The organism is Rhizobium anhuiense, from assembly GCF_003985145.1.
GTDB lineage: Bacteria > Pseudomonadota > Alphaproteobacteria > Rhizobiales > Rhizobiaceae > Rhizobium > Rhizobium anhuiense.
In genome coordinates, this window is sequence record NZ_ML133537.1 from 53,835 (window position 1) to 153,839 (window position 100,005).

A 100,005-nucleotide genomic window follows, 5' to 3' on the forward strand; every position below is an offset into this window, starting at 1 on the left:
GGGCCTTCTTCATCGTGTCGCAATTCTTGATGCCATAGATGGTGACGGCCATGCCCGAACGATCTCCCTGTGATGACAGCGGGATAACATGCAGGCCGGTCGGCGCAAACGCCGTGCGACGATTTATCCCCCGCGCGCCGATGATCGCGGCAGGCAAAACCGCCCCGCTTAATTCTCCAGCGCCCCGGCCTTGCGCGCCGCCTGGCTTGGGTTCTCGCAGGCGATCTTCATCAGGTCGCCGCGCCGCCGCACCAGCCGGTCGGAGGTTCGGGTCAGGATCAGCCCGTCCTGCGGCGCCGTGAGCTCGATGCTGCCACCCGGCTGCCCCGGCCGGGCGACGATCGTCGCAAGAAGATCGCCTTCCGCAACCCTCTCGCCGATATTGCGATGGAAGAGCACGGCGCCACCTCCTCCGGCGCGAATGATCTCGACATTGTCGAGCGGCACGGCCGGCCCGGAAAATGCCGTTGACCCTTGTTTCCCGTCGCCGACGATCCCCCGTGCCGCCAGGAAGCGCCAGAGCCCGTCCGCATCCCTTTTCGCCAGCACCGGATCGACATCGCGTTTGCCGCGCAGCTCGACGGTGACGGAGAGTTTGCCGGGCAATCGGGACTGGCGTTCGCCGGGAACCTGATACTTCCATGCGAAACCGACGGACTCCTCGAAGGCCGAGCTTTCGCCATCCGAAAGCAGCACGGCCTCCATGTCGAGCGCGGCGGCGAGATCGGCCGCCTCAGGCCAGAAGGCCTCGTCGATATAGGCATATTGCAGGGATTCGTCGTCGCAATGCAGGTCGAGCACGAGATCGGCGCCGAGCGCCATATGCAGCAGCTGCCGCTTCAATCTGTCGGTAGCCGGATAATCGTCGAGGTCCTCGATCAACAAGGCCCGATCGACAAGGGAGATCAGCGGGAAATCCCGGTTGAAATTGGTGCGTGAACCCAAGTCGAAACGGCCCTGCAATTCGCCGAAATGCGACTGCGCCGCACCGATCGGATTGGCCTGCGGCACAATGGTGATATCGCCGGCGATCCCGTCCTGGCTTTCTGCCTGCCGCAGCCGCTCGCAGAGGAAATGCAGGAGCACCGTTCCCGGCAGCTCACCGGCATGAAGTGCCGCCTGGATATAGGTCTTCGGCGCCTTCGCATCGCGGCCCGTAAAGCGCAGCACCGGCAGCCGCCACTCCGTTCCCGGCGTATCGCCCGGGATGATGATCTCTGAAATGTCCATGCCGCTTTCGCTCCCGTTTGCATCCATGCCGGAACAGGCCTTCAGAGCTTTATGCGCGGAAATCGGGCAAGCGCAAGCCGCGATCCCCATCATTGCCCTCAGCCGAGCAGCGGCCAGCGATCGATGATCCGATGTTCGGTCTTTCCGAGAACACTGTGGACGAGCAGGAATTCGGCGGCCGTCCATGAAACCGGTCTGCCGAGGCTTGTCGGCGGCACGGCCTTGCGGTCGTAGAGCAGCGTCATATGTGGCGTGAAATCCCGGCTTATATTGTGCTGCAATCCGGCATTGTGCATGCCGACACCGAGTTGGACATGCAGCCGTGTGAGCGGCTTTCGTCCGCCTTCACCGCAAAGCACGAGCGGCCGCGCCTTGCCCTCCCGCTTGAAACTCATGATCCTGTCGAAGGTGATCGTGATCGGTGCGCTCTCCACCGTCGCGCCGGCCTGGCGCGCCGCAAAGACCGCGTCCTCCGGTAATTCTTCATAGTCATCGATGCCGATGATCGTCATGTGCAGCGTCGTCAGGCGTGGTTTTGCGGAAAGAGAGAAAGCTTTGCCGTAGTCATCGGCGATCTTGGCCGCCTGCTGCTCGACGGCATCGGGAGCGCAGAGGGCGAAGAAGAGCCGATGTCCGCTGACGTGGCTTTCGCCCGGCCGCGCCCGACGGTTTTTGTCGTACCCGAAATCGAGGGAAATCTGGTTCATAGGCCCTCAGGGTCGTCATGACCCGCCTCGTCGGTTTCAAAATGCGATGAAGGATATTCCTGACAGGGCGACACATCAAGAACAAAAAGAGAACATAATTTCCCGATACGCGTGGCGTTAAATTCATCCGAACCATTGCCTCGGCGCCGGATGAAGCGGACTTTCTAAAAGTCCAGCGCGCGCAAGAAACGGGTTGAAACAGCGGCCATCCCATACGATTTTGATGGCAATCGAAAACGCGGAGGCTGTCATGGCTGAGACAACGCACCACTATCTCATCTTCGAAACCGCGGGCGGTTTCTGCGGCATCGCCTGGAGCGATGCCGGCATCACCCGTTTCCAACTGCCGACCAAATCAGCGGAAGCGACCGAACGGCTGCTGCTGCGCCGCCTGCCGGATGCCGAACCCGGCGCGCCGACGCCAGCTGTGCTAGAGACGGTTGCCGCCGTGAAGCGCTATTTCCAGGGCGAGGAGACGGATTTTTCCGGAGTCGAACTCGATCTTGCCGGCCAGGATGCCTTCTTCCGGGATATTTATGCGGCGGCACGGCGTGTCGGCTGGGGCCGCACGACCACTTACGGCGCGCTGGCGAAGGAGCTTGGCGCCGGGCCCGAGGCCGCCCGCGACGTCGGCCAGGCGATGGCGAAAAACCCGGTCGCTCTGATCATCCCCTGTCACCGGGTGCTTGCGGCCGGCGGCAAGATCGGCGGCTTCTCCGCGCCCGGCGGTTCGACATCGAAGGCCCGCATGCTGGAACTCGAAGGCGTCAATCTCGCACCGCCGCCGCCCGCCCAGCAGTCCCTGGGTTTTTAGGCGGCGGAGGCTTTTCGTTTCCGCAATTCCGGACGCGAAACCGCGCTACACTTTTGCGGGAATTGCTTTGGCAGCAATCTCAGCCGCTCAATGCGGGCTGGCTGTCGGCCGGATGATGATCTCGCTGACATCGACGTCATCAGGCTGGCTGACGGCGTAGAGGATCGAATTGGCGATCGCCTCGGGGCTGATCGTGATCGCCCTGAAAGCCTTCATCGCATCCCGCGCGGTCGGATCGGTGATCGTCTCGGCCAGTTCCGATGTCGTTGTGCCGGGAGAGATGACGGTCACCCGGATGCGGTCGGTCTCCTGTCGCAATCCGTCCGAGATCGCCCGCACCGCGAATTTCGTCGCGCAATAGACGGCAGCCGTCGGAGAGACGCTGTGGCCCCCGATCGAAGACAGGTTGATGATCTGCCCCGACCCCTGCGCTTTCATGATCGGAAGCGCTGCGGCAATGCCGTAGAGAACGCCCTTGATGTTGACGTCGACCATCCGGTCCCATTCGTCGACCTTGAGGGCATCGAGCGGCGAGAGCGGCATGACGCCGGCATTGTTGACGATCACGTCCAGCCGTCCGAATTCGGATCTGGCAAAGCCTGCGAAGGCTTCCACCTGCGAGCGGTCGGTGACGTCAAGCTGTCGCAGGCGCACCGTCCCGCCCTTTGCGGCGATGTCGTCGGCAAGTTCCTTCAGCCGATCGGTGCGACGTGCGCCGATCACGATATGCGCGCCGGCCGCAGCCAGCACCCTGGCCGTAGCCTCTCCGATGCCGCTGCTGGCCCCGGTGATGGCAATGACTTTTCCTTTGATATCAGACATTTCAAGCTCCATTGCAGGTTGAGGTTTTCGTGGCGGTCAGCTTGGGAAATCGGCGCTGAGCGTCGTCTCCGCCCAGGTGTCGAAATTTGCGCGCAGCGCATCGAGCCGTTCGCGGGCGATTTTCAGGGCGGGTGCACCGAGCAGGAGGCGAAGCGGCGGCTCGTCCGCCTCGAATGCCGATAGGATTGCCGTTGCGGCTCGGGTGGGATCACCCGGCTGCTTGCCGGAGACCGAACGGGTGGCCTGGCGCCGCTTGCCTGCGGTCTCGGCGTAATCGTCGATGATCGTGGCGGATTCGACCATCGACCGGCCGGCCCAATCCGTTCGGAAGGCGCCGGGTTCGAGGATCGTCACATCGATGCCAAGCGGTTTGACCTCATGCGAAAGCGATTCCGACAGGGCTTCGACCGCAAACTTGGTGGCGTGGTAGTAGCCGGTCGCCGCAAACGCGACGAGCCCGCCAAGCGAGGAGACATTGAAGATATGCCCTTGCCGGCGTGCACGCATGCCCGGCAGAACCTGCTTGGTGACATCGATCAATCCGAAGACATTGGTTTCGAACTGGGCGCGTATTTCGGCATCCTCGCCCTCTTCGATCGCCGAGAGGTAGCCGTAGCCGGCATTGTTGACCAGGACGTCGATCGCCCCGAAATGCGTTTCGGCGTTACGAACCGCGCCGGCGACGGAGTTGCTGTCCGTCACATCGAGGGCAAGGGCAAGCGCACGGTCCCCGTATTCTGTCGTGAGATCTGCCAGGGTCTCGGGTCTGCGCGCCGTCATGGCGGCGCGCCAGCCTCGGGCGAGGACGGCTTCGGCGAGTGCCCGGCCGAGGCCGGACGATGCGCCTGTTATGAACCAGATGGGTGTTGGGGAAGACATGATCGTCATCCTTTCCGGCCTGTAAATGCGGCCTTACTCCTTGTGATGTTTCCTTGTCAGACGGCGCGTCATTTGCGGCGAAGCACCATGCCGGCGTGATGGAGGGTATTGCCGTCCACGAAATCGCCGTCGGCCGTAAAGCCCGTGTCATCCCAGTATTCGATGTGCCTTCCGGTGACTTCGTAACGTCCTCGGTAGGCGCTTTCACGGTTTCCGCGGGCTTCGTCGTAACGGCCATTGGGCAGAAGTTCGTGGCGGATACGGCCGTCATCCGTCACCCACATGCCGACATAGGGATGCTGCTGCATTCTGTTCTCGCTTGTTTGTTGCTGCTGAGGGGCTCGGTCATTCACGGCATCGGCGGCAGACGAACCGATCGCCGTGCCGGCTAAGGTGGTTGCGGCGAAAAAATGCAGAACAGGACTGTTGGAAATGTTGCGCATCGATTTTCCTCTCGAAACCTCCGTTGACCTCGACTTGAAAGATAGCGTGGCCATCCGCGGTGATTAAGTTGCCAATCCAGGATGCCTTGGTTAGATATGCTAACCAATGGCGGATGATCTCGAAGGCATTTCAGTCTTTCTTGCGGTGGCGGAGGCGCGGAACTTCCGGCTCGCCGGCGAGCGGCTTGGCGTCACCCGCTCCGCCGTCAGCCAGGCCCTGCAGCGCCTGGAGGATCGGGTCGGCGTTGCCCTGGTCCAGCGCACGACGCGCAGCGTCAGCCTGACGGAGGCCGGCGAGGTGTTTTTCGACGCGGTTCGGCCATCGGTCCGCCAGGTCAAGGATGCGATGCAAACGATCCGGGAAATGCAGGTCCGCCCGAGCGGCTTGCTGAGGATCACCGTGTCCTCGATCGCCGAGAACTTCCTGTCCGGCACGTTGCTGGCCGGTTTCATGGAAGCCTGCCCCGAGATCAAACTCGATATCACCATCACCGATGACGCATTCGATATCGTCGAGGCCGGCTTCGACGCCGGCGTCCGGCTGGGCGAAGTGATCGAACAAGATATGATTGCAATCTCCGTCTCCGAAGAGCAGCGACAATGTGCGGCCGCATCCCCCAGCTATCTCGAGCGCCGCGGCCATCCCCGCCATCCCCGCGAACTGCAGGATCACGCCTGCATCGGTTGGCGGCCGCGCCCGGATACCGCACCCTATCGCTGGGAGTTCACCGAAAATGATCGCGATTTCGACGTCGCGGTCGACCCCGCCGTCACCACCAACGACATGGGAATGATGATCCGCATGGCCTGCGCCGGAGCCGGCATCACCTTCGGCATGGTGGAAACCTTCCAGCCCTATGTGGAACGCGGCGAACTCGTGCCGCTGCTGGAGGGTTTCTGTCCGCCCTTTCCGGGCTTCTATCTCTACTATCCCAGGCGCCAGAGGCAGCCACTGAAGCTGCGCGCATTGGTCGATTATATCGGCAGGTCCCGTAGGCGGTAATGCGGTCTGCGCCCCCTCAGGCTTCCCGCACCGTCTCGAAGCCTGCCGCTTGGGCTGCTTTCATAAATTTGCGGTCAAAGGTAACGAACTCTTCGCAATGGGCCGCTTTGGTCAGGTGCAACGCATCGGCAAAATCCATTCCGTTCTCAGTGAGAGCGAAGGCAAGAGCAACGATTGCAGAATCCTCGATCGTCACCGTGGACAGCCCGCCAAAGGCGCGAAGGGCACGCGCGACCTCTGCACTGCTGTAGCCATAGACGCTGCGCAGCACCCATTCGGCCTCCAGCACCACTGTCACGGCGACAAAAACGGCCTGTCCGTCAATGATGTCACGGGCGCGGACAGATTGTTCCGGATGATCGCCCGTGAGATATCGGACGACGAGATTGGTATCAATCGCGATCATGACGGCGGCGGGCCTCGGCCAATAGGCCGTCTTCCATATCATCAAGTGTTTTGGGCTCGCCGCTGAAGGGAAGCATGCCGAAGACATCGCTTGGGTCTGTCGGCGCAAAGGCAGGGGCCTGCTTCAGCAGCACCCCTTCCGCGGTTTCCTCGACAATCAGGCGCGTTCCAGCCGCCCACTCCCGCCGTTGGCGCACGGCTTTGGGAAGAATGACCTGTCCCTTGGTGGAGACGGTGGTAATGAGGCTTTCAGCCCGTGTCATCTTTTGCCTTTCTTGGTAAGACGAAAGTAAGATAGGTGTATCGCTTTCGTTATTCAAGAACTATCGCGGATGCCAGCAGCAGCCGTCCGAGAGGCGATTTACATAGTCTGTAGTCTGTAGTCTGTAGCCTGTGGCTGAAGATTGCCCACGGCACTGGGTTTTGGTATTCCCGAGCCTCGCGGATCAGCGGTCGTCTTCATGCCGGCTCTCCCGGTTGCCGCTCTGATCCACCCCATTGTCGGAGAACATATGCTGGACGACGTCTTTCCCGTTCCGACCAGAGCCTTGATCCGCCAGGGCGGGCGCGCCTGTTTCTTTCGGCTCGTCAACACCAGCCCCCTGTTGATACAGGTGCAATCGGGAACGAAGATCGTCATGGCCGATGATAAGGCTCTGCGCCTCGAGGCGGGCGCCTATGGCTTGCTGCCCGACTATCGTCCCCTGACGATGGAGAACATTCCCAAGGCGCCGCAGAAGTATCAGACCCTGGCACTTCCCGTTCCGCGCCAGCTCTTCGAGGAAGCCTACAGCAGGATGGGATCGATCGCCGTTCCATCGAGGCCTGTACCGGCAGGCACCTCGAAGCTGCCGGAGGAAGCCGCGGCATTGTTTGACTATTGCTGTCAGCCCGGCAATCTGACGAGGCTTCCCGGCGCGATTGCCAAGGCTCGTTTGATGGAGCTGATCACCTGGTTTGCGCTCTGCGGAGCGGTGCTCGGCCAAAACCAAAGTCCTCGGATCGAGGATCGGCTGCGGCAGATGATCGAAAGCGATACGGCCTTTGCTTGGACGCTCCGGCAGGCGGCGCGCTCGTTCAACATGAGCGAAGCGACGCTGAGGCGCAAACTGGCCGCCGAGAACACCGGCTTCAGTGAGATCCTGAGCGATACAAGGATGAACCGCGCCTTGGGCCTCATTCAAACCACAACCCTGCCGATGGCGCAGATTGCCTTTGAGGTCGGTTACGATTCGCCGTCTCAATTCGCGGCGCGGTTCAAGGAGCGGTTTGGCGTCAATCCACGCCATGTGCGCGGCGGCTCCGAGCGTTTTGAGCGGATCGGGGCAGAAGTTGAGCATAGCGGGGCAGATGCGCTTGTTCGGTGACGATAGATTTCCTGCATCATCAACCGCAGGAAAACAGCATGCGTTTTATCACAGCAGCACTTCTCGCCGCCTCCATCTTCGGCGCAACGGCCGCACAGGCCGAAATGAAGCTCACCTCGAAGGACTTGACCCCCGGCAAGGCGATGGCCGATGCGCAGGTCTTCAACAGCTTCGGCTGCTCGGGCAAAAACGTCTCGCCGGAACTGACCTGGTCGGGCGCTCCTCAGGGAACCAAGAGCTTCGCCATCATGGCTTACGATCCGGATGCGCCGACCGGCTCGGGCTGGTGGCATTGGTCGGTGTTCAACATTCCCGCAAATGCCTCGGAGATCGCCACCGGCGCCAGCGGTGACAAAAAGCTTCCCGTCGGCACTATCGAAGGTCACACCGACTTTGGGACATCAGGCTATGGCGGCGCATGCCCGCCGGCCGGCGACAAGCCGCACCACTACCAGTTCACCGTCTACGCGCTCTCGGTCGACAAGCTCCCGCTTCCCGATACGGCGCCGGCCGCCATGGTTGGCTTCTATGTCCGGGCAAACACGCTCGACAAGGCTTCCGTCGAGGTCACCTACGGCCGCTGAGGCCGGCTCAGGATCGCCGGCCGAGGTAACTGAACCTCGGCCGGTCGTTCCTATGCGGGCTTATTCTGCAAACCTAGCCCGTCACTGCTTCCCAACAAATCAACGGACCGTCTTCGGCATCGATACGCTCGCCGGTGCGGATGAATCCATTGCGTTGGAGGACACGCTGTGAGGCGATATTCTCCAACCCGGTCTCTGCAGAGATCAGCGCCACGCGAGGGTCGTTCCACGCCCACTCCAGCAATTGCGCAATGGCCCGCGTGGTGGATCCAAGACCCTGGCGGGACGGCGCAACCCCATAGCCGATATGGATGTTTCCATCTTGCGGAACCCGAACGATGGAGCAGAGGCCGACGATCTCGCCATCCTCGACGATCATCCAGGCCGACGGCGAAAATTCAGCGTTTATCTCCGTCGCGAGGCGGTTCAACATCCCCAGTATCTCCGGAGGCGCAATCGCACTGTCCGGGACAAGGCGCAGATGACGGGGCGCAATGCCCTTCAGCAGCGCTTCGAAGTCATGAGTGGTTAGTTCGATGATCATGGTCTTCTCGACATTAGACATGCGCCAGCATTGGGCGCGCTAAGGCCGAGCGATAGAGTGAGGATCAGCTCTCGGTCACGATGCCGAGCGCCTTCATCCCTGCCGCCACAGCCGGTGAGTTCTGGATCGTTGCGACGGCAAACAAAGGCATTCTCCTCTAAGACTTAAATGCGAATAGCAGTCCGATGCGAGCACCGCAAGATATTCGGCGACCTCTCACGCCGGCCGATGGATCTGTGCCACCGCGCCACCTGGAAAGGCCTTCGTGGCCGCGCTCGCCCTAGGAAGCGCCAGATCGACAAGGTCCGACAGCTCATGATCATTATTGCCGTCTGCCCTAGATAAGACTTGCGTGTAAGCGGTCGTTGGAAGTTTTCGCTAGTCCATGCCAAACCGCAAGATCGGTCGAGCACCTCATGGCCGTCAGCGGCTAGATGGAGCCGCCACGGAGGAGGGACGATGAAGGCGACGCTTCAAAACTATCAGGCCCGGATGCGGCGGGTGCTGGACTATATCGACCGGCATCTCGACTGTGATCTGGACCTGGAAACGGTGAGCCGTGTTGCGGCCTTTTCGAAGTTTCATTTCCACCGGCAGTTTGCGGCGACCTTCGGATTGTCAGTGCATCGCTATGTCAAGCTTGCCCGGCTGAAGCGCGCTTCGCACCGGCTGGCCTACAGGGACGCCCAAAGCGTCACCGAGATAGCGATGGATGCCGGTTACAACGCACCGGATGCCTTCGCCCGCGCCTTTCGGCAACGGTTCGGGCAATCGCCTTCGTCGTTCCGGAAGTCTCCCGACTGGGAGCCGTGGCTTGCGGCCTTCGGGCCTCTCGACAACGCAAGGAGCAAGCTCATGCAAAAGACTTTTACCACGGACGATGTGACGATTCGCGATGTGCCTCCCACGCCGGTGGCGATCATGGAGCACCGGGGCGACCCGGCGACGCTCGGCGCCACCATCCAGCGGTTCATCGCCTGGCGCACGGCCGCTGGCCTGCATCCCAGAACAAGTCCGACCTTCAATGTCTGGCGTTCCGAGCGGCGCCCTGCGTCGCCTGCCGATTACAGCGTGGATCTTTGTGTCGGGACCGGCCAACCGATCGAGGCGGACGGCGGAGAGGTCAAAGCCGGCGTGATTCCTGGCGGACGCTGCGCGGTGCTGCGTGTCGTCGGCAACACCGACAATCTGGAGCCTGCCGCGCTCTATCTTTATCGCAACTGGCTTCCGGCCAGCGGCGAAGAAGCACGCGACTTCCCGATCTATTGCCAGCGGCTGAGCTTCTTCCCCGAAGTGCCGGAGCATGAGGCGGTGGCGGACCTGTTTCTGCCGCTGAAATAGCACCGGGGGTGGGTCCTGAAAGCATCTTCTTCCAAGGAAGAAGCAAAAAAGCGCTACCCTTCCAGTGCCCCGATCATCTCCACCCGCGTCGCATGCCGGCCGCCCTCGAATTGGGCGGTCAGGAACGCATCGACGATATCGAGCGCCAGCCCTTCGCCCACTACGCGCACGCCGATCGACAGCATGTTGGCATCGTTGTGCTGGCGGATCATGCGGGCTGAGAATGTGTCGGCGCAGACGCCGCAACGGATGCCCTTTACCTTGTTCGCCGCCATCATGATGCCCTGGCCGGTGCCGCATAGGATGATGCCAAACCGGCAATCGCCGGAGGCGACGAGCCGCGCCGCCGCCTCGCCGTGCTCAGGATAATGTGTGCTCTCCGGCGTCGTCGGCCCGATGTCGACCACCACCCAGCCCTGCGCCGCGATATGAGCGGCAATGGTCTGTCGGAGCTGAATGGCGGCGTGATCGCTGGAAAGCACGATGCGGTTGCCGGTTGTCATGGAGAAGTCGTCCCGTTTCCCGAAGCAATTTGGCGGCGGTCGGATCGGCTCGGCATCACTCCCACTCAATGGTACCGGGCGGCTTCGACGTGACGTCGTAGACCACGCGGTTGATGCCGCGCACCTCGTTGATGATGCGGGTGGCGGCGCGGCCGAGGAATTCCATGTCGTAGTGGTAGAAATCCGCCGTCATGCCGTCGACCGAGGTGACGGCGCGCAGCGCACAGACGAATTCATAGGTGCGCCCGTCGCCCATGACGCCGACCGTCTGGACGGGAAGCAGCACGGCGAAGGCCTGCCAGATGGCGTCGTAGAGGCCGGCCTTGCGGATTTCGTCGAGGTAGATCGCATCGGCCTCGCGCAGGATCTCCAGCTTTTCGCGGGTGATGCCGCCGGGGCAGCGGATGGCAAGGCCGGGGCCTGGGAACGGGTGGCGGCCGATGAAGCTGTCGGGCAGGCCGAGTTCGCGGCCGAGCGCGCGCACCTCGTCCTTGAAGAGTTCGCGCAGCGGCTCGACGAGCTGCATCTTCATGCGCTCCGGCAGGCCGCCGACATTATGGTGCGATTTGATCGTCACCGACGGGCCGCCGGTGAAGGAGACGCTCTCGATCACGTCGGGATAAAGCGTGCCCTGGCCGAGGAAATCGGCGCCGCCGAGCTTCTTGGCCTCTTCCTCGAAGGTCTCGATGAACAGCCGGCCGATGATCTTGCGCTTGGTTTCCGGGTCGCTGACGCCTTCGAGCTCGCCGATGAAGCGATCGGAGGCATCGACATGCAAGAGATGCAGATTGTAGTGCTCGCGGAACATGGCGACGACGTTTGCCGCCTCGTCCTTGCGCATCAGCCCGTGGTCGACGAGGATGCAGGTCAATTGGTCGCCGACGGCCTCATGGATCAACAGGGCTGCGACCGAACTGTCGACGCCGCCCGAAAGCGCGCAGATGACGCGCTTGTCGCCCACCTGCTCGCGGATCTGCTCGACCGCTTTCTGGCGATAGGCCGACATCGACCAGTCACCCCTAATGCCGGCAATGTTGTGAATGAAGTTGCCGATCAGCTTGGCCCCATCGGGCGTATGCACAACCTCGGGATGGAACTGCACGCCGTAATATTTGCGCTTCTCGTCGGCGATGAAGGCGTAGGGCGCGTTGGAGGAGGTGGCGACCACCTCGAAACCATCCGGCAGCGCCGTGACGCGGTCGCCATGGCTCATCCAGACCTGATGACGAGACCCGGAGGACCAGAGGCCCTCGAACAGCTGGCAATCCTTGTCGACATCGAGGAAGGCGCGGCCGAATTCGCGGTGATGGCCGCTCTCGACCTTGCCGCCGAGCTGCATGCACATCGTCTGCTGGCCGTAGCAGATGCCGAAGACCGGCAAGCCGCTGTCGAAGATGATGTCAGGCGCTCGCGGCGATCCCTCGTCCACCGTCGAAGCCGGGCTGCCGGACAGGATCACGGCCTTGGGCTGCAGGCGCTGGAAGCCCTCTTCGGCCGATTGAAAGGGAACGATCTCGCAATAGACGCCAGCCTCGCGCACACGCCGTGCGATGAGCTGGGTCACCTGGCTGCCGAAATCGACGATGAGAACGGAGTCGGGATGTGCTGTCTGGGTCATGGCGAGGCTTTAATGAAAAGCGCTTCGCCTTGCAATGCGGGAAATCGGCGGCATCGGGTTTTTATTGTTCCGATTGTCCCAGAATTTAAGCCTAGAACCAGAAAACGCCGTCCTCCAGCGCCGTGAACAGGCTGTCGACGCCGTAGGAGAGCTTGCGGTCGACGATATGCAGATATTCGGTCCAGCCGGAAATATGCTGCAGTTCGACTGCGCCGTCGGAAATGCCGCGAAGGCCGATCAGCGGCAGCTTGTAGCCCTGGCAGGCGCGCAGCACCGCAAACGTCTCCATGTCGACCATGTCGGCGTCGATATTGGTATAGGCGGCGCCCGAGATGACGTTGCCGCCGGTGGAAAGGCTTGCTTCCGGAATGCCGGGAATGCGCAACGGCAGCTCGAGCACCGCGGGCAGGTCGAGAAAGGGGGTCTTGCCCTTTTCGAAGCCGAGCGGCGAGGCGTCCATATCGCGGTAGGAAACCGAGGTCACCTGATAGATTTGGGTCTGCTCCAGTTTCGCCGAGCCGGCTGAGCCGAGCGAAACGACGAGATCGGGCAGGTCGTCGGCGGCATCCAGCCGCCCCAGCGCCTTGGTCAGCGCCACCGCCGCCTCGACCGGGCCGACGCCGGTCATCAAAGGTTCGATGCGCGAACGCAGGAAGGGACCGTATTCGGCCTCGGCCGCCATGACGAACAGGATGGATTTCCCCGCGACCGATTTCAGTTCGAACTTCATCCCGTTATTCCTTCCCTACCGCGGATCACCATCATCGTTCCGGTCATGGAGGCGATGAGTTTGGCCGGCCCGTCGCTGATTGCGTAGCCTCGCCCGTCGGCGACGATGATGGTGGAGCCGGGTTTGGTGATTTCCCCGCGAAACAGGAAACGATCGCCACGCCCCGGCGACATGAGATTGACCTTGAACTCGATCGTCAGGATCGAGGCTTCGGGGTCGATGACGCTGTAGGCCGCAAAGCCGCAGGCCGAATCGAGCGCCGCGGAAATGATGCCCGCATGCAGGATGCCGTGCTGCTGTGTCAGTTTGACGTCGAAGGGAAGCTCGATCTCGACGACGCCGTGCTCGACGCGCGTCAACTCCGCGCCGATCGTCTCCATCGCCGCCTGCCGCGCAAAATTGCGGCGAATTCGCGCGCGGAAATCGCCCCTGTCAGTCTCGCTCATGTCTGCCCCTCTTGCAGCCGCGAAAGTGGCATGGTGCGCCGGATTCGACAAGCTGGACATTGCTGAAATCGGTCCGGGCGGCGATGGAAAGCTGCGTCCGTGTCGCCGGGGCAACCTTTCACCTTTCCCTTGCCGTGCAAGTCGGTACGGCTGGCCAGTACCGCTGGCCAGTACCGCTGGATTGTGGCGATCCGATGCGAAGACGATTGCAGCTTCGCGCGGTGCGCGTATTCTCCGCATCGGATCGCGAAATGATGGAGCGCCGGCATGACGACGATATCGCAATCGGTCCGGAATTTCGAGACCTGGCTGGCCGGCGAACTCGGCGACGATCTCGTCAAGGACGATCTGCGCGAGAAGCACGAGAAGATGCGAAGCGGGGATTTCGTCTTCCTGCGCGCCACCTATTGGCGCTGGTGCGAGATCATCCTCGATATCTGCCCGGAACTGTCAGGCGCGCCTGAGGTGCTGGCGATCGGCGATACGCATCTGGAGAATTTCGGCACCTGGCGAGATGTCGAAGGCCGGCTCGTCTGGGGCGTCAATGACTTCGACGACGCGGCGGTGATGCCCTATGCATTTGATCTCGTTCGTCTTGCGGCAAGCGCCATCCTGGCCCGCGGCGACGACGGTCCCTCGGCTCGCATGATCGGCGAATTGATCTTGAGCGGCTATCGCAGGGGCCTTGAAAATCCATTGCCCGTCATCCTCGAGCGCGACCACAAATGGCTGCGCAAGGCGCTGATGCTGCCGAATTCCGAACGCCGGGAATTCTGGGAGAAATATGAAATGTTGCGTCCCGGCAGCAAGCCGCCGCCATCAGCCTATGTCATGGCGCTCACCGGCGCGCTGCCGTCCGGGACAGGGCCCTTCGTGCCGAAGCCGCGCAGCGGCGGCACCGGCAGTCTCGGCCGGCCGCGTTTCGTCGCTTATGCCGAGTGGCAGGGTGGGCCGGTGCTGCGCGAGGCAAAGGCGCTGCTGCCGTCCGTCTGGTCGCTTCGCCACAGGAAGCAGGACGTGGCGATCCATGCGGACGAGATCGCCAATGGACGGGCGCGCTCAGCCGATCCTCACTACCGGGTCTCCGGCCGCATCCTCGTGCGCAGGCTCTCGCCGAACAGCTGCAAAATCGAAATCGACCGGCATCCCGAGATCCTGCTGTCGCCGACGATGCTGGAACTGATGGGCTTCGAGATCGCCAATTGCCATTCCAACGATGCGGCGGCGGTTGCGGCGATCCTGAAGGACTTGGCGGTGCGGGGAAACGAATGGCTGCACGAGGCGGCCAGGGCCGCGGCATCGAGCGTCAGCGCCGAGCAGAAAGCCTATTCCCGCGCCGGCTAGCAATTCCTGCAAAAGTGTGCAGCGGTTTCGCGTCCGGAATTGCGCTTCTCTGATTTAGATCCGCACGATGTGCTGATCCCAGGCGACGTCGCTGCGGGTCGACAGGAAATCGCCATCATAGGAAGAAACGGCAAAGCCGCTTCTTGCCGGGGCGATGCCCGCCGCATCGGGAACGACGGTCTCGGCCAGCACCTTGCCCGACTTTGCGTCAAGGGTCACCGAGGCGCCGCCCTTCGGCGAGGTGATGCCGACGAGGCCCTCGCTGCGATTGACGGCGATCGCCCCGACGTAGTTGGCAAGCCGGCGCGTCGTCTCCTCCGGCAGATCGATGAAGGAGAGATCTTCGCCTTTGGCGAAATGGCCGACAAGCGGCGGCAAATCCTTGCGGTGGCCTTCATACTGGCAGGCGAACCAGATGCGGCCGTCGCCGTCGAGATCGACGTGGCGGGTGGAGAGTTCGGCCCATTCCGCCGGCAGCACATGTTTTTCGACCAAGGCCCCGGTCGCCGCATCGATCAGTGTCAGCGACGGCTGCATCTCGCCGAGATTGAGCTTGGTGCGGCCGAAATCCGGGTGTGTCTCGATGCCGCCATTGGCGACGATCAGAAGGCGTCCGTCGTCGGACACGGTCATGTCGTGCGGACCGATGCCGTAGCTCTCGAATTCGCCGATGCGGGTGAAGCGGTCGGTGGCGTCGTAGAGGCCGATCATGCCGCGATTGCCGTCGAAGTCGTTCTCGCTGGCATAGAGCAGGCGGCCATCGGGAGAGAAGGCGCCGTGGCCGTAGAAATGCCGGTCCTCCCTGGAGTTGATGACAACAGGCTCGCTTTTATTCCAGGGATCGAAGACCATCGCAAAGGTGCCGGGCCGGCGCGCGAAGGCGACAGTCTTGCCGGTGGCCGCACTGAAGGCCATGCCGTGGGCGCGGGCGGGAAGCGCCACCTGATCGACGATTTCGCCACGCTCGGTCACGGTCGCAATGGCAAAGGAGCCGTCGGCTGTACGAATGCCTGAGGCATAGACCGCGTCAGTCCGCTCCAGGGCCATCAGCGCCCTTGGCGTCAAGGCCGCAAGGAAGCCGAGGCCGGCTGCCTTGACGAAACTGCGTCGGTTGATCGCGGCACTTCGTATCATTGTCTCAATCTCCGTCCGAGAAGGAAAAGCCAGCCGAAAGACCGATGGCTGCGCCATATTCGTCGCTGATCCGGGTGATCAGGTCACGGCTCTCGGCAAGCAGCGTATCGAGCTTGGCCTTCTCCGCATCGCTTGTCGCCACGTCGATGTCGGGATTGAGCTTCGGCACGCTGTCGAGCAGCGATTTGAAGTCCTCGTCGATTGCGGCAGCGATCGGCTGTTTGTCCGGCGGCAGAAGCTCGGCCATGCCGGCCTTCTGCCAGAGCGTGCGCAGGCCCTCCAGATTGGCGGCCATGGATTTCCAGGTATTTTTGGAGCGCCAGTAGATCGCCATGCGCGGCCGCGGCGCGCTGTCCTTGCCCTTGTAGAACTGCTCCAGCCGCTGGTCGCGGACATTCTCCGCACCATGGACGAGAATGCCGAGCAGCGCCGTCACCGCTTCCTTGTTGTCCATGAAATCGTCGCTCTGCGGGCCGGGATGTTTCCAGCTCGCCTGCACGCCGTCGGGCTTTTCCCAGGCGGCGACGACTTCGCCGGCCTCACGCTGGATATTGCCGGCAACCGCCTGGCCGTAAAGGCAGCGGAATCCATTTTTCTGGCCGACGAGATCGTTGGAGCCGTTGCCGTAGAGCACATATTCCAGCGCCGTCAGGCCCTGCAAAGCGACGCTCTTGCCGGCGATCGCATCGACTGTCGCATCCTTCGGATCGGCCTTGGCGATCAGCGCCTGCACCTGCTTGAGGCCGACACCCTTGCGGTCGGGATAAAACAGGATGTGCTCGAAGAGATTGTCCTGGATGACGGGTCCCGTCTGGACGATCTCGACGATCGACCAGTAGCGGATCGTATCGTCGAAGGCGGATTTCGCCTTGTCGAGCGTCTGTTGCGTGCCGTCGGCGCAAAGATCCTTCATCGCCGTCGTCAGCCGCGCGGCAGATTGCTGCATGTTGCGATAGCCCGGGCGGATCACCTCGTCGACGGCGCGCTGCATGACGGCGGGAACGGCATCCTCGTTCAGCCCCGCCGGGGGAGCCGCGGTCTGGGCGGCCGCCGATGTGGCGAGGCCGATCAGAGTGAGGCAAAGCAGGGGGTGCCAAAGGCGCATCAAAGTGACTCCAGGAATGTAATCAGGGCCACCCTGTCGTCTTTAGACAGGGAGGAGAAAGCGTTGCGGGCCTTTTCAGCTTCGCCGCCATGCCAGAGGATCGCTTCGGTGAGGCTCCGCGCACGGCCGTCATGCAGGAAAAATCTGTGTCCGCTGACAGTCCGGGTCAGTCCTATACCCCATAGCGGCGGCGTGCGCCATTCACGTCCGCTTGCAAGACCGACCTGCTGTCCGTCGGCAAGGCCGTCGCCCATATCGTGCAGAAGGAAGTCGGAATAGGGCCAGATCAGCTGGAAGGATTGGGCCTTTTCGGGCGTATCGCGGCGGGTGACGAACTTCGGCACATGGCAGGAAATGCAGCCGCTTTCGTAGAAGATCCGCTTGCCCTGCAGCGTCTCGGGAAAGCTCGCCTTGCGGCGCGCCGGGACGGCGAGATTTTCGGAATAGAAGGTCACGAGGTCGAGAATGGAACCCGGCGCCTCTTCTTTGCCCAGACGTTTCTGCACACCGGTCGGCATAGCAAGGCATTTTTCTTCCGCCTTGGTGCAGTCGCCCTGCGCATTCGGCTGATCGGGTGTCGAGATGCCGATATCGTTGGCGAAGGCATCCGCACTCTGGTCGCGCACCGTGGCGTTCTGCGCCTTCCAGCCGAACCGGCCGAGCGCAATCTTGCCGCTGCGATGATCGCGCACGATCGCCGCCTTTCCCGAAATGCCGTCGCCGTCGGCATCGTCGGGATCGGCATGGGTCAGGATGTCAGCCTCCGGAATGGCCTCGATCAGCCCGAGGCCGATCATCGCCGAGGCGACACGCGGCGAAATCGTCGTCGCCGGATCAAGCGGCCCGTAGGCGGGATTGACGACCGCATAGCTCGGCCGGCGCAGCGACACGATCTCGCCGTCGCTCAGCGTCACCGGTTCTTCCTGGTAGCTGATCGCCATCTTTCCTTCGGCGGCTAGGCCGGGAACAGCGAGGTCCTGCAGCTGGTGGCCGTAGACCGGATCGGGGAAATTGACGACATCAGATTGGACAATCGCCTTTTCTTCCGCCGGCGTCCTGGCCGCGCGGGAAAGCCGCAGCAGCATCGAAGTGGCGCTCGGGCCTCCTTCCGGCGGTTTGCCGCGGCCATCATTGACATGGCAGCTCATGCAGGAGCGGGCATTGAACAGCGGCCCGAGACCATCGGAGGCTTGCGTCGAGGAGGGAGCGGAAACCCAGAGCTTGCGGAAGAGCGCGTTGCCGAGCTTGAAATTCTGCTCTTCCTCGAAAGGGATGTTGGCCGAAATATGCGAGAAGCTGTCCTCGGTGACAGGGTCGATCGAGGTGGTCGCACCCGCCTGCATCGCTTCGTATTGTTCTGCCTTGGAAAAATCCGTCGTCGGTCGGGTCACGTCGGCGACACGTTTCAGATCGGTTTCGGAAAGATCGGTGCGTTGCGCCGGCAGATCGAAACCGGCGGCGATGGCTGCGGAAAAACCGGCAAGCGTGGCGCAGAGGGCTGCGCTGGCGATCAATCGGCGGGCCGGGGCATGCGACATTTCAGGGTCCGGGCCGCTCCGGCTTCGAAGCGGCCCGCCTTTTTGCTTATTTGAAGACGGCGTTAGGATTATCCAAGCTGTCGGAACCTTCAAGCTGAACCGTACCGAGATCGAGTGCGGCAATAACGCGCTGCACCGATTTCGTCTGGTCGATCAGCCCGTCGATGGCAGCCTGGACGACGGCGTTGCCTTCCTTGTTGCCTTCACCGATCATCTGGTCGTACTTCTCGACCGTCTCGCCGCGCTTAGCCATGGCGTTCATCGCGTCGAGCGTCTTGTTGAGCTTGCCTTCCACTTCGGCATCGAGCGCCTTGTCCTTGGCGGCCACCAGATCGTGCAGCGACGGGCCGCTGAGCTTGGTGCCGTCGACGCGGGTATAGTTGCCGGTATAGGCGGCGGCGATGCCGATCGCGTCATTGAGATGCGAGTTGTAGGTATTGTCGGAGAAGCAATCATGTTCTTCTTCCGGATCGTGCAGCAGCAGGCCGAGCTTCATGCGCTCGCCGGCAAGCTCGCCGTAGGACAGCGAACCCATGCCCGTCAGGATCGCCACCAGGCCGGCCTTCGGATCGGCTTCGACGTTCTTCGTCGCAGCGCCGTCCGGCTTCCAATTGTCGGTCATTTCCTGCAGGTCGGAGACGAGCAGGGTGGAGGCGGATTTCAGATATTCGGCGCGGCGGTCGCAATTGCCGTGCGTGCAGTTCTTGAGATCGTAATCCGTTGCCGGGCGGTCGCCGGCGCCGGGGCCTGTGCCGTTCAGATCCTGGCCCCAGAGCAGGAATTCGATGGCGTGATAGCCGGTCGCGACATTGGCTTCGATGCCGCCGGCCTCGGCCAGCGTGCCGGAGAGGAATTCCGGCGTCAGCTTGGAAGCGTCGACATCCTTGCCGTCGATCTTGATCGTCTTGTTGGCGATGACATTGGCCACATAGAGAGAATTTTCGTCGCTCTCGCTGCCGTAGGAGGCGTCGACATAGTCGATCAGGCCTTCATCGAGGGGCCAGGCGTTGACCTTGCCTTCCCAGTCGTCGACGATCGGATTGCCGAAGCGATAGACTTCGGTCTGCTGATAGGGAACGCGCGCCTTGATCCAGGCGTCCCTGGCGGCTTTCAGCGTCGCGTTATCAGGCGCCTTCAGGAAGGCGTCGATGGCGGCGTCGAGCGTCTTAGCCGTCGTCAGCGAATCCTCGTATTTCGCATGCGCCACGTCGGCATAGTGTTTCACCACGGCGGCAGCATCGGTCTCGGCATGTGCGGGAAGGGCGAGCAGGGCGGCGGGGGCAATCGCCAGCACGGCTGCGCGGAATGTGCGGTTGAGCTTCATGATCCTCTCCTGTGACGGGATCTTCCGTCTAATCGGGCTTCGTCTCTTCGCGCAAAAGTAAACTGGTGTCAAACGCTCTAGTTTGGAATGGTTTTAAGGATGGGCAGGTGTTGGCAAAGCTGCCCGTCTTGAACGGCATCTGTTTGAAAAGTCGGCAGCATCTGCGCCGTCTCGCCGTGCTGGGCAGCGTCATTCCGCCGCGGGCGTCACGATCCGCTATTGGCCTTGGCCGAGCCGCCTCAGCCCTTGCGCTGCATGCGGCAGAAGAAGAAGCCGTCCGTATCGGTGGAGGCCGGCGTCAGCGTCACTGTCAGGCCGTCGGAAGAATGCGGACGCTGGGCGTCTTTTCCAAAGAGCTGATCCCAGGCGGGCAGGGCGCTGACGATCTGAAAATCGGGATTGTCGGCCGTGAAGCGGCGCACCTGTTCCTCGTTCTCCTGCGGCAGGACCGAGCAGGTGACGTAGATCAGCTCGCCGCCCGATTTGACGAAGCCGCTCGCCTGCGTCAGCGCATCCTGCTGCTGGGCAGTGCGCTCGTCGAGGTTCTTTGCCGTCAGCCGCCATTTCGTATCGGGACGGCGGCGCCACGTGCCGGTGCCGGTGCAGGGCGCGTCGACCAGCACCTTGTCGCAGCGCCCGGCAAGGCCGGAAAGCGCCCTGGCGTCGTCATGCACCTGGACATTGCGCGTGCCCGCCCGCTTCAGCCGTTCGATGATCGGCGCCAGCCGTTTGCGGTCGGCGTCATAGGCGTGAACCTGTCCCTTGTTCTGCATGGCCGCCGCCATGGCGAGCGTCTTGCCGCCGCCGCCGGCGCAATAGTCGAGAACCTGTTCGCCGTCGCTGGCCAGCACCAGATCGGCGACGATTTGCGATCCCTCGTCCTGCACTTCGAACCAGCCTTTCTGGAACGAAAGCTCGGCTGTGACGTTAGGAAGACGCGAGGCGCCTTCGCCGGCGGCAATCCGGATGCCGTAGCGGGCGATCCTGGCTGCATGCGCGCCGGCCCTGTCGAGCGCCTTGACGACCTTGTCGCGGGACGCCTTGAGGCTGTTGGCGCGCAGATCGAGCGTCGGGCGGGCGGCAAGCGCCTGTGCCTCGGCCAGCCAGTCGGCGCCGAAGGCCTGTTCGAAGGAGGATTGGACCCATTCGGGAATATCGCCGCGGATATGCGGCGGCGCATCGCTAAGCGAGCGGCTTTCAAAGGCCGAGACGGCCTCGGCCGAAAGCGGCGGCGGCGCAAATTTGTCATCCGCCAGCTCGGTGGCAAGACTGTCGGGGGTAAAACCCCATTGGCGGAACATGACGGCATGGGCAATGGCCTGAGCACTGTCGTCGTCCATCAGCCAGGCATGGGAAAGCCGCATGCGCAGGGCGTCATAGACGATGTTGCCGATCGCAGCACGATCGCCGGAGCCGGCGAAGCGGTGCGCAAGGCCCCAGTCCTTCAGCGCGTCGGCGACAGGGCGCTTGCGGGCATCGATGTCCGCGAGCACAGAAATCGCCCCTTCGAGGCGGCCGCCCAAACGCATTCACATGTCTCCTGTTGCCGTGGCGTGCGATGATCCGCAACAGGCGCGACAGTCGCGGGCGGATTGTTCACAAGTCTCAACCGCGTGGTAGCCGCGATTGACGGCAAGAGCAAGGGTTGGGCTCAGCTGATGACCTGGTAGCAGACTTTCGCAGTGCCGGAGCTCACCATGCCGATATTCTGGGCGGCGGCGCGCGACAGATCGAGCACGCGGCCGCGGATGAACGGACCGCGATCGTTGATGCGAACGACGACGGTGCGGCCATTGTTGCGGTTGGTGACTTTCACCTTGGTGCCGAAGGCAAGCGAACGATGTGCGGCAGTCAAGATGGCAGGATTCATACGTTCCCCGGAAGCAGTTTTGGAGCGAAGTGCGTACCATGAAGCACCGCCGCAACCATTGCCAGCAAAACCTTCCGCCGGAAGCATGGAAGAACAGGCTGCAATAGTTGCCGCGGCGATAATAGAACGACGTATTTTCTTCAAAACAGAGTATCCCTCAACTATTGAACTCACGCCCTTGCAGGCGGCGGGGCTTAAATCTGTTAAAAAGTGGCGAAAAAGTGCCGCCATCGTTCACGGAATATTACAATCTGTAACATTCGTGAGTGTTTCGGCGAAATTTTAGAAATCGACGGCAATCGTCAATGTGGAAAAAACATAATGAAATCAGTTAAAATACGAACGAATTTTCCGAAGAAGTAGTTAACGCCCTGGCGTTCACGAAAATCGCAAAAATATTTTTCCGATTTCGCCATATTTGTTGCCACATTTGGGCAAATTCAAAGGCCGTTAACCATAGTATGCGGCGAAAATTGTCCCACCAAAGCGCGAAAGTAGGAATTTCCTACTCATTTTGGGTGAGTAACCCCTGTTTGCAAACAGCAGCCTGATCTAGAGCCTTTCCGGATTAGATTGAAGCATTCTGCCGGAGCAGGTTTTCGTCAGGACAGAGGCGATTGGCGAAGGGCATACCTCTTGGTACGGTCGAGCCGATCGCCTTTGTCCTGGCGCAAAGATGCCCGGCCCTTCGGGTTGGCTGAAACGGGCCGGCTGATCGACCGGCCGGCTTGGCCGTAGAGCTGGGCTACGACGCGCGCCGGCCGGTCGACCATCCGACTCCGTTTGAGCCAACAGAATGCTGCAATCTAACCCGGAAAGGCTCTAGCCGCGCCAGCGTCCGTCCTGCCACAATTGCGCAAGCGACATGGGATAGTTCGGGAAGGAGAATTGGAAGCCGGTGGCCTTGAGTTTCGCATTCGAGATGCGTTTGTTCTCGCCGTAGAAGGAGCGTGCCATCGGTGATAGTTCGGCGGTCTCAAAAGCCTGCTCCGGTGGCGGTTCGACACCCATCAGGCGGGCTGCCTCGACGATCACGTCTTGCGGCGGGGCGGGCCGGTCGTCGGTGACATTATATATACCGCCGAGCCCGCGCTCCGACAGGAAGCGGGTCGCCGCGCCGATATCTTCGACGCGGATGCGGTTGAATACCTGGTCCTTCTTGATCAGCCGGCGCGCCGTGCCCTTTTCCAGATTGCAGAAGGCGTTGCGGCCCGGCCCATAAATGCCGGAAAGGCGCAGCACGGCCGCCGGCACACCGCGCTCCCGGCCCATCGCCAGCCAGCCCTCTTCCGCCTCGAGCCGCTCCTTCGAGCGCCCGGAAACGGGCAGGCAGGGCGTTTCCTCGTTCACCCAGGCGCCCTTATGATCGCCATAGACGCCGACGGTGGAGAGATAACCGATCCATTTGAGACGAGGCAGCAGGCTTGCGCCATCTTTGCCAAGCAGCCGCAGCAGCGGGTCGGCCTGCCCGGGCGAGATCGACTGCACGAGGTGCGTGACATCGGCCAAAGCCCGGCGCAGCCCTTCTTCCGTGGTCTCGCCGTCGAAAAGGAATGCGTCGATGCCGTTCTGGCGGAGCACGTCCATCTTGTCTGGCGAACGCGTCGTGCCGGAAATACGCACGCCGTCGCCTGATAAGGCCTTGGCGATCGCCGTGCCGGAATAACCGCAGCCAAAAATCATCACATGCATCAGCCCACTCCCGCCAATCGCCATTCGTTCAAGACGTCGTCATCTCTCTCGTGAGCCCTTTGTGCGGCAAAGGCAGAGAATTCGCCAGCCTCCATCAGCCGTGAAAGCGCCCAGACCGCCATGCCGCGCACGACAGGCGAGGGATCGCTCGCGAGCATGCGACATTGCCCGATCAGCGCCGTCTCGCCGGAATTGCCGGCGGCGATCAGCACGTTGCGGACGAAGCGGTCGCGGCCGATCCGCTTCACCGGCGAGCCGCTGAAGAAGGTGCGGAAGGCGGCATCGTCAAGCGTCAGCAGAAAGGCGATCGACGGTTCCTTCAGCTCTTCCCGCGCCTGCAGCTTCATCTCGGAGGCGGAGCTTGCGAACTTGTTCCAGGGACAGGCGGCAAGACAGTCGTCGCAGCCATAGATGCGATTGCCGATCAGCACGCGCAGATCGGCGTCGATCGGTCCCTTGTGCTCGATGGTGAGATAGGAGATGCAGCGCCGCGCGTCGATCTGGTAAGGCGCCGGGAAGGCAGCCGTCGGACAGATGTCGAGGCAGGCGCGGCAGGAGCCGCAATGATCGTTCTCCGCCGCGTCGACGGCAAGATCGGCAGTGGTGAACATCGTGCCGAGGAACAGCCAGGAACCGTGCGTGCGGCTGACGAGATTGGTATGTTTGCCCTGCCAGCCGAGCCCGGCGGCCGCCGCCAGCGGTTTCTCCATGACAGGCGCCGTATCGACGAAGACTTTCACATCGGCGCCGGCGCGCGCCGCAAAGCGCGTGGCGATCTCCTTCAGCCGGCCCTTGATGACGTCGTGATAATCGCGGTTGCGGGCATAGACTGAGATAGCTGCCTTATCAGACTTGTCGAGGATACCGCGCGGATCTTCCTCCGGAGCGTAATTCAGGCCGAAGACGACGACGGAGCGCACCTCGCTCCACAGTGTGCGCGGATCGCCGCGCCGGTCGCGCGTCTCCGCCATCCAGTCCATCGTCCCGTGGCGCCCGGCATCGATGAACTGGCCGAGCCGTTCCTTGGCTTCGGGGATCGCGTCCGGGCGCGTGATGCGGCAGAGATCGAAGCCCTTGGCGGCAGATTCCGCCCGAACGAACTCGGTCAAATTGTCGCGGCGGCGGCGCTCTTTGTCGTCATTCTTCGGTTCGGGCATGAAGAGCCCTCGTCAGAAATCCAGATCGGCATAGTGTGAAACCGGTGTCAGGCCGCGCACGCGCTCGGTCAGCATCGGCCGGAAAGAGGGACGCGACTTCAGCCGCTGGTACCAGTCCTTGACGACGGGCGCGTCCGCCCACTCGATTTCGCCGAGATAGTCGAGGATTGAGATCGACGCCGCAGCGGCAAGATCGGCATAACTCATCCGCTCGCCCGCCAGCCACTGACGCGAGCCGGCAAGCCAGGTGAGATAACGCATATGCTGGCGGATATTCGCGCGGGCCGTGCGCAAAATCTTCGAATCCGGGGCTCCGCCGCCCTGATCGGCGGTCATCTGCAACTTGTAGACACGCTCGCGGGCGAGCGGCTTGGTCACGTCGTTTTCCATCTTCTGCATGAACCATTCGGTCAGCCGGCGGATTTCCGCCCGCTGAAAGGGGTCTTCGGCGAGCAGCCGCCGGTCGCGTTTCAACACGCCGTGGGTCTCGTCCAGATATTCGGAAATAACGCTCGCGCCGCAGAGCGCGCGCATGCTGTCGTCGACATAGACCGGCAGCGTGCCGGCCGGATTGAGCGCCAGGAAATCCCGGCGCTTCTCCCATGTCTGCTCCTCGATCAGATCCGCCTGATAGCCGTATTCCGCCAGGATCAGCCGGACGAAGCGAGATGCGGATGACATGGGATGATGATAAAGCGTGGGCATCGATACTCGGGCTTTGTGATTGCTGTTACAGGACTGTGTGGCAGCTCAATTATAGCGCCCTAGTCATGACTCATTGGTTGAAGCTATAGGAGCTTGGCCCCGCCAATACAAGCGAATCGGATTTTACCCCATCTGACGATGGCGAAACACGGTCTAACGAACGAATGGAAGCGGCAGCCTGATCGACCCAAGCGCTCAGGCCCGGCCGAACTTTAAACCGGAGACGATGTATGGATTATATAAATGCTGCAATTCTCGGTATCATAGAGGGGATCACCGAATTTCTGCCGATCTCGAGCACCGGCCACCTGATCATCGCCGAGCAATGGCTCGGACACCGGTCGGACATGTTCAATATCGTCATTCAGGCGGGCGCCATCCTCGCCGTCACCATCATCTATTGGCGTCGTCTGCTGGATCTGGTGCTCGGCTGGCGCGAGCCTGAGAATCGCGATTATGCCGCCAAGCTGATCGTCGCATTTCTCATCACCGCAATTCTCGGCCTTGTGGTCAAGAAGCTCGGCTTCGAACTTCCCGAGACTGCAACGCCGATCGCCTGGGCGCTGATCATCGGCGGTATCTGGATGATCTTTGCCGAATGGGCGGCCGCACGCAGGCCACCGCACAAGGAGATCACCTGGCTTGTCGCCATCCTGGTCGGCATCGCCCAGATCGTTGCGGGCGTGTTCCCGGGAACGTCGCGCTCCGGCGCCACCATCTTCGTCGCCATGCTGGCCGGCACGGGCAATCGTGCTGCGGCAACCGAATTCGCCTTTCTCGTCGGCATCCCCACAATGTATGCCGCAAGCGGCTATGAATTGCTGAAGACGTTCAAGGATGGCGGCGCGGCTGGCGAAGACTGGACGGCGCTCGGCATCGCCTTCGTCGTTTCCACCATCGTCGCCTTCGTCGCGGTCAAATGGCTGCTTGCCTATATCAGAAGCAACCGGTTCACGCTGTTTGCCGTCTACCGCATCATTCTCGGTGTCTTGCTGCTCGGCATGGCTGCGACCGGCTTGATCGGTTGAGGCTTCCTTACGAGTCTGCATTCGCGCAAGTCCCGGCGCGAATGCAGTGCCTGTCGGAAGGTGGCGAACGAATACCCGCGCCCCGCCAAGCGTCGATTTTTCAGATAGCTATATTGAGAATAGGCGTCTGCCGCTGCTTTTGAAGCAGGCAATACCGAGCGTTCATTGTGGAGCGCCCTTGTTCGGCGTTCCCGACGGCTTGTCGTTATGAGATGCCGGCGCAGAGGGCCGACCTTTTCGTCAATGGCTGATCGAAGCCGTCGAGCAAGGATCGACGCCATAGGCCGGCGAGCAGTCACCCTTTACCGCCGCGACCGAACCGGGCGCAACGAAGGAGCCTGCCAGGATAATTAGCGCCGCACACGCAAAAAGGAGCGCGATTGACTTGCCCATCGAGAAATGCCTTTCACAGTGATTGCCGCACGCTATCGCAGGCGTTGAAACCGTCCGAAGACGCGCGGGTTTGGTAGTCAGTGGAATGACAAATAGCAATAAACGTTCCTGCTAAATTTGGCGTTAATTCCACAAAATTTCCGATGCGTCTTTTATGCAACGCCGCGTAATATGACCGGCAAACAATCATTTCAAACTTGCGCCAGCTTTGCGTGAAGCCACGACGGCAAAACGCCGTCCGCATTGTCTGCGAACGGCGTTGTCAGAAGGCTGTAAAATTGGTCAGGCGGCCTTGCCGGTGCCGGTGTACTGGCCGTGCGGGCGATAGTGGACGAGGTAGGAGCCGAGCACCGATGCCACCATGGTGGGCGTAATACCGAGGCCCTTCAGAGTGCGGCCTTGCGCCTCGGCTTCCCCGGAGACGACATTGTCGCGCTTCAGCATGCGCACCTGATCCGGCGTGATCGGTGGCGTCACAAAGGGGACCAGCGAGGCGATGCTGCCGATCATTGAAGCGATGCCGAAAGGCAGGGATACCAGTGGGTTCTTGCGGCACGTCACCTTCAGCATCGTCTCGAGACATTCGCGGAAGCTCAGCACCTCGGGCCCGCCAAGCTCATAGATCTTGCCGCCGGCGACCTTGCCGTCGACGGCGCGGGCGACGGCCTCGGCGACATCCTCGACATAGACAGGCTGGAATTTCGTCTTGCCGCCGCCGACCAGCGGCAGGATCGGCGACATGCGCGCCATCTCGGCGAATTTGTTGAAGAAGCTGTCCTCCGGTCCGAAGACGATCGACGGACGGAAGATCACTGCATCGGGCTTGACCGAGAGGATGGCCGTTTCGGCGCGACCCTTGGTGCGGCCATAGTCCGAATCGGATTTCGCGTCGGCGCCGATCGCCGAAATATGGGTCAGCGTCGCGCCTGCCCCGCGCGCAGCTTCGGCGACCGCACGGCCGCCGAATTCCTGCACGGCGTCGAAAGTGTTGCGGCCGGCCTCGTGCAGAATGCCGACGCAGTTGACGACATGGCTCGCACCGTCGACGGCGCGGTCGATCGAGTTGCGATAGCGCAGGTTCGCCTGCACGAAGGAGATCTGGCCGACATTGCCGAGCGGCTGCAGGAAGCCGGCGAGATCGGGACGGCGCACGGCGACGCGGATGTTGTAGCCGCGCTTGGCCAGCGCCCGGACCACGTGCCTGCCCACGAAGCCGGACCCTCCGAACACGGTGACGAGCGGCGGCAGGTTGGCAAGGGTCATGGCAGGCTCCTCGAGAGGCTTGGCGGGATGCTTAATTGGCTCTCGTCTTAGCCCAATCCCGACGCGACGGGAAGGCCCATCGTACCGTCAGTTTTGCGGGATGCGAAGCTGCTCTAGACGCCTTCGACGACGACCATTTCCGCATCGGCCACTTCCTGGCGGATTTTCGCGGCGATCTGGTATTCCGGCGAATTATAGCAGTCGACCGCATGCTGCAGCGAGGGAAATTCGATCACCACGTTGCGCACGCGCGCCTTTCCCTCGAGTTCGGTGAAGGCGCCGCCCCGCGCCAAGAAATTCGCCCCATATTTTTCGAAGGCCGGCTTGGCGGCCGCCACATAATCCTTGTAGCGCTCGGCATCGCGAACGTCGACGCGGGCGATCCAGTATCCCTTGGCCATGGTCTTCTCCCTTTTGTCGTTGAAACGATTAGCGGTTTGCCGGCCAGAGCGCACTCACCATCTCGCTGAGGATGGCGCGGGCGGCCTCTTTCGGATCGGGCGCCTTGACGATCGGCCGGCTGACGACGAGATGCGTCGCCCCCGCCTTCAGTGCGTCGAAAGGCGTCATCACCCGCTTCTGGTCGCCCTTGTCGCTGCCGGCCGGGCGAATGCCGGGGGTGACGATCGCCATGTCGGGGCCGACGATCTCGCGCACCTCGGCCGCTTCCGCCGCCGAACAGACGATACCGCCCATGCCGGCTGCGCGCGCCTGTTCGGCGCGGCGCAGCACCAGGCTGTGCGGATCTTGGCTGTAGCCGGCCTCGGCAAGGTCGTCGGCGTCCATCGAGGTCAGCACGGTGACGCCAAGCAGGCAGAGGCCGGAGCCGGCGGCCGCCTCGACCGCCGCCCTCATCGCTTTCGGATAGGCATGCAGCGTCAGCATCGACATGCCCATCTTGGCGATGTTCTCGACGCCGGAGGCAACCGTGTTGTCGATGTCGAGCAGCTTCATGTCGAGGAAGATCTTCTTGCCGCTTGCGGCAAGATCGCGGGCGAATTCCAGGCCGCCGGCAAAGACCAGCTGATAGCCGATCTTGTAGAAGAGAATGTCGTCGCCGAGCGTCGAAACCAGTCTTTCCGCCTCGCCGATCGTTGGAACATCCAGGCCGACGATCAATCGCTCGCGTGCGTCCATGTGAAGTCACCCCCGCCAGTCTTCGATGGGCGTCCAGTCGCATGTTAGGCCGAGATCCGCAAGGCCGAAAGCATAGAGATTGCCGCCGCCGCCCGGCTGGTCGCGGTCGCGCGAAATCGGTCGGCCGGCCAGATGGCATTTGAGCAGCGTGCCAACGCCGCCATGGCCGACAAAGGCGATGGGTGCAGCCGCATCATGCGTGGCAAGAACGGCGTCGAATGCCTCGACGATGCGGGCCTGCGCATCGACGGCGCGCTCCCAGCCCTTGAAGCTCTGTTCCGGATGGGCGAAGAACCAGTCGGCCGCCTCTTCGAATTGCGGCGGCGGCAGGAAGCCGGTGGCCGAGCGGTCGTTCTCGTGCATGGCGGGCACGACCTCGATGCTTAGACCGGAGGCGACTGCCAGGATCTCAGCCGTCTCGATCGCCTTCGTCTCGTCGCTGGAAATGATGCGGGTCAGCCGCTTGGCCCAATCGCTCGACGCAGCCTTACGAGTGCGTTCGGCGCCGACATCGGAAAGCCCCCATTTCGGCACAGGCACGTTCGCGTCGATCTTGACCTGCGGATGGGTGACATAGATCCCGAACATCTCAGCCTCGCTTGTAGATCCACAGCTGCGCCGGCGGAATGTTGCGGACGACGAAGTCGAAATGCTGAATGTGATAGCGGTCGGGATTGGCGGCGATCGGCGAGATCGCGCCGTAGGAGATTTGCACCACCGGCCGTCCGGCCGGTAGGCGGTCGAGCAGGCTTTCGAGCAGCGACACCCGCATCGCCATCGGGAAGTTCAGCAGCGGAATGCAGGAGATGACGCAATCGAAGGTCCGGTCGCCGTAGTCGCCGAGCGTGGCCTGAAGATCGAAGGCATCGCCATTGATGAAGTGCACGCCGGGATAGGTCCGCAGCAGATGTTTGTGGAAATCCGTCGAATATTCGATTGCGACGAGATTTTCCGGCCGGACGCCGCGGCCGAGGATGGCCTTGGTGATGGCGCCTGTGCCCGGTCCGAGTTCGAGCACCGGCAGCCCGGAATGGATGTCGACAACGCTTGCCATGCGCTTGGCGGTGATCGAGGAGGTCGGCACGATCGAGCCCACCGTTTTCGGCCCCTGCATCATGCCCCGGAAGAAGCGGATTTCGTCATCGAACTTCTTGCCCAGCCGTTCCTTCACCTTGACCCGTAAGCTCATTCTCCACCCATCCGCATGTTGATCGAATGCCCTTAATATGCCGCTTGTCGCTGAAGGGACAAGGATTTTCGCAACAAGGACATCGGCATCAACAACTCATGCCGCTTTTGGGTGGGAGCGAGGCATGAGATCGGCGAGCCTCTGGCTTAAGTGATCGGCGTCGACGGGCGCGCGCAGCTTCTTGTCGGTATTGTCGAAATAGAGATAGACGTCGCGGCCCTTGCTGCGCGCCGCAAGCGGCGCCAGCACCCGCGTCGCATTCTCCGGTTCTCCGCCGGTTGCCCAGGCGCGGATGCGTTGCGCCCAGATGTCGAGGGCTTCGTCCTCATAGCCGCTGACATAGAGCTGTTCGGAACCATGCAGGCGGCAATAGATGAAATCGGCGGTGATATCCATCAGCAGCGGCCATTTCACCGTATCGGCGCAGACGAGGGCGATCTGTTGGCGCCTCAGCATGTCGATGAAGGCGGGTGATCGGAAGCTCTCGTGGCGAATCTCCAGGGCATGGCGGATCGGCTGTCGTCCGTCGATTTCAAGCCAGGCTCGCCCCTTGACGTGTCCGTCGTGCCGCCGGGCCAGGTTTGCCGCCGCTTCGCCGTTATGCGGCAGCAACGCCAGGAAATTTTCGAAAAGATCGGGATCGAAAGCCATGTTCGGCGGGAATTGCCAGAGGATCGGCCCGAGCTTGGGGCCAAGCCGCAGCAGACCCGAGGCGAGGAAATTGGCGAGCGCCGTCTCGATATTCTGCAGCCGCAGCATATGGGTGATGAAGCGCGGTCCCTTGACCGCAAAGACGAAATCATCCGGCGTTTCGTCGCGCCAGCGGCCGAAGCTTTCAGGCCGCTGCAAGCTGTAGAATGTGCCGTTGATCTCGATCGAACGGAAATGCCGGGCGGCGTAGGAAAGCTCCTGCTTCTGCGGCAGGTCTTCCGGGTAGAATTGGCCGCGCCAGGGCGCATAGGTCCAGCCGGATATGCCGATACGCACCGTTCCCGTCTTTTTCGTCATCGGATCCTCCGCTTTGACAGGAGGAAAAACGGAGGCGGGCGGCCTTCGTTCCGGTCAGACGCGCATCGGCATCAGCACGTAGAGCGCATCGTCGCCTGCCGTGTCGCGGATCAGCGTCGGCGAGCCGGCATCGGCCAGCAGGAAGATCGCTTCTTCGCCGGAAAGCTGCGCGGTGATGTCGAGCAGGTATTTGGCGTTGAAACCGATTTCCATCGCATCGGTGTCGTAACCGACGGCGACTTCCTCGGTCGCACTGCCGGAATCGGGATTGTTGACGGTCAGCATCAACTGGCCCTCGGAAAGCGCCAGCTTCACGGCGCGGCCGCGTTCGGAGGAGATGGTGGAGACGCGGTCGACGGCCTGGGCGAAGCTCGTGCAATCGACGCGCATTTCCTTGTCGTTGCCTGTGGGGATGACGCGCTGGTAATCCGGGAAAGTGCCGTCGATCAGTTTCGAGGTCATGACGATCGAGCCGATCGTCAGCCGGATCTTGGCGTCGGAGACCTCGACCGTCACGACAGCCTCGGGATTGTCGACCAGCTTCTGCAATTCGCCGACCGTCTTGCGCGGAATGATGATGCCGGGCATGCCTTCGGAGCCGGAGGGCGCGTCGACATCGGCGCGCGCCAGCCGGTGGCCGTCGGTGGCGACCGCCCGAAGTTTCAGCTCGCCCTTGCTCTCGATCGTGTGGAAGAAGATGCCGTTGAGATAGTAGCGCGTCTCTTCCGTCGAGATCGCGAACTGGGTGCGGTCGATCAGCATCTTCAGGTCGGCCGCCTTCAGCTTGAAGCTATGCGTGAAGGTGCCGGCGGTGAGATCAGGGAAGTCCGATTCCGGCAGGCACTGCAGCGAGAATTTCGAGCGGCCGGACTGCACGGTCATTGCGCCGCCATCGGTGCTGGTGGCAAGCAGCACTTCCGAACCGTCGGGAAGCTTGCGGACGATGTCGTAGAGCAGGTGGGCCGGAACGGTGGTGGCGCCGGGCTGCTCGACGCTTGCCGGCGTCGCCTCGGTGATTTCGAGGTCGAGGTCGGTCGCCTTCATGTCGAGGTTCTGGCCATCGGCCTTGAGCAATACGTTGGACAGGATCGGGATCGTGTTGCGACGTTCGACCACGCGGTGGACGTGGTTCAGCGATTTCAACAGGTTTGACCGCTCAATAGTAATACGCATGGGATGCTACCGCTTTCGACCGTGACTGTCCGGGCGCATCGAGCACCCGAAGAATGCTGTCCCGACTTGAGGTCGGGGGAGTGGACGGGCAAAATGGCAGACTTCAGCATGGCTTTGCAAGAGGCATGCACGGTCGGGCGCCTGCATTTGCGGTTTTCCAGAGCAATGCTCACAGAAATCCGAACCCTTGCCGAAGTGGTGCCGCTCGCCCATAAGGGTTCGATGACGGCGGGACGAAAGCAAATGGCATGAATGAGGAAACCACAGCGGATGCCGCCACCCGGCGAAGCTTCCGCCTGCACAATGCGACGGTGCCGGCGCGGCCGCTGGAGCCGGCGCTCTATCTCGTCGCCACCCCGATCGGCAACCTCGGCGACATCACGCTGCGTGCGCTGGAAACGCTGGCCGGCGCCGATGTGCTCGCCTGCGAGGATACGCGCGTCACCCGCGTGCTGCTCGACCGCTACGGCATCCAGAACCGCCCTTTCGCCTATCATGAGCACAATGCCGACGAGGCCGGCCCGCGGCTGCTGCAGGCGCTCGAAGCCGGCCGGTCGGTGGCGCTGGTGTCCGATGCCGGCACGCCGCTGGTGTCCGATCCCGGTTACCGACTGGCGCAGCAGGCGATAGCGGCAGGTTACCGCGTCATTCCCATTCCTGGCGCCTCCGCGCCGCTCGCAGCCCTTGTCGGCTCCGGCCTGCCGAACGATGCGTTTCTTTTCGCCGGTTTCCTGCCGGCAAAGGACAAGGCCCGCCGCGATCGTCTGGGTGAGCTTGCCGCAGCCCCCGCGACGCTGATCTTCTTTGAATCGCCGCATCGCATCGGCGCTACGCTTGTCGCCGCTGCAGACGTGCTCGGAGCCACGCGATCCGCCTCCGTCTGCCGCGAACTGACCAAGACCTATGAGGAGTTCCGCCGCGGCACGCTTGCCGACCTTGCCGCCCATTATCAGCAGGTGGAAAACGTCAAGGGCGAGATCGTTCTCGTCATCGGTCCGCCGGAGCCGGTCGAGACGGATGAGGCCGACGTCGACGCCGTGCTCGCCGACCTGTCGAAATCAATGCCGACGGCAGGCGCCGCGACCGAGGCGGCCCGCCTCACCGGCTTGCCGCGCAAGGTGCTCTATCAGCGCCTGCTGGAGATCAAGAACGCCGATGGCCGATAGCGACCTCACCGCCATCAGGAGGAAGGCGCTGCGCCGGGGCCGCATGTCAGAATATGTCGCGGCCGCCTTCCTGATGCTGAAGGGTTACCGCATCCTGGCGCTGCGCCACCGCACCCGGCTCGGCGAGATCGACATCATTGCCCGCAAGGGCGATCTCGCCGTCTTCGTCGAGGTCAAGGCCCGGCGGGGCGAAGCTGCGGCGGTCGACGCCGTCTCCATCGCCGCGCAGAAGCGGATAAGGGCGGCAAGCGATCTCTGGCTCGCCCGCCAGGCGGATCAGGCCCGCCTTTCCCTGCGCTACGATATCGTGGCGATCATGCCGGGCCGGCTGCCGCGGCACTTCATTGACGCCTTCTGACCTCTTTCGACCCATCGGATTTCCGGATCGTTAAACTTTTAGTTCCCGCGTGAACCAGCTTCTTACGACTCTCTGCTACCCCAAATCTCGGTAGGGATAACAATTGGGGATTGTTTCATGGCCTGGAAGCTGATGCTTGCGAGTGCGGTCGCCATGGCCGCGCGCTCGGTGCCTTATGCCGTGGCGAAGCCGGCCGGGAAATCCTTCGTTGCCCATGCGAGCGGCCTGCTGCCGCTGAAGTCCACGCCGATCAACCCGGACTGGATCGTCAGCGGCAACCCGCAGGCCCGCACCGCCGAACATTCCCGCGGTCATGACGAGGCGTCGCTGACGGCGATCTGGGATTGCACGGCGGGCGAATTCCGTTGGTATTTCGGCTGGGACGAGACGGTAATGATCCTCGAGGGCGAGGTCCATATCACCGCCGAGGACGGCACCGAACGAACCCTCAGCACCGGCGACGTCGCCTTTTTCGCCGGTGGAACCTGGGCGAGCTGGCGGGTCGACAACTACGTCCGCAAAGTCGCCTTCCTGCGCAAGCCTTTCCCAAAGCCCTTGGCGATCGCCTACCGCCTCCGCAACATGCTGCGCAATGGCGGCAACCAGGGCATCGCCGCCTGAAGATCGATTTCGATTTTCGAGGTTAGTGCTTATCGGGCTGGGGCGGGGCGGTCGTCTCCCCCTTGAGAATCTCGCACGCAAACAGGATCGGATTGTCGAGATCAGGCGCAGTCTGCTTGTTCAACAGAACGGCGACCGCCGCTGCAGCCATGTCTTGAATCGGCTGCTTCACGGTCGTCAGGCGCGGCGTGGTCATGCTGGCGAGCGGGATGCCGTCGAAGCCCATGACGGAAAGGGCTGCCGGTATCGGGATTCCCAGATCATGCGCTGCCCGCATGCAGCCGATCGCCTGCTGGTCGGAACTTGCAAAAATCGCCGTCGGCCGCTCGTTGCGCGCCCGCGCCAGAAGATAATTTCCTGCCGAACGGCCGCTCTCATAGTCGAAAGCCGCCTCGGCAATCAGCGGTGATCCCGCCATTGCCGCGCGGCCGTCCGCCTGCTCGCCAGCCTGCTCGCCAGTCCGCTCGATCGCATCGAGGTAGCCTCTGAGGCGATCATTGGCGGGGACGGAGTGGCTGGGCCCGGAAATGAAGCCGATGCGGCGATGGCCGAGCTGCAGAAGGTGCTCGACGCCAAGGCGAACGCCATTGCGGTGATCGGCGGCAATGCCGGAATATCCTGGCATGAGACGGTCGATGACGACGATCGGCAATCCTTTCGGCAGCTTGATCGTATGGAAATCGATGCTCGGAACCAGAATGATCCCGTCGACCTTTCGGCTTGTCAGCTGCTTGATGCGATCAGCCTCTTTGGCCGCATGATCGAGCGACGTCATGACGATGATATTATAGCCGTGATTGGCCGCTGCCTGTTCCACGGATTGGACAAGTTCCGAGAAGAACGGATTGGTCAGATCCGGAATGATGATGCCGATGAGGCGGCTGACCTTGCTGCGCATGCTTCGCGCCGACGGGTCCGGCATATAGCCGAGCTCTTTGATGATCCCGGTAACGCGCGCCCGCAATTCCTTCGTCACCGAGGGATGATCGTTCAAAACCCTGGAAACGGTCCCGGTGGAAACGCCCGCAAGCTTGGCAACGTCTCTAATTCCGACCTTTGACATAACGGAAACAGTGGCCCTTCATCTTCGCCTTCACAACACGCCCGGGGCGTCTGATCGAGGCTTCCAGCTAATGGTCTTTGCGGCTCTCGTCAAAGGGCCGAATTTCATTGGGACGGCCCATCATCCATAGCATGAGCACCGCCACGCGCAATGGAAACGGTTCATCATTCACGCTTTTAGATGTTTTCGACGGGGTCATCTTTGAGGTCATCCGGCCCGAATTCGGCAGCTTGACAATTTTTTGGAGCGTGTTACCCAGATGGCGTTGGAAACGGTTCATTGCCGCGGGCAACTCAGATGGAGCTGAGCCCAGAACCGTTCGGGAGGAGAAAAATGTCCCATTCTATGAAGCGTGAATCCGTCTTGATCAGTGCGCCGCGCCGTACGGCGTTGAAGGTCGGACTTGCCGGCGCCCTGGCGCTGGCGCTGTCCTGCGGCGTGTCGCCCGCCTTTGCCGCCGGCAAGCCGAAGGTCGGCCTGATCATGAAGTCCTTGTCCAATGAGTTCTTCAAGCAGATGAAGGCCGGCGCCGACAAATATGCGGCCGAGAACAAGGACAAGTTCGACTTCAAGGCCGTCGGCATGAAGGACGAGCGCGATTTCGCCTCGCAGGTCGATGCCGTCGAAAACTTCGTCACGCAGAAATACGATATCATCGTCGTGGCGCCCGCCGATTCCAAGGCGATGGCGACCCCGCTGGCAAAGGCTGTGAAGGCCGGCGTCAAGGTCATCAACATCGACGTGCCGCTCGATGCCGATGCCAAGAAGAAGGCGGGGATCGATCTCGCTTTCTTCGGCCCCGACAATCAGGAAGGGGCAAAGCTTGCTGGCGATGCACTGGCCAAGGATCTGGGGCCGGGCGCCAAGGTCGTCATCCTCGAGGGCAATCCCGAGGCCGACAATGCCAAGGAGCGCAAGGAAGGCTTCATGGATTCCGTCAAGTCGGGCAAGCTTGAGCTTCTCGACAGCAAGACGGCCCATTGGGAGACCGAGGAAGCCAATACCGTCATGACGAATTTCCTGACGAAATATAAGGATATTCAGGGCGTGATGGCGGCCAATGACTCCATGGCCCTCGGCGTCGTCAAGGCGCTCGATGCGGCCGGCCAGGCCGGCAAGATCAAGGTTGTCGGCTTCGACAACATCCCGCCGGTTCAGCCGCTGATCAAGGACGGCAAGATGCTTGCCACCGTCGAGCAGTATGGTGCGCAGATGGCGGTCATGGGCATCGACTATGGCATGCGGGAACTGGCCGGCGAAAAATTCACCGGCTGGGTCAAGACCGACGTCAAGCTGGTCACGGCAGCCGATCTGAAATAGTCGGATTGCCAGCCCCAAAAGCGAATGTGGCGCCGGCTGCGGCCGACGCCATTTCCACCAATCGATTGACGCGTTGATCGCTCCGGGTGAGGCTCGTTTCGGGCCTCTCCGATGCGCGTTGCGCCGAGTTTCGAAGAGACCATGTATGAGGTCGACGTGTCAGACACAGCAGATGACGACATTCTGAGGCTGGAGGGGATCGGCAAGCGCTTCCCCGGCGTCGTGGCGCTCAAGGATGTCTCCATGCGGATCGGCCGCGGCAAGGGGCACGTTCTCCTTGGCGAGAATGGCGCCGGAAAGTCGACCCTGATCAATCTGCTCGGCGGCGTCTTCAGGCCGGATGATGGCCATATCCTGTTTGACGGCAAGCCTTATCATCCGTCCTCGCCCCTGGAGGCGTTCAAGGCGGGCATCCGGGTCATTCACCAGGAGCTGCATCCGCTTTCCAACCTGACGGTTGCCGAAAACCTGCTCTTCGAGCATCTGCCGCGCCGCTACGGCCTGGTGAACTACAAGGAAATGAATAAGAGGGCAGCCGAACTCCTGGAAGAGGTCGGCCTCGATGTGGCCCCAACGACGCTGGCGAGCCGCCTCAGCGTCGCCCAGCTTCAGCTGGTCGAGATCGCCAAGGCGCTTTGTTACGAAAGCAAGCTTCTCGTTCTCGATGAACCGACGGCAACCCTGACCTCCAAGGAGGTCGATCGCCTCTTTGAAATTCTGAAACGCCTGAAGCAGCGTGGCGTCACCACGCTCTATATCTCGCACCGGCTAGAGGAGATCTTCGAAGTCGGTGACGATGTGACGGTGCTGCGCGACGGCCAGCACGTGATCACCCGTCCACTGGCAGGGCTAGCTATTCCCGACATCGTCGAGCTCATGGTCGGGCGGAAGCTTTCGGATCACGGCATTTTCCGCGGCGACAGCGTGGTCTCAGGCGAGGCGCTCGGCGTCTCCGGCCTGAAGGTGACGCGCCATAGCCCGGAACTGTCATTTTCCGTGGCAAAGGGCGAGATTGTCGGTATTGCCGGTCTCGTCGGCAGCGGCCGGACGGAGGCGGTTCGCGCCATATTCGGCGCCGACGCCAAGGCGGCCGGCGAAATTCGCCTGAATGGCGAGCCGGTCGAGATCCATTCGCCGCAGGATGCTGTTGCGGCCGGGCTCTGCCTGGCGACCGAAGATCGCAAGATGCAGGGCTTGATGCTCGATATGAGCTGCGCCGAAAATACCACCATCACCGATCTCGCCAAGATCTCCCGCAACGGCTTGATCAAGCGAAGGGCCGAGGAGGATCACGCGCAGCGCCTCGTGCGTGAGCTGCGGATCAAGACCCCGTCCATCCGTCAGGCCGTCAGGACCTTTTCCGGCGGCAATCAGCAAAAGGTCGTCATTGCCAAATGGCTGTTCCGCGGTCCCAAGGTGCTGATTTTCGATGAGCCGACCCGCGGGATCGATGTCGGCGCCAAGGCCGAGATTTATGAGCTCCTGTGGAAGTTTGCGGCCGAGCGGAAGGGTGTGCTGGTCGTGTCTTCCGATCTGCCGGAACTGATCGGCATCTGCCATCGCATCATCGTCTTTTCCGACGGCAAGATCGCAGGGGAAATAGCCCGGGACCAATTCGACGAGAGCAGGATCCTTTCGCTCGCCTACAAGGAGTATAGCCGTGTCCGCCAACATTGAAGAACAGACCGAGGCGAAAACTGGGGCGAAAGAGGTGAGCGTCTGGGACAAGCTGATCCGGATCTCGATGAAGGAAGCGGGCGTCGCCATCGCCCTCATCCTGATCCTGGCGTTTTTCTCGGCGACGGCGCCCTATTTCGCGACGCCGGAGAATTTTCTGAAGATCTTCGTGCAGATCGCCATCAACACCGTGCTGGCCGCGGGCATGACCTTCGTCATCCTCGTCGGCGGCATCGATCTCTCCGTCGGCTCGCTGCTTGCCCTTTGCACGGTCATCGGTGCGACGATCATGATCAATCCGGCGTTTTCGCCATGGCAGGCGATCGTTCTCGCCTGTCTGGCGTCGATGGGCACCGGCGCCATCCTTGGCGCGGTCAATGGCTGGATCTGCGAGAAGTGGAAGCTTCCGTCCTTCATTGTCACCCTCGGCATGCTGAACGTCGCCAGCGGCCTGGCCCGCGTGGTCAGCGACAACTCCACGATAACAGGCCTGCCGCAGCCTTTCGTCGATTTCGGCAACCTGATCTTCTGGGGCATCTTTCCGTCGATCTTCCTGATTGCGATCGTCGTCGTCCTGATCGGCTGGTTCGTGCTGCGCTACACCGTCTTCGGGCGCTTCGTCTTTGCCATCGGCACCAATGAAGAGGCTGTGCGGCTGTCGGGGCATCAGCCGAAAAGATACAAGATCGCGGTCTTCACAATCTCCGGGCTGACCGCCGGCATTGCCGCCATGGTCTATCTGCTCCGCCTCAATGTCGGCAGCCCGGTTGCCGGCATCGGCTATGAGTTGAATGCCATCGCCGCCGTCATCATCGGCGGCACCAGCCTCTCCGGCGGCAAAGGCTCGATCATCGGCACGCTGGTCGGCGCCTGCATTCTGCAGGTGCTGTCGACGGGATTGCAGCTGCTCGGCGCCGACGACAATATCAAGCCGATCGTCATCGGCGCCGTCATCGTGCTCGCCGTTATTCTCGACAGCTATCGCGGCCGGCTGATGCGGATCCTTGAGACGCGATGATCAGGGTGCCCCGGAAGGCCTTGATTGGCCGTTGCGTTTGAAATCTGGCCGACCTACATCTGTCCGGCAGTCAGGAAGGGACGGAAATGGCCAAGATCACCAATGTAGCGGTCCAGATGGATCATGTCGCCGGCATCAATATCGCAGGTGATTCCACCTTCGCCATGAGCCTGGAAGCCCAGGCGCGCGGCTACCGGCTCTTCCATTATACGCCCGACCGCCTGAGCTTCCGCGACGGCAAGCTCTTTGCCAGCGTCGAGCCGATGCTGCTGCGCGACGTCAAGGGCGATCACGTCGAGCTTGGTGCGCCGGAGCGCGTCGATCTCGCCACCATGGATGTCGTCCTGCTGCGCCAGGACCCGCCCTTCGACATGGCCTATATCACCTCGACGCATCTGCTCGAGCGCATTCACCCGAAGACGCTGGTCGTCAACGATCCGGCCTGGGTGCGCAATTCGCCGGAGAAGATCTTCGTCACCGAATTTTCCGACATGATGCCGAAGACGCTGATCACCAAGGACCCGGCCGAGATCCGCCGTTTCCGCGACGAGATGGGCGATATCATCCTGAAGCCGCTCTACGGCAATGGCGGCGCCGGCGTCTTTCATTCAACCCGCGACGACCGCAACCTCTCCTCGCTGCTGGAGATGTTCGGCCAGCTGTTCCGCGAACCCTTCATCGCCCAGCAATATCTGCCCGATGTGCGCAAGGGCGACAAACGCATCATCCTGGTCGACGGTGAATTTGCCGGCGCCATCAACCGCGTCCCGGCCGAGCACGACAGCCGCTCCAATATGCATGTCGGCGGCCGCGCCGAGGCGACCGAACTGACGTCGCGCGAGCAGGAAATCTGCGCCCGCATCGGCCCGGCGCTGAGAGAACGCGGCTTCCTGCTCGTCGGCATCGACGTGATCGGCGATTACATGACCGAGATCAACGTCACCTCGCCCACGGGCATCCGCGAGGTCAAGAAGTTCGGCGGCGCCGATATATCAAGCCTGCTCTGGGATGCGATCGAACGCAAACGCGGCTGACCGGCAAATCATGCCCGTTTTGATCCCGCGGCCGGGTACAACCCGGTCGCCGCGGATATCCAGATACGTTCCTTGATTGTTCTTGTTTTATTCCCGATTCCATGCCAGATTGCAACCGCTGGCTTTCAAGGGCCGGGGGCGGTATAAGAGTTTGCGGCAAGGGGATGGGTTTATGGTCGCGCGTGTCAGCACGGTGGCATTCCAGGGCATCGAAGGCGTGCCGGTCGAGGTTCAGGTCATGGTCGCGCCCGGCAAGGTCGGCATGCAGATCGTCGGCCTGCCCGACAAGGCGGTTGCCGAAAGCCGCGAGCGGGTGCAGGCCGCCCTCCATGCCTCCGGCCTGGCGCTGCCGGCCAAGCGGGTAACCGTCAATCTGGCGCCCGCCGATTTGCCGAAGGAAGGCTCGCATTTCGATCTGCCGATCGCCCTTGCGCTGATGGCCGCCCTCGGCGCTATTCCCGCCGATGCGCTGTCGGATTTTGTCGTTGTCGGCGAGCTCAACCTCGATGGCACGATCGCCGCCATCGCAGGTGCGCTGCCGGCCGCGATCGGCGCCAATGCGCTCGGCAAGGGGCTGATCTGCCCGGCCGAAAGCGGCGCCGAAGCTGCCTGGGCGGGCGCCGATGTCGATATCCTCGCGCCCCGGAGCCTGATCGCTCTTGCCAATCATTTCCGCGGCACGCAGGTCCTCTCCAGGCCGGAGGCATCGATCCGCGCCAATGCCGCCAACCTGCCGGACCTTGCCGAGATCAAGGGCCAGGAAAGCGCCAAGCGGGCGCTGGAGGTCGCAGCCGCCGGCGGCCATAATCTCCTGATGGTCGGGCCTCCAGGCTCCGGCAAGTCGATGCTGGCGGCCAGGCTGCCGTCGATCCTGCCGCCGCTTTCGGCCGCCGAACTGCTGGAGGTGTCGATGGTCCACTCGATCGCCGGCCAGCTCTCCGGCGGCAAGCTTTCCGACCGCCGGCCCTTCCGCACCCCGCATCATTCCGCCACCATGGCCGCCCTCGTCGGCGGCGGCCTGCGCGCCCGTCCGGGCGAAGCCTCGCTTGCCCATCACGGCGTGCTGTTTCTCGACGAATTGCCAGAGTTCACGCCGCAGGCGCTCGATGCGCTGCGCCAGCCGCTCGAAGGCGGCGAGTGCGTCATCGCGCGTGCCAATCACCGCGTTTCCTATCCGGCGAAATTCCAGCTGATCGCGGCAATGAACCCCTGCCGCTGCGGCATGGCCGGCGAGCCCGGTCATAGCTGCGCCCGCGGCCCGCGCTGCATGAGCGACTACCAGGCCCGCATCTCCGGCCCGCTGATGGACCGCATCGATATCCGCATCGACGTGCCGGCCGTCTCCGCCGCCGATCTCATCCGGCCGATGGCGGCCGAAAGCAGCGCCGACGTCGCCCGCCGCGTCGCCCGCGCCCGCGAGATCCAGCAGGAGCGCTTCGAAAGCGCCGGCGCAAAAGGCATCGGTACCAATGCCCGCTGCTCCACCGCCATGATCGAGAAACTGGCCGAGCCCGATGCTGGCGGCCTGCAGCTGCTGCGCGACGCCGCCGAAAAGATGAAATTCTCCGCCCGCGGCTACCACCGCGTCCTCAAGGTCGCCCGCACCCTGGCCGATCTCGACGGCAAACCGACGGTCGGCCGCATCCATCTCGCCGAAGCGATCTCCTACAGGATCGCCGGGGAGAGGCTGACGGCGGCGGCGTAGGAAAAGGGGCGCCGAAGCACTCAAATACTCTGTAAAATGAATTTCAATTCGTCATGCGCAGGATAGTAACACACGCTGTGCAACGGCCCGCTTTCGGAATGACAGAGCGATCAACTGCGTAACTGGCTCATCATCCTTTGAGAGAGCTTGGCGTCTTCAAGCAAGGGCGTAAGGTCGCTGACCTGATCCAAAGAGCCGACAATCGGCAACTGTCTGATCGACGCGTCCGCTATCGCTGAACACGTGGTCTCTACCGCATCGTCAGCGTTGATGGTCGTAAATGGCCGGTCATGGTATGGACCCACGATTGGCTCGAAGGAGGCGATGCCGATCGCATTTTGCCTGTGCGCCAATTCCAGGTAAGCCCAAGCGAGCGCGTCCTCTCGCTGTCCATGCATTCGAATGTAAGGCCCGCTTCAGGTGGGGTGAGAGCGCCTCTGCGATCGGGAGCCTGGCAAAGCCGCTGCCGAGCCATTTCGAATAGGGGGCGTACCGGCGCTCGAGCAGGAACCCCATTCTCATCACGTCCCGCACCAGCCGCGCGGCGATGACCCGCGAACCCAGGTCGTCTCCGACTTGCCCCGCGCGACCGACAAATGCCTGCTCTTCAGAGATGCGCCGCCACTGACACGCAATCTTGTAGAGCCACACGTCTTCTGGGAAATATCCCAGGCGATCACGGGCCTGGCTCAAGCGGCTGTCGTCATCATGAAAGACGGCGCCTGATGTGAAGGCGAGAAGCTTTTGCTCTGCGAAGCCCAGCCATTGAAGAGCGTTGAGGTTTTCCACCGACCGAACGGCGAAGTGGCCTTCCAGTAGCGCTTCGAGCGTATGAAATTCCAGTCCGTGTCCAAGCGCTCCGGCTGCCTCGACGCTATTTGACGCCGGATGTGGTCGGCTGCGCCAGCCGATAGGTTCTCCAAGATAGTCAGCCGGCGCAAATTTGGAAAATTCATCGACCAATCGCCGTGCACAATTGCCGAAATCATCTCGGCTCAGGAGGATGTGGACGCGTGGCCCCCAATTGTGGTCCTTGGAAACCTCGTCGTCAAAACCGATGAGCTCCGAACCATAGCCGATCAGTGCGGCGGAATAGCGGAGCTCTGGCGCAGCCTCGCTCAACCAGGGCCGAACGATATCAGTATAGAAACCGCGTGATAATTCGATCCCTTGCATGACTTCTCGCCGTGGTCTTGATGCCATTACGATTGGAACGCAGCCGCCTCAGAGGGCCAACCGAAAATGATCGGTGTGGTCATCTTCGACACCTCGGTCAAGGAGATTGCCGAGGCCAGCCCCTCATCCGGTTGCCGCCACCTTCTCCCCGCTCGCGGGGCGAAGGGGGATAGCCGTAACCTCTCCGTTCCTCTCCCGCCTCTCAGGGCACGTCCCCTCGCCCCGTTTACGGGGAGAGGGTTAGGGTGAGGGGCAGTCATTCGGCGCAAACCGGACTGCCGTAGCCTGATGCGAGGATCCGCTGGATATCAACCGGCTGCAGAACAAGCCCGAGCATGACCGAAGCGCCGCGCCACGTAAGAAGATGAATGCCCGGCCAAGCTCTGCCTCAGCTCCCCAGCCCCTCAAACAGCGCCGTCGAGAGATAACGCTCGGCGAAGGAGGGGATGATGATGACGATGTTCTTGCCGGCGTTCTCGGGACGGACGCCGACCTTGATCGCCGCCGTCAGCGCAGCACCCGAGGAGATGCCGACCGGCACGCCTTCAAGCCTTGCGACGAGGCGCGCCTGTTCGAAGGCTTCGTCGTTGGTGACGGTGACGACCTCGTCATAGATGCCGGTGTCGAGGATCTTCGGGGCGAAGCCGGCGCCGATGCCCTGGATCTTGTGCGGGCCGGGGTTGCCGCCGGACAGGATCGGCGAGTCGGCGGGTTCGACGGCGATGATCTTGATCTCCGGTTTGCGGCTCTTCAACACCTGTCCGACGCCGGTGATCGTGCCGCCGGTGCCGATGCCGGAGACGACGATGTCGACCGTGCCGTCGGTATCGTTCCAGATTTCCTCGGCCGTCGTCTTGCGGTGGATCTCCGGATTGGCCGCGTTTTCGAACTGCTGTGGAATGACGGCATCGGGCAGCGACGACGCCAGTTCCTCGGCCTTGGCGATGGCGCCCTTCATGCCCTTCGGGCCCTCGGTCAGCACCAGTTCGGCGCCGAGCAGCGCCAGCATCTTGCGGCGCTCCACCGACATCGTTTCCGGCATGGTGAGGATCAGCCGATAGCCCTTGGCGGCAGCGGCAAAGGCAAGCGCGATGCCTGTGTTGCCGGAGGTCGGCTCGATCAGCACCGTCTTGCCGGGAGTAATCTTGCCCTGCGCTTCGAGGCTCTCGATCATCGCGACGCCGATGCGGTCCTTGACCGAGGCGATCGGGTTGAAGAATTCGAGCTTGCCGATCAGGTTCGCCACGACGCCCTTTTCCCGCGCCAGCTTGTCGAAGCGCACGAGCGGCGTATCGCCGATGGTTTCGGTTATCGAGGAATAGATGCGGCCGCGGCCGGGTTTGTGCGACATGGGTGCTCTCCCTTTGAAATCCTGCCCCTGGAATCGAGGGGAGAATAGGGTCAAAGGCCGGTCTAGGCCAGAGCGCGTTCGGCCCGGAGATGCGGTCCGCGGAGAAAAAAACCTTTGAAAACCGTTTCTTGTCGAATGTTTATTTCAGGCAGCCCGCGTGGCGATGAAGGCCGCCGTGCCCGCCAGGATACCGGCCGCAACCCGGTTCAGCGCCTGCAAGGCCCGCGGCTCTCTCAGCATCGTCCGGGCTCGCGAGGCAAGCAGCATATAGGGCACCAGCACGACGATCAGCACCACGAAGGTAACAGTGAGCAGGAGCGCATAGTCTGACAAGCCGATATGGCCGATATCGATCAGCGTCGGCACCAGGGCGACATAGAACAGCATCGTCTTCGGATTGCCGAGCGTCACCAGCAGGCCGGAGAGGAAGGACAGGCCGATATTGCTCGATTTGCGCGCCGCGATATCCTGCGGCAGCAATCCCGCCGTCCAGAGCTTCCAGGCGATGTAGCCGAGATAGAGGGCGCCGGCGATCTTGATGGCGATGAACACCTCGGTGAAGCTCTGCGCCACGAAGGCGAGGCCGAGAATGACCGCGGTGAGATAGGTCATGTCGCCGAGCACCAGGCCGAGGCCCATGAAGAAGGTCTCGCGGAAATTCGAGCCGAGCGCCCGTGCGACGATCGCGGTGATCCCAGGTCCGGGAATGGCCGCGGCGATGAACAGCGCTCCGGCATAGGTGATCAGGACGGTGAGGCTCATCTTCTTAACCCACAGGGCTTCTGCCGCCCTCTATAGGCAAGCCTTGCTGCCGCATCAATGCTTTGGCGCTGATCTGTCCATAACCATAAAGAATAGGTCTGCTGAACCATGATCTACTTGGAAAGCGACCCCGCCTTGCTATCTCTCCCTCTGCAAATGCGCGATCAGCGTCCTCCGCGCCTCCCGAAAGGGAGCGCAACGCCGCGGAGATTTTCATCACCAAGGAGAAAATAAATGTCCCCCAGCTCAGCCGAAACCCGCAGGCTTTCGCCGCTCAAGACGCCGTCCAGCCTGTCGACCAACGCCATTTACCGATATCTCGGCGGCGCTGACCGCCCTGCTTGCCGATGTCTTCACGCTTTATCTGAAGACCAAGAATTTCCACTGGCACATGTCCGGCCCGCATTTTCGCGACTATCATCTGCTGCTCGACGAACAGGCCGAGCAGATCTTCGCCATGACCGACGACATTGCCGAACGTGCCCGCAAGATCGGCGGCACGACGCTGCGCTCCATTGGCCAGATCGCCCGCCAGCAGCGCCTTTCGGACAATGACGCCGATTTCGTTACGCCCGAAGACATGTTGTCGGAATTGCGCGAGGACAATGCGCAGCTCGTTTCGCTGCTGCGCGAGGTGCATGGCCTTTGCGACGAGCATAATGACGTCGCGACCGCCAGCCTGATCGAGAACTGGATCGACGAGGGCGAGCGCCGCACCTGGTTCCTGTTCGAAACGACCCGCCCGCAGAGGTAATAGCGGCAACGGGACGTCTCAGCCGTCCCCGTCGGGGCGCCCGGCTCTCAGCCCTCGAGCGCCCGCGGCCGCAGCCAGCGCGGCGTCCAGCCGAGATTCATGCCGGCGGCGGCAAGCAGGATAATCGCCGCACCGGCGATCTGCATCGGCTGCAGCGCGTGGCCGAAAGCCAGCCGGTCGACGAGGATTGCGGCGATCGGATAGATGAAGGACAGCGCGCCGGTGAGATGCGTCGGCAGCCTCTGGATCGCGCCGTAGAGCAGCACATACATCAGCCCGGTATGGACGACGCCGACGGTGACGAGGATCGCCCAGCCCCCGACATCTTGCGGCGGATTTGAAAAGTCGGTCATCGGCGCCAGCATCAGCATGCCGGTGGCGACCTGGATAAGCGCGATCAGATGCGGCGGCGTGCCTTTGAGCCATTTCGCGGCCAGCGCTGCCAAGGCGTAGAAGAAGGCGGCGCCGAGCGCCATCAGGATGCCGAGGCCGTAGCCCTCCGATATAGCTCCGCCCGCCTCCGGTTTTGCCTCGACGATGGCAATCATGCCGGCGAAGGCGAGCGTCAGCCAGAACAGCTTGGTGGCGGTGATCTTCTCGCCGAGGAAGAGCGCACCGAGCACCAGCAGCATGAAAGGCTGGGTGTTATAGACGGTCGTCGCAATCGAGATCGTCGCATGCGAATAGGAGGCAAACAGCAACAGCCAGTTCAAGACGATGGCGACGCCGCCAAAAATGGCGATGCCGAAGGCGCGCAGCGTGATGATACCGGGCCGCAGCAGCCCGAGAGCGCCGCAGATGACAAGCAGGGTGAGCGCGCCGAACAGGCAGCGCCAGAAGACCACGCCGCTGACGGGCTGTCCCGACATGACGACGAACCAGCCGATCGTCCCCGAGATCAGCATCGCTGCCGTCATTTCCACCGTGCCCCGTCTGATGTCGCTACCCATGATAACCTCCGCCGTTGATGGCATGATAATATTGCGGCCGGAGGCGATTTTATATAAGGATAAAAAGGAAGATGATCGATATCGCCTAATCATCATAGGAAAGTGGATCGCCATGGCTAATGATGTGCAATCGCTCGACGAGGTCGATCAGGCCATCCTCGAAGCGCTGGCCGGCAATGCCCGGATCTCGCTGAAGGAGCTGGCGCAGCAGGTCGGCCTGTCCTCGCCGAGTGCCGCCGAGCGCCTGCGCCGGCTGGAGGAGCGCGGCGTCATCAAGGCTTTCACCATTGATCTCGATCCCGCCGCCGTCGGTTATCCCCTGCAGGCGATCGTGCGCGTGCGTCCGTTGCCGGGGCAGCTGCACATCGTCGAGCGCATCATCCAGGACATTCCCGAAATCGTCGAATGCGACAAGGTCACCGGTGAGGATTGTTTCATCGCCCGCCTGGTCATCCGCTCGATGGCGGAGCTCGACGGCCTGCTCGACCGGGTTGCCGAAAGGGCAGAAACCAACACCTCGATGATCAAGGCCTCACCGGTCAAACGCCGCCTGCCGCCGCTTTCCCGGAAAAAGTAAACGTCGACAGAACCGGTCCCTTTGCTGGAGCTGCTCTAAAAATCCGCCATCGGCGACAGCATCGCCGGGAAATTCGGGATAGTATCGCCAAGCCCGCGCAGCATCAGCCTCGTGCCGCTTTCCAACGGTTGCGGGACGCCTGCCCAGCCGAGCCTGTCGGGACAGAAAAGCACCTCGACCGTGGCGGGCACGATCTCCAACCCGCCGAGGATTGCTGCAAGCGAGGGCATCTCCGCCGCCACCACGTCGAGAAGACTGAAGCGGCCCGTCTCGTCGATCTTCCAGGCGATGGCCGCCTGCCGGTCTTCCAGGAAGCTGAGGCGGATATCGGGATCGAGCTGGGTATTGATCAGAAACATCGCCGCATTGACGGTGACACCAAGCGATGTCGAAACCGGGCTTCGTCTTTTCAGCAGCGATTGCAGCAGGGCAAGATCATCCGCATGCGTCGGCGCAAGCAGCCGGGCGGGTGCGGCTGATGCCGAAGGGGCGGGTGCCGCTCCCTCGTATCGGTGCAGCGGTATCGCACGGAAACCATAGGGTTCGTAGAGAGACGGCTTGTCGGTATAGAGGATGACGGCTTCAAAGCCCTGCCGCTCGCACCAGTCGAGCGCCTTTACCGTCACGTCGCGATAGAGCCCGCGGCCACGCCATCGTGGCCGCACGGCGCCTGATTGAAGCCCGGCGGCATGGACGATCCTGCCGTTGATGACGAAGGGCAGCGCAAAGGCTGAGATATTCGCCGCAAGCTCGCCATTGCCGTCAAACCAGCCGAAAGGCATGCTGGAGGGATCGGGTCCGCCGAGCTGTTGCAGCGGCCCGATATCGATGCCGAAAATATCCTGAAGCAGGTTGACCAGCGCCGCCCAGCCGGCGGGATCGCCGAAATAATCCTGCCGGAAGGTCAGGCCAGCGCTGTCGAAGCGCCTGGTCATCACACGCCGGTGGAGCCGAAGCCGCCTGCGCCGCGCAGCGTTTCGCTGGCCTCGGTGATCTCCGCCACCCGCACCTGCGTCACCGGTGCGATCACCATCTGGGCAATGCGCATACCGCGCTCGATGACGAAGGGCTCCTCGCCGAGATTGGCGAGCAGCACTTTCACCTCGCCGCGATAGTCGCTGTCGACGGTACCCGGCGAATTCAGGCAGGTGATGCCGTTCTTGAAGGCGAGGCCGGAGCGCGGCCGCACCTGTCCCTCGAAATGCTCGGGGATTTCGAAGATGAAGCCGGTCGGCACCAGCGCCCGTTTGCCCGGCAGAAGCGTCAGTGGTGTCGCCTCGTCGATGGCGGCGCGCAGGTCCATGCCGGCCGCCCCCTTGCTTTCATAGGCGGGCAGGTCGAGGCCTTCGCCATTCGGCAGGCGGATGAGGTTCAGCGTCGGGCTGAGATCGTGATGAATGGTCATGGGCCATTACTTTGCGCGTGGAAGGGCAAGGTCAATTGCATTGCCGGGCTTTAATCGCTAGATACGCGGCAATTCCACAGGATTCACAAGTATGGCCGAAAGTCTCGCCGAGGCGGTCTCCCGCCGCCGCACATTCGCTATTATCGCCCACCCGGACGCGGGTAAGACGACGCTCACCGAAAAGCTGCTGCTGTTCGGCGGCGCCATTCAGCTTGCCGGTGAAGTCAAGGCGAAGAAGGATCGAATGCAGACGCGCTCCGACTGGATGAAGATCGAGCGCGAACGCGGCATCTCGGTCGTCACCTCGGTGATGACCTTCGAATATAACGATAATGTCTTCAACATCCTCGACACGCCGGGTCACGAGGATTTCGCCGACGACACCTATCGCACGCTGACGGCCGTCGATGCCGCCGTCATGGTCATCGACGCCGCCAAGGGTATCGAGCCGCGCACGCTGAAGCTCTTCGAAGTCTGCCGCATGCGTGATATTCCGATCATCACCTTCATCAACAAAATGGACCGCGAAAGCCGCGATCCCTTCGAGATCCTCGACGAGGTGGAAGAGAAGCTGGCGCTGGATACGGCGCCGATCACCTGGCCGGTCGGCCGCTCGAAGACCTTCTGCGGTTCCTACAATATTGCCGCCAACACGGTGCGCGGGTCGGATACCGAAATCGAGGGAACGCCGGTCAACGGCCCGCAGAGCGTTGCCGGCCGGTTGCCGGAAAACGAGCGCCAGGCATTCGTCGAGGAGACGGAGCTGGCGATCGAGGCCTGCCGCCCCTTCGACCGCCAGGCCTTCCTGGAAGGCCATATGACGCCGGTCTTCTTCGGTTCGGCGTTGCGCAATTACGGCGTTCGCGACCTCATCAACGCGCTCGGCGATTTCGCGCCGCCGCCGCGTGACCAGGTCGCCGATACCAGGACGGTGCATGCGACGGACGACAAGATGACGGCCTTCGTCTTCAAGATCCAGGCCAACATGGACCCCAACCATCGCGACCGCATCGCCTTTGCCCGCATCTGCTCCGGCAAGCTCGAGCGCGGCATGAAGGCCAGGCTCGCCCGCACCGGCAAGCAGCTTGGCCTGACGGCGCCGCAATTCTTCTTCGCCTCGCAGCGCCAGCTCGCTGACACCGCCTATGCCGGCGATGTCGTCGGCATTCCCAACCACGGGACGCTCCGGATCGGCGATACGCTGACCGAAGGCGAATCCCTGGTCTTCCAGGGCGTGCCGAACTTCTCGCCGGAAATCCTGCGCCGCGTGCGCCTGGAAGACGCGATGAAGGCAAAGAAGCTCAAGGAAGCCCTGCAGCAGATGGCCGAGGAAGGCGTCGTCCAGCTGTTTTCGCCGGAAGACGGCTCGCCGGCGATCGTCGGCGTCGTCGGCGCCCTGCAGCTCGACGTGCTGAAGGAGCGGCTAATGGCCGAATACGGCCTGCCCGTCTCCTTCGAAATGTCGCGTTTCTCCGTCTGCCGCTGGATCTCGGCCGATCAGCCGGCCGATCTCGACAAGTTCCTCACCGTCAAGCGCGGCGATATCGCCCGCGATCTCGACGGCGATCCGGTCTTCCTCGCCCAGGACGGTTTCTCGCTGCGTTATGAGTCTGAGCGTTATCCGGCGATCAAGATGGTCGCCATCAAGGAATATCACGCCGCAAAGGCGGCGTGATCGGTTGGCGGCCTGGGGCTATTTTTCCCGCAGCGCCCGACGGAAGTTCTGGGTGATCGGCTCAGCCAGATAAGCAAGCACGGTGCGGGCCCCCGTCCGGATCATCGCCTCGCTCGACATGCCGGGCAGCAGTTTGCGGCCCTCCAGCTTGGCGAGTTCGCTCTTGTCGATCAGCACGGTCGCGGCGAAATAGGGCGCGCCGCTGCGCTCCTCCACCATCCGGTCAGCCGAGATGATCTCCACGACGCCGTCGAGTGGCGGGAGGTTGTAGCGGGCAAAGGCCGGGAAACTGACGCGCGCGGCCTGTCCGGGGGCGATCGTCTCGACGTCCTCCGGTCTGACCATGGCCTCGACCACGAGCGGCTGCCCGAGCGGCACGACCGTCATCAGTGTCTCGCCGGGTTTCACGACACCGCCCGCCGTGTGGACCTTCAGGTCCATGATGATGCCGTCAACGGGTGCGACCACATTGGTGCGGGCAAGCACGTCCCTGGCGGTACGTTCCTCCTGTCTGAGGTCGAACAACTCCGCCTCGACCTTGCTCAACTCCTCGACGGCCTCGTTGAGCCGCACCGTGCCGAGGTTCAAGCTTTGCATGTCGATCTCGGCCATGGCGCTTTTGGCGCGAGCGATGGCCGCGACGTTGGTGGCGCGCTCTCCCTCGATCTCCCGCTGTTGCCGTTTGAGCAGCAGGTTCCGTTCGCGCGTGACCAACCCCCGCTTGAGTAGACTGTCGAGGTCTTTGGTTTCGCCCTCGAGCGCCTCGATCTGCTTGTCCTCAGTGATGATAAGTTCCTCCAGTCCGGTGATCTCTTCCGCGGTCTGGCGACGGCGCTGGCTGAGAATTTCCCGCTCGTCCTGCAAATTGTGGTGCTTTGCCGCGAAGACGTCACGCTGTGAGGCCACCGCATCCTTTGCCGCTTTGGCGGAGTTTGCGAGCAAGGCGGGATCAAACTCGATCTCGGCCTTGCCATCACGCTCGGCCTTGAGGCGAGCGGCCAGCGCCTCGCGCGTTGCTATTCGGTTCTGGATCAGATCAAGCTTCGCCTTTGCCTGTGTGCTGTCGAGGTGGATGAGGACCTTACCCGTCTCGACGATATCGCCGTTGGCGGCATTCAACTCCGCGATGATGCCGCCCTCGAGGTGCTGGATGAGCTTGCGGTCGCCGGCAACCTTGATGACGCCAGGCGCCACTGCGGCGCTGTCCAGCGGTGCAAGCGCTGCCCAACCCAGGGCCCCGCCGAAGAACAGGAACATGATCGCGAATCCGGCGAAGGTCACGCCCGTAAGACGCAACGGTACCGGCGCAGCGGGTGGCGAAACGGGTAAGGGGACGACCTTCATGTCCTTCATGTCTGTTTTCATTTTCATGCCTATTTCGCCACGATGGTCGGCATCTGGGTGACCTTGCGGACCCGCGCGGCGAGTTCATTGAAGACATAGTCGCGCGGACCGAAGAGGTCCTGTTGGCCTCGGTTGAGCACGAGTATTTTGTCGACCGTCTCCATGATGTTCGGTCGGTGCGCGATCAGGATAACGGTCGTGCCCGCCGCCTTGACCGTGCCGAGGGCTGCGATCAACGCCTCCTCACCGTCGCGGTCGAGGTTGGAATTGGGCTCGTCCAGGATGATGAGGGCCGGGTCGTCGTAAAGCGCCCGCGCCAACCCGATGCGTTGGCGCTGCCCGCCTGAGAGGACCGCGCCGGATTCGCCGATCTCGGTGAGGTAACCCTTCGGCAGTCCTTTGATCAGTTCGTGAACGCCCGCCAGCTGCGCGGCTTTGACCACCTTGTCGAAGACCACCGGGCTGAGCTTTGCGAAGCGGCAGATGTTTTCGGAGACGGTACCGGCGAAGAGCTCGATGTCCTGCGGCAGATAACCGACATAATGACCACGGTCCTCCGCTGCCCATTGGGCAACGTCCATGCCGTCGAGCAAGGCACGCCCTCCGGATGGGCGCCAGGCACCGGCCAGTATTCGCGCCAGACTCGTCTTGCCGGCCGCGCTCTGGCCGATCAGCGCCATCGCTTCACCCGGCTCGAGGTGGAAGCTGATGCCTTTCAGGATAGGCTCGCCGCCCTGTCGGCCAAGCACGATATTGTCGGCCTCGAACCTGCCTTTCGGTCGCGGTAGTGGCAGAACCGGCGTGGCCTCCGGGTGCTGCCCGGCGACGGCGGTGAGACGTTTGTAAGCGGCGCGCGCTCCGACCGTCGCCTTCCATGTTCCGATCGCTTGTTCGACCGGGGACAATGCGCGGCCCATCAGGATTGAGGCGGAAATCATGATCCCGGGTGAAGCCTGGTTCCGAAGGACGAGATAAGCCCCAAGGCCCAGTATGGCCATTTGCAGGGCCAGCCGGTGGCAACGGGCGAGGGCTGCGATGACGCCGCCACGGTTGGCAGCAAGAACCTGTCCTTTGTTTGCCTCGTCCTGCTGGACCTTCCAGCCTTCCAGCAGTGGCTTCAACATGCCCATTGCCTGCACGACCTCGGCGTTTCGGATTGCCGCCTCGGCCTGGACGTATGCCCGCGACTGCGCGCTTGCAGCCTCGGTCAACGGCTTGCGTGTGAGGTATTCGTTGAGCAACGCCAACGCAAACAGGACGATCCCGCCGCACAGCGCCAGCCAGCCCAGCCAAGGGTGCATGAAGAATATGGCGGCGAAAAACAGCGGCGCCCAAGGTGCGTCAAGGATAGGGAAGATGCTCGGGCTGGTGAAGAAATTCCGCACCTGGTCGAGGTCGCGCAGCGGACGGGCATTGGCCTGGCCGGGCGCCGTGGCGGCATATTCCACCGATGCGGTCAGGAGAACCGGCGCCAGGCGCGCGTTCATCCACGATCCGACGGTTGCCAGAAGACGCCCGCGCACCACCTCCAGCCCCGCCATTGTCGCCAGGGCCGCCGCTGCCATCAGCGACAGCATCAGCAAGGTCTCCAGGCTGTGGCTGGACAAGACGCGGTGGTAGACCTGCAGCATATAAAGCGCCCCGGTCAGCATCAGCACGTTGATGCCGGCGCTGAACCAGACCAGCGGCCGGATGGCGCGTCTGGCTTCTTTCATCACCACCTGCAGGGCAGGGGGCTGTTGGTTTGTTTTCATCACTATGTCTCTGGTGTACGAGATTACACAGCATGCAAAGACAGTGCGGGGGCAGCCTCGGCTGCCCCCGTTTGCTCAAGTGTCAGGCGACGTCGACAAGGATGTGCTGCATCGCTGTCTGGTCCCCATCCGCGTCCGCCACCTGGAAGGCGAAGTCGAGATTGGCATTCGGCGTCTCGGTCACCGTCGAGGTGAAGCCGATATCCGTGATCTTCAGCACGTCGTTATCGGTGGCGTCGAAGTTCACCAGACTGGTGGTCGCATTGCTGCCGCCGCCAGAGCCGGTCGTCCTGTTCAGGTCGATCGCCGTATTGTTGCCGGTGATCCCGTTGCCCGACTGCATGATCTGGACACCCTGCAGCACGTAGTCTTCGCCGGCGGCGTTGTAGTCGTTCTGCTCGACGATCACGAGGCCGTCATTATTGTCGAGCGTGAACTCGCTATTGTACGGGGCCGGCACCTGACCCGTCCTGTAGATGTCGGCATTCGACACATACATGGCCCGCGTGATCGTCGCGTTGTCGTCCGCAGTGCCGGCGATGTTGTCGGCGCCGTTCATGTCGATCAGGTTGAGGATCAGCATCAGGTCCTCGCTGTTGCCGATCCCGTCGAACTTGATGGCCATGGTGCCGGCGGTCGCTGTCGGGGCGGTGGCCTCGTTGGCAATGCCGACATTGCTGTTGAAGAACCGCAATGTGAGCAGTTCGTCTTTCTGGATCGTGTCGCCGGCGACACCGTTGGTGCTCTGCGTCGCAGACACCCACGTCTCATTGTTGTTGCTGACCATCTCGTGGCCACCGATGGTGAAGGTGGCGTCGGCCGATGTGCCTTCGCCATTGTTCGTCAGGCGGAACGGGTTGGATCTGTCGATCGCGTTGCCCGTGAACTGCACGTAGAAGTCTTCATCGGCAGCCGTGTTCGGGTCGTCCGCCTGCAGCCGTTCCACCACGATCTGCGGATGGCCGGTATTGCCCGTGGGCTCCTTGGACAAGAGCTCGCTGGTGTGGAGAACGTCGAAGGTGAAGCCTTCGAGCGGGTCGGTCAGGTTGATGGTATAGGTGTCGGCGACCTTGTCGAAGACCAGGGTGCCTCCTGCGGTGCCCGTCTGGACGCCCGCCGCCGGGTCCTTGTCATAGGTGAAGGTGAAGTTGAACGTCGCGGAGGTGAGGTTCTCCGACGCAAGCGTCACATTCGAGGTGAGGAGGTTGCCTCCGCCGCCGCCGGTGATCGTGCCGGTCAGTCCGATCTGGACGCCGGCCGCGCCATTCTGATCGACGAAGTCGGAACCGCCGCCGGTGTAGAATGCGGCCGTGTGAACATCCGCGCCGATGTTGTAGCCGAAGGCTCCGCTGGCCGATGCGTTGAGCACATTCGCCAGGGTCTCATGCTGGATGCCCGTGATAGCGGGGTTGCCATCGAACGGCACGGTGATCGTCGGTCCGTCATCCTCGAAGTTGAAGTTCTGGCCGATATTGTGGGTGGCTGTGGCCTGATCGCCATCGCCGTCGGTGATGGTCGCCGTCAGAGTGACGAGGTCGGCGGCAGCCAAGGTCCTGCTATCGTCCGGGTTGGTGGCGTCGGCGTGAACGACCGCCCGGGCCTGGTCGAGGGTGACGACGCCGGCAGCGCTGACGCTGACGGTGAAGACGATCGCACCAGCAGCCGAGCCGGCACGGCCGACGACGTTGCCGCCTTCGATGAAGAGCAGGACGGACTGGCCGGTTTCGGTGTCGGTGAGACCGCTGACATTGGTGACCTGGTTGATGCCGAGCGCATAGGTGATGTCGTCGCCATCTGCACCGGCATTGGAGGTGAAGAAGGTCGAGAAGTCGGCGCTGTCGTTGCCGGCCAGGTTGGTCTCGTCGACCGTCAGCTCCGGGGGGACGCCGGTTGCCGTGATCGTCGGTCCGTCATCTTCGAAGTTGAAGTTCTGGCCGATATTGTGGGTGGCTGTGGCCTGATCGCCATCACCGTCGGTGATGGTCGCCGTCAGAGTGACGAGGTCGGCGGCAGCCAAGGTCCTGCTATCGTCCGGGTTGGTGGCGTCGGCGTGAACGACCGCCCGGGCCTGGTCGAGGGTGACGACGCCGGCAGCGCTGACGCTGACGGTGAAGACGATCGCACCAGCAGCCGAGCCGGCACGGCCGACGACGTTGCCGCCTTCGATGAAGAGCAGGACGGACTGGCCGGTTTCGGTGTCGGTGAGACCGCTGACATTGGTGACCTGGTTGATGCCGAGCGCATAGGTGATGTCGTCGCCATCTGCACCGGCATTGGAGGTGAAGAAGGTCGAGAAGTCGGCGCTGTCGTTGCCGGCCAGGTTGGTCTCGTCGACCGTCAGCTCCGGGGGGACGCCGGTTGCCGTCATCGTCGGTCCGTCGTCGTCGAAGTTGATGAAGGAGCCGACCTCTTCGTTATAAGCGTTGCTGACCTCACCGCCATAATGCACTTCCTTGACATCGAAAAAGTCATGCTCGGTGTCGATATTCGCGATGGTAAAGCGGTCAAAGGTTCCGCCAGCCCCGCCCGCGGTGGTGAAATCGATCGTCACGCCCTCGCCGACATTCTCCAGGATCAGGCCATTGCCGGTGAGGTTGACGGTGATGCCGAGCGCTGCGGCAGTCGTTGCGACGCCGTTCAGTTTGAAGGTCACGCCGGTGATATTGATCTCGGTATCATTGTCGTCACCGGGGAACGCCGCGCCTTCAACATTGTCGTTGTTGTTATAGGCATGGATCTCGATGTCAGCCAGGCTGTCGGTCGGCGTGGACTGCGAGATCGTAAAACCCGCGCTGGAGACGTTCTCGAGGTGAGAGCCGTAGTCAGGCGCGGTTGGCGTGTCGGTAAAGTCTTTGCCCGCGCTCTGGGTGCCGCCGGTGATCAAGTCGATTTGAAGCTCGCGGCCGAAGCGGACGTCTTGCGATGCGACACCGAAGCCTTGCGTGCTGACATTGACTTCCGCTTGCACGCCGGCGTCGTGAGCCGTGACGAGAATCTTCTGCGGACTCGCTGCATCGGCGTCGAGAATATACCAGTTGTTGTGTCCGGACGGGGCGTCGTCAAGCTGGCTGAAATTCACCACCGACGTTCCGGTGACCGAGGCGAATACCTTGTTGGTCAGATCGATGCGGTCGTCGGGGTTGGTCGCATCGGTATGGAGCAAGGGCACGTATTGAACCGTATAGAGGTCCGCATTGGTGGCGCTGGTGCTGATCAGTGCGAGCGAGAAGGCAAGCGGCCCGGTCTCTGCGGGTTCGGCGAGCGGGTTGGCAGTACCAATGACGCCGATCACGACGTTTGGATGCGTCGGATCCTGGAACAGCCAGACATAATTGCCATCCACCGTCCGGATGCCGCTGTTGACGCCGACTGTGGTGGAAAACGGGGTCCCGGAAGAATTCTGTGTGAGAACGACCGAGGTGATGGTTTCTCCAGCGCTCGCCGATGCGACCACGAAGTTGCTCTGGTAGGCGACCTCCGGTGAGGCTAGCCCGCCCGCAGCGTCGAGACCCAACAGATATTGCAGCGTGGTGTTGCCGACGTGCGGCGGAGCAGAGGGGCTGATATCGTCGTCGGTCAGACCGGCGGTTTCATCGATGATGATGTCTTGGGTCGTGATGTCGAGTGCCATGGAGATTCTCCCTCAGATTGGATCGCATTAAGAGGAGGGATACAATCCTTAGGTGCAAAAATGCACCCGCCCGGGTCTACCCCTTGCGCATTGAACTTACGGCGCTCAATTGACTGCCGCTGTCTCGGCGATCGAGAGCACTAGTCCATTTCAGCTTGAGGGCATTAAGACCAAAGTCCATGTGTGTATTAAGACCAAAGTCCAAATCGAGAGGTTGAAAACAACTCCAAAGCTTACTTTCTCAAAAAATACAAGAGATAGTTGGTAAGGTTCGGAATAAATCTAAGAAAGACTGGCGACAACCCCTCGTGCCCACGCGAGAATTTCTTCTCAACTTTATATATACTGCAAATTTATCTGAAATGCACTTAGACAGTTTGAGCTACAAGCAAAGCGATATTGAGCCGCGTTGCGCCTTTTTCTGTGTGTTCACGGCGGAATACATCGCATCCGTATCTGCCGAGTACCCGCGGCGTCACGGATAGTCGAAAACACAAGACAGTCTTCTGGTTGTGATAAGAAAGGTAAGTTGGGATAAGAAGAAGCTAAAGTGACCTCGGGAGCGAGCAGCGACTTACAGTCTCGCCGGAAGACGGCTCGTCGGCGGTCTGTGTTCCTCGCGTAGGACGGTTTCTCGCTGCTTTATGAGTCCGAGCGTTATCCGGCGCTCAAGATGGTCGCCATCAAGGAATATCACGCCGCCAAGGCGGCTTGATCGCCAAAGCAATCCCAGGAAAAGTGTGAAACGGTTTTCCGTCCGGGATTGCGGAAGGATAAAAGATCACGGCAATCCCAGGAAAAGTGCGAAGCGGCTCTAGCCGCCGAGCTGTTCCGCCAGGAAATCGACGACGGCGCGCACTGCCGGCAGCTGGCCGCGCCGGTGCGGCATCAGGATCGTCGTCTCGATACTGCCAGCCGTCCATTCCGGCAGCACCCGCACCAGCCGCCCGTCTGCCAGCGCCTTCCGGCAGACGGATGTCGGCAGGCAGGTAATGCCAAGCCCGGCAGCGGCCGTTTCCATCAGGACATAGGGCTCATCCGCCGCCATGACGGATTGCAGCGAGACCAGCGCCTCATCGCCGTGATCGGTGTAGAGCCGCCACTGATTTTCGGTCAGGCTGGTCATGATCGTTGCGTGCTCCGCCAGTTCCTCCGGCCGGTGCGGTTGCCCGTGCGTGCTGATATAGTCCGGCGAAGCGAGAATGAGGAAAGGGTGGCTGGCGAGCTTGCGCTGCACCAGCGCCGAATCCGGCAGCGGCCCGCGGTGGCTGCGCAGCGCTATATCGAAGCCTTCCTGCACGATATCGACGAAACGGTCGGTTACATGCACGGAAAGCCGGAGCTTCGGATAGCGTGCCGCCAGCGCCGGCAGATGTTCCGTCAGGGTAAACTGCGCCGTCGGCACCGAGGCGGTGAGACGAACGCTGCCGGCCGGTTCGGCCAGATGCCGCCGCACGATGCCCTCGGCCATCTCCGCCTCGATCATCGAGGCCTGGGCATGCTGAAAGAATTCCCGGCCGAGCTCGGTCAGCGCGAAGCTGCGCGACGTGCGCTGGATCAGCCGGACGCCGAGGCGCCCCTCCAGCTCGGCAACCCGTTTGCTCACCGTCGATTTCGGAATGCCGAGATGCCTGGCCGCGGCGGTAAAACTGCCGCTGTCGACGGCCTGCACGAAGAGATGAAGATCGTTGAGGTTGAAAAGCGCCATGATCATCTTCCATCAATGTAGACATTGCGATGCATTTATAGCCTCTATCGCAAGATCGTCCACATCAGCACATTGATCATGTCAAAAACGGGTCAATTCTGAAAGGAACGATTGATGTCACCCATATTGTTTTACGGCGTGCCGGAAGGCTGCTCCTTCGGCTCGATCGTCGCACTGGAATGGTCGGGCCTGCCTTATCGGCTCTGCCGCGTCGAGATGCCGGAAATGGTCTCCACCGATGACTACGTCAGGATCAACGCAGTCGGCGAAACGCCGTCGCTGCTGCTCGATGATGGCAGGACGATCAGCGAAAGCATGGCGATCCTCCACCATATCGGCGCTCGAGCGATCGGCAACGGTCTGGGCTTTGCGCAGGGGTCGGAGGATTTCGATCGTCTGAACCAGATGCTCGCCTTTCTCAACACCACCTTCTTCAAGGCCTTCGGCCCGCTCTGGTATGCGTTCGAACACCCGCTGGAGCCGCAGCAAAAGCAGGCCCTCACCGCCTATGGCATCGCAGCGGTCGAAAAGGCGCATCATACGCTGGAGCGTCTGCTCGATGCGCGTGAATGGCTTCTCGGCAACGGGCCGAGCCTGGCGGATGCCTATTTCGTCGGGATCGCTCGCTGGAACGATTTCCACAAGGTCGTCGAACGCCGACAGTTTCCTGGCCTGCACCGTCTCTATGAGCGCATGCAGCAGGAACCGGCCGTGCGTTTTGCCCATGCGATCGAGCATCGGCAGGAGGCGAAAAGCAGCGGCGGTTTCCGCGGCGAGGTCAATCTGACCGAGGCGCTAGGCCTGTTGAAACAGGCGGCCTGAAAACCATGGCCATCGCATCTTCGGGTGCGATGGCCAATTTTCAATCAGCCGGCAGCGACGATCTCGATTTCGACCAGCCAGTCGTCGCTGAGCGTTTCGACGATGATGGCTGTGGTCGGTAGGGCACGGCCGCCAAGTGCCCGAAGGCGGGCATTCTGGTTCGCCTCCACAAAGGCACCGTCGCGCAGATAGCTCGTCAGCCGCACGATATTCTCGACGGTCATATCAGCCGAGGCGAGGATGGTGCGCAGATTGGACCAGATGAGCTCCAATTGCCCGTCCAGGTCGACGCCCGCCATTCCCTCTTGATCGAGACCCATCGTGCCGCTGACGAAGAGCAGCCGCGTGGGATGCCTGACCTCCAGCGCATGGATATAGTCGGGGTTCGCCGGATAGATCCCGCTTGCCGGATTGCGCTCGATCATCTCCATTCGATTTGCCTCCGCGAATATTCTGTTGAAGAATGCCAGTATCGGCGATTATTTTTCGGCAAGAAGGGGATTTTACCGAATGACGAAAAATACAGAGGATCTTCGGCAAAGACGTGCGCAGCAGCCGGCCATCGATGTCTTCGACCGAAAAATATTAGCCGCACTCGCCGCCGACAGCAGCCAGAGTTATGCCAGGCTTGGAGAAGCGGTCGGCCTGTCGGCGCCGGCCGTGCACGAGCGCGTGCGCCGTCTCCGGCAATCCGGCGCGATCAAAGGCATGCATGCCGCGCTGGATGGCGCAGCGCTTGGCAAACCGTTGCTTGCTTTCGTGCATGTGGAGGCGGCCGGCTGGGGCAAGAGCGAGCGGCTGATGCAGGTCCTGCGGTTTCCCGAGGTCGAGGAGATGCATTCGGTCGCCGGCGATGCCAGCGTTCTCTTCAAGGTCCGCACGGCGAGCCCGCAGGACTTGGAGGCTTTTCTGGCGCAGATCCATGCCGTTCCCGGTGTCACCGGCACCCGCTGCTATGTCGCCCTTTCCACCTATCTGGAGCGTCCGGTCCAGGCCGGCGTCACCGACAGCTGGCCTGATATGCCGCGGCCGGAATAGACAGGCGCTCTGGTTTCCCGGCTAAGCGTCCTGCCGCTTTAATCCTCGCCCTCGAAGCGCGGCAGGTGCTCGATATTCTCCACCCCTGCCAGGGCCGAGCGGCACCATATCTGTTTCTTGGGCGTCAGTTCCCGCCGCTGGTCGATGCTGCCGACGCGGATGCCGATCGCGCCGCCTTCGCCGTCGGTGCGGTAAAGCGGCGATCCGCAATTCGGGCAGAAGAATTGCCGGCTGAGACCGCCGCTGTCGCCATATTTTGCGTAGCCTCTCGGTTCGCCCGACAGGAGCGTCAAACTGTCCGGCCGCGCCGGTGCGGTGACGCGATAGGCCGAGCCGGTCAGCCGCTGGCAATCGGTGCAATGGCAGATCGAAATCCGCTCTGGATCGATTTCCGCCTGATAGCGGATTGCGCCGCAATGGCATCCCCCGGTGATATGCATCGGTTACTTCCTCAAAGCATGTCGCGCAAAAATGTACTGCGGTTTTGCGATCATGAGATGCGATAAACAAAGAACCAAAGCGTGGCAGGCGAACCTGAACGATCGCCCCACGCCTCAGTCCGCCGGCTGCGCGCCTGGCCGTGTGGCATAGAAGGCCTTGGCATCGGCCGTGAAGGCGGCCCGCTGATCGGCTTTGGTATAGAACATATGGCCGCCGCGATAAAGTTTCAGCCCGACGCGCCCGCCGGCGAGCGACGGCGGCAGATGATCGACGACATAGCGGCTGACGCTATAGGGCGTCACCAGATCGCTGTAGCCATGCGCGATCAGCAGATGGAATGCCGGGTTCGAGGCGAGCAGCTGCCGGATGTCGTCGGTGGCGCTGGCCTGGAGGCGCGATCCGCCGCCGCGTCCTCCGCCCCATTCCCAGCGCCGGCTGATATCGCCTTCGAGCAGCGTATAGGTCATCTCCGTCCTGAAGCCGAGTTGGTTGCGGGCGTAATCGGCAAAGGCGCCGCCATAGGCGCGGGTGAAGCCATCGAGGATGGCGTCGTCGCCGCGATCGTAGTCCGATTCCGGGTAGGGATCGGGGGCTGCAAAGGAGGCGTCGTAGGCGCTCATCACCTCGCCGCTGCCCACGTCGGAATGTTTGACGAAGGAATTGCCGAGGAAGCCGCGGTTGCGGGCGACGATATCCTCGGGAATGCCCGTCAGCTTGGCGACCCTGCCATAGAAGGCGGCGGCCTCGGCACCCGTCGGCGGCGGTCCGGCCAGCGTCGTCAGATAGTCGCCGAGCGCGAAGGTCTCGGCCTGCTTCTGCGTCTCTTCGTCGAAAGCCTTATGCCGGTCGAGTTCGGCGGCCGCCAAAGACGGTAGTTCGAGGGCTGCGCCGAGCGCGAACTGGTCGGCATTGAACATCAGCTGGCCTTCGAGCAAGGGAGAAAGCATCACCGCGCCGGCGACGATGATGCCTTGGCTTTCCTGCAGCGCCGAGGCGACCTTGGCGGCGCGGAAGCCGCCATAGCTTTCACCGAGAAGATATTTCGGCGAGTTGGAGCGGTTGTTGTGCGTGACATAGAGCGCGATCGCCTTGGCGATGCTCTCAGCATCGGCATTGACGTTGTAATAGTTGGAGGCGTCGTCCGCCTTGACCGTCCGGCTCCAGCCCGTGCCGATCGGATCGATCAGCACGAGATCGGTGAAATCGAGCCAGCTCTGCTTGTTGTCGACGAGTTTCGCATTGGCGCCGTCGCGTCCATCCGGCCCGAAATCGAGCACTTCAGGCCCGACCAGCCCGAGATGCAGGAAGGCGGAAGCCGCACCCGGCCCACCATTGAAGGCGAAGGTCAGAGGCCGGTTCGCCCCGCCATCCCCAGCGACATAGGCAGTGTAGAAGATCGCGCCGGTCTGCGCGCCGTCCTGGCCGAAGAGTGCAAGCGTGCCGGCGGTGGCGGTATAGGCGATTTTCCGGCCGCCGATCGTCAGCTCGTGCTCGGTGACGGAATCGGCCGGCAGCAGCTTCAGCACGCCCTCGCGCGCGCCGCTCTGGATATTGGCCCTCGGCTGACCGCTTTCCTGCGCATGAGAAAGGGCAGGGGCCAGCATTGCCGCAAGCGCGGCAAGCAGAAACAGGGTTCGGATGCGCAAGATGTCTCCTCCGGCGATGGGATGAGGGGCTGAGATAGCGTAACATCCGCGGCCGGCGACGGGCATCAAGAGATGGTGATGGGCCAGTGAATGAACCAGTGAACGAGTGAGCTGAGCGTGCGGCTCAGCCTGTCTTCTCGACCGCATGGACGTTCACTTCGATTGCCCGGCCGGCCTTCCAGCCGTTGATCGCCGCGCCGAGCCCAAGCGCGACAAAGAGGGCGGCGCACCAGGAAAAGCTTCCGGTCCAGCCGCGGATGAGACCGACGATGAGTGGGCCGATGGCGGCAAGCAGGTAACCGACGCATTGCGCCATGCCGGAAAGATGGGCGGCGACATCGGGATCGCGCGAGCGCAGCACGATCGTCGTCATGGCCGCGGCGATCAGCCCGCCCTGACCGATGCCCTGCAGCACCGCCCACAGCCAGACTGTCGACAGCGGCGCAAAGAGCAGGCCGAGCAGGGCGGTGACGGCGACGCCGCAGAGGCTCGCATTGATCAGCCGCTGATCGCGGCCGCGCACGGCGATATGCGGCACGATCAGGCAGGAGGCGGCCTGCACCATCACCGACAGGGAAACGATCGCCCCGGCGGTGACGCCGTCGAGCCCGCGTTCGCGCAAGATCGGAACCAGCCAGCCGAAGACGCAATAGGCAAGTGCCGATTGCAGCCCCATGAACAGCGTGACCTGCCAGGCGAGCCGGTCGCGCCAGAGGCCTTTGACGTGGAAGCCATTTCGTCTTGCCTGCCGGCCGCTGCGAAGAACCTCAGGCAGCCAGAGCAGGCTGACGATCAGGGCGGGCAGCGCCCAGATGGCGAGCGCGCCCGCGAGAGACCCGCCCAATCCATGCTCGATCGGCAGCGTCAGCCCGGCCGCACTTGCCGCACCGGCGCAAAGCGCCATCGTGTAGAAACCGGTCATCAGCGCGGCGCGCCCGGCGAAATCCCGCTTCACCAGCCCCGGCAGCAGCACGTTGCCGACAGCGATACAGGCGCCCGCAAGGGCCGTGCCGATGAAGAGTAGCGGCACGGAGGAAAGCCCGCGCAATGCAGTGCCGAGCGCGAGAAGCAGCAGAACGCCGAGCAGCGTGCGCTCAGTCCCGAGGCGCTGGGCAAGACGAGGCGCAAGCGGCGAAAAGGCGCCGAGGCAGACGACCGGAAGCGTCGTCAGCAGGCTGGCGCCCAGCGCGCTGAGGCCGAGCTCCGAGCGGATTTCCGGCAGCAGCGCCGAGGCGCTCGAAAAGACCGGGCGCAGGTTGAAGGCGATCAGCACCAGGCATGCGCCGAGCAGGAAACGACCCGCAGCTCCCCGCTTCGACGTTGCCTGCGGCGGCGGAAGGCTGCCGGTCTCGGCGTCGATCAGCAGTTCGTCGGCCGCCTCGAGCGTGCTGGCAGCGTGATTGAAAGGCGTGTTCATGACAGGATCATCCGGTCGAGTGCGGCAAGAACCGGCGCCATGAAACGGCGCACCGCCGCGTCCGCCTTGTCGGCATCGCCGGTCTCGATGGCGTCGACGATATTGGCATGCGCCTGCATATCGGGTTCCGGAATATCCTTGCCGAGCGTTGCGGCGATGGTGTCGGCAATCGAGGCCGAGAAGAAATCATAGATCTCGATCATCGCCCGGTTGCCGGAAGCGGCGATGACGGCCTTGTGGAAGGCGAGGTCGCGTTCGATGAAGCCGGCCTGATTGCCGCCATCGTAATTGCCGCGTTCGGCAAGCAGCCTGCGCAGCTCGGCCACCGTTTCCGGGGTCTTGCGGATCGCCGTCAGACGGGCTGCCTCGACGTCGAGTGCGCATCGCGCCTCGAACTGGTCGCGCAGGCTGGCGCGCCGTGCCATCGTCAGCGGCCGGCCGGCATCGCGGGTCGAGCGGACATAAGTTCCCGAGCCCTGGCGGGTTTCGAGATAACCCTGCGAGACGAGAACGCGCACTGCCTCGCGCACCGTGCCGCGGCTGACGGACAGCATGGCTGACAGCGAGGCTTCATTCGGCAGTTTCTCGCCGACCGCCCAGCGTTTGCCGAGAATGTCGCCGCGAATCGCCTCGATCGCCTCATCGGCGAGATTGGTCTTGCTGAGTGCCCGCATTCCATTACTCATAAAGTCATCTGATGACTTTATGAGTAATGGAATTTCGAAGTTCCGTCAATTTGAAATCCGGGCATTAAAAAAGGGTCGCCTCAGCGACCCTTTCCATGAGTTTGGCCTCGAACTGGCCTGGACTGTCTATGCAGCCCCAGGAAGGCGGGGATTAGAGCGAGGGCTGCCTCGCCTTCTTCACCTCTTCCATGCCCGTTACGAGGTCCGAAATCTCATTAGACATTGGATCACCTTCCTTTCGTTCTGTTGCTGATGACTTAAAGTTAGGCTGATTCTTCACAGATGCAAGAAGAAATTCCACATAGGACGCAACCCTGGGCAATGCGGATGTTCACGAGAGAACACAGTGTTTCGCAGAATTTGAAGATGCCGGACGCCACGAAACTGTCATCTTGCGCTTGCAAACCGGCGGCGCGTTAAGCTGTTATTAGCCGCGAGATCAGACAATTTAGAGTATTCCCGCCGGTGCGGCGGCGGGTTCCGGAGCAAGAAAGCCATGTGTCGCTGGGCAGCCTATCGTGGAGACCCTCTCTATCTCGAGGAACTGGTATCCTCGCCTGCCCATTCCCTGATCGAGCAGTCCCATTGCGCCACCCGCGCCAAGACGGCGACCAATGGCGATGGCTTCGGCATCGCCTGGTATGGTGACCGGCCCGAGCCCGGCCGTTACCGCGATATCCTGCCGGCCTGGTCGGATTGCAATCTGAAGAGCCTGGCGCGGCAGATCCGTTCGCCGCTCTTTCTCGCCCATGTCCGCGCTGCGACCGGCGGCGGCACGCGCCGCGACAATTGCCACCCTTTCACCCATGACACCTGGTCCTTCATGCATAACGGCCAGATCTCCGGCTTCGAGCGGCTGCGCCGGCCGATGGAGGCAATGCTCGATGACGATTTGTTCAATGCCCGCGGCGGCACGACCGATTCCGAACTGATGTTCCTGCTGGCGCTGCAGTTCGGCCTGCGCGAGGCGCCGGTCGCCGCGATGGCTCACATGATCGGTGTCGTCGAGGATCTGGCCGAAAGCGTCATCGGCTCGATCCTGCTGCGCTTTACCGCTGCCTTCTCCGATGGCAGCACGCTCTATGCGATCCGTTATGCCACCGATCGCAAGGCGCCGACGCTCTATGCCTCACCCGTCAGCGCCGGTTATTGCCTCGTCTCCGAGCCGTTGAACGATGATGTCGACGCCTGGGCGGAAATTCCGGACGGTAGCGCCGTCACCATCGGCAAAGACGGCATCGACGTCGCCGACTTCCGGCCGGAGAAGCGCAATGCGGTCAAGCCGCAGCGCCTGGCTATTCCTGCCTGAGCCGCTCTCGGCTAGCTGAGCCGCTCGCGATCAGCGGAGCCGCTGGGCGATCAGCGCTGCGAGCCTTTCGGCAACCTCTTCCTTCGCCAGGTCGGGCCATTGCTCGACGCCGTCGCGGCGGACGAGTTTGACGCTGTTGCGGCTGCCGCCCATGATCCCGGTGGCGGGAGAGACGTCATTGGCGACGATCATGTCGGCGCCCTTCCTCTCGAGCTTCGCCTTGGCATTGCTTTCCACGTCCTGCGTCTCGGCGGCAAAGCCGATGACCAGCTTCGGCCGCATCGTATGATGGCCGACGGTTTTCAGGATGTCCGGATTTTCGGTCAGCGCCAGCGTCGGAATGGATTCGCCGGGATGTTTCTTCAGCTTCTGGTCGGCCGCCGAGGCGACGCGCCAGTCCGCTACCGCCGCCACCATCACGGCGACGTCGGCCGGCAGTGCTGCAAGCACCGCATCACGCATTTCCTCGGCCCGTTCCACGTGGATGACGTTGACGCCGACCGGATCGGCGATCGTCACCGGTCCCGATACCAGCGTCACCTCCGCCCCGAGCTTTGCAAGGGCTGCGGCGATCGCATGTCCCTGCCGGCCGGAGGAGCGGTTGGCGATGTAACGCACCGGATCGATCGGCTCATGCGTCGGTCCTGAGGTGACGATTGCCTTGCGCCCCTTGAGCGGCTTTTCTCCGTCGTCGAGCAGGGTTTCGGCGGCCGCCACGATCTCCAGCGGCTCCGCCATCCGGCCGAGCCCTGTCTCCCGGCTTTCCGCCATCTCGCCGGCCATCGGCCCGACGAAGCGGATGCCGTCGGCCCTGAGCATCGCGGCATTCCGCCGGGTCGCCGGATGCGCCCACATGGACGGATTCATTGCCGGTGCGGCAAGCACCGGCCTGTTGGTTGCCAGCAGCACGGTCGAGGCAAGATCGTCGGCAAGCCCGTTCGCCATCTTCGCCATCAGATCGGCCGTGGCAGGGGCGATCAGCACGAGATCGCAGTCGCGCGCCAGCCTGATATGGCCGATATCCTGTTCGTCCTGCCGCGAAAACAGATCGAGGAACACATGGTCCGCCGCCAGAGCACCGACGGCCAGCGGCGTGACGAATTCCTGCGCCCCGCGGGTCATCACCGGGCGCACGCTGGCGCCGCGCTCGCGCAGCCGGCGGATCAGATCCAGGCTCTTATAGGCGGCGATGCCGCCCGAGATGATGAGGAGGATGCGTTTTCCGCTGAGAGCCATGGCTTTTTCTACCCGTCGCCTTTTCTGACCGGCCCCGACCCTAAGCCTTTGGCGGAGAACATGCAATCGCGCGGCGAAAGGCATCGGCCGCAGTCGGCGGATGCCGCCCCGTTCATGGACGTCAGCCGCCATTTTCGTGGGGTCAGAGGTTGCTCATCCCGCCGTCGATGACGAGTTCGCTGCCGACGATATAGGCGGCCTCATCGGAGGCGAGAAAGATGATCGTCTTCGCGACTTCGCTGGGGCTCCCGAAGCGGCCGACAGGGATTTGGGACTGGATCTGCGCGGTCATCGCCTTGGAATCGGCTTCCGACGCCCCGAGCTTGCTGTAGAGCGGCGTGGCGATCGGCCCCGGGCTGACGGCGTTGACCCGGATGCCGCGGCCGATCAGTTCGCCCGACAGGGTCTTGGCAAGCGTCAGCAATGCCCCCTTCGTCAGTGAATAGACGCTGGAGTTCGGCATGCCGATATGGGCGTTGATCGAGGTATTGAGCACGATTGCGGCCTGTTTCGAAAAGATCGGCAGTAGCGACTGGATCAGGAAGAACGGCCCCTTGACATTGATCGCTACCGACCTGTCGAAGGCGGCTTCGCTCCACTGTTCCAGCGGCCCGAATTCGGCGACACCGGCATTGACGAAGAGGATGTCGAGCGTGCCGAAAGCCTCTTTCACGGTATCGGCGACGGCCTTTTGGCCGGCCGCATCGCCGGCATCGGCCTGGATGACGATCGCTTTGTCGCCGAGTTCGCGACGGGCGGCTTCGACGCTTGCGGCACTGCTGCCGGTAACGACGACACGGGCGCCTTCGGCAATGAATTGACGGGCGGTTTCGATGCCGATGCCGCTGGTGCCGCCGGTGATGAGGGCTGTCTTGTTCTGCAGACGTGACATGATGCGTTCCTTCAATCGGATGTGGGGCCGCGGCCCGGGGTCAGTGGGAGAATGTTCCGGAAAAGGCGGCGCGACAATCCGGAGCGGGTCATCGCGCTTGGCTTTCGTCAGGTGCGGGTGATCGAGGCGCCGCCGTCGACCAGCGAAGCCGTGCCGGTGACGAAGCTCGCATCGTCGGAGGCGAGGTAGAGAACCGAGCGGGCAAGTTCTTCGGGAGTTGCGACGCGCTTCAGCGCATGCAGGTTGGTGACGAAGGCCTGTTTGTCGGGCGTATCGTTCATGTCCCGATACATGTCGGTATCGACAGCACCCGGCAGGATGGCATTGACCCGCACGCCCTGCTGGCCGAACTCGGCGGCAAGCGCCTGCGTCAGCCCGATCAGGCCGGATTTGCTGGCGGCATAGGCGGCAACGCCCGGGAAGGCGAAGCTGTAGCCGACGAAGGTCGAGGTGAAGATCACCGAGCCGCCGCCATTTTCCACCATCGCGCCGATCTGGTGTTTGGCGGCGAGGAAGGAGGCCGTCAGGTTGATCGCCAGCGCCTCGCTGAAGCCTGCTTCGGAAACGGCGGTGCTCGGGCCGGCTTCGCCGAGCGTGCCGGCATTGTTGAAGGCGATGTCGAGCTTGCCGTAATGCGTCACGGCGGCCGCGACCAGCGCCTTGTGATAATCTTCCGAGCGCACGTCGCCGGCAATGGCGATGGCCTCGCCGCCCTCTGCCTTGATCTCCGCGACCAGGCTGTCGAGTTCACGCTCGCGGCGGGCGCCGACGACGATCCTGGCGCCTTCGGCGGCGAAGAGCTTTGCCGTGGCGCGGCCGATGCCGGAGCTTGCGCCGGTGACGATCGCGACCTTGTTGTTCAAGCGGTTCATGGTTCCATCTCCTGATTCCGAGGTGAGGCGGCCCCTGCCGTCTCTTTCGATGAAGGGAAGATGGCATTTTCCTTTCGTTCGGATTAGTCTCCAGATTGGGGAACTCGAATTCGGAAAAGCCGAACGATGATCAGGATCGAAGGTATTACGGCTTTCGTCGCCGTCGTCGAGGCGGGCTCGGTCAGCGAGGCGGCCAGGCGCCTGCGGCTGTCGAAATCCGTCGTCAGCGAAAGGCTGGCCGAGCTGGAGAAGTCGCTCGGCGGCATGCTGCTGCACCGAACGACGCGCAAGCTGAGTTTGACGGAGGATGGCGCGGTCTTCCTGGAGCGTGCCGCGCGCATCGTGCGCGAGATCGAGGCGGCTGCGGCCGATATGGCGGAGCGGCGCGGAAGCCTGTCCGGCCCGATCCGCATCGCCGCTCCGGTCACCTTCGGCCGCATGCATCTCGGCCCGGCGCTCTATCCCTTCCTTGCCGAACATCCCGAGATCGAACTCACCCTCGATATTGACGACCGACGTGTCGATGCCGCGTCGGACGGCTACGATGCCATCATCCGCAACGGTCCGATCGCCGATAACAGGCTGGTCGCCTGGAAGCTCGCGCGCAGCCGCCGTCTTGTCTGCGCCTCGCCGGATTATCTCGCGCGCCAGGGAGTGCCGTCGTCGCTTGATGATCTCAACGGCCATCGCGGAATCTTCTATACCAATCGCGGCGTTGCCGACTGGCGCTTCCAAACGCCGGACGGCGCGGTCGTCGTCCGTGCGAAACTGGCGCTCGGCATCAACAATGGCGACATGCTCCGCGACGCCGCCATTGCCGGTCTCGGCATCGCGCTGCTGCCCGCCTTCATCGCCGGCCCCGCCATTCGCGAAGGCCGGCTTGCCGAAATCGATGTCGGTCACAGGCCGGAGGCCGAATTCATCTACATGGCCCATCCCGAGGGCCGAAACCCCTCCGCCAAGCTTCGCGCCATCGCCGATCACCTGAAGAAGAGTTTTGGCGATCCGCCCTATTGGGATCCGGCGGGCTAGACCATGTCGCGCAAAAGTGTGCAGCGCTTTTGCAAAACGACATGAGCAAGAACAAAGATCAGAGCCTTTCCGGGTTAGATTGCAGCATTCCTGTTGGCTCAAATGGAGTCGGATGGTCGACCGGTCGGCGCGCGTCGTAGCCCAGCTCTACGGCCAAGCCGGCCGGTCGATCAGCCGGCCCGTTTCAGCCAACCCGAAGGGCCGGGCATCTTTCCGCCAGGGCAAAGGCGATCGGCTCGACCGTACCAAGAGGTATGCCCTTCGCCAATCGCCTTTGCCCTGACGAAAACCTGCTCCGGCAGAATGCTGCAATCTAACCCGGAAAGGCTCTAAAGCGCGAAGAGCGAATCTGAAGGATCGCGACGCGCTTTAGCTCAGCAGGCTCATCAGGTTCTCGGTGACCGGCGAGCGATGTGTCTTCAACATTGCCAGCGCCAGACGCGCCACAGCCGGCGGCCCCTCAATCGGCCGGTAGGCGACGCCTTCGAGCCTGATCTGCGAAATCGAGGCCGGCACGATCGAGACGCCGAGCTCTGCCGCCACCAGATTGACGACGGAGGAAATCTGCGGCGCCTCCTGGGCCACGGTCAGCTCGAATCCCGCCTTGCGGCAGGCCAGCACGACATCGTCGTAGAGGCTCAAGCCGACGAGCCGGGGAAAGAGGATGAAAGGTTCGTCCGCCAGTGCCGCAAGCGGCAGTTTGCTGCGCCGTGCCAGAGGATGGCTGGCGGGCAGGGCGATCACCATCGGCTCATCCGGCAATCGCCGCAGCCGGACGCCGGCGGGGTCGTCGAGGCTGGGGCGCATGAAGGCGGCGTCGAGCTCGCCGCCTTCCAGCTTCTGCATCAGCGCCAGCGTATTCATTTCCGTCAGCGCCAGCCGGACATCGGGCCAGCGGGCACGAAATCGTCGGATCGTCGCGCTGACCACGGGGTTGAAGGCGGAGGATGCGGTGAAGCCGAGCGACAGCCGGCCGGTCTCGCCGCGATTGGCGCTTTGCGCCGCAAGCTTTGCCTTTTCCGCAGCCGCCAGCGACGCCTTTGCCTCGCCGAGGAAGGCAGCGCCCGCCGCCGTCAATTCGGCGCCGTGCGGCACGCGGTGAAACAGCGCCGCACCCACTTCCCTCTCCAGATCGCGGATCTGCTGGCTGAGCGGCGGCTGCCCGATGCCGAGCTTGGCGGCCGCACGGGTGAAATTGCCTTCCTCCGCCACCGCCAGGAAATATCGCAAGTGCCGCAACTCCATCGTCATCTCCAAAACCTATCGAAATCGCCAGTTTCATATATTGGACAAATGGAGCGGCGTTGACTAGATCGGAGACCGGAAGGATGAAGAGATGCCGACGTCAGCGCATGTATTAAAGACCTCCGAGATATCAGCGACCCCAGGGCAGAAGCACTATCTCGCGCGTGGAACCGGCGCCTATCGCCGCGCCAGCCTGGCGCTCTTCCTTTCCGGTTTCTCCACCTTCTCGCTGCTCTATTGCGTCCAGCCGCTGCTGCCGATCTTCTCGCAGGAGTTCTCCGTCAGCCCGGCCGAAAGCTCGCTGTCCCTCTCGCTCTCCACCGGTTTCCTGGCGGTCGCCATCGTCTGTGCCGCCGCCGTCTCGGAAGGCCTTGGCCGCCGCAGCCTGATGTCGATATCGCTGGTCGGCGCGGCATTGCTGACCATTGCCACCGCTTTTGCCCCGAACTGGCACCTGCTGCTTGTCATCCGCGCCCTGCAGGGCCTCGTTCTCGGCGGCGTGCCGGCCGTCGCCATGGCCTATCTCGCCGAGGAAATCGATCCGCGCGGCCTCGGCGCCACCATGGGCCTCTATGTCGCCGGCACGGCCTTCGGCGGCATGTCCGGCCGCGTGCTGACAGGTATCTTCGCCGAATATTTCAGCTGGCGTCCGGCGCTCTTTCTGATCGGCGCCATCGGCCTTGCCGCTGCGATCGGCTTCATCGCCCTGCTGCCGCCGTCACGCAATTTCGTCCGCCGGCCGGGCTTCGATCCGCGCTTTCATCTCAACGCGTGGCGCGGCCATCTCAGCAGTCCGGCGCTGCCCTTCCTCTTCGCCATCGCCTTCCTGGCGATGGGCTCCTTCGTGACGATCTATAATTATGCCGGCTTCCGCCTCGTGGCGCCGCCTTACGGCCTCAACCAGACCGAACTCGGCCTGATCTTCACCGTCTATCTCTTCGGCATCGGCGCCTCCTCGATCGGCGGCCTCCTCGGAGACCGGATCGGCCATTTTTCCGTGCTTCTCTTCGGTCTGGCACTCACCGCCGCCGGCAGCGCGCTGACGCTCTTTGCCTCGCTCCCGGTCATCATCCTCGGCATCATCGTGCTCACCACCGGCTTCTTCATGAGCCATTCCATCGCCAGCGGCCTTGTCGGCAGGCTGGCGCATGGCACCAAAGGCCACGCCTCATCGCTCTATATGCTTGCCTATTATGTCGGCTCCAGCTTGATGGGTTCGGCGGGCGGCTGGTTCTTCGCGGTTGAAGGCTGGACCGCCGTCGTTATCTTCACGCTTGCCATGCTGGCGCTGGCCTTTGTCTCCGCCTGTCTTGCAAAGCACCTCGCGAGGAGAACAGCATGATCCGCATCGACCGCCTCGACCATCTGGTGCTGACCGTCGCCGATATTGCCATCACCTGCGATTTCTATGCCCGCATCCTCGGCATGTCGGTCGAAACCTTCGCGGAAGGCCGCAAGGCGCTGAAATTCGGCCGGCAGAAGATCAACCTGCACCAGGCCGGCCGCGAATTCGATCCCAAGGCGAGTCATCCCACAGCCGGCTCCGGCGACCTCTGCTTCATCGCCGAGACGACGCTCGCCGATGTCATCACGCATCTGCAGGCCTCAGGCGTTGCGATCGAAGAGGGTCCGGTCGAACGCACCGGCGCGACCGGACGTCTGCGCTCGGTCTATTTCCGGGACCCCGACGGCAATCTCCTCGAGGTCTCCAATCTGATTGCCTGATGCCTGATAATTCTGGAAAGGTCTGGATGTCTGCTCCCGCACATCAGCCAAGCCGGAGATAGGGCACGTCTTTCTTCGCCACTTCATCCAGCGCCTCCTCGTAACCGGCATCGGCATACCGCATGACGCCGAGTGCGGTATCGTTGGTCAGCGCATGATCGAGCCGTTCGTCGGCGGCATCCGTGCCATCGGCGATGACGGTGACGCCGCAGCTCGTCATATAGCCGGCATAGCCGCCGCCGCCGGAATGAATGACGACGAGATCGGCCATCGACGAGCAGAGCATCATCGCATCGATCAGCGGCCAGTCGGCGATCGCGTCGGAGCCGTCCTTCATCCGCTCGGTCATGATGTTCGGGTGCGCCATGGCGCCGGCATCGAGATGGTCGCGGGAGAAGGCGACCGGGCCTCTCAGTTCGCCGCTCGCAACCAGCGTGTTGACGCGCCTCGCGAGTGCCGTGCGTTCGCCGTGGCCGAGCCAGGCGATGCGGGCCGGCAGCCCTTCGAAGGGAACATGCTCGCGCGCCAGCCGGATCCAGTTGGTGATGATCTTGTTGTCGGGGAACATCTCGAGCAGCAGGTCATCGATCCGGGCGATATCGCTCTCCTCGCCCGATAGCGCCATCCAGCGGAACGGGCCGATCGCCCGGGCAAACAGCGGCCTGAGATAGGCTTCGGTGAAGATCGGAATGTCGAAGGCATTGGCGACGCCGCCCTCCTTGGCCTGCGTGCGGATCAGGTTGCCGTTGTCGAAGACTTCAGAACCCTTCTTCTGGAATTCCAGCATCGCCGTCACATGTTCGACGATCGAGGCGCGGCTTGCCGCCATCAATTGCCCTTGGCCATCGTCGCGCAGGCCCTTGACCTGATCGAGGCTCATGCCCTTCGGCACGTAGCCATAGACGAGGTCGTGCGCCGAGGTCTGGTCGGTGACGATATCGGGCACGATGCCGCGCCGGGCGATCTCGGGATAGACCTCCGCCGCATTGCCGACGAGCCCGACGGACAGCGCCCGTTTCTCCTTCACCGCCGCATCGATCATCTGCAGGGCGGTATCGAGATCAGGCGCGATTTCCTGGAGATAACCGATCTGCTGTCGCTTGCGGGCGCGCTCCGGATCGATGTCGACGCAGAGGATTGCCGCCCCCGCCATGCGGCCGGCCAGCGGCTGCGCCCCGCCCATGCCGCCGAGGCCGGCGGTCAGCACGAAGCGGCCGAGGAGATCGCCGCCGAAGCGCCGCTCGGCAATGCGCATGAAGATCTCGTAGGTGCCCTGGATGACCCCCTGGCTGCCGATATATTGCCAGGCGCCGGCCGTCAGCCCGCCCCAGCAGATCAGCCCCTTGCGCTGCAGCTCGTAGAACACCTCGGCCTTTGCCCATTGCCCGACGATATTGCAGTTCGCCATGATGACGAGCGGCGCCTTGGCATGCGTCCGAACGAGCCCGATCGGCTTGCCGGACTGGATGAGCAGCGTCTGGTCCTCGTCCATTTCGGTCAGCGCCTTGACGATGCCTTTGTGGGCCGCCCAGTTGCGGGCCGCCTTGCCGAGCGCGGCGTAGACGATGAGGTTGTCGGGATCCTCGCCGACGGAGAGCACGTTTTCGAGCAGCCGCAGCAGCGCCTCCTGCCGCCAGCCCTTGGCGCGCAGCTCCGGCCCGCCGGGAATCGGAAATTTCGGATGGCGTGGATTGGCCTTCGACATCGTGGGTTCCTCGTTTTGCTCTGCCTTCGATCGTCACTTACTCGGCAGCGATTCCACATAGGCAAGTGCCGCATCGAGCAAACGCCGTCTCAGGGCATCGTCGCCGTAAACCTCGGCACCACCGCGCACCCAGCCATGCATCACCCGCTCGCCCGACAGCATCTGGATCACGCCTGGCAATGCCAGCGCCCAGCCGTCATTGCCCTTGCCGAGACGGATCAGCATGCCGTCATGGCGCGCGCAGCAGAGGAGATTGCCGTTCAGGATGAAGGCCCAGCCGCCGAACATGGATTTTTCGGTAAGGCCCGGCCGATCGCCGAGTTCCTCGCGCATCAGTTCTTCGAGACCGGGATCGCGCGCCATGGCTCAGGCTTTCGTTGCCAGCGCATAACGTGCGATCTCGATCCCCATCGCCTTTTCGACGACGGGATAGACGGTCGGATCGAGCACGCTTGCCGAGAGCGGAATGATGTCCATCGGCACATGCAGGATGAAGACGTGCATGCCGTCCTGAAGCTGGCCGACGCTGAGCGGTTCGCCCTCCGGTGAAAGCGTGGTGACGACGGCCGGGAAGGTGGCAAGCCGCCCGCCATCCGCATCGTCCACCGCCATATATTCGTTCATCACATGCAGCGTCACCGATTTTTCGCCCGCGCCGACGGTGATCGTACCGATGTCGAAGGCTTCCTTGGTGTAGACGACGTCCTTGCGGGTGATGATCCCCTCGGCAAGGATATGCCCGCCGGTCGTCTTGCAGATCGCGTCGATGACAGCTGACCCGCCGCGCTTCTCCGCCGCGATGATCGCCTCGCCGAGCGCCAGCGCCATCGAGATGCCGCCGAGTGCGGCATGGGTCCTGACATAGGAAGCCCTCAGCGGATTGCGGCAGCTGGCGATGAAGCCGCCGGATTGATCGGCGGCGGCGCGCAGCACCGGCGAGATCTTCGCCGTCGCGCCCTTCACCACCAGTTCGATATAGCGATTCTCCGCCCGATTGCCGCCGACGGCGGTCTGGATCATCTGCTCGGGCGAACCGGCCATGCCGATCGAGCCCATGTCGCCCGTCGGATGCGCGCGGATGTCGCCGACCGCATCGACCACCTTGGTGCCGAGGATGGCCGACGGCAGCCAGCCGTTCAGCGTCGAGGATTTGCCGTTCTGGCCGATGATCAGCCCGGAAAGCTTTTCCCCAAGCGCCTCCTGCAGCAACTGCACCGCTTTCACATAGTCGATGCCCTGCATTTCCCAGGGGGTGGTGGAGGCCGGCGCGCCGATCGCGGCAGCGGTGGCGATCCAGTCCTCATCCTGCAACTCGTCGATCGAGACCAGCTCCGGCTTGCCGACATTGACGGCGGCAAGCCCAAGCATCCGTCCATGATCGGCCCAGCCGCCGCCGCCGGCGGCATAGACGGAACCGCCCTTGACGGCAGCTTCCACGTCCTTCTCAACGAGTATGCGTCCCATCGGTCCTCTCCTGCCTCAAGCTCGTGTCCATCTCGCGCACCGCTTCGAACAGCACGGCGGCGCCGAGGGCGATATCGTCATTCTCGGCCCATTCGTCGGCCGAATGGCTGCGGCCTTCCCGGCAGGGCACGAAGATCATCGCCGCCGGCGCCACCTTGGCGATCCAGGCCGTATCGTGTCCCGCGCCTGAGGCCATGCGCCGGCTTTTTGCACCGACCCGCTCACAGGCCGCCTCCAGTGTCGACAGCAGTCCGGCATCGCCTGGCGTCGGCAGATTGTCGGAAACCCGGTTCGGCGTCTTGATCGTCACGCCGTAGGCTCCTGCCAGCTTTTCGACATGGCCGTCGAGCCAGCGGCAGAAAGCCTCCATGTCGGCGCGGCTCTCCGCGCGCCCATCGATCAGCAGCGTGACCTTCGACGGCACGACATTGGCGGCATTCGGCTCGATCCGGAATTCCCCGACCGTCGCTGCAAAATGCCCCGGCGTTTTGGCAAGCTCTGCGGCGGCGTTGCGGATGTCGAGCACCAGCTGCGATGCCGCCACCAGCGCATCCGCCCGTCGGTCCATCGGCGTCGTGCCGGCATGGTCGGCCCGCCCTTCGACGGTGATCTCGATCCGGGTGATGCCCGAGATCGCGGTGACGATGCCGATATCCTGCCTCTCGGCTTCGAGCACCGGACCCTGCTCGATATGGAGCTCGAGAAAGCCTGCTATATCGGGCCTGTTCTGCTGCATCAGCACATCGGGCCTGCCGCCGACCTCAGCGATGCCCTCGGCCAGGTCGCGCCCGTCGCTGACGCGCGAAAGCCAGGCCTCCGGCAGTTGGCCGGTCATGCCGCGGCTGCCGATGCAGGACACGCCGAAGATGCTGACCTCCTCGGCCAGGAAATCGACGATTTCGAGATCGTGATCGAGCTTGATATCCTGCTCAGCAAGCGCCCGCGCCACCTCCAGCGCCGAGATCACCCCGGCGATGCCGTCGAAGCGGCCGCCGTCCGGCACGGTGTCGGAATGCGAGCCGATCATGATCGTGCCGAGCCATGGTTTCTGGCCTGTCCGCCGGCCGACCAGATTGCCGGCGGCATCGATCCGCGTTTCCAGTCCCGCCGCCTTCATCCGCGCTTCGATATAGGCCCGGCCCTCGAGGAAGAGCGGCGAGAAGGCCCGCCGCGTCCAGGGACGCCCCGGCTCGGTCATTGCGGCCAGCGCCTCGATATCGCCAGCGATCCGGCCGGCATTGACGGGAAGATTGCGGCTCATGCGGCAGTTCCTGCCATGACCTGGCGCGGCAGCGGCCGCACGAACCGGCCGGTGCCGGGCTCGGCCAGCACCTTTCCGCCCTCGGCGATCTTTTCGCCGCGCAGATAGGTGGCCGAGACGGTCCAGGGCAGGCGGATGCCGTTATAGGGGCTCCAGCCGACGACGTTGTTGCCGCTCGCGGCGGCATCATAGACGCTGTCGTGCGGCTCCAGCACGGTGATATCGGCGTCCTTGCCCGGTGCCAGCGCGCCCTTGATATGGTCGAGCCGGAAATGCTTCGCCGGGTTCTCCGCCATCAGCTTGGCCGCCCATGTCAGGGGAATGCCGCGCTCGGTGGCGCCTTTGACGAACAGCGGCACCATCACCTCCAGGCCGGGAACGCCGGATGCGTTGGCGAGCATGTCGGGATTGATCTTGCGGTTTTCCGACCAGCTGACGTGATCGGTCGAGACCAGCCAGACATTGCCCTCGGCCACCTTCCGCCAGAGCGTCTCCACCTCGGCGCGCGCCCGTAGCGGCGGATTGATCTTCGCCTTGCCGCCCAAGCGCTTCACGTCGTTTTCCTCGTCGAGCGTCAGGTAGTGGATGCAGCATTCGACCGTTGCCGCAAATCCGTCGCGGCGATAGGCGCGGGCGATATCGTAGCCGCGCCCGAGCGAGCAGTGCACCACATGCGCCGGGCAGCCGGTGGCCGCACCCGTCTCGAAGATCGTGTGCATCGCCAACAGCTCGGTAATCGCAGGCCGCGACAGGCCGTGCGCCCGCCAGTCGGTGATGCCGCTCGCCTTCACCTGCTCCATATAGGTTCGCACCGCCTCGTCGTCTTCATTGTGCGCGCCCGCCGTCAGCCCCGTCGGCGCGATCGCGGCAAAGCAGGCGTCGAGCAGGGCCGGCGGAATGCGCGGAAAGCGCTTGGGATCGGTGCCGAAGGTCGAAAACTTGAAGGCGGCAACGCCTGCCTCCACCATCTCGCGGATCCGAGCCGGGCCTTCTTCCGGATCGATGGTGCCGTAAAGCGCGAAGTCGACGCGCGCCTGCGGTCCGGCATGGTCGATCTTCCGCTGTAGCGCCGCAGCCGAGCAGACGAGATTGCCCTCGTCATAGGGCATGTCGACGATTGTTGTCACGCCGCCGGCCGCCGCCGAGCGCGTCGACCAGATGAAATCCTCCTGGTCCTTCTGCGAGAGTGAATGCACCTGCGCGTCGATCGCGCCGGGCAGGATCAGCGCTTTTCCGAGCAAATGCCGTTCACGGCCCGCCGGCGGCACGCCGAGGCCGACCTCGGCGATCTTGCCGTCGCGCACGGCGACATAGCCCTGTTCAAGAATGCGGTCCGGCAGCACCACCGTGCCCTGCAGAACGAGATCGAAGTCCATGCCGCTTCCTCCCTAAACTGAAATCAGAGTGCTGCCGGCTCGTGATGGGTCAGCCGCTCCTCGACTCGCTCCAGCGAGCCGAGGGCGAAGAAGTCGTCGAAGGAGGCGATTGGAACCTGCTCGGTCAGCTTCGAGACGAAGTCGTCCGAACCGAGCTCCTCCTCGATCGCCTCCACTTCCGCCGAAAGCGGCCGGTCGACAACATAGAAATCCGCATGTTTGCGCACGACCTCGTAGAGCATGGCGGCAACACCCTTCGGTTCATCGCCGAGTATGTCGATCGCCTGAGCCGACAGCAGCGCCTCGAGGGCGGCGAGGCGTTTCAGCGCCCGCATCTGCCGGTCGAAGCGCTCGATGACGAGCGGCAGGAAGGCCGCCTCGTCCTCCAACCCGGCTGCGACGACCAGCGACTGGGCCGAAACAGGATTGGACATCGACAGCACGCGCGAGAAGATCTCGCCGGCAAGCTTGATGATCGGCCCGAAACCTGTGGCGATCCGCCCCGGCGGCACGAGATTGACCGGCAGGTCGCGTCGCTGGCCGTTGCCGAGAATGACACAGCGATTGAAGGCGTTGCGCGCCGCATGCGCCATGCAGAGCGCGGCCGATTCGAGCAGGATCGTTACATCGAGCGGCAGCGAACCGCCCGACGTCATCACGCGGCCCTCGACGACGACGGGATTGTCGTCCGAGCGGCCGGTGGCGGCAAGGATCTTGTGGCCGGTCGACAAAAGGTTTTCGATCACCGCGCCGAACACCTGGGCGATCATGCGCAGGCTGAGCGGATCCTGCACATGGGTCGCGACCGGCCAGTTCCATTCTTCGGAAGCATTGCAGAGCCAGGCGCCGATCAGCGCTTCGCGCGCCGTGCCGACATGGCGGACCGCCTTCCAGGGATCGCGGGAAGCGCCGAGCGCGCCGGCCGCCATCATCGCCGTCGCCAGCAGGATGCGGATCGAGGCCGCGGCATTGCGCGTCGTTTCCGCCGCCGAGGCAAAGCTCACCGCGTTGATGCTGAGCGAGGCGAGGCTGTCGCGCGGCGCCATCCGCATCGGTTCCAGCCCGGCCGCCCGGAATGCCTCGGCCGCCTGCATCCGGTTGCCGCGATAGATCGCTTCGCCGACGCCGGTCAGCACCGCGCCGATCTGTCCCATCAGCCCGATATCCGCACAGCCGATGGAGCCGGTGCGGCGCACGACCGGGATGAGATCGGCCTCGAGCATCCGGATATAGGCCTCGATCAGCTCCGGCGTGCAGCCGACCTGGCCGGTCAGCGCCGTATTGATGCGGATCGCCATGGCATTGCGCACGATGTTGCAGGAAAAGGGTGTGCCGGTGCCGAAATGATGGGCGCGCACCAGGCCGAGATTGAAAGTGTCGAGTTCGTCGGCCGACCACTCCACATCCTTCATGGCGCCGACGCCTGTCGTCGAGCCGTAGACGGGCATGCCGGAGGCAATTGCATCCTCGACGATCTCGCGGGCGATCGCGATGCGGGACATGCCTGTCGCCGAAGCCGAAATCGCAGCCTTGCCCGCACCAATCGTCACCATCTCGGCAAAACCGAGCGGTCGTCCGGAAAGTTCGATGCCAAGGCGTTCGTGCTTCATGTGCCTATCTCCTTGAAAATGAGACTAAGCGAGCCCTCCGTCACATGGGATATCCCAAATGCCGAACACAGCATGTTTTTGGCAGACGGTCAGCTCAGCATCCAGGCAATATAGAGAAGCGTCAATGCGATGATCCACAGCGCGATCCTGGCCGAGCGATTGTGGCGCGCCTCGGCCTTGCCGATCGCATCCGCCGTCTGCGCATCGAAACGCAGCCCGTGCTCGCTCATATGCAGAAGCTGGTGGTGGAATTTTTCGGTCTTCGCCGCAATTTCCGGCACGGCTTCGGCGAGCTTGACCGCCGCCTTCAGCCCGTCCTTGATATCGGTGGCGATCCGCTTCGGCCCGAGATTGGTGCGGATCCAGTCGCCGACGACGGGCTCGGAGGCCTTCCACATGTTGAAGCGCGGATTGAGCATGCGCGACACGCCCTCGACCACGACCATGGTCTTCTGCAGCATCACCAGTTCCGGCCGCGTCGCCATGTCGAACAGTTCGGTCACTTCGAACAGCAGCGTCAGCAGCTTGCCCATCGAGATCGTCTCGGCCGGCTGCCCGTGGATCGGCTCGCCGATCGCCCGGATCGCCTGGGCAAAGCTCTCGACATTGTGATGGCCGGGCACATAGCCCGCCTCGAAATGCACCTCGGCGACGCGAATATAGTCGCGGGTGATGAAGCCGTAGAGGATTTCGGCGAGGAACCGCCGCTCCTTCTTGCCCAGCCGCCCGACAATGCCCATGTCGACGGCGACGATCATGCCGTCGGCATCGACGAAGAGATTGCCCGGATGCATGTCGGCATGGAAAAAGCCGTCGCGCAGCGTGTGGCGCAGGAACGACTGGATCAGCGTATCGGCAAGCAGGTTGAGATCGTGACCCGCCGCCCGCAGGCCCTCGACGTCGGACATTCTCGTGCCGTCGATCCACTCCATGGTGATGACGTCGCGCCCGGTGCGCTCCCAGTCGACCTTCGGCACCCGGAAGCCCGGGTCTTCTTCGGTATTCTCGGCGATCTCGGAAAGGGCGGCCGCCTCCAGGCGAAGATCCATCTCCACCTTGGTCGTCTGCTCTAGCGTCTTCGTCACCTCGACCGGTCGCAGCCGCCGGCTGAACGGCAGGAAACGCTCCTGCATATGGGCAACGAGATACATCGCCTCGATGTCATGGGCGAAGCGCTGGCGCACGCCCGGCCGCACGATCTTGACGGCGACCTTCTTGCGGCCCGCCGATGTCTCGACCTCGGCCGGATGCACCTGGGCGATCGAGGCGGCGGCGATCGGCTCGCCGAAGCTCGCATAGAGCTCGCCGATCGGCCGTCCAAGCGAGCCTTCGATATTGGCCTTGGCGGCGGCCGAGGGAAAGAAGGCCATCCGGTCCTGAAGCTGCGACAGGTCGTTGGCAAATTCGACGCCGACGACATCCGGCCGCGTCGCCAGGAACTGCCCGATCTTCACATAGGAGGGGCCGAGCCGTTCGACGGCCTGCGCCAGCCGGTCGCTGCGCGCAATCGCCTTGGCGCGGTTGCGCGCAAACACGCCGACGAAGGATTTGGCAAGGCTGATCGGGGGCGGCAGGCCCTCCGACGGCAGCGCCGAGATCACGCCTTCGCGCACAAGAATCCAGCCGACCCGAACGAGCCTGAAATATGCCCCGAAAGTGCTCATGTCCTGTGTGATTCTCTCGCGACGCTATCCGAAAACCGCTCTACATTTTTCGACGTCATGCGTCAGAGCTTCCAGCCGGAATGGAGAGCGGCGATGCCGCCGGTAAAATTGGTGTAGGTGACGCGCGAAAAGCCGGCCTGGCGGATCATGGCCGCAAAATTCTCCTGGTTCGGGAACTTGCGGATCGATTCCACCAGATATTGGTAGGGTTCGGCATCGCCGGTAATCGCCTTGCCGAATTGCGGAATGGCATTGAACGACCAGGCGTCGTAGATCTTGTCGAGAAGCGGCATATCGACTTCGGAAAATTCCAGCACCAGCAGCCGTCCGCCGCGTTTCAAGACGCGATAGGCTTCCGACAGCGCGACGTCGATCCGCGGCACGTTGCGGATGCCGAAGGCGATCGTATAGGCATCGAAGCTGCCGGCCTCGAAAGGCAGTTCCTCGGCATTCGCCTCGACGAAGGTGAGATTGCCGGAAAGCTTCTTCTTTTCCGCCCGCTCGGCACCGACGCCGAGCATCGAACCGTTGATGTCGAGCACGGTAGCATGCGCCTGCCGGCCCGAAGCCTCGACGATGCGGAAGGCGATATCACCCGTGCCGCCGGCGACGTCGAGCACCTTGTAACCCGGCTCCTTGCGTGGGTTCAGCGCCGAAATCATCGCATCCTTCCAGGCGCGGTGCATGCCCATCGACATGACGTCGTTCATGATGTCGTAGCGCTTGGCGACCTTGTGGAACACCTGGTTGACCAGGCCCTGCTTCTCGCCGTCAGGCACCTCGCGGAAGCCGTAGGAGGTCTCCATGCCGCCATCGGCGGAAGTGCGGCTTTCTGACATCAGACTGCTCCATTCCTGAAGATTCGGGCGCGGTGGCCATAGCGAAAGACCGTGCGCGACATTATCTATGGACCGCGTTCTCCGCGGCACACTGGCGCTATAGCGCACATCGTCGTCGGTTGAAACACGTTAGATATAGATGGGTTAAGATGCCGGAATTGCCAGAAGTCGAAACGGTGAAACGCGGCCTGACGCCGGCGATGGAAGGCACGCGCATCACCAGGCTGGAACTGCGGCGCGGCGATCTGCGCTTCCCCTTTCCCGACGCTTTCGCCGACAGGGTTTCCGGCCGCACTATTGTCGGTCTTGGCCGCCGCGCCAAATATCTGCTGGTCGACCTCGACGACGGCAACACGCTGATTTCCCACCTCGGCATGTCCGGTTCCTTTCGCATCGAGGAGGGCCGCATCGAGGAGGGGGTTGCCTCCGCTGCGCCAGGCGAATTCCATCATGCCCGCTCGAAGGACGAGAAGCACGATCACGTCGTCTTCCATTTGCAGGGTGCAAGCGGCCCACGCCGCGTCGTCTATAACGATCCGCGCCGTTTCGGCTTCATGGATATGGTGGGGCGGGCCGATCTTGCCGCCCACCCCTTCTTCCGCGATCTCGGCCCGGAGCCGACGGGAAACGAACTCGGCGCCGCCTATCTCGCCGACCGCTTCCGAGACAAGGCGCAGCCGCTGAAGAGCGCGCTGCTCGACCAGAAGAACATTGCGGGTCTCGGCAATATATATGTCTGCGAGGCGCTGTGGCGCTCGCATCTTTCGCCGGTCCGCGCCGCCGGCTCGCTGGTGACGGCGGCCGGCCGGCCGAAGGCGCAGCTCGACCTGCTCGTCGCCTCGATCCGCGACGTCATCGCCGATGCGATCGCGGCCGGCGGATCGTCGCTGCGTGACCATATCCAGACCGACGGATCGCTCGGCTATTTCCAGCATTCCTTCTCCGTCTACGATCGCGAAGGTCAGGCTTGCCGCATGCCCGGCTGCGGCGGTACGGTCGCCCGCATCGTCCAGGCGGGTCGCTCCACCTTCTATTGCGCCGCCTGCCAGAAGTAAGAGTGAGAAACCGGGAGAACAGCATGACCTACGAGACCCTGATCGTCGAAACCCGAGGCAATGTCGGCCTCGTCACGCTGAACCGTCCGCAGGCGCTGAATGCCCTGAACTCCACCGTGCTGAAGGAGCTGAAGGTGGCGTATGCCGGCTTCCACGCCGATGAGACGGTCGGCGCGATCGTGCTCACCGGTTCCGAGCGCGCCTTTGCCGCCGGCGCCGATATCAAGGAAATGCAGGCGCTTCAGTTTGCCGACATCTATAAGAGTGATTTCATCAGCGGCTGGGATGATGTCGCCAAGGCGCGCAAGCCTGTCATCGCTGCCGTCAGCGGTTTTGCGCTCGGCGGCGGCTGCGAGCTCGCGATGATGTGCGATTTCATCATCGCCTCGGAGACGGCGAAGTTCGGCCAGCCGGAAATCACCCTCGGCGTCATTCCCGGCATGGGCGGGTCGCAGCGGCTGACCCGCGCCGTCGGCAAGGCGAAGGCGATGGACCTCATCCTGACCGGCCGGATGATGGATGCGGCGGAAGCCGAACGATCGGGACTCGTTTCGCGTGTGGTGGCGCCCGAGCGTCTGCTCGACGAGGCTTTTGCCGCGGCCGAAAAGATCGCCTCGCTGTCGCGTCCCTCGGTCCTGATGGCCAAGGAGGCAGTCAACCGCGCATTCGAGACGACGCTGGAGGAGGGCTTGCGTTTCGAGCGCCGGCTGTTTCACAGTCTCTTTGCCACCGACGACCAGAAAGAAGGCATGGCGGCCTTCGTCGAGAAGCGCAAACCGGCTTTTACGCACCGTTGAATGTTTTTCGGCGCTTGCCGGTGGTAAAGCTTGAAAATCCGCGTTGACGTGGGCCGGCTTTAGAGTTATATGCCCGCCCACGGTTCGGAAAGCCGGTTTGGTTTTCCGCGATTGCTCCCGCATTGCTGGATTTTGTGGCCGCAGGGCCCGCGGTAATGGCGGAGTTTGTTCGAATTCTTGAGAGAGGCATCCATGGCCAATACAACTTCGGCGAAAAAAGCGACCCGCAAGATCGCCCGCCGTACCGACGTCAATAAGGCTCGTCGCTCGCGCGTTCGTACTTTCGTTCGCCAGGTCGAAGAGGCCATCGCATCCGGTGACGCCGCCAAGGCGAAGGAAGCTTTCCTGGCGGCTCAGCCCGAGCTTGCCCGCGCCGCCAGCAAGGGTGTGCTGCACTCCAATACGGCATCGCGCAAGGTTTCGCGCCTGGCTGCTCGTGTGAAGGCTCTTTCGGTCACCACGACCGCATAATCTTCCTTTAACGACTTCCTCTTTATGATTAGCCCGGTAATTTTACCGGGCTTTTTCGATTCCGCCAATCAGCCCCTGCATGGTTAATCTCACGACTGTTTCGTGTCAGTGCCATGACAGGAAAAATTGTTTAAAAACAATGGCTTGCGCTAGGATGCTTTCACGCCGCGCGACTCTACCCCACGCTTTCGGGGTCAGGGGTGAGTCAAGAAGATTTTTATTTTTTTTCTTTCCATGCGTGTCAAAATAGCCCGAACGGGGAATCTCCTTGATTCAAAAGCGATTCTTTTTTGACGCTGGTGTGACGCCCGAAAAGGGCAGGCGGAGTCAATGGCCGCTTCTTAATTTTGCGTAAAATTCATCGTTGATATTGCCTTTTGATCCTGCCTAAATGGCTTTCAACAAAGGGCGCGGACATCACCTGCAGAGGCTCGGTCTTAACTGCCACGTCGGCAGGGCGATAAGTTTGTGCCCTTTGTTACGGAGCATTGCGTTTCCGTTTTTTCAAGCACTTGACGGATTTGGGCCGTAACGTGGCTGTTACGGAGCGGGGATGTTTTGTGCCTTCAGCGGCCACACGTTTAAGGCGAGACCGCAGGAGAGGGTTAAAGTGATATTGCGTTCGGGCTGGTCGGCCGAAAACGAGGATCGACCGCCAGCCTGGCACGGAAAGCCGCTGAAGGTTCCGCATGAATGCGGTCCCTGCAACGGAATTCTGTTGCCGGTCCCTTCGGGGGCAGTGTTTGAGTGAACCGGCAGGTGAGCGGCTTCATGAGGATGCCGTCAGCCCGCCAAAGCGGGGAATGATCGGGCGGCTATTTTAGCGGAAGCCGCCCGGTGGAATTGAAAGGCGGCATTATGCACATGAATACGATGACGACGGGCGGGCTCGACAATGGGGATGCGGCACCGCAGACGTTCGGCACCATTCGCCTGGAAGTGGGGGAAGCAAAGGCGGACATGAAGCACAGCATCTTGTTTGAGCGCGTCAGCGCGCGCTTGAAGGCCCAGGTCGGTCCTGACGTCTATGCCAGCTGGTTCGCCAGGCTGAAGCTGCATTCGGTATCGAAGAGCGTCGTTCGTCTCTCGGTTCCCACGACCTTCCTGAAGTCGTGGATCAACAATCGTTATCTCGATCTCATCACCGGTCTGTTCCAGGCCGAGGACCCGGAAATTCTCAAGATCGAAGTCCTGGTGCGCACGGCAACGCGCAGCGGCACCAAGGCGCTCGACGAGGCGGTTCAGCCCGAGCCGGTCGTTGCCCCCCAGATGCGCCGCCCGACGAGCGCCCAGCCGGCCGGTCAGGCCGTCCAGCAGGCGGTGTCGGCTGTTGCTGCGGCAAGGCCCGCAAGCTTCGGTTCGCCGCTCTTTGGCTCGCCGCTCGATAGCCGCTTCACCTTCGATACCTTCGTGGAAGGCAGCTCGAACCGGGTCGCGCTTGCGGCTGCCAAGACGATCGCGGAAGCCGGTTCCGGCGCCGTGCGCTTCAATCCGCTCTTCATCCATTCGACGGTCGGCCTCGGCAAGACCCATCTGCTGCAGGCGGTCGCCAATGCGGCGGTTCAGAACCCGAGGGCGCTGCGCGTCGTCTATCTGACGGCCGAATATTTCATGTGGCGCTTCGCCACCGCAATCCGCGACAATGATGCGCTGACGCTGAAGGATTCGCTGCGCAACATCGATCTCCTGATCATCGACGACATGCAGTTCCTGCAGGGCAAGATGATCCAGCATGAATTCTGTCATCTCCTCAACATGCTGCTCGACAGCGCCAAGCAGGTCGTCGTTGCTGCCGATCGTGCGCCCTGGGAGTTGGAGTCGCTCGATCCCCGCGTCCGTTCGCGCCTGCAAGGCGGTGTCGCGATCGAATTCGACGCGCCGGATTACGAGATGCGTCTCGAAATCCTCAGGCGTCGCCTTGCTGCAGCCCGGCTCGAAGATCCATCACTCGAAATTCCGGCCGAACTGCTCCAGCATGTCGCCCGCAACGTCACGGCCAGCGGCCGCGAACTCGAAGGCGCCTTCAACCAGCTGGTCTTCCGCCGCTCCTTCGAGCCGAACCTGTCGATCGAGCGCGTGGACGAACTGCTCGCCCATCTGGTCGGCTCCGGCGAGCCCCGCCGGGTGCGCATCGAGGATATCCAGCGCATCGTCGCCAGGCACTACAACGTCTCGCGCCAGGAACTGGTCTCGAACCGCCGCACCCGCGTCATCGTCAAGCCGCGCCAGATCGCCATGTATCTGTCGAAGACGCTGACGCCGCGCTCCTTCCCGGAGATCGGCCGCCGTTTCGGCGGTCGTGATCACACGACCGTGCTGCATGCCGTACGCAAGATCGAGGAACTGATTTCGGGAGACACCAAGCTTTCGCACGAAGTCGAGCTTCTGAAGCGGTTGATCAACGAATAATCGACGATTCTCTTCTGAATTCGACGGCCGGAAGCGATTCCGGCCGTTTTCCTTTATAAGTTTTTTATTCTATACCTCCGGCGCATCCAGTGCATGTCAAAGACTGAAGCGCTGAAATGAGCGCGTGGGAGGAATGAATGAGTTTCGAAAAGATCGCCGTTCTCGGCCTGGGCAAGGTCGGACGGCTGGCGGCGACGCTGTTGCATGAAGGCGGCTTCGAGGTAATCGGCGTCGATGCGCAGCTGCCGCTGAGCGACGTCCCCTTCAAGTGCCGCACCGGCGATATTTCAGATCCCGCGGTGATCGGCGAACTGCTCTCCAGTGTCGAGGCGGTGCTGTCCTGCCTGCCTTATCATTTGAACATCGAGTTGGCGCGCGCCGCCCATCTTGCCGGCATTCATTATTTCGATCTGACCGAAGATGTTCCCACAACCAATTTCATCATCGAACTGTCGAAGACCGCCCGCGGCCTGATGGCGCCGCAATGCGGCCTGGCGCCGGGTTTCGTCGGTATCGTCGGCGCGAGCCTGGCCGACGGCTTCGATCGCTGCCGTTCGATCCGCATGCGCGTCGGCGCCCTGCCGCAGCACCCGACCGGGCTGCTCGGCTACGCCTTCAACTGGTCGCCCGAGGGCGTCGTCAACGAATATCTGAACGACTGCGAGGTGATCGAGGGCGGTGTCCGCAAGCTGGTCTCGCCGATGGAATGGCACGAGACCGTCTATGTCGGCGGCGTCAAGCTCGAAGCCTTCACCACCTCGGGCGGTCTTGGCACCATGTGCGACACCATGCTCGGCAAGATCGACAATCTCGATTACAAGACGATGCGTTATCCCGGCCATATGGAGCTGATGAACTTCTTCTTCCACGAACTGCTGATGCGCGACAAGCGCAAGCTCGCCGGCGAGATCCTGACCAACGCCAAGCCGCCGGTTGAAGACGATGTCGTCTATGTCCATGTCGCCGCCGAAGGGACGGAGAATGGCAGCCTGCGCCGCAAGGAATTCGTGCGCGCCTATTACCCGATCGAGATTGCCGGCGCCCGCCGCACCGCAATTGCCTGGACGACCTCGGCCTCGGTCGTGGCCGTCATCGAAATGGTCCGCGACGGCCTGCTGCCGGCGACCGGCTTCCTGCACCAGGAGCATATTCCGCTGGAGATGTTCTTGAAGACGCCGACCGGCAGCCTGTTCAAATCAGGCGCGACCAGCCACGGCTGATAAATGCGCTCCAGCGCGGCGGCGATATCGATGCCGCCGCGTTGTAAATTCGCACGTCGTATTGATGTCAGCAGGCGAGATCGGCGACGACGGAGTCGAGGATCAGCATGCCGGACGGCGTGCAGCGCAGGCGTGAATTGCCGATCCGCTCGATGAATTTGTGTTCCAGCAGGAATTCCTCGCGTTTCGGGTCGAGGTCGCGGCCCGAAAGCTGCTGCCAGCGGGCAAGATCGACACCTTCCCGGAGCCGCAGCCCCATCAGCAAGAGCTCGTCGGACTGTTCCTCGAAGCCGAGCCGCTCCTCGTCGAGAATGCCGTGGCCGTCGCGCTCGACCATGTCGAGCCAGGCTTCCGGCTTGCGCTCGGTCGCCGTGGCGATCTTCTCCGGGCCGCGTGTCAGCCGGCCATGGGCGCCGGGGCCGATGCCGGCATAATCGCCGTAACGCCAGTAGGTCAGGTTATGCCGGCTTTCGGCACCCGGCCGGGCGTGATTGGAAACCTCATAGGCCGGCATGCCCTCGCGCGCGGTGATCTCCTGCGTCGCCTCGTACAGCAATGCCGATTGCTCGCCGTCCGGCACGACCAGCTTGCCCGCCTTGTGCAGGCCGTAGAAGGGCGTGCCTTCCTCGATGGTCAGCTGATAGAGGGAGAGATGGTCGACCGCATAGGAGATAGCCTCCTTCAGCTCTTTCTCCCATTCCTCGACCGTCTGCTGCGGCCGGGCATAGATCAGATCGAAGGACATGCGGGGAAAAATGTCGCGCGCCAGCCGGATTGCTTTCAGCGCGTCGGCGACATCATGCAGACGGCCGAGGAATTTCAGGTCCCGATCATTCAGCGCTTGCACGCCGAGCGAGACACGATTGACGCCGGCGGCCCGATAGCCGCGGAAGCGGTCGGCCTCGACGCTCGAAGGGTTGGCCTCCATGGTGATTTCGATGCCGGCAGGCACGTGCCAGTGCCGGGCAATGCCGTCGAGAATGGCCGAGACCGTTTCCGGCTTCATCAGCGAGGGCGTGCCGCCGCCGAGGAAGATGCTGGTGACCGTCTTCGGCCCGCTCATCGCCCGCACCGTTGCCATCTCCTTCAAGAAGGCAGCGGTGAAGCGCTCCTGATCCACCGGCTGGTGGCGCACATGGCTGTTGAAATCGCAATAGGGACACTTCGCCGCACAGAAGGGCCAATGCACGTAGACGCCGAAGCCGGGCTCACCGGTATCGGGCAAAAGTGCTGCATCGCGCGAGCTGCTTGGCGTGTCTGATGTGCCCACGTACCGACCTTATGCCTCCAGGCAGGTTTCGACGAAGAGTTTGAAGGCGCGGGCCCGATGCGACAGCGCTTGCGGCTTGCCGACGTTCCAGCCGTGTTTTTCCTCGCCGCTCATTTCGCCGAAGGTGATGTCGTAACCCTTAGGCTGGAAGACCGGATCGTAGCCGAAGCCCTGGGTGCCGCGCGGCGGCCAGACGACGCTGCCTTCCACCTCGCCACGGAACAGCTCCGTGTGCCCGTCCGGCCAGGCGAGGCAGAGCACGCTGATGAAACGTGCGGTGCGCTGTTCCGGCTTCGTCGCGCCGGCATCCTGCAGCGCCTTTTCCACCTTGGCCATCGCCATGTCGAAATCGCGCGTGCCGTCGGGCCTCTCCGCCCAGTTGGCGGTGTAGACGCCGGGATCGCCGCCGAGCGCGTCGACCACCAGTCCGGAATCGTCCGAAAGCGCCGGCATGCCGGCGGCATTGGCCGAGGCGACCGCCTTGATCGTCGCATTCTCCTCGAAACTCGTGCCGGTCTCGTCAGGCTCGACGAAATTCAGCTCCGCCGCCGATTTGGCGGTGAAGCCGAGCGGCCCGATCAATTCCTGGATCTCGCGGATCTTGCCGGCATTGTGGCTGGCGACGACGATGGTCTTCGTTTCAAGCTTGCGCATTCAGATATCCTGTTCGATGCCCCAGATTTTAGCCTCTGCGCATTCCAGGCTGTTGCCGGCCGGATCGCGGAAATAGATCGAGCGGCCGCCGTTCGGCCAGCGCACCTCGGATTCGATCGCCACATCAGCCGCCGTCAGCTTCTCGGCCATGGCGTCGATATTGCGGCCGGATACCCGGAAACAGGCATGGCCCTGGCCGGTCGTGCCGTGCGGCGGCACCTGCAGGGCATCAGGCGCCGGCGGCTTCACCGTTTCCTCGGGGTTGAAGATCAACAGAACGCCGGGCCCGCAGCGGAAGAAGACATGCCGGTTGGCGGCGCGGGCGATCTTCTCCAGTCCGAGGACGTCTTCGTAAAACGCCTCGGCCTGATCGAGATCCCGCGCATAGAGCGCCGTTTCCAACATGCCTTCCAGCATGGGCTTCATCCTTCGACGGCTTGCTTCTGCAGCGCCACCAGTTCGCCGATGCCGTTTCTGGCAAGCTGCATCAGCGAGGTGAATTCGCCCTCGCTGAACGGCGTGCCCTCGGCCGTGCCCTGGATCTCGACGATCCCGCCGGTGCCGGTCATGACGAAGTTCGCATCGGTCTCGGCCGAGGAATCTTCGAGGTAATCGAGATCGATCACCGGCTGGCTGGCGAAGATACCGCAGGAGATGGCGGCGACATGATCCTTCAGGACCCGGTCAACCTTGATCATGTTGCGGCTTTCCATCCATTTCAGGCAATCGTAAAGCGCAATCCAGCCGCCGGTGATCGAGGCGGTCCGCGTGCCGCCATCGGCCTGGATGACGTCGCAGTCGAGCGTGATCTGCCGTTCGCCGAGCGCCTGCAGGTCGACGACGGCGCGCAACGACCGGCCGATCAGCCGCTGAATTTCCTGGGTGCGGCCGCCCTGCTTGCCGGCGGCGGCCTCGCGCTTCATCCGTTCGCCGGTCGCCCGCGGCAGCATGCCATATTCGGCGGTGACCCAGCCCTTGCCGGTATTGCGCAGCCAGGGCGGCGTCTTTTCTTCAAGGCTGGCCGTGCAGAGCACATGCGTATCGCCGAACTTGACCAGGCAGGAGCCTTCCGCATGCTTGGAAAAATTGCGCTCGAACGAGACCTTGCGCATCTGGTCGATTTTTCTGCCTGAAGGCCGCATTCTTATCTCCTGGGGTTTGTTGACCGCTTCTACGATTGGCGGCGCCTATTTGCAAATTCCCTTTTGCCACGGGTGCGAGTTTGACTTACTTTTCGGGAAGTATCATCAGCGCGGGTTCTTAAGCTTCATGGGCATCAGGTCGACGTCGGTTTCGGATGCTGTTGCCGCACTGGACGAGCGCTCCAGGGAAATTTTTCGGCGCATCGTCGAAGGCTATCTGGAAAGTGGCGAGCCGCTCGGTTCGCGCAACCTGTCCCGTCTTCTGCCGATGTCGCTGTCGCCGGCCTCGGTGCGCAACGTCATGAGCGATCTCGAAGAACTCGGCCTGATCTATTCGCCGCACGTCAGCGCCGGACGGCTGCCGACCCAGATCGGCCTGCGTTTCTTCGTCGATGCCTTCATGCAGGTCGGCGACCTCTCTGCCGAGGAGCGCGCCAACATCGACCGGCAGGTGCGGGCCGAAAGCGGCGGCAATCCGGTGGAATCGATGATGAACGAGGCAAGCCGCATGCTGTCCGGCATTTCGCGCGGCGCCGGCCTCGTCATCACCTCGAAAAGCGATCCGGTGCTGAAACATGTCGAGTTCATCCGGCTCGAACCGACCAAGGCGCTGGCCGTGCTCGTCGGCGATCACGATCAGGTGGAAAACCGCATCATCGAGCTGCCGGCGGGCGTCACCTCCTCGCAACTGACCGAGGCGGCGAATTTTCTCAATGCCCATATGTCCGGCCAGACGCTGCCGGAACTCCGCAAGCAGTTGAGCCGGCTGAAGGATGACGTCCGCCACGAGCTCGATGCCCTGTCGCGCGATCTCGTCGAGCGCGGCATCGCTGTCTGGGCCGGCAGCCCGGACGAGGGCAAGCCCGCGCAACTGATCATCCGCGGCCGCGCCAACTTGCTCGAGGGGCTGGCCGGCGCCGAGGATCTCGACCGGCTGCGCTTGCTGTTCGACGATCTCGAGAAGAAGGACAGCCTGATCGAGATTCTCAATCTCGCCGAAACCGGTTCCGGCGTGCGCATCTTCATCGGTTCGGAAAACAAGCTCTTCTCGCTGTCCGGCTCGTCGCTGATCGTCGCGCCCTATCGTGACGATGACGATCGCATCGTCGGTGCCGTCGGCGTCATCGGCCCGACGCGGCTCAATTATTCCCGCATCGTGCCGATGGTGGATTACACCGCCCAGCTCGTCTCCCGCCTTTCGCGCAATCAGCTTTGACGCCGCAACTGGCGAACGTGCGGAATTTTCGCTTCTTTGTCACGCAGACTTGATTTTTTTCGGTCAAACCTCGATATCGGGCGCATCTGAAGACACCAACCGGAGACCGTCATGACCGATGACACGACGAAAAACGGACCTGACGCAACTGCGGCCGATGCCGCAGCCGACGCTGCCGCCTACGTCGAGAACGATATTGCGCAGGAAGAGGCTGCCCAGCCGGACCCGCTCGAGCTTCTGAAAGCCGAAAACGGTGAGCTGCGCGACCGCTATCTGCGCCTTGCCGCCGAGATGGACAATCTGCGCCGGCGCACCGAGCGCGAAGTGAAGGACGCCAAGTCCTATTCCGTCGCGGGCTTTGCGCGCGACATGCTCGCCGTCTCGGACAATCTGCGCCGCGCGCTTGATGCCATCTCTCCGGAGACGAAGGCTGCGGCCGATGCCGGCCTCAGCACCCTGATCGAAGGTGTCGAGATGACCGAGCGCGCCATGCTGTCGGCTCTTGAGCGCCACGGCGTTCGCAAGCTGGAGCCGGTCGGCCAGAAGTTCGATCCGAATTTCCATCAGGCGATGTTCGAGGTGCCCAACCCCGACGTGCCGAACAATACGGTCGTCCAGGTCGTGCAGGCAGGCTTCACCATCGGCGAACGCGTGCTGCGCCCGGCCATGGTCGGCGTCGCCAAGGGCGGCCCCAAGCCGGCCGAAGCCGAAACCAACTCCGTCTTCGACGAGAAGGACGCTTAAGGACGTTTCCCTTCCGCTCAGGAAAGGAAACCAAAGCTTCAGATGCGGGCGAAACGTTCGATCAGCAGATCGAAGAAGCCGTCCGCATCGACATGGCGCATGACCTTGGCATTGCGCTTGCGCTCGGTCACATGCCACCAGTCGACGACGGTCATGCCGACGGTGAGTTCGGACCGGACCTCGATCTCGACATTGCAGTCCCGACCCCTGAAGAGCTCCGGCTTCAGCAGATAGGCGATCACGGTCGGGTCGTGCAGCGGCCCGCCGTCGGAGCCGTATTTCTCGATATCGAACCGCTCGAAGAATTCCAGCATCTCGACCATGGCCTTAACAGGCGCCGTGCCGATCTCGGCCATGCGCTTCACCCGGTCCTTGCGGGTCAGCAATTGGTGAGTGACGTCAAGCGGCATCATCACGATCGGCACGCCTGAGCGAAAGACGATATCGGCGGCCTCGGGGTCGACATAGATGTTGAATTCGGCGGCCGGGGTGATGTTGCCGCCCTCGAAGAAGCCGCCGCCCATCATCACCAGTTCGCGGATGCGGGGAACGATGTCGGGCGCCTTCTGGAAGGCCAGGCCGATATTGGTGAGCGGCCCGAGCGTGCAGAGCGTCACCGTGCCTGTCGGCTCGCCGCGCAGCGTCTCGATGATGAAATCGACCGAATGGTCGGGCTGCAGCGCCATCGTCGGCTCGCTGAGGTCGGGCCCGTCGAGGCCGGTCTTGCCGTGCACATGTTCGGCCGTCACCAGCTTGCGGGCGATCGGCGCGTCGGCGCCGGCGAAAACCTTTGTCTCCCGCCGGCCGCAGAGCTCGCAGACGATGCGCGCATTGCGGCTGGTGAAGGAAAGCGGCACGTTGCCGGCGACCGTCGTGATCCCCAGCACCTCCAGCTCCTCGGGACTGCCGAAGGCCAGCATGATGGCGGCCGCATCGTCCTGGCCGGGATCCGTGTCGATGATGATCTTTCTTGCGCTTGCCATTCCGATCGTTCCATCCTCGCGGGTGCGCTTTGCCTCGGCATGCACCGATTTGTTCATTTCCCGTCACAAATCAGCACAGTCCGTGCGGGCATGTTTTGATGCGAGGCAGCCGCCGCTTTGTCAAGCAAGCAGCCGGCGGCACCGCTTTAAAATTGTGAGGTGGCGCCGGCACGTCGCACCGTGCCTTGCAGCACTGGGCTGCTCTCCCCATATTAGCGGCATCCGGACGCTGCGTTTAAGGTCCGGGATGGTCGCTTGCATCAAGGACTTGAAAAGAGATGAGCCGCATTACCCCTTTCGCCAGCCCGCTGCTTCTGGGCTTCGATGCCATGGAAAAGACGCTGGAGCGCATTTCCAAGGCAAGTGACGGATATCCACCCTATAATATCGAGCGCATCGCCGCCGACAACGGCGCCCCGGAACGTCTGCGCATCACCCTTGCCGTCGCCGGTTTCAGCGAGGAGGAACTCGATGTCTCCATTGAGGAGAACCAGCTTCTGATCCGCGGCCGCCAAGTGGAACAGGGCGAGCGGGACTATCTCTACCGCGGCATCGCCGCCCGCCAGTTCCAGCGCACCTTCGTTCTTGCCGACGGCATGCAGGTGCTCGGCGCCGGCCTGAAGAACGGTCTGCTCTCCGTCGATCTAATTCGTCCGGAACCCGCGCGCATGGTCAAGAAAATTAACATTTCGGTTTCACAGTAGCACAACGGTTTGTCGAACCGTTGGTCCCTTCTTCCGGAGGAACAGGAATGTTGATGAAAGAAGCCACGTCTCACTTGACCAAATCCGAGCTTGCCCACATCGGCAACGGCGAGGTCGCCTACATCAGAAAAATGCGCACCGAAGAGGTCGCCAAGTGCTTTCCCGAGGCGCCGGATATCGATCCGAACGTCGATCTCTGGGCACTCTTCGGCGCCGACGGCACGCCGATCCTCTTGACGGACAACCGCTCCAGCACCTTTTTCAAGGCTGCCGAGGACGAACTGAAGACGGTCAGCCTGCACTGACCGTCAGATGGTGTCCGTCGCGTTTCACCGCTCTTGCAGTGCGCGGTCGCTTATCCGATTTTGCTGCGGTCGGGGCTGATGCCACGATATATGCGCGTAGCCTGCTTTCGACGTTTTCCGTGCGATGATGTTGGAAGCTCCAGGATTCGGTATCAAATCCCACCAGACTGACAGGGTTATGGCAACTGTGCGCCAGTAGGAGAGATTGGCGTCGGGTTGGATTAGTGACCGCATTGGGGCCGTAAGCCGACCGGCAGCTTTTTGGCGCTCACACGCGATAACAGACATCCAGCGAGGAAAGATTAGCGCCATCCCTGCCCCAATGCGGACGCGTGATCACTAGGAGCGTTTCTTCCGCTTTGCGGCCAAAAGCGGTGAGCAAGCGGTAACTATGCGACCAAACACCAACTCTTCGAGTAAGATCTTCAGCTTCGACGGATTTGGGTCTAGAGAGCATTTCCCCGACATCTGAGTTAGTATTGCGACTGAGGAACCGAATTCAGCCACAGGAGAGCTGGTGTGGACGTTGCCGCTTGGTTGCGAGGAATCGGTGTCACAGCCCTTGAATAGTGTCGACCTCTGATAGTGGTGAAGCCCGCCGTCCACTTTTGCCTCGCGCTCCTTGATCGGAAAAGTCGAGATGGGTCGATACCCGAAATTCGAGAATGCTGAACAAGATTCGGGAGCACGCCAACAAGCAGAAATCGCATGAGCTTGATCTCTGCTATGGAATTTCAGCATAGCGGATGATGCTCTGATTTTGGACGTTGGCGACTAATTCATCAGAGCGAGACAAAAATCGGCGGAGCAAAGGTGAGGAATTTGAATCGTTGTATCCTAAGGTGAGATCAATTGTCGGAGGCACACCCTCAAGTGCTCTAGCAACGACATTTGGCGTCAGCATATTTTGCGCATAAAGCGGAATAAGCGTTATTCCACCTGTAGACACGACGAGCGACATTGCTGACGGCAGGCCTTCGCCTTCGTACTCTGCCTTGAGGGTGATCCCAACGTTCGACGCGTAATCTTGGATCACGGATTGCAATACGGGAGAAATTCTAGCCGAACTGACGTAAGTTTCGCGGGCAAGGTCCTGCGGCCGGATCTTTTTGCGCGACGTCAAGCGATGGTCCGCCGGCAGTACGGCGATCAGTGGCTCCTTGGCTAAAAACTTGAAGGACACACCAACACTCTGCGTCTCGGGGCGAAGGAACGCGACGTCCAGCTTGCCTCGCATCAGTGCCAGAGCAAGGTCCGGGGAAGACTGACTGGACAATATGATTTCAACCTCCGGCGCTTCCTCACGAATAATGCGCAATGCATGGGGTAGCCACACGACCTCTTGCCCTGCGAGAAAACCGATAGTGAACGACTGCTTTTCTGGCCGTTCTGCCCGCCGGGCCCCTTCCGCGGCCGCCTCGACTTGCAATAACGCCAGCCGCGCGTGATCAAGAAACACTTTACCGGCGGCGGTGAGCGTCACGCCGCGCGACTGCCGTTCCAGCAGCTTTACACCGACTTCGGTTTCCAGATCGCGAATTTGCCTGCTGAGTGAGGGCTGGGACGTGTGAAGCCGCCGCTCTGCTGCGGTCAGTAAGCTTCCCTCCTCCGCAACAGCAACAAAATAGCGCAAATGCCTCAGCTCCATCGGATCCTCGCTATACCTTTAAGGCATAGCTCGAACGTACAAGGTATTTGTCTTCGATAGAAGGGGGATTTAATTAACGTCGAAATTTCGGGATACAATCGAACGCGCCTCACCGGAGTATTTCGCCTGCGCTTCGAAAAGAAAGATGAGGCATGCGTGGCAATATTGCGTTGATTATTGCAGTGGCGCGTGGATGAATGGCTCTAATTGATTATTTTGACCTTCAAAGGAATGTTTAACAGCGCAGAGGGAGAGACTCGATGCCTACAATCACTACCACGGACGGCGTAAACATCTTCTACAAGGACTGGGGCTCAGGCCAGCCGATCGTTTTCAGCCACGGCTGGCCGCTGTCGGCGGACGATTGGGACGCCCAGATGACCTTCTTCCTTCGCCAGGGCTACCGGGTGATCGCCCACGACCGGCGCGGCCACGGCCGATCCGACCAGCCCGGCACCGGCAACGACATGGACCACTGGGTTGCCGACCTCGCGGCCCTGACCGAGCACCTCAACCTGCGCGACGCGATCCACATCGGCCACTCCACAGGTGGCGGTGAGGTGGCTCGCTATGTCGCTCGCCACCCGGAGCGCGTCTCGAAGGCGGTACTGGTCGCTTCCCTGACGCCGAACATGTACCGGAGCGAGGAAAACCCGTCCGGTCAGCCGCCGGAGTGGTTCGATGCGATCCGAGCGGGCGTGCTGGGCAACCGGTCGCAGTTCTTCCGGTTCGTCCCTGAGAACCCGTTCTACGGTTACAACCTCGACGGGGCCGAGCCTTCGGAGGCGATCATTGCGAACTGGTGGCGCCAGGGCATGGCCGGTGGTGCCCTGGCTCACTACGCGACTGTCGACTCTTGGCTGGAAGATTATACCGAAGACCTCAAGAAGATCACCGTGCCGGTGCTGGTGATGCATGGCGAGGCCGATCAAGTCGTCCCCTTCGCAAGTTCTGTGCCGCGTGCGGTCGACCTCCTCAAGAACGGGTCGCTGAAGACCTACCCGGGCTACCCCCATGGCATGCTGACCACACATGCAGATGTCCTCAACCCCGACCTGCTCTCGTTCATCAGGTCTTGACGACATCGACCGGACCGCGGCCTTCATCCAACGTCGGCCGGACGATCTGTCACCCGGCAGTGCCGGGTGACACCTGTGTACGTGGAGCGTTCCCGGAGGGTGCTTCCGACAGTGGCAATTTGCTTGGCGCGTAGTGAAAGATGCAACGTGTCGCGCTTAAATTTTTCGTTGCGGTGGCCGATTACTCCACCGGCCGAAATGGCTCGGCGTCTCGGCTTCGACATCTGGGAATTAAGAGCGGGGGATGCCCGTCGATTTAATGTCGGAAGTACCACCGGCTTCCGAAGTGCTCATTATAGGCACTCAACTCGATGGCAGCTTTTGGGACACTGACCATAGTGTCTGAACGGCTGAAATGGTTTAGGGTTTCGGGTGCCGTCAGGCGTACGAAAGCCTCTCATGCAGGAACCCGCGGTCCGCACACTCCGGTCTATGGGGTTTTGTGTTTCAGGGCGGCCCAGGGGCACTCAATCACAGCAGCGT

98 protein-coding genes and 1 pseudogene (1 of these 99 cut by a window edge) are annotated in these 100,005 nt (G+C 62.5%); 36 read left to right on the forward strand and 63 right to left on the reverse strand.

The window, feature by feature from the left end:
- From EEQ99_RS29195 to EEQ99_RS29205, 3 genes are all read right to left on the reverse strand, one after another.
- Window positions 1–52: the 5' portion of an ArsC family reductase gene (locus EEQ99_RS29195; RefSeq protein WP_127431546.1), read on the reverse strand. 299 nt of this gene lie to the left of the window's left edge; 52 of the gene's 351 nt are visible here — the first part of the coding sequence; its start codon is at window positions 50–52; its stop codon lies off the left edge, out of view.
- Between the two features lie 116 nt (window positions 53–168).
- Window positions 169–1,230 carry a M14 family metallopeptidase gene (locus tag EEQ99_RS29200; protein WP_127431547.1) on the reverse strand — a complete coding sequence of 354 codons (1,062 nt, stop codon included), beginning with the start codon at window positions 1,228–1,230 and terminating at the stop codon, window positions 169–171.
- 98 nt (window positions 1,231–1,328) lie between these two features.
- Window positions 1,329–1,937: a 2'-5' RNA ligase family protein gene (locus EEQ99_RS29205; RefSeq protein WP_127431548.1), complete on the reverse strand. Its 609-nt coding sequence runs from the start codon at window positions 1,935–1,937 to the stop codon at window positions 1,329–1,331.
- A gap of 250 nt (window positions 1,938–2,187) precedes the next feature.
- Between EEQ99_RS29205 and EEQ99_RS29210 the strand changes: the two genes are divergently transcribed.
- Window positions 2,188–2,751, forward strand: a complete 564-nt coding sequence (locus EEQ99_RS29210; RefSeq protein ID WP_063474863.1) for a methylated-DNA--[protein]-cysteine S-methyltransferase — start codon at window positions 2,188–2,190, stop codon at window positions 2,749–2,751.
- Between the two features lie 87 nt (window positions 2,752–2,838).
- Here the strand turns inward: EEQ99_RS29210 and EEQ99_RS29215 are convergent, their stop codons facing one another.
- Genes EEQ99_RS29215 through EEQ99_RS29225 form a run of 3 tightly spaced genes read right to left on the reverse strand, consistent with a single transcriptional unit; the run spans window position 2,839 to window position 4,895 of the window.
- Window positions 2,839–3,573, reverse strand: coding sequence for an SDR family oxidoreductase (locus EEQ99_RS29215; protein WP_047617653.1), 735 nt, complete (start codon window positions 3,571–3,573; stop codon window positions 2,839–2,841).
- Window positions 3,574–3,609: 36 nt separating this feature from the next.
- Complete coding sequence (locus EEQ99_RS29220) at window positions 3,610–4,461, reverse strand: oxidoreductase (protein WP_174824514.1); 852 nt, start codon at window positions 4,459–4,461, stop codon at window positions 3,610–3,612.
- Between the two features lie 59 nt (window positions 4,462–4,520).
- Window positions 4,521–4,895, reverse strand: coding sequence for an Atu4866 domain-containing protein (locus EEQ99_RS29225; protein ID WP_080759945.1), 375 nt, complete (start codon window positions 4,893–4,895; stop codon window positions 4,521–4,523).
- Window positions 4,896–5,001: 106 nt separating this feature from the next.
- Between EEQ99_RS29225 and EEQ99_RS29230 the strand changes: the two genes are divergently transcribed.
- The gene (locus EEQ99_RS29230; protein WP_127431549.1) at window positions 5,002–5,898 is read left to right on the forward strand and encodes a LysR family transcriptional regulator; all 897 of its coding nucleotides are present in this window, start codon (window positions 5,002–5,004) and stop codon (window positions 5,896–5,898) included.
- 16 nt (window positions 5,899–5,914) lie between these two features.
- On the opposite strand, the gene EEQ99_RS29235 is transcribed toward EEQ99_RS29230, so the two are convergent.
- Together EEQ99_RS29235 and EEQ99_RS29240 are read right to left on the reverse strand one after the other, a co-directional pair.
- Complete coding sequence (locus EEQ99_RS29235) at window positions 5,915–6,304, reverse strand: type II toxin-antitoxin system VapC family toxin (RefSeq protein ID WP_097543173.1); 390 nt, start codon at window positions 6,302–6,304, stop codon at window positions 5,915–5,917.
- Window positions 6,291–6,566, reverse strand: a complete 276-nt coding sequence (locus EEQ99_RS29240; protein WP_097543174.1) for an AbrB/MazE/SpoVT family DNA-binding domain-containing protein — start codon at window positions 6,564–6,566, stop codon at window positions 6,291–6,293. Before EEQ99_RS29240 ends, EEQ99_RS29235 begins: the two co-directional genes overlap by 14 nt.
- 249 nt (window positions 6,567–6,815) lie before the next feature.
- Here EEQ99_RS29240 and EEQ99_RS29245 point away from each other — a divergent pair, with 249 nt between their 5' ends.
- Both EEQ99_RS29245 and EEQ99_RS29250 read left to right on the forward strand, forming a co-directional pair.
- Window positions 6,816–7,670, forward strand: coding sequence for a helix-turn-helix domain-containing protein (locus EEQ99_RS29245; protein ID WP_097543175.1), 855 nt, complete (start codon window positions 6,816–6,818; stop codon window positions 7,668–7,670).
- Window positions 7,671–7,708: 38 nt separating this feature from the next.
- Window positions 7,709–8,254, forward strand: coding sequence for a YbhB/YbcL family Raf kinase inhibitor-like protein (locus tag EEQ99_RS29250; RefSeq protein WP_063474823.1), 546 nt, complete (start codon window positions 7,709–7,711; stop codon window positions 8,252–8,254).
- A 73-nt stretch (window positions 8,255–8,327) separates the two neighbouring features.
- On the opposite strand, the gene EEQ99_RS29255 is transcribed toward EEQ99_RS29250, so the two are convergent.
- On the reverse strand, window positions 8,328–8,819 hold the full coding sequence (locus EEQ99_RS29255; protein WP_097543176.1) for a GNAT family N-acetyltransferase: 492 nt from the start codon (window positions 8,817–8,819) through the stop codon (window positions 8,328–8,330).
- 438 nt (window positions 8,820–9,257) lie between these two features.
- Between EEQ99_RS29255 and EEQ99_RS29260 the strand changes: the two genes are divergently transcribed.
- The gene (locus EEQ99_RS29260; protein WP_097543177.1) at window positions 9,258–10,139 is read left to right on the forward strand and encodes an AraC family transcriptional regulator; all 882 of its coding nucleotides are present in this window, start codon (window positions 9,258–9,260) and stop codon (window positions 10,137–10,139) included.
- A gap of 53 nt (window positions 10,140–10,192) precedes the next feature.
- Here EEQ99_RS29260 and rpiB read toward each other — a convergent pair whose 3' ends face one another.
- From rpiB to EEQ99_RS29280, 4 genes are all read right to left on the reverse strand, one after another.
- Window positions 10,193–10,642: a ribose 5-phosphate isomerase B gene (gene rpiB / locus EEQ99_RS29265; RefSeq protein ID WP_097543178.1), complete on the reverse strand. Its 450-nt coding sequence runs from the start codon at window positions 10,640–10,642 to the stop codon at window positions 10,193–10,195.
- A gap of 55 nt (window positions 10,643–10,697) precedes the next feature.
- The gene (gene guaA, locus EEQ99_RS29270; RefSeq protein ID WP_097543179.1) at window positions 10,698–12,260 is read right to left on the reverse strand and encodes a glutamine-hydrolyzing GMP synthase; all 1,563 of its coding nucleotides are present in this window, start codon (window positions 12,258–12,260) and stop codon (window positions 10,698–10,700) included.
- A gap of 91 nt (window positions 12,261–12,351) precedes the next feature.
- Complete coding sequence (locus EEQ99_RS29275) at window positions 12,352–12,990, reverse strand: 5'-methylthioadenosine/S-adenosylhomocysteine nucleosidase (protein ID WP_097543180.1); 639 nt, start codon at window positions 12,988–12,990, stop codon at window positions 12,352–12,354.
- On the reverse strand, window positions 12,987–13,436 hold the full coding sequence (locus EEQ99_RS29280; RefSeq protein ID WP_003544704.1) for a PaaI family thioesterase: 450 nt from the start codon (window positions 13,434–13,436) through the stop codon (window positions 12,987–12,989). The genes EEQ99_RS29275 and EEQ99_RS29280 overlap by 4 nt, the downstream gene beginning before the upstream one ends.
- 267 nt (window positions 13,437–13,703) lie before the next feature.
- On the opposite strand from EEQ99_RS29280, the gene EEQ99_RS29285 reads away from it, so the two are divergent.
- Entirely contained in the window at window positions 13,704–14,780 is a 1,077-nt protein-coding gene (locus tag EEQ99_RS29285; RefSeq protein WP_097543181.1) for a DUF2252 family protein, read from the forward strand.
- Window positions 14,781–14,834: 54 nt separating this feature from the next.
- Here the strand turns inward: EEQ99_RS29285 and EEQ99_RS29290 are convergent, their stop codons facing one another.
- From EEQ99_RS29290 to EEQ99_RS29315, 6 genes are all read right to left on the reverse strand, one after another.
- Window positions 14,835–15,914 (reverse strand): DUF1513 domain-containing protein, encoded by a 1,080-nt coding sequence (locus EEQ99_RS29290; protein ID WP_097543182.1) that lies wholly within the window; start codon window positions 15,912–15,914, stop codon window positions 14,835–14,837.
- A 4-nt stretch (window positions 15,915–15,918) separates the two neighbouring features.
- The gene (locus tag EEQ99_RS29295) at window positions 15,919–17,019 is read right to left on the reverse strand and encodes an imelysin family protein (RefSeq protein ID WP_063474817.1); all 1,101 of its coding nucleotides are present in this window, start codon (window positions 17,017–17,019) and stop codon (window positions 15,919–15,921) included.
- The gene (locus tag EEQ99_RS29300) at window positions 17,019–18,557 is read right to left on the reverse strand and encodes a di-heme oxidoreductase family protein (RefSeq protein ID WP_127431550.1); all 1,539 of its coding nucleotides are present in this window, start codon (window positions 18,555–18,557) and stop codon (window positions 17,019–17,021) included. The genes EEQ99_RS29295 and EEQ99_RS29300 overlap by 1 nt, the downstream gene beginning before the upstream one ends.
- Before the next feature lie 46 nt (window positions 18,558–18,603).
- Window positions 18,604–19,881, reverse strand: a complete 1,278-nt coding sequence (locus EEQ99_RS29305; protein ID WP_097543184.1) for an imelysin family protein — start codon at window positions 19,879–19,881, stop codon at window positions 18,604–18,606.
- A 239-nt stretch (window positions 19,882–20,120) separates the two neighbouring features.
- Window positions 20,121–21,410 (reverse strand): RsmB/NOP family class I SAM-dependent RNA methyltransferase, encoded by a 1,290-nt coding sequence (locus tag EEQ99_RS29310; RefSeq protein WP_063474814.1) that lies wholly within the window; start codon window positions 21,408–21,410, stop codon window positions 20,121–20,123.
- A gap of 122 nt (window positions 21,411–21,532) precedes the next feature.
- The gene (locus EEQ99_RS29315) at window positions 21,533–21,838 is read right to left on the reverse strand and encodes a septal ring lytic transglycosylase RlpA family protein (RefSeq protein ID WP_244604868.1); all 306 of its coding nucleotides are present in this window, start codon (window positions 21,836–21,838) and stop codon (window positions 21,533–21,535) included.
- Between EEQ99_RS29315 and EEQ99_RS35255 the strand changes: the two genes are divergently transcribed.
- Complete coding sequence (locus EEQ99_RS35255) at window positions 21,738–22,037, forward strand: hypothetical protein (RefSeq protein WP_244604869.1); 300 nt, start codon at window positions 21,738–21,740, stop codon at window positions 22,035–22,037. The genes EEQ99_RS29315 and EEQ99_RS35255 overlap by 101 nt on opposite strands.
- A gap of 536 nt (window positions 22,038–22,573) precedes the next feature.
- Here the strand turns inward: EEQ99_RS35255 and EEQ99_RS29330 are convergent.
- From EEQ99_RS29330 to EEQ99_RS29340, 3 genes are read right to left on the reverse strand one after another with little or no spacing between them, the layout of a single operon-like run.
- A complete protein-coding gene (locus EEQ99_RS29330; protein ID WP_127431551.1) occupies window positions 22,574–23,443 on the reverse strand; it encodes an SDR family oxidoreductase in 870 nt (289 codons plus the stop codon).
- Complete coding sequence (gene queG / locus EEQ99_RS29335) at window positions 23,443–24,600, reverse strand: tRNA epoxyqueuosine(34) reductase QueG (protein WP_063474812.1); 1,158 nt, start codon at window positions 24,598–24,600, stop codon at window positions 23,443–23,445. Before queG ends, EEQ99_RS29330 begins: the two co-directional genes overlap by 1 nt.
- Before the next feature lie 12 nt (window positions 24,601–24,612).
- Window positions 24,613–25,305 (reverse strand): glutathione S-transferase family protein, encoded by a 693-nt coding sequence (locus EEQ99_RS29340; protein ID WP_028758378.1) that lies wholly within the window; start codon window positions 25,303–25,305, stop codon window positions 24,613–24,615.
- 230 nt (window positions 25,306–25,535) lie between these two features.
- Between EEQ99_RS29340 and EEQ99_RS29345 the strand changes: the two genes are divergently transcribed.
- Window positions 25,536–26,333 carry an undecaprenyl-diphosphate phosphatase gene (locus EEQ99_RS29345; protein ID WP_097543185.1) on the forward strand — a complete coding sequence of 266 codons (798 nt, stop codon included), beginning with the start codon at window positions 25,536–25,538 and terminating at the stop codon, window positions 26,331–26,333.
- Between the two features lie 675 nt (window positions 26,334–27,008).
- On the opposite strand, the gene EEQ99_RS29350 is transcribed toward EEQ99_RS29345, so the two are convergent.
- The 7 genes from EEQ99_RS29350 to dnaN form a co-directional block, all read right to left on the reverse strand.
- Window positions 27,009–27,989: a complex I NDUFA9 subunit family protein gene (locus tag EEQ99_RS29350; protein ID WP_028758381.1), complete on the reverse strand. Its 981-nt coding sequence runs from the start codon at window positions 27,987–27,989 to the stop codon at window positions 27,009–27,011.
- Between the two features lie 113 nt (window positions 27,990–28,102).
- Entirely contained in the window at window positions 28,103–28,390 is a 288-nt protein-coding gene (locus EEQ99_RS29355) for a DUF1330 domain-containing protein (protein WP_028758382.1), read from the reverse strand.
- Window positions 28,391–28,418: 28 nt separating this feature from the next.
- On the reverse strand, window positions 28,419–29,126 hold the full coding sequence (pyrF, locus tag EEQ99_RS29360) for an orotidine-5'-phosphate decarboxylase (protein ID WP_028758383.1): 708 nt from the start codon (window positions 29,124–29,126) through the stop codon (window positions 28,419–28,421).
- A gap of 6 nt (window positions 29,127–29,132) precedes the next feature.
- A complete protein-coding gene (locus EEQ99_RS29365) occupies window positions 29,133–29,714 on the reverse strand; it encodes a histidine phosphatase family protein (protein ID WP_028758384.1) in 582 nt (193 codons plus the stop codon).
- Window position 29,715: 1 nt separating this feature from the next.
- On the reverse strand, window positions 29,716–30,315 hold the full coding sequence (gene pmtA, locus EEQ99_RS29370; RefSeq protein WP_028758385.1) for a phospholipid N-methyltransferase PmtA: 600 nt from the start codon (window positions 30,313–30,315) through the stop codon (window positions 29,716–29,718).
- Between the two features lie 96 nt (window positions 30,316–30,411).
- Window positions 30,412–31,323 (reverse strand): DUF72 domain-containing protein, encoded by a 912-nt coding sequence (locus EEQ99_RS29375; protein ID WP_097543186.1) that lies wholly within the window; start codon window positions 31,321–31,323, stop codon window positions 30,412–30,414.
- Between the two features lie 54 nt (window positions 31,324–31,377).
- A complete protein-coding gene (dnaN, locus tag EEQ99_RS29380) occupies window positions 31,378–32,496 on the reverse strand; it encodes a DNA polymerase III subunit beta (RefSeq protein ID WP_028757665.1) in 1,119 nt (372 codons plus the stop codon).
- Between the two features lie 93 nt (window positions 32,497–32,589).
- Between dnaN and EEQ99_RS34790 the strand changes: the two genes are divergently transcribed.
- From EEQ99_RS34790 to EEQ99_RS29395, 4 genes are all read left to right on the forward strand, one after another.
- The gene (locus tag EEQ99_RS34790; RefSeq protein ID WP_164735984.1) at window positions 32,590–32,748 is read left to right on the forward strand and encodes a hypothetical protein; all 159 of its coding nucleotides are present in this window, start codon (window positions 32,590–32,592) and stop codon (window positions 32,746–32,748) included.
- Window positions 32,745–33,662 carry a 16S rRNA (cytidine(1402)-2'-O)-methyltransferase gene (rsmI, locus tag EEQ99_RS29385; protein WP_097543188.1) on the forward strand — a complete coding sequence of 306 codons (918 nt, stop codon included), beginning with the start codon at window positions 32,745–32,747 and terminating at the stop codon, window positions 33,660–33,662. The genes EEQ99_RS34790 and rsmI overlap by 4 nt, the downstream gene beginning before the upstream one ends.
- Window positions 33,652–34,020, forward strand: coding sequence for a YraN family protein (locus EEQ99_RS29390; protein WP_097543189.1), 369 nt, complete (start codon window positions 33,652–33,654; stop codon window positions 34,018–34,020). The genes rsmI and EEQ99_RS29390 overlap by 11 nt, the downstream gene beginning before the upstream one ends.
- 117 nt (window positions 34,021–34,137) lie before the next feature.
- Window positions 34,138–34,641, forward strand: a complete 504-nt coding sequence (locus tag EEQ99_RS29395; protein WP_028757730.1) for a cupin domain-containing protein — start codon at window positions 34,138–34,140, stop codon at window positions 34,639–34,641.
- 22 nt (window positions 34,642–34,663) lie between these two features.
- On the opposite strand, the gene EEQ99_RS29400 is transcribed toward EEQ99_RS29395, so the two are convergent.
- The gene (locus EEQ99_RS29400; protein ID WP_097543191.1) at window positions 34,664–35,704 is read right to left on the reverse strand and encodes a LacI family DNA-binding transcriptional regulator; all 1,041 of its coding nucleotides are present in this window, start codon (window positions 35,702–35,704) and stop codon (window positions 34,664–34,666) included.
- 333 nt (window positions 35,705–36,037) lie between these two features.
- Between EEQ99_RS29400 and EEQ99_RS29405 the strand changes: the two genes are divergently transcribed.
- The 5 genes from EEQ99_RS29405 (at window position 36,038) to EEQ99_RS29425 (ending at window position 42,458) form a co-directional block, all read left to right on the forward strand.
- Window positions 36,038–37,024, forward strand: coding sequence for a sugar ABC transporter substrate-binding protein (locus EEQ99_RS29405; RefSeq protein ID WP_028757440.1), 987 nt, complete (start codon window positions 36,038–36,040; stop codon window positions 37,022–37,024).
- 141 nt (window positions 37,025–37,165) lie between these two features.
- Window positions 37,166–38,701: a sugar ABC transporter ATP-binding protein gene (locus tag EEQ99_RS29410; RefSeq protein WP_097543262.1), complete on the forward strand. Its 1,536-nt coding sequence runs from the start codon at window positions 37,166–37,168 to the stop codon at window positions 38,699–38,701.
- Window positions 38,685–39,719 carry an ABC transporter permease gene (locus EEQ99_RS29415; protein ID WP_028757442.1) on the forward strand — a complete coding sequence of 345 codons (1,035 nt, stop codon included), beginning with the start codon at window positions 38,685–38,687 and terminating at the stop codon, window positions 39,717–39,719. Before EEQ99_RS29410 ends, EEQ99_RS29415 begins: the two co-directional genes overlap by 17 nt.
- An 86-nt stretch (window positions 39,720–39,805) precedes the next feature.
- Complete coding sequence (gene gshB / locus EEQ99_RS29420) at window positions 39,806–40,753, forward strand: glutathione synthase (protein ID WP_127431552.1); 948 nt, start codon at window positions 39,806–39,808, stop codon at window positions 40,751–40,753.
- Window positions 40,754–40,925: 172 nt separating this feature from the next.
- Entirely contained in the window at window positions 40,926–42,458 is a 1,533-nt protein-coding gene (locus EEQ99_RS29425) for a YifB family Mg chelatase-like AAA ATPase (RefSeq protein ID WP_127431553.1), read from the forward strand.
- 288 nt (window positions 42,459–42,746) lie between these two features.
- On the opposite strand, the gene EEQ99_RS29430 is transcribed toward EEQ99_RS29425, so the two are convergent.
- The 3 genes from EEQ99_RS29430 to EEQ99_RS29440 all read right to left on the reverse strand — a co-directional run bounded on the left by EEQ99_RS29430 (window position 42,747) and on the right by EEQ99_RS29440 (window position 45,747).
- Entirely contained in the window at window positions 42,747–43,634 is an 888-nt protein-coding gene (locus EEQ99_RS29430; RefSeq protein ID WP_244604866.1) for a DUF4037 domain-containing protein, read from the reverse strand.
- A gap of 388 nt (window positions 43,635–44,022) precedes the next feature.
- Window positions 44,023–44,985, reverse strand: a complete 963-nt coding sequence (cysK, locus tag EEQ99_RS29435; RefSeq protein WP_097543201.1) for a cysteine synthase A — start codon at window positions 44,983–44,985, stop codon at window positions 44,023–44,025.
- A gap of 144 nt (window positions 44,986–45,129) precedes the next feature.
- The gene (locus EEQ99_RS29440) at window positions 45,130–45,747 is read right to left on the reverse strand and encodes a LysE family translocator (protein WP_063474804.1); all 618 of its coding nucleotides are present in this window, start codon (window positions 45,745–45,747) and stop codon (window positions 45,130–45,132) included.
- A gap of 234 nt (window positions 45,748–45,981) precedes the next feature.
- On the opposite strand from EEQ99_RS29440, the pseudogene EEQ99_RS29445 reads away from it, so the two are divergent.
- A pseudogene (locus EEQ99_RS29445) lies at window positions 45,982–46,501 on the forward strand (Dps family protein).
- Window positions 46,502–46,548: 47 nt separating this feature from the next.
- Here the strand turns inward: EEQ99_RS29445 and EEQ99_RS29450 are convergent.
- Window positions 46,549–47,451, reverse strand: a complete 903-nt coding sequence (locus EEQ99_RS29450; RefSeq protein ID WP_028757397.1) for a DMT family transporter — start codon at window positions 47,449–47,451, stop codon at window positions 46,549–46,551.
- Between the two features lie 112 nt (window positions 47,452–47,563).
- On the opposite strand from EEQ99_RS29450, the gene EEQ99_RS29455 reads away from it, so the two are divergent.
- Window positions 47,564–48,028 (forward strand): Lrp/AsnC family transcriptional regulator, encoded by a 465-nt coding sequence (locus EEQ99_RS29455; RefSeq protein ID WP_028757687.1) that lies wholly within the window; start codon window positions 47,564–47,566, stop codon window positions 48,026–48,028.
- Between the two features lie 35 nt (window positions 48,029–48,063).
- Here the strand turns inward: EEQ99_RS29455 and EEQ99_RS29460 are convergent, their stop codons facing one another.
- Window positions 48,064–48,963, reverse strand: a complete 900-nt coding sequence (locus EEQ99_RS29460) for a GNAT family N-acetyltransferase (protein WP_127431554.1) — start codon at window positions 48,961–48,963, stop codon at window positions 48,064–48,066.
- Window positions 48,963–49,433, reverse strand: a complete 471-nt coding sequence (gene dut / locus EEQ99_RS29465; protein ID WP_097594975.1) for a dUTP diphosphatase — start codon at window positions 49,431–49,433, stop codon at window positions 48,963–48,965. The genes EEQ99_RS29460 and dut overlap by 1 nt, the downstream gene beginning before the upstream one ends.
- A gap of 91 nt (window positions 49,434–49,524) precedes the next feature.
- On the opposite strand from dut, the gene EEQ99_RS29470 reads away from it, so the two are divergent.
- On the forward strand, window positions 49,525–51,108 hold the full coding sequence (locus EEQ99_RS29470) for a peptide chain release factor 3 (protein ID WP_063474801.1): 1,584 nt from the start codon (window positions 49,525–49,527) through the stop codon (window positions 51,106–51,108).
- Window positions 51,109–51,126: 18 nt separating this feature from the next.
- Here the strand turns inward: EEQ99_RS29470 and EEQ99_RS29475 are convergent, their stop codons facing one another.
- The 4 genes from EEQ99_RS29475 to EEQ99_RS29490 form a co-directional block, all read right to left on the reverse strand.
- Window positions 51,127–52,479 carry an HlyD family type I secretion periplasmic adaptor subunit gene (locus EEQ99_RS29475; RefSeq protein ID WP_244604867.1) on the reverse strand — a complete coding sequence of 451 codons (1,353 nt, stop codon included), beginning with the start codon at window positions 52,477–52,479 and terminating at the stop codon, window positions 51,127–51,129.
- 2 nt (window positions 52,480–52,481) lie between these two features.
- Window positions 52,482–54,206, reverse strand: a complete 1,725-nt coding sequence (locus EEQ99_RS29480; RefSeq protein WP_063474800.1) for a type I secretion system permease/ATPase — start codon at window positions 54,204–54,206, stop codon at window positions 52,482–52,484.
- An 82-nt stretch (window positions 54,207–54,288) separates the two neighbouring features.
- Complete coding sequence (locus tag EEQ99_RS29485; RefSeq protein ID WP_127431555.1) at window positions 54,289–57,837, reverse strand: DUF5801 repeats-in-toxin domain-containing protein; 3,549 nt, start codon at window positions 57,835–57,837, stop codon at window positions 54,289–54,291.
- An 814-nt stretch (window positions 57,838–58,651) separates the two neighbouring features.
- Window positions 58,652–59,545, reverse strand: coding sequence for a LysR substrate-binding domain-containing protein (locus EEQ99_RS29490; RefSeq protein WP_097543205.1), 894 nt, complete (start codon window positions 59,543–59,545; stop codon window positions 58,652–58,654).
- Between the two features lie 114 nt (window positions 59,546–59,659).
- Between EEQ99_RS29490 and EEQ99_RS29495 the strand changes: the two genes are divergently transcribed.
- Window positions 59,660–60,367, forward strand: a complete 708-nt coding sequence (locus EEQ99_RS29495; protein WP_127431556.1) for a glutathione S-transferase family protein — start codon at window positions 59,660–59,662, stop codon at window positions 60,365–60,367.
- 44 nt (window positions 60,368–60,411) lie between these two features.
- Here EEQ99_RS29495 and EEQ99_RS29500 read toward each other — a convergent pair whose 3' ends face one another.
- Entirely contained in the window at window positions 60,412–60,798 is a 387-nt protein-coding gene (locus tag EEQ99_RS29500; protein WP_127431557.1) for a RidA family protein, read from the reverse strand.
- Between the two features lie 25 nt (window positions 60,799–60,823).
- Between EEQ99_RS29500 and EEQ99_RS29505 the strand changes: the two genes are divergently transcribed.
- Window positions 60,824–61,405, forward strand: a complete 582-nt coding sequence (locus tag EEQ99_RS29505; RefSeq protein WP_127431558.1) for an Lrp/AsnC family transcriptional regulator — start codon at window positions 60,824–60,826, stop codon at window positions 61,403–61,405.
- A gap of 38 nt (window positions 61,406–61,443) precedes the next feature.
- On the opposite strand, the gene EEQ99_RS29510 is transcribed toward EEQ99_RS29505, so the two are convergent.
- The 4 genes from EEQ99_RS29510 to EEQ99_RS29525 all read right to left on the reverse strand — a co-directional run bounded on the left by EEQ99_RS29510 (window position 61,444) and on the right by EEQ99_RS29525 (window position 65,583).
- On the reverse strand, window positions 61,444–61,845 hold the full coding sequence (locus EEQ99_RS29510) for a GFA family protein (RefSeq protein WP_028757635.1): 402 nt from the start codon (window positions 61,843–61,845) through the stop codon (window positions 61,444–61,446).
- A gap of 114 nt (window positions 61,846–61,959) precedes the next feature.
- On the reverse strand, window positions 61,960–63,492 hold the full coding sequence (locus tag EEQ99_RS29515) for a S10 family peptidase (RefSeq protein WP_127431559.1): 1,533 nt from the start codon (window positions 63,490–63,492) through the stop codon (window positions 61,960–61,962).
- 124 nt (window positions 63,493–63,616) lie between these two features.
- Window positions 63,617–64,909, reverse strand: a complete 1,293-nt coding sequence (locus tag EEQ99_RS29520; protein WP_047617244.1) for a CynX/NimT family MFS transporter — start codon at window positions 64,907–64,909, stop codon at window positions 63,617–63,619.
- Entirely contained in the window at window positions 64,906–65,583 is a 678-nt protein-coding gene (locus EEQ99_RS29525; RefSeq protein WP_127431560.1) for a FadR/GntR family transcriptional regulator, read from the reverse strand. Before EEQ99_RS29525 ends, EEQ99_RS29520 begins: the two co-directional genes overlap by 4 nt.
- A 508-nt stretch (window positions 65,584–66,091) precedes the next feature.
- On the opposite strand from EEQ99_RS29525, the gene EEQ99_RS29530 reads away from it, so the two are divergent.
- Window positions 66,092–66,904 (forward strand): class II glutamine amidotransferase, encoded by an 813-nt coding sequence (locus EEQ99_RS29530; protein WP_025570539.1) that lies wholly within the window; start codon window positions 66,092–66,094, stop codon window positions 66,902–66,904.
- A 30-nt stretch (window positions 66,905–66,934) separates the two neighbouring features.
- Here EEQ99_RS29530 and coaBC read toward each other — a convergent pair whose 3' ends face one another.
- From coaBC to EEQ99_RS29545, 3 genes are all read right to left on the reverse strand, one after another.
- Complete coding sequence (gene coaBC / locus EEQ99_RS29535) at window positions 66,935–68,140, reverse strand: bifunctional phosphopantothenoylcysteine decarboxylase/phosphopantothenate--cysteine ligase CoaBC (RefSeq protein ID WP_047617240.1); 1,206 nt, start codon at window positions 68,138–68,140, stop codon at window positions 66,935–66,937.
- 142 nt (window positions 68,141–68,282) lie between these two features.
- Window positions 68,283–69,032 carry an SDR family oxidoreductase gene (locus EEQ99_RS29540; protein ID WP_025570543.1) on the reverse strand — a complete coding sequence of 250 codons (750 nt, stop codon included), beginning with the start codon at window positions 69,030–69,032 and terminating at the stop codon, window positions 68,283–68,285.
- Window positions 69,033–69,139: 107 nt separating this feature from the next.
- Window positions 69,140–69,904 carry an SDR family oxidoreductase gene (locus tag EEQ99_RS29545; RefSeq protein ID WP_025570545.1) on the reverse strand — a complete coding sequence of 255 codons (765 nt, stop codon included), beginning with the start codon at window positions 69,902–69,904 and terminating at the stop codon, window positions 69,140–69,142.
- Between the two features lie 126 nt (window positions 69,905–70,030).
- Between EEQ99_RS29545 and EEQ99_RS29550 the strand changes: the two genes are divergently transcribed.
- Window positions 70,031–70,936, forward strand: coding sequence for a LysR family transcriptional regulator (locus tag EEQ99_RS29550; RefSeq protein ID WP_127431561.1), 906 nt, complete (start codon window positions 70,031–70,033; stop codon window positions 70,934–70,936).
- A 369-nt stretch (window positions 70,937–71,305) separates the two neighbouring features.
- Here EEQ99_RS29550 and EEQ99_RS29565 read toward each other — a convergent pair whose 3' ends face one another.
- Complete coding sequence (locus EEQ99_RS29565) at window positions 71,306–72,181, reverse strand: LysR family transcriptional regulator (RefSeq protein ID WP_025570548.1); 876 nt, start codon at window positions 72,179–72,181, stop codon at window positions 71,306–71,308.
- A gap of 91 nt (window positions 72,182–72,272) precedes the next feature.
- On the opposite strand from EEQ99_RS29565, the gene EEQ99_RS29570 reads away from it, so the two are divergent.
- Both EEQ99_RS29570 and EEQ99_RS29575 read left to right on the forward strand, forming a co-directional pair.
- Window positions 72,273–73,523: an MFS transporter gene (locus EEQ99_RS29570; protein ID WP_127431562.1), complete on the forward strand. Its 1,251-nt coding sequence runs from the start codon at window positions 72,273–72,275 to the stop codon at window positions 73,521–73,523.
- On the forward strand, window positions 73,520–73,906 hold the full coding sequence (locus EEQ99_RS29575) for a VOC family protein (RefSeq protein ID WP_025570552.1): 387 nt from the start codon (window positions 73,520–73,522) through the stop codon (window positions 73,904–73,906). Before EEQ99_RS29570 ends, EEQ99_RS29575 begins: the two co-directional genes overlap by 4 nt.
- Window positions 73,907–73,949: 43 nt before the next feature.
- On the opposite strand, the gene EEQ99_RS29580 is transcribed toward EEQ99_RS29575, so the two are convergent.
- The 8 genes from EEQ99_RS29580 to ubiE form a co-directional block, all read right to left on the reverse strand.
- The gene (locus tag EEQ99_RS29580; RefSeq protein WP_127431563.1) at window positions 73,950–75,611 is read right to left on the reverse strand and encodes a thiourocanate hydratase; all 1,662 of its coding nucleotides are present in this window, start codon (window positions 75,609–75,611) and stop codon (window positions 73,950–73,952) included.
- A gap of 33 nt (window positions 75,612–75,644) precedes the next feature.
- A complete protein-coding gene (locus tag EEQ99_RS29585) occupies window positions 75,645–75,974 on the reverse strand; it encodes a TfoX/Sxy family protein (protein WP_047617233.1) in 330 nt (109 codons plus the stop codon).
- Between the two features lie 3 nt (window positions 75,975–75,977).
- Window positions 75,978–77,075: a thiohydantoin desulfurase gene (locus EEQ99_RS29590; RefSeq protein ID WP_127431564.1), complete on the reverse strand. Its 1,098-nt coding sequence runs from the start codon at window positions 77,073–77,075 to the stop codon at window positions 75,978–75,980.
- Window positions 77,056–78,336: a Zn-dependent hydrolase gene (locus EEQ99_RS29595; protein ID WP_127431565.1), complete on the reverse strand. Its 1,281-nt coding sequence runs from the start codon at window positions 78,334–78,336 to the stop codon at window positions 77,056–77,058. Before EEQ99_RS29595 ends, EEQ99_RS29590 begins: the two co-directional genes overlap by 20 nt.
- The gene (locus EEQ99_RS29600; protein ID WP_127431566.1) at window positions 78,333–79,712 is read right to left on the reverse strand and encodes a dihydroorotase; all 1,380 of its coding nucleotides are present in this window, start codon (window positions 79,710–79,712) and stop codon (window positions 78,333–78,335) included. The genes EEQ99_RS29595 and EEQ99_RS29600 overlap by 4 nt, the downstream gene beginning before the upstream one ends.
- A gap of 23 nt (window positions 79,713–79,735) precedes the next feature.
- Entirely contained in the window at window positions 79,736–81,322 is a 1,587-nt protein-coding gene (locus tag EEQ99_RS29605) for an aromatic amino acid lyase (RefSeq protein ID WP_127431567.1), read from the reverse strand.
- An 89-nt stretch (window positions 81,323–81,411) separates the two neighbouring features.
- Window positions 81,412–82,986 carry a 2-polyprenylphenol 6-hydroxylase gene (gene ubiB, locus EEQ99_RS29610; RefSeq protein WP_127431568.1) on the reverse strand — a complete coding sequence of 525 codons (1,575 nt, stop codon included), beginning with the start codon at window positions 82,984–82,986 and terminating at the stop codon, window positions 81,412–81,414.
- A 62-nt stretch (window positions 82,987–83,048) separates the two neighbouring features.
- Window positions 83,049–83,825: a bifunctional demethylmenaquinone methyltransferase/2-methoxy-6-polyprenyl-1,4-benzoquinol methylase UbiE gene (gene ubiE, locus EEQ99_RS29615; RefSeq protein WP_047617224.1), complete on the reverse strand. Its 777-nt coding sequence runs from the start codon at window positions 83,823–83,825 to the stop codon at window positions 83,049–83,051.
- A gap of 149 nt (window positions 83,826–83,974) precedes the next feature.
- Between ubiE and mutM the strand changes: the two genes are divergently transcribed.
- The 5 genes from mutM to EEQ99_RS29640 all read left to right on the forward strand — a co-directional run bounded on the left by mutM (window position 83,975) and on the right by EEQ99_RS29640 (window position 89,777).
- A complete protein-coding gene (gene mutM, locus EEQ99_RS29620) occupies window positions 83,975–84,880 on the forward strand; it encodes a bifunctional DNA-formamidopyrimidine glycosylase/DNA-(apurinic or apyrimidinic site) lyase (protein WP_047617222.1) in 906 nt (301 codons plus the stop codon).
- Between the two features lie 23 nt (window positions 84,881–84,903).
- Window positions 84,904–85,677: an enoyl-CoA hydratase gene (locus EEQ99_RS29625; protein ID WP_047617292.1), complete on the forward strand. Its 774-nt coding sequence runs from the start codon at window positions 84,904–84,906 to the stop codon at window positions 85,675–85,677.
- Window positions 85,678–85,869: 192 nt separating this feature from the next.
- Complete coding sequence (gene rpsT / locus EEQ99_RS29630; protein ID WP_003544819.1) at window positions 85,870–86,148, forward strand: 30S ribosomal protein S20; 279 nt, start codon at window positions 85,870–85,872, stop codon at window positions 86,146–86,148.
- Window positions 86,149–87,006: 858 nt separating this feature from the next.
- Window positions 87,007–88,557 (forward strand): chromosomal replication initiator protein DnaA, encoded by a 1,551-nt coding sequence (gene dnaA / locus EEQ99_RS29635; RefSeq protein WP_047617290.1) that lies wholly within the window; start codon window positions 87,007–87,009, stop codon window positions 88,555–88,557.
- 137 nt (window positions 88,558–88,694) lie between these two features.
- A complete protein-coding gene (locus EEQ99_RS29640) occupies window positions 88,695–89,777 on the forward strand; it encodes a saccharopine dehydrogenase family protein (RefSeq protein WP_047617221.1) in 1,083 nt (360 codons plus the stop codon).
- Window positions 89,778–89,844: 67 nt separating this feature from the next.
- On the opposite strand, the gene hemW is transcribed toward EEQ99_RS29640, so the two are convergent.
- Genes hemW through rph form a run of 4 tightly spaced genes read right to left on the reverse strand, consistent with a single transcriptional unit; the run spans window position 89,845 to window position 92,843 of the window.
- On the reverse strand, window positions 89,845–91,047 hold the full coding sequence (gene hemW, locus EEQ99_RS29645; protein ID WP_047617219.1) for a radical SAM family heme chaperone HemW: 1,203 nt from the start codon (window positions 91,045–91,047) through the stop codon (window positions 89,845–89,847).
- Window positions 91,048–91,056: 9 nt separating this feature from the next.
- Window positions 91,057–91,701, reverse strand: a complete 645-nt coding sequence (rdgB, locus tag EEQ99_RS29650; RefSeq protein WP_127431569.1) for an RdgB/HAM1 family non-canonical purine NTP pyrophosphatase — start codon at window positions 91,699–91,701, stop codon at window positions 91,057–91,059.
- Complete coding sequence (locus EEQ99_RS29655) at window positions 91,702–92,127, reverse strand: VOC family protein (RefSeq protein WP_097543224.1); 426 nt, start codon at window positions 92,125–92,127, stop codon at window positions 91,702–91,704. It lies immediately after the preceding gene.
- On the reverse strand, window positions 92,124–92,843 hold the full coding sequence (rph, locus tag EEQ99_RS29660; protein ID WP_011650181.1) for a ribonuclease PH: 720 nt from the start codon (window positions 92,841–92,843) through the stop codon (window positions 92,124–92,126). The genes EEQ99_RS29655 and rph overlap by 4 nt, the downstream gene beginning before the upstream one ends.
- A gap of 127 nt (window positions 92,844–92,970) precedes the next feature.
- Here rph and hrcA point away from each other — a divergent pair, with 127 nt between their 5' ends.
- Window positions 92,971–94,059, forward strand: coding sequence for a heat-inducible transcriptional repressor HrcA (gene hrcA, locus EEQ99_RS29665; protein ID WP_047617213.1), 1,089 nt, complete (start codon window positions 92,971–92,973; stop codon window positions 94,057–94,059).
- Window positions 94,060–94,170: 111 nt separating this feature from the next.
- On the forward strand, window positions 94,171–94,803 hold the full coding sequence (gene grpE, locus EEQ99_RS29670; protein WP_047617212.1) for a nucleotide exchange factor GrpE: 633 nt from the start codon (window positions 94,171–94,173) through the stop codon (window positions 94,801–94,803).
- A gap of 38 nt (window positions 94,804–94,841) precedes the next feature.
- Here grpE and EEQ99_RS29675 read toward each other — a convergent pair whose 3' ends face one another.
- Window positions 94,842–95,786 carry a nucleoside hydrolase gene (locus EEQ99_RS29675; protein ID WP_048338265.1) on the reverse strand — a complete coding sequence of 315 codons (945 nt, stop codon included), beginning with the start codon at window positions 95,784–95,786 and terminating at the stop codon, window positions 94,842–94,844.
- A 278-nt stretch (window positions 95,787–96,064) separates the two neighbouring features.
- On the opposite strand from EEQ99_RS29675, the gene EEQ99_RS29680 reads away from it, so the two are divergent.
- Window positions 96,065–96,490: an Hsp20 family protein gene (locus EEQ99_RS29680; protein WP_047617210.1), complete on the forward strand. Its 426-nt coding sequence runs from the start codon at window positions 96,065–96,067 to the stop codon at window positions 96,488–96,490.
- A 47-nt stretch (window positions 96,491–96,537) separates the two neighbouring features.
- Complete coding sequence (locus tag EEQ99_RS29685; RefSeq protein ID WP_008524631.1) at window positions 96,538–96,795, forward strand: BQ00720 family protein; 258 nt, start codon at window positions 96,538–96,540, stop codon at window positions 96,793–96,795.
- Window positions 96,796–97,519: 724 nt separating this feature from the next.
- On the opposite strand, the gene EEQ99_RS29690 is transcribed toward EEQ99_RS29685, so the two are convergent.
- Complete coding sequence (locus EEQ99_RS29690; RefSeq protein ID WP_063474776.1) at window positions 97,520–98,443, reverse strand: LysR family transcriptional regulator; 924 nt, start codon at window positions 98,441–98,443, stop codon at window positions 97,520–97,522.
- Between the two features lie 260 nt (window positions 98,444–98,703).
- On the opposite strand from EEQ99_RS29690, the gene EEQ99_RS29695 reads away from it, so the two are divergent.
- Window positions 98,704–99,522 carry an alpha/beta fold hydrolase gene (locus tag EEQ99_RS29695; protein ID WP_047617206.1) on the forward strand — a complete coding sequence of 273 codons (819 nt, stop codon included), beginning with the start codon at window positions 98,704–98,706 and terminating at the stop codon, window positions 99,520–99,522.
- Window positions 99,523–100,005 lie beyond the last annotated feature (483 nt).

Bases quoted from the DNA above. Each gene is read 5' to 3' on its own strand.
- EEQ99_RS29470 (WP_063474801.1), top strand. From the start codon at position 49,525: ATGGCCGAAAGTCTCGCCGAGGCGGTCTCCCGCCGCCGCACATTCGCT.
- EEQ99_RS29245 (WP_097543175.1), top strand. From the start codon at position 6,816: ATGCTGGACGACGTCTTTCCCGTTCCGACCAGAGCCTTGATCCGCCAG.
- EEQ99_RS29410 (WP_097543262.1), top strand. From the start codon at position 37,166: ATGTATGAGGTCGACGTGTCAGACACAGCAGATGACGACATTCTGAGG.
- pyrF (WP_028758383.1), bottom strand. From the start codon at position 29,126: ATGGACGCACGCGAGCGATTGATCGTCGGCCTGGATGTTCCAACGATC.
- EEQ99_RS29295 (WP_063474817.1), bottom strand. From the start codon at position 17,019: ATGCGCCTTTGGCACCCCCTGCTTTGCCTCACTCTGATCGGCCTCGCC.
- EEQ99_RS29340 (WP_028758378.1), bottom strand. From the start codon at position 25,305: ATGCCCACGCTTTATCATCATCCCATGTCATCCGCATCTCGCTTCGTC.
- EEQ99_RS29225 (WP_080759945.1), bottom strand. From the start codon at position 4,895: ATGCGCAACATTTCCAACAGTCCTGTTCTGCATTTTTTCGCCGCAACC.
- EEQ99_RS29540 (WP_025570543.1), bottom strand. From the start codon at position 69,032: ATGTCACGTCTGCAGAACAAGACAGCCCTCATCACCGGCGGCACCAGC.
- EEQ99_RS29375 (WP_097543186.1), bottom strand. From the start codon at position 31,323: ATGACGAAAAAGACGGGAACGGTGCGTATCGGCATATCCGGCTGGACC.
- EEQ99_RS29585 (WP_047617233.1), bottom strand. From the start codon at position 75,974: ATGGCGCGCGATCCCGGTCTCGAAGAACTGATGCGCGAGGAACTCGGC.
- EEQ99_RS29310 (WP_063474814.1), bottom strand. From the start codon at position 21,410: ATGCGTTTGGGCGGCCGCCTCGAAGGGGCGATTTCTGTGCTCGCGGAC.
- EEQ99_RS29580 (WP_127431563.1), bottom strand. From the start codon at position 75,611: ATGTCGAAGGCCAATCCACGCCATCCGAAATTTCCGATTCCCGGCGGG.
- EEQ99_RS29525 (WP_127431560.1), bottom strand. From the start codon at position 65,583: ATGCGGGCACTCAGCAAGACCAATCTCGCCGATGAGGCGATCGAGGCG.
- EEQ99_RS29575 (WP_025570552.1), top strand. From the start codon at position 73,520: ATGATCCGCATCGACCGCCTCGACCATCTGGTGCTGACCGTCGCCGAT.
- EEQ99_RS29405 (WP_028757440.1), top strand. From the start codon at position 36,038: ATGTCCCATTCTATGAAGCGTGAATCCGTCTTGATCAGTGCGCCGCGC.
- ubiB (WP_127431568.1), bottom strand. From the start codon at position 82,986: ATGAGCACTTTCGGGGCATATTTCAGGCTCGTTCGGGTCGGCTGGATT.
- EEQ99_RS29600 (WP_127431566.1), bottom strand. From the start codon at position 79,712: ATGGACTTCGATCTCGTTCTGCAGGGCACGGTGGTGCTGCCGGACCGC.
- EEQ99_RS34790 (WP_164735984.1), top strand. From the start codon at position 32,590: ATGGCAGACTTCAGCATGGCTTTGCAAGAGGCATGCACGGTCGGGCGC.
- EEQ99_RS29510 (WP_028757635.1), bottom strand. From the start codon at position 61,845: ATGCATATCACCGGGGGATGCCATTGCGGCGCAATCCGCTATCAGGCG.
- EEQ99_RS29365 (WP_028758384.1), bottom strand. From the start codon at position 29,714: ATGTTCGGGATCTATGTCACCCATCCGCAGGTCAAGATCGACGCGAAC.
- EEQ99_RS29350 (WP_028758381.1), bottom strand. From the start codon at position 27,989: ATGACCCTTGCCAACCTGCCGCCGCTCGTCACCGTGTTCGGAGGGTCC.
- EEQ99_RS29625 (WP_047617292.1), top strand. From the start codon at position 84,904: ATGACCTACGAGACCCTGATCGTCGAAACCCGAGGCAATGTCGGCCTC.
- EEQ99_RS29205 (WP_127431548.1), bottom strand. From the start codon at position 1,937: ATGAACCAGATTTCCCTCGATTTCGGGTACGACAAAAACCGTCGGGCG.
- EEQ99_RS29590 (WP_127431564.1), bottom strand. From the start codon at position 77,075: ATGGGACGCATACTCGTTGAGAAGGACGTGGAAGCTGCCGTCAAGGGC.
- EEQ99_RS29495 (WP_127431556.1), top strand. From the start codon at position 59,660: ATGTCACCCATATTGTTTTACGGCGTGCCGGAAGGCTGCTCCTTCGGC.
- EEQ99_RS29400 (WP_097543191.1), bottom strand. From the start codon at position 35,704: ATGTCAAAGGTCGGAATTAGAGACGTTGCCAAGCTTGCGGGCGTTTCC.
- EEQ99_RS29390 (WP_097543189.1), top strand. From the start codon at position 33,652: ATGGCCGATAGCGACCTCACCGCCATCAGGAGGAAGGCGCTGCGCCGG.
- pmtA (WP_028758385.1), bottom strand. From the start codon at position 30,315: ATGAGCTTACGGGTCAAGGTGAAGGAACGGCTGGGCAAGAAGTTCGAT.
- EEQ99_RS29460 (WP_127431554.1), bottom strand. From the start codon at position 48,963: ATGACCAGGCGCTTCGACAGCGCTGGCCTGACCTTCCGGCAGGATTAT.
- queG (WP_063474812.1), bottom strand. From the start codon at position 24,600: ATGCCCGAACCGAAGAATGACGACAAAGAGCGCCGCCGCCGCGACAAT.
- EEQ99_RS29395 (WP_028757730.1), top strand. From the start codon at position 34,138: ATGGCCTGGAAGCTGATGCTTGCGAGTGCGGTCGCCATGGCCGCGCGC.
- EEQ99_RS29550 (WP_127431561.1), top strand. From the start codon at position 70,031: ATGATCAGGATCGAAGGTATTACGGCTTTCGTCGCCGTCGTCGAGGCG.
- EEQ99_RS29490 (WP_097543205.1), bottom strand. From the start codon at position 59,545: ATGGCGCTTTTCAACCTCAACGATCTTCATCTCTTCGTGCAGGCCGTC.
- mutM (WP_047617222.1), top strand. From the start codon at position 83,975: ATGCCGGAATTGCCAGAAGTCGAAACGGTGAAACGCGGCCTGACGCCG.
- EEQ99_RS29255 (WP_097543176.1), bottom strand. From the start codon at position 8,819: ATGTCTAATGTCGAGAAGACCATGATCATCGAACTAACCACTCATGAC.
- rph (WP_011650181.1), bottom strand. From the start codon at position 92,843: ATGCGGCCTTCAGGCAGAAAAATCGACCAGATGCGCAAGGTCTCGTTC.
- EEQ99_RS35255 (WP_244604869.1), top strand. From the start codon at position 21,738: ATGGCAGGATTCATACGTTCCCCGGAAGCAGTTTTGGAGCGAAGTGCG.
- guaA (WP_097543179.1), bottom strand. From the start codon at position 12,260: ATGACCCAGACAGCACATCCCGACTCCGTTCTCATCGTCGATTTCGGC.
- EEQ99_RS29450 (WP_028757397.1), bottom strand. From the start codon at position 47,451: ATGGGTAGCGACATCAGACGGGGCACGGTGGAAATGACGGCAGCGATG.
- EEQ99_RS29250 (WP_063474823.1), top strand. From the start codon at position 7,709: ATGCGTTTTATCACAGCAGCACTTCTCGCCGCCTCCATCTTCGGCGCA.
- EEQ99_RS29290 (WP_097543182.1), bottom strand. From the start codon at position 15,914: ATGATACGAAGTGCCGCGATCAACCGACGCAGTTTCGTCAAGGCAGCC.
- EEQ99_RS29230 (WP_127431549.1), top strand. From the start codon at position 5,002: ATGGCGGATGATCTCGAAGGCATTTCAGTCTTTCTTGCGGTGGCGGAG.
- EEQ99_RS29300 (WP_127431550.1), bottom strand. From the start codon at position 18,557: ATGTCGCATGCCCCGGCCCGCCGATTGATCGCCAGCGCAGCCCTCTGC.
- EEQ99_RS29695 (WP_047617206.1), top strand. From the start codon at position 98,704: ATGCCTACAATCACTACCACGGACGGCGTAAACATCTTCTACAAGGAC.
- EEQ99_RS29305 (WP_097543184.1), bottom strand. From the start codon at position 19,881: ATGAAGCTCAACCGCACATTCCGCGCAGCCGTGCTGGCGATTGCCCCC.
- EEQ99_RS29425 (WP_127431553.1), top strand. From the start codon at position 40,926: ATGGTCGCGCGTGTCAGCACGGTGGCATTCCAGGGCATCGAAGGCGTG.
- EEQ99_RS29685 (WP_008524631.1), top strand. From the start codon at position 96,538: ATGTTGATGAAAGAAGCCACGTCTCACTTGACCAAATCCGAGCTTGCC.
- hrcA (WP_047617213.1), top strand. From the start codon at position 92,971: ATGGGCATCAGGTCGACGTCGGTTTCGGATGCTGTTGCCGCACTGGAC.
- EEQ99_RS29220 (WP_174824514.1), bottom strand. From the start codon at position 4,461: ATGACGATCATGTCTTCCCCAACACCCATCTGGTTCATAACAGGCGCA.
- EEQ99_RS29345 (WP_097543185.1), top strand. From the start codon at position 25,536: ATGGATTATATAAATGCTGCAATTCTCGGTATCATAGAGGGGATCACC.
- cysK (WP_097543201.1), bottom strand. From the start codon at position 44,985: ATGTCGCACAAACCCGGCCGCGGCCGCATCTATTCCTCGATAACCGAA.
- gshB (WP_127431552.1), top strand. From the start codon at position 39,806: ATGGCCAAGATCACCAATGTAGCGGTCCAGATGGATCATGTCGCCGGC.
- EEQ99_RS29215 (WP_047617653.1), bottom strand. From the start codon at position 3,573: ATGTCTGATATCAAAGGAAAAGTCATTGCCATCACCGGGGCCAGCAGC.
- EEQ99_RS29240 (WP_097543174.1), bottom strand. From the start codon at position 6,566: ATGACACGGGCTGAAAGCCTCATTACCACCGTCTCCACCAAGGGACAG.
- rpiB (WP_097543178.1), bottom strand. From the start codon at position 10,642: ATGACAACCGGCAACCGCATCGTGCTTTCCAGCGATCACGCCGCCATT.
- EEQ99_RS29690 (WP_063474776.1), bottom strand. From the start codon at position 98,443: ATGGAGCTGAGGCATTTGCGCTATTTTGTTGCTGTTGCGGAGGAGGGA.
- rpsT (WP_003544819.1), top strand. From the start codon at position 85,870: ATGGCCAATACAACTTCGGCGAAAAAAGCGACCCGCAAGATCGCCCGC.
- grpE (WP_047617212.1), top strand. From the start codon at position 94,171: ATGACCGATGACACGACGAAAAACGGACCTGACGCAACTGCGGCCGAT.
- dnaA (WP_047617290.1), top strand. From the start codon at position 87,007: ATGCACATGAATACGATGACGACGGGCGGGCTCGACAATGGGGATGCG.
- dut (WP_097594975.1), bottom strand. From the start codon at position 49,433: ATGACCATTCATCACGATCTCAGCCCGACGCTGAACCTCATCCGCCTG.
- EEQ99_RS29285 (WP_097543181.1), top strand. From the start codon at position 13,704: ATGACGACGATATCGCAATCGGTCCGGAATTTCGAGACCTGGCTGGCC.
- EEQ99_RS29455 (WP_028757687.1), top strand. From the start codon at position 47,564: ATGGCTAATGATGTGCAATCGCTCGACGAGGTCGATCAGGCCATCCTC.
- EEQ99_RS29565 (WP_025570548.1), bottom strand. From the start codon at position 72,181: ATGGAGTTGCGGCACTTGCGATATTTCCTGGCGGTGGCGGAGGAAGGC.
- rsmI (WP_097543188.1), top strand. From the start codon at position 32,745: ATGAATGAGGAAACCACAGCGGATGCCGCCACCCGGCGAAGCTTCCGC.
- EEQ99_RS29200 (WP_127431547.1), bottom strand. From the start codon at position 1,230: ATGGACATTTCAGAGATCATCATCCCGGGCGATACGCCGGGAACGGAG.
- EEQ99_RS29485 (WP_127431555.1), bottom strand. From the start codon at position 57,837: ATGGCACTCGACATCACGACCCAAGACATCATCATCGATGAAACCGCC.
- coaBC (WP_047617240.1), bottom strand. From the start codon at position 68,140: ATGGCTCTCAGCGGAAAACGCATCCTCCTCATCATCTCGGGCGGCATC.
- EEQ99_RS29640 (WP_047617221.1), top strand. From the start codon at position 88,695: ATGAGTTTCGAAAAGATCGCCGTTCTCGGCCTGGGCAAGGTCGGACGG.
- EEQ99_RS29235 (WP_097543173.1), bottom strand. From the start codon at position 6,304: ATGATCGCGATTGATACCAATCTCGTCGTCCGATATCTCACGGGCGAT.
- EEQ99_RS29330 (WP_127431551.1), bottom strand. From the start codon at position 23,443: ATGCATGTGATGATTTTTGGCTGCGGTTATTCCGGCACGGCGATCGCC.
- EEQ99_RS29675 (WP_048338265.1), bottom strand. From the start codon at position 95,786: ATGGCAAGCGCAAGAAAGATCATCATCGACACGGATCCCGGCCAGGAC.
- EEQ99_RS29315 (WP_244604868.1), bottom strand. From the start codon at position 21,838: ATGCTTCCGGCGGAAGGTTTTGCTGGCAATGGTTGCGGCGGTGCTTCA.
- EEQ99_RS29680 (WP_047617210.1), top strand. From the start codon at position 96,065: ATGAGCCGCATTACCCCTTTCGCCAGCCCGCTGCTTCTGGGCTTCGAT.
- EEQ99_RS29570 (WP_127431562.1), top strand. From the start codon at position 72,273: ATGCCGACGTCAGCGCATGTATTAAAGACCTCCGAGATATCAGCGACC.
- EEQ99_RS29530 (WP_025570539.1), top strand. From the start codon at position 66,092: ATGTGTCGCTGGGCAGCCTATCGTGGAGACCCTCTCTATCTCGAGGAA.
- EEQ99_RS29475 (WP_244604867.1), bottom strand. From the start codon at position 52,479: ATGAAAATGAAAACAGACATGAAGGACATGAAGGTCGTCCCCTTACCC.
- ubiE (WP_047617224.1), bottom strand. From the start codon at position 83,825: ATGTCAGAAAGCCGCACTTCCGCCGATGGCGGCATGGAGACCTCCTAC.
- EEQ99_RS29520 (WP_047617244.1), bottom strand. From the start codon at position 64,909: ATGAACACGCCTTTCAATCACGCTGCCAGCACGCTCGAGGCGGCCGAC.
- EEQ99_RS29500 (WP_127431557.1), bottom strand. From the start codon at position 60,798: ATGGAGATGATCGAGCGCAATCCGGCAAGCGGGATCTATCCGGCGAAC.
- EEQ99_RS29275 (WP_097543180.1), bottom strand. From the start codon at position 12,990: ATGAAGTTCGAACTGAAATCGGTCGCGGGGAAATCCATCCTGTTCGTC.
- EEQ99_RS29440 (WP_063474804.1), bottom strand. From the start codon at position 45,747: ATGAGCCTCACCGTCCTGATCACCTATGCCGGAGCGCTGTTCATCGCC.
- EEQ99_RS29280 (WP_003544704.1), bottom strand. From the start codon at position 13,436: ATGAGCGAGACTGACAGGGGCGATTTCCGCGCGCGAATTCGCCGCAAT.
- EEQ99_RS29210 (WP_063474863.1), top strand. From the start codon at position 2,188: ATGGCTGAGACAACGCACCACTATCTCATCTTCGAAACCGCGGGCGGT.
- EEQ99_RS29260 (WP_097543177.1), top strand. From the start codon at position 9,258: ATGAAGGCGACGCTTCAAAACTATCAGGCCCGGATGCGGCGGGTGCTG.
- EEQ99_RS29430 (WP_244604866.1), bottom strand. From the start codon at position 43,634: ATGCAAGGGATCGAATTATCACGCGGTTTCTATACTGATATCGTTCGG.
- EEQ99_RS29595 (WP_127431565.1), bottom strand. From the start codon at position 78,336: ATGAGCCGCAATCTTCCCGTCAATGCCGGCCGGATCGCTGGCGATATC.
- rdgB (WP_127431569.1), bottom strand. From the start codon at position 91,701: ATGCGCAAGCTTGAAACGAAGACCATCGTCGTCGCCAGCCACAATGCC.
- EEQ99_RS29605 (WP_127431567.1), bottom strand. From the start codon at position 81,322: ATGAAGCACGAACGCCTTGGCATCGAACTTTCCGGACGACCGCTCGGT.
- EEQ99_RS29355 (WP_028758382.1), bottom strand. From the start codon at position 28,390: ATGGCCAAGGGATACTGGATCGCCCGCGTCGACGTTCGCGATGCCGAG.
- EEQ99_RS29655 (WP_097543224.1), bottom strand. From the start codon at position 92,127: ATGAAGCCCATGCTGGAAGGCATGTTGGAAACGGCGCTCTATGCGCGG.
- EEQ99_RS29480 (WP_063474800.1), bottom strand. From the start codon at position 54,206: ATGAAAACAAACCAACAGCCCCCTGCCCTGCAGGTGGTGATGAAAGAA.
- dnaN (WP_028757665.1), bottom strand. From the start codon at position 32,496: ATGCGTATTACTATTGAGCGGTCAAACCTGTTGAAATCGCTGAACCAC.
- EEQ99_RS29545 (WP_025570545.1), bottom strand. From the start codon at position 69,904: ATGAACCGCTTGAACAACAAGGTCGCGATCGTCACCGGCGCAAGCTCC.